Raw genomic sequence first — 111,559 nt, 5'->3', positions numbered from 1 at the left:
CATGGTGGCGGCCCGCCGGTCGTGGTCGGGGCGCAGGCACAGCAGGCCCAGGTGCGAGGGCCGTACCGGATGGTGGACGTTCTCGGTGTGGAAGTCGAAGAGCGTGGAGCCGGAGTTCAGGGGCTTCGCCGCGTCGGTGGGGACCGGGTACACGTCGTGCACGAGGGCCCCGGACTTCTCGTCCTCGTAGCCGATGAGCCCGCCCAGCGGGTGGGCCACCAGGGCGACCAGCAGGCTGGAGGGGTGCGTCTCACCGAGGACGTTGGAGCCGTACGCCGACGGCGTCGTCGGGATGTCGCCGACGGGCAGTCCGCGCACCACGAGCAGGCCGTGGTCCGGCGGTGTGTCCCGGAAGGACTCGATGCCCTCGCGCAGCCGGGCCGGCAGCCGCTGGGCGAGCGCGGCGAACGCCTCGGTCTGCAGGCTCTCTTCCAAGGGCCCCGTCAGCCGTGCCGCGACCTGGACCAGCCCTTCCAGTCGCTTGGTGTCGGCCGGTTCGAGGGTGAGCGCGGCGAGGTCCGCACGGGGTTCCGCAGTAGTGGTCATGCCGAAGATCATTCGGCTCCAACAGGGGCTGCGACCAGGGGAGTTGACCGTCCGGAAACGTCCATGACCCGCACCGGTCACGCCTGGTACCTGTCCGGTAGGGGACGCGGCCTGATGCGGACGCGCCCCGGCGTCCCGTCGTGTGCGTGCGGTGCGGCAGCATGTGGGGTGGCGCGGCAACGTCTTCGGGGGAGGTGTCCGCCATGTCTGAAGTTTCCTTTTTCTCCTTCATATGGGGATGATCGGTGCGATCGATGCGGTCCGTGTCCTTGTCCGCGGTCAACGCCGGCGTGGTGGCGATGGCGGTCTCCTACGCGGGACCGCTCGCCCTCGTCCTGGCCGCGGCCGACGCGGCCGGTCTGAGCCCGGCGCAGAGTTCGTCGTGGGTGTGGGCGATATCCATCGGCGCGGGCCTGACCTGTGTGGGGCTCAGCTGGTGGAGTCGCACCCCGGTGATCACGGCGTTCTCGACGCCGGGGGCGGCCATCCTGGTCACGGCCCTCGCCCAGCACGACTACGCCGAGGCCGTCGGCGCCTTCCTCGTCGCGGGTGTCGCGGCCACGGTGCTGACCGCCACGGGGGTGTTCGCCCGGGTCCTCGCCCGGATCCCGGACGGAATCGTCTCGGCGATGCTCGCCGGGATCCTCTTCTCGTTCGGCACGGCGATCTTCACCTCGCTGCGCTCCGCCCCGCTGCTCGCGGGCGCGATGGTGATCGGCTACCTGCTCGCCAAGCGACTGTGGCCGACCTACGCCGTGATGTGCGCGCTGGCCGTGGGGCTCGCCGTCGCCGCGGCCGACGGCGGTCTCGGCCTGGACATCGAGGGCCCCGGCCTGGCCGTGCCGCACCTGACGGCACCGCACTTCTCGGTGGGGGCGCTCATCGGCATCGGCGTACCGCTGCTGGTCGCCACGCTCGCCGGGCAGTACGCGCCGGGGATGGCGGTGCTGCGCGCGGACGGCTACCGGCCCGACGAGCGCGTGATCTGCGGTACCACCGGTGTGGTGTCGACGCTGCTCGCACCCTTCGGCTCGCACGCGATCAACCCGGCGGCCATCACCGCCGCGATCTGCACCGGCCCCGAGGCGCACCGCGACCCGGCCAGGCGGTGGATCGCCGGTGTGAGCTGCGGCGTCGGCTATCTGGTCGTGGGCTGCTTCGGCTCCACCCTCGTCGCCCTGTTCACCGGACTGCCCCACGCGCTCGTGGCGACCCTGGCCGGAGTGGCGCTGCTCGGCGCGCTCTCCGGCAGCCTGGCCCGCACGGTCGCCGACGAACGCCACCGCGAGGCCTCCGTCATCACCTTCCTCGCGACCGCCTCCGGAGTGACGGTCGCCGGCATCGGCTCACCCTTCTGGGGACTGCTCGCCGGGGTCCTCGCGCACGTCCTGCTCAAGATCGGCGGACGCCAGCCAGCCGGCCCGCTCGGCGAGGACGGCGACCTGGAACCGGCTGGTGGCGCCGAGCACGGAGGTCAGGTCGTTGACCAGCCGGCGGACGGTGCGGTCGGAGACACCGAGGCGCCGCGCGACCGCCTCGTCGGTCAGACCCTCCGCAAGTAGCCGCAGGACCGCCCGCTGCCGCCGGTCGGGCCGGCCCTCCGGGGCCTCCTGCCCGGCGGTGCGCGCCCCGGTGTCGAAGGCGGCGGCGTGCGCCCACACATGCTCGAACTGGCTGCGGAACACCTCGACCAGCGAGGGGTCGTAGACGACGACGGCCGCCTGCTGCCCGTCCGTGCCGGTGGCGGGCACGATCGCCAGATGCCGGTCGACGACGATGAGCCGGTGCGGCAGCGTCACGGCGGTACGCACCTGCCCGCCCGCCTTGCGCAACTCCCGGAGATACGCCGCCATATGGGGCAGCGCGGCCGTCGAGGCGAGATGCACGGTACGCATCACGACACCGCGCCGCAGCGCCCGCCGGTCGCGCGCCAGCCCCTCCTCCACCATGTACTCGGGCACCCCGCGGCCCGGGTGCAGCGAGATCACCTCGTCGTGGGCCTGCTGGGCGGCGTCCTCCAGGGCGGCCGCGATGTTGGTCGTGCCCTCCACGAGCTGGGCCTGGGTGCCGGACAGACGCATGGCGTGGATGGGGTGGAAGTCGGTGAGCATCCGCACCATCGCCTCGCGGGTGCGGGCGGTCTGCTCGACGAGCTCGGCGACGCGGCGGGCGTCGGCGGCGAGGAGGTGGTCGAGCGCGGACTCGGACGACACACAGGCCCACCCGCTGGGCGTGGCGGTGGTCCGCACCAGCAGGCCGAGCCCGGACAGGACCTGGATGGCCACCGCGTACTCGTCGCTGCTCCAGCCGAGCCGCCGGCACACGGCCGCCGGTGTCCACCCGGCGTCCTGGACGGCGATCGCATAGAGACTCTGCCCGAGCTTGTGCTCCAGCACGGCGCTCCCGGTCACTGCTTCCCCCTCGTCGACGCTGCCCCCGGACGCGAGGAAAGGCCGCCCCTCCCGCCCGGGGACGTGACGGCCTCGTCACACAGCCGATCACCCTACGCCGAACGCAGCAGGCGGCACCGGCCCGAAGAGGGCAGACTCTTCTGACGTGACGACCGAGTCTGACGTGATGACCGAGATCATCGGTACGGATGCGGGGGACGCCCGCATCACCTGGCACCGGGCGCCAGAGCCCCGGCTGGTCCTGGCGGTGAGCCATGGCGCCGGCGGCGGCATCGGCGCGCGGGACCTCGTGGCGCTCGCGGAAGCCCTCCCGGCCCAGGGAGTGACCGTCGCACTCGTCGAGCAGCCCTGGCGGGTGGCCGGCAAGAAGGTGGCGCCCGCGCCCAAGACGCTGGACGTCGGCTGGCGGGGCCTGTGGCCCGCGCTCGCCGCACACGGGCTGCCCGTGATCTCCGGCGGGCGCAGCGCCGGAGCCCGCGTCGCCTGCCGTACGGCCGTCGAGCTGGGCGCCCGTGCCGTGCTCGCCCTCAGCTTCCCCCTGCACCCGCCCGGCAAGCCCGAGAAGTCCCGCGCCGACGAGCTGCTCGGGGCCGGGGTGCCCACCCTCGTCGTCCAGGGCGGGAACGATCCGTTCGGGAAGCCCGAGGAGTTTCCCGAGGGAGATCACGAGCTGGTCGAGGTGCCGTACGGCGATCATGGTTTGGCCGTGCCCAAGCGGGCGCCCCTCGACCAGGACGAGGCCGTGGCGATCGTCACGGACGCGGTGGTCAAGTGGGTCGAGTCACTCGGGTAAAGGTTCGGGAATGTCGGAGGCCCGGCCTTGGTTGTGGCGGACAGCGGTGCTGAACCACCAGCGCCGACGTCGTAGGAGAGGAAGTCCGCCGCATGGGTTCGACCTTCTGCCCGGCCCGTAGCAACCGTTCTGACCTGGAGTGGACGGTGCTGCACGCGGCCAGGACCGCTCCTATTCGAGGGGCGGCCGGTACGGCAGGTCGTCTATCCTCCGATTCAGGCGGGACCGGATTCGGCCCTGCCCGCAATCTTGAGGAGGTGGGTCCGGTTCCCGGTACCGACGCAGGGACCGACAACGGCCAGGCGGAGCAGCCCGAGGGCCTGGGCACGAGCGTGGACGCGTCCACGGAGTCGACCTCGGAGCGCAGCGCGCGCTTCGAGCGGGACGCGCTCGAATTCCTCGACCAGATGTACTCGGCCGCGCTGCGCATGACGCGCAACCCGGCCGACGCCGAGGACCTGGTGCAGGAGACCTACGCCAAGGCGTACGCGTCCTTCCACCAGTTCCGCGAAGGCACCAACCTGAAGGCGTGGCTGTACCGGATCCTCACCAACACCTTCATCAACTCCTACCGCAAGAAGCAGCGTGAGCCGCAGCGTTCGGCGGCGGAGGAGATCGAGGACTGGCAGCTCGCGCGTGCCGAGTCGCACATGTCGACCGGTCTGCGCTCCGCCGAGTCGCAGGCGCTCGACCACCTGCCCGACTCGGACGTGAAGGAAGCGCTCCAGGCGATCCCCGAGGAGTTCCGCATCGCCGTCTACCTCGCCGACGTAGAGGGCTTTGCGTACAAGGAGATCGCGGACATCATGGGGACACCCATCGGTACGGTGATGTCCCGGCTGCACCGGGGACGCCGTCAACTGCGCGGCATGCTTGAGGACTACGCCCGTGAGCGCGGCATGGTCCCGGCCGGTGCCGGAGAGTCGAACGAAGCGAAAGGCTCGGGCTCATGAGCTGCGGAGAGCCGCACGAGACGGATTGCAGTGAGGTACTCGATCATCTCTACGAGTTCCTCGACCGTGAGATGCCCGACGCCGACTGCACCAAGTTCGAGCAGCACTTCGAGGAGTGCTCGCCGTGCCTGGAGAAGTACGGGCTTGAGCAGGCCGTGAAGAAGCTGGTCAAGCGGTGCTGCGGACATGACGACGTGCCGACCGACCTGCGCGCCAAGGTGCTGGGGCGGCTCGACCTGATCCGTTCCGGCCAGGCCGTGCCCGAGCACGACGTGACCGTGACGCCGCAGGAATCCTGAACGAACAGTCGTCACTCGAACGTGCTAATCCCCCGGTCATAAGACCGCGGACCTCCCCCCGGCCGCTCTAGGCTTCCGTGCTTGAAGCGCGTGGCCGGGAGGGGCGTATGGAGGCGACACCCGCACCGGCACATGTCTACGTCGGCTGTGTCGTGCTCGCTGCCCTGTACTGCCTGCACACGATGGCGTCGACTCCCGTCGCCTGGTGGGCGGTCGCGCTGCTCGCCGCGCTGTACGCCGGGGGTGAGCGGATCGCCGCCCGGGGCAGGCTCTCGGGCACCTTCTATCCCGTGCTCCTCGCCGGGGCCTTCCTGCTGCCGCCGGCCGCCGCCGCGCTGGTCGCGGTGCCGGGGGCGCTGATCGCCCCGGTCGGCGGACGGCCGCGCCTGCTGCGGCGGGTGTGGCGGGCGGCCCAGCTCGCGGTCGCCGTGTGGATGGCGGCCCGGGTGCACTGGACGCTCGGCGAGCACGACGCCGTGGACGCCTCCGACTTCCCGTACGAACTCGCGCCCGCCGCAGCCGCGGTGCTCGCGTTCTGCCTGGTCCTCACCGTGCTGGACGGCGGCATCCTGGCGCTCGCCGAGCGGGTGCCCGGACGGCGCGCCTGGCGGGGGCTGTTCCTGCGCTCCCTCGCCCCCATCGCCGTACACGGACTGGCCGGACTGATGATGGCCGTGCTGTGGCGCAGCCCGTACGGCCCGGTCGCCGCGCTGCTCGTGCTGCTGCCGATGTATGTGTCGTGGTGGGTGTTCGCCCAGTACCACCGGGAACGCGCGGCGCACCAGGCGACCATCCGGGCGCTCGTCCAGGCCGTCGACATCAAGGACGGCTACACCCGCGGCCACAGCGAGCGGGTCGGACAGGCCTCGATGATGATCGCGCGTGAGCTGGGCATGGCCGACGAGCGCGTCGAGGTGGTGCGGTTCGCCGGGATCCTGCACGACGTGGGGAAACTGGGCGTGCCCACCCGGCTGCTGCGCAAGGACGGGCCGCTCACCCCCGAGGAGCGCCGGGTGATCGAGCTGCATCCCGAGTACGGCCATGAGATGGTCCGCGGGATCTCCTTCCTCGGCGAGGCCCGGGCGGCCGTACTCCACCACCATGAGCGGCTGGACGGGAGCGGCTACCCCTACGGGCTGAGGGGGAACCAGATCCCGGAGCCGGCCCGGGTGGTGGCGGTCGCGGACGCGTTCGACGCGATGACGTCGACCCGGTCCTACTCACGGGCCCGGCCCGTGTCCGTGGCCCTGCGCGAGCTGGAGCGATGCGCGGGCGCGCAGTTCGACCCGCGGATGGTCAAGGCCCTCGCCCGAGCCGTGGGCCGGCACGGATGGCGTCCCGCGGTGACCGCCGACGAGACCTGTACGCCGCTTCCCCGCCCGCCGGTCGCCGGGGTCACCGGGGGAGCGCACCGTTGAACGCCCCCTGCGCCCCCGGAGCGACGGGGGGACCGCCCCGCCTCCTCGCCCTCGTGCACACCGCCGCCGCCCTGCTGGCCGCCGTCTCTCTCCTCGGCACCCTGCGGCACGGCCTCGACGAACGCGGTACGGCCCTCGCCTTCGGCGTCCTGGTCGTCGTCGGCGAGCTCACCCGGTGGACCGGCACGGAGGGCAGGGAGGCCGCCCCGCTCGGCGCCGCCGCGGCACTGTCGTACGCCCTGCTCGGGGAGGACGGCGGGCACCCCACGCACCACGGCGTCCAGCAGGTCGTCGCCGTCGTCCTCGCCGCCTCGCTCCTCGGCAGCGTGCCGCACATCGCACGCGGGCGCCCCGTGCTCGACCATGTCGCCCGGCGGGTGCTCACCGTCGGGTTCGCCGCCGTCTGCTTCCAACCCCTGTACAACCAGGGCACGTTCCACGGCTGGGGCACCGCCTACGCCCTCCTCCTGCTCGCGATCCTCACCCTGACCGCCCTGTGCGACGCCCTGCTCGCCGCCGCGCTGGCGCACTCGCGCACCCGGTGGCCGTTCGGGCCGCTGCTGCGGGACGAGCTGCGGGCGACCCTCGGCATCGGGTCGGCGGTCTGCGCGACGGGCGCGGTGATGGCGCTGGCGGTCGCCGTGGTCGGGCTGTGGGCGCTGCCCGTCTTCTCGCTCCCGCTGCTGCTCACCCAGATGTCCTTCCGCCGGTACGCCGGGGTACGGGCCACCTACCGGCAGACCATCGCCTCCCTGGCCCGGGCCACCGAGATCGCCGGGTACACGCCGGCCGGACACGCCCGGCGGGTGGCCGCGCTCAGCCGGGAGGTCGGGCGGGACCTGGGCCTGTCCGAGGCCGAGCTCACCGTGCTGGAGTACGCGGCCCTCATGCACGACATCGGGCAGCTCAGCCTGGTCGACCCGGTGCCGGCCGGGGCCACCGCCGTGCTGCCCGTCGAGGAGCAGCGGCGGATCGCGCTGCTCGGCGGGGCCGTCGTACGGCAGACCGGGGTGAATCCGCAGGTGGCGACGGTCGTCGAGCGGCTGGCCGACCCGTGCCCGGAGCAGCCGGTCGCCGCGCGGATCGTGCGGGCCGTGAACGCCTACGAGGAGAAGGCGCGCGACGCCGGTCCCGGAGGGCCGCTGAGAGCGCTGGAGGAGCTGCGGCTGGGTACCGCCGGGGAGTATGCGCCGGAGGTGGTGGGCTCACTTGCGCGCGTGCTGGCCAGAGACAGTCTGGGTATGCCTATGGGTGGGTAACCCATGGGTAATGAGCGCCCTTCCAGCCGTACGTGGTTGGATGCGAATGAGAGTGTGTCCGGGGGCGAGCACTAGCCAGCCCACTCCACGGAACTGGCAGGCGGGAATCGTGAGGATCTTCGGCAAGGGACGGCACCGGCCCTCCGCCTCCTGGCGGCAGGCCACCGACCGGGCGTTCACGCTCATCGGCGACGGCCGGTACGAGGACGCGGGCGCGCTGCTTACACGTGCCGCCGATCTGGAGCCCTGGCTGTCGGAGTCCTGGTTCAACCTCGCGCTGCTGCACAAGTTCCGGCACGACTGGGAGCAGGCCCGGGCGGCCGGACTGCGTGCCGTGGCGCTGCTGGACCGCGAGACCGGGGCGCCCGACTGGTGGAACGTCGGCATCGCGGCCACCGCCCTGCAGGACTGGCCGCTGGCCCGGCGGGCCTGGCAGGCGTACGGACTGCGGGTGCCTGGCGGGGCGGCCGCGTCCGGTGAACCGGTCGGGATGGACCTGGGCAGCGCGGCCGTACGGCTGTCCCCCGAGGGGGAGGCCGAGGTGGTGTGGGGGCGGCGGCTGGACCCCGCCCGGATCGAGGTGCTGTCCATTCCGCTGCCGTCCTCGGGGCGGCGCTGGGGCGAGGTCGTACTGCACGACGGGGTGCCGCACGGGGAGCGGACCACGTCCGCCGGGCATGCCTACCCCGTCTTCGACGAGATCGAGCTGTGGGCGCCGTCGCCGGTGCCGACCTGGGTGGTGCTGCTGGAGGCCGCCACCGAGGCCGACCGGGACGCGCTGGAGCAGCTCGCCGCCGACGCCGGGTTCGCGGCAGAGGACTGGTCGTCGTCCGTGCGGCTGCTGTGCCGGATGTGTTCCGAGTCACGGATGCCGTCGGATGAGGGCGACGGGGAGCATCTGGATCCGCACGACCACAGTGAGCCGGGGCATCCTGGGCCGCTGGGGCATCGCACGGATGGGCAGTTGTGGGTGCCTGAGCGGGAGTGCGGGGTGGCTGCGCCGGCTGCGCTGGTGCGGGGGTTGCTGGACGGGTGGGTCGCGGACAGTCCGGATTCTCGGGATTGGCGGGACTTGGAAGAGGTCTGCTAGTCGCCGTAGGGATCAGGCGGTTCGCAGGCTGCGGGCCGTGTGTGGTTGATCGCGCAGTTCCCCGCGCCCCTTCAGGGGCGCTCCCCGTACCCTGTATCAGCATCACACCCCCTTTTCTTGTGCAGGAAGGCATACGTCGGTCATGGCCCAGCAGGACACCGAGCAGCAGCACGCGGGCGTGCTCCCCGTGGACGACGAGGGGTTCGTCGTCGACACCGAGGACACGGAGGAGCGCGAGAACGCCTGGCATGAGCGCGGCACCTCGCGGCCGATCACCGTCGTGGGGAACCCGGTGCTCCACAAGGAGTGCAAGGACGTCACCGAGTTCGGCGCCGAGCTGGACCAGCTGGTGGCGGACATGTTCGCCTCGCAGCGCACCGCCGAGGGCGTGGGCCTGGCCGCCAACCAGATCGGCGTCGACCTGAAGGTCTTCGTCTACGACTGCCAGGACGACCAGGGCGCACGGCACGTCGGTGTCGTCTGCAACCCCAAGCTCGTCGAGCTGCCCGCCGACCAGCGCCGCCTGGACGACAGCAACGAGGGCTGCCTGTCCGTGCCCACCGCGTACGCGCCGCTCGCCCGGCCCGACTACGCCGAGGTGACCGGGCAGGACGAGAAGGGCAACCCGATCAAGGTGCGCGGCACCGGGTACTTCGCTCGGTGTTTGCAGCACGAGACGGACCACCTCTACGGCTACCTCTACATCGACCGGCTCTCGAAGCGGGAGCGCAAGGACGCGCTTCGGCAGATGGCCGAGAACGAGCCCCGCTACCCGGTGGTCGCGAACGACTGAGGACCGTCGGCAGGTCCCACGAGTCCCTTGCGCACGGCGTCTGTTCAGGATCCTCGTCCTGGCCGGGCGCCGTTCGCATGTCTGTCGCACGTTCGATCCCATACATGCAGATAGTGATCCAGAATCAGTCACATAGGGGGAGATTCTCGGCACAGTGGGGTAGTGAACGAAGCAAATCCGTTCCCAGAACGGTCAGTTATGGTGCTGAATGGAAGCGCGGGGATACGCGACGGCGCACAACTGGCGGCTGAGAGGGGTTTGTTCGTGCATGCTTTCTCACACAGCACCACATCGACACCGACGGCGGTCCCGGTCCCACCATCGCTCTCTCTCCCGGTGATCGAAACAGCGTTTCCCAGGCAACTGCATCCGTATTGGCCCCGGCTCCAGGACAAGACTCGCACGTGGCTCCTGGAAAAGCGGCTGATGCCGGCCGACAAGGTCGAAGAATATGCCGACGGACTTTGCTACACCGACCTCATGGCGGGGTACTACATTGGCGCCCCCGAGGAGGTGCTCCAGGCGATTGCGGACTTCAGCGCGTGGTTCTTCGTCTGGGACGACCGGCACGACCGCGACATCGTCCACTACCGCCCCGCCGCCTGGCGGCGACTGAGGTTCCGCCTGCACGCCGCCCTCGACTCCCCCAGGGAGCATCTGCACCACGGGGACCCGCTGGTCGCGGGGTTCGCGGACGGTCTGGTGCGGCTGTACTCGTTCCTTCCCCGCACCTGGAACGCCCGGTTCGCCCGCCACTTCCACACGGTGATCGAGGCGTACGACCGGGAATTCCGCAACCGTACCGAGGGAATCATCCCCTCCGTCGAGGAATACCTCGCACTGCGCCGGCTCACCTTCGCGCACTGGATATGGACCGATCTGCTGGAGCCGAGCGCGGGGCTGGAGCTGCCGGACCGTGTGAGAAAACATCCGGTGTATCGGCGGGCGGCGTTGCTCAGTCAGGAATTCGCCGCCTGGTACAACGATCTGTGCTCATTCCCGAAGGAAATTGCGGGTGATGACGTCCACAATCTCGGGATCAGTCTCATCACCCACAAAGGGATGTCCCTGGAAGAAGCGGTGACGGAAGTACGGCAGCGGGTCGAGGGCTGCATATCCGATTTCCTGCTGGCCGAGCGGGAGGCCCTGGAATTCGCCGACTCCCTGTCCGACGGCACGCTGTGGGGAAAGGAACTCAGCGCTGCCGTCCGGTCCTGCGTCACCAATATGCGCAACTGGTTCAGCTCGGTCTACTGGTTCCACCACGAGTCCGGCCGCTACCGGGTCGACAGCTGGGAGGACCGGTCGACGCCCCCGTACGTCGACAACGAAGCGGCAGGTGAGAAATGAGCGTCGAGTCCGTAACGCCGCAGGACCGGCCCCGTACGGCCGTGGAACTGCGTGAGCCGCCCCTCGCGGGCGGAGCGGTTCCGCTTCTCGGTCATGGCTGGAAGATGGTCCGTGATCCGCTGGCCTTCATGGCCGCGCTGCGCGAGCACGGCGACGTCGTACGGCTCAGGCTCGGGCCGAAGACGGTGTACGCCGTCACCACGCCGGACCTCACCGGCGCGCTGGCGCTGAGTACCGACTTCGAGATCGCCGGGCCGCTGTGGGAGTCCCTGGAAAGCCTGCTCGGCAAAGAGGGCGTGGCCACGGCGAACGGCCCACGGCACCGCCGTCAGCGACGCACCATCCAGCCCGCCTTCCGGCTCGACGCCATACCCGGGTACGGGCCGATCATGGAGGAGGAGGCGCATGCGCTCGCCGAGCGCTGGCAGCCCGGCGAGACCATCGACTGCACCGCCGAGTCCTTCCGGATCGCGGTGCGGATCGTCGCCCGCTGTCTGCTGCGCGGCGCGTACATGGACGAGCGGGCCGACCGGCTGTGCGCGGCGCTGGACACCCTGTTCCGCGGCATGTACCGGCGGATGGTGATCCCGCTCGGGCCGCTTTACAACCTGCCGCTCCCGGCCAACCGCGCATTCAACGGCGCTCTGGCCGATTTTCATCTCCTGGTCGACGAGGTCGTCGCCGAACGCCGCGCATCCGGTCAAAGGCCGGACGATTTGCTGACGGCATTGCTGGAGGCGAAGGACGAGAATGGCGACCCCATCGGGGAGCAGGAGATCCACGATCAGGTCGTCGCGATATTCACCGCCGGCACCGAAACCGTGGCCTCCACGATCTTGTGGCTGCTCCATGTGCTCGCGGAACACCCGGAACACGCCGACAAGGTACGCACGGAGGTCGAATCAGTCACCGGTGGGCGACCCGTGGCATTCGAGGACGTCCGTGGGCTCCGGCACACCAACAATGTCGTCGTGGAGGCGATCCGTTTGCGCCCCGCGATCTGGATTCTGACCCGACGGGCGGTGACCGATACGTCACTCGGTGGCTATCGCATTCCGGCCGGGTCCGACATCGTCTACAGCCCCTACGCCATCCAGCGCGACCCGAAGTCGTATGCACGCAACCTTGACTTCGACCCCGACCGCTGGCTTCCGGAACGCGTCAAGGACGTGCCGAAATACGCCATGAGCCCGTTCGGCGTCGGCAACCGCAAGTGTCCGAGCGACCACTTCTCCATGGCGATGCTGACGCTGATCACGGCGGCCCTGTCCGCCAGGTACCGCTTCGAGCAGGCGCCCGCCTCGAACGACACCACCCGGGTGGGTATCACCCTGCACCCGCACACACTGCTGCTGCGGCCGGTGGCGAGGGACTAGAGGGCGAGGGCCTGGCCGGCGGCGACGGGCTACGCGGCGGTCGGGCCCTGGAAAGTGCGGCGGTAGGTGTTCGGGGTCGTGCCCAGGGCGCGGACGAACTGGTGGCGCAGTGCGGCCGCCGTGCCGAACCCTGTTCGACCGGCGATCGTGTCCACCGTCTCGTCCGTCGCCTCCAGCAACTCCTGGGCCAGCAGCACCCGTTGGCGCAGGATCCAGCGGTAGGGGGTGGTGCCGGTCTCCTGCTGGAAGCGGCGGGCGAAGGTGCGCGGGGACATGTGCGCGCGCTCGGCGAGCTGCTCGACGGTGACCTCCTCGTCGAGGTGCCGCTCCATCCACGCCAGCACCTCGCCGACCGTGTCGCACTGGGAGCGGGGCAGCGGGCGCTCGATGTACTGCGCCTGTCCGCCGTCCCGGTGCGGCGGCACCACCATGCGCCGGGCGATCTTGTTGGCCACCTCGGGCCCCTGCTCCTGCCGCACGATGTGCAGGCAGGCGTCGATGCCCGCGGCGGTGCCGGCGCTGGTGATCACCGGCCCCTCGTCGACGTAGAGCACATCGGGTTCGACGATCGCCTTCGGGTGCCGTCGGGACAGCTCCCCGGCGTGCCGCCAGTGCACACTGCACCGCCGCCCGTCGAGCAGTCCGGCCGCGCCCAGCACAAAGACGCCGGAGCAGACGCTGAGCACCCGCGCACCCCGGTCCACGGCCCTGACCAGGGCGTCAAGGAGCTCGGGCGGATAGGTGCGGGTGAGGTAGTCGTCCCCGGCGGGCACGGCGACCAGGTCGGCCTCCTCCAGCCGCTCCAGGCCGTGCGGCGTCGAGACGGTGAGTCCGCCGACATGGGTGCCGAGTGCCGGTCCCTCGGCCGAGGCGACGGCGAAGTCGTAGGTGGGCAGCCCCTCGTCACTGCGGTCGAGCCCGAAGACCTCGCAGACGACGCCCAGTTCAAAGGGGTGCACACCGTCCAGGAGCACGGCGGCCACGTTTCTCAGCATGCTGCCAGTGTGCCTCGCGGCTGGCAGTAAATCGAGGGTGTGCGGCAGTCCTGCCACTGTTCGTAAGGAGTGTCCGGCGCGACAGTGGTGTCATGACTACAGAACAGACCCAGACACTGCTCGCCATGGTCGCCGTGCTCGGCATGTTCGTCCTCCTGGTCCTCCCGTCAGTGATCGGGATCGTGCACGACCGGCGCATCGACCGTCAGATCAGGGAGGCCCAGGAACGCGACAGGAGCGAGGCTCAGAAGTCCTCGTCCAGGTCGACGGTGCCCTCCACCGCCACCTGGTACGCCGACGGACGCCGCTCGAAGAAGTTGGTGAGCTCCTGAACACCCTGCAGCTCCATGAAGGAGAAGGGGTTCTCGGAGCCGTACACCGGAGCGAAGCCGAGGCGCGTGAGGCGCTGATCGGCGACACACTCCAGGTACTGCCGCATCGAGTCGGTGTTCATGCCCGGGAGGCCGTCACCGCACAGGTCGCGCGCGAACTGCAGCTCGGCCTCGACGGCCTCCCTCAGCATGTCGGTGACCTGCTCCTGGAGCTGGTCGTCGAAGAGCTCGGGCTCCTCCTTGCGGACGGTGTCGACCACGTCGAACGCGAAGGACATGTGCATCGTCTCGTCGCGGAACACCCAGTTGGTGCCGGTGGCCAGACCGTGCAGCAGGCCCCGGCTGCGGAACCAGTAGACGTAGGCGAAGGCGCCGTAGAAGAACAGGCCCTCGATGCACGCGGCGAAGCAGATCAGGTTGAGCAGGAAGCGACGCCGGTCGGCCTTGGTCTGCAGGCTCTCCAGCTTCTCGACCTCGTTGATCCACCTGAAGCAGAACTCGGCCTTCTCCCGGATCGAGGGGATGTTCTCGACGGCGTCGAAGGCCGCCGCCCGGTCCTCCGGGTCGGGGAGATAGGTGTCCAGCAGCGTCAGATAGAACTGGACGTGCACGGCCTCCTCGAAGAGCTGGCGCGACAGGTACAGGCGCGCCTCCGGGGAGTTGATGTGCTTGTACAGCGTCAGCACCAGGTTGTTCGCCACGATCGAGTCGCCCGTCGCGAAGAACGCGACCAGCCGGCCGATCATGTGCTGCTCGCCCTCGGACAGCTTCGCGAGATCGGCGACGTCCGAGTGGAGGTCGACCTCCTCCACGGTCCAGGTGTTCTTGATGGCGTCCCGGTAGCGCTCGTAGAAGTCCGGGTAGCGCATCGGGCGCAGGGTCAGCTCGAAGCCCGGGTCGAGAAGGTTGGCGTTACGGGTACTCATTACTGGCAGGCCTCGCAGGACTCGGGGTTTTCCAGGGAGCAGGCGACGGCGTCGGGCTCGGCGACCTGCTGGACGGGGATGGTCTTCTCGGGCTGGGCGCTCCGGCCCTGCGCGGCGCGGGCGATGCGGGTCGCCGGGCGTGAGCGCAGGTAGTACGTCGTCTTCAGGCCCGATTTCCAGGCGTACGCGTACATCGAGGAGAGCTTGCCGATGGTCGGCGTCTCCAGGAAGAGGTTCAGGGACTGGGCCTGGTCGATGAACGGGGTGCGGGCTGCCGCCATGTCGATGAGCCCGCGCTGCGGGATCTCCCACGCCGTGCGGTACAGGGCCCGTACGTCCGCCGGGATCCAGGCGAAGTCCTGCACCGAGCCGTTGGCCTCGCGCAGCGCCTCACGGGTGCGCGCGTCCCAGACGCCGAGCGCCTTCAGCTCGTCGACCAGGTAGGAGTTGACCTGGAGGAACTCGCCGGACAGTGTCTCGCGCTTGAACAGGTTGGAGACCTGCGGCTCGATGCACTCGTAGACACCGGCGATGGACGCGATGGTGGCGGTCGGCGCGATGGCGAGCAGCAGGGAGTTGCGCAGACCGGTCGTGGCGATACGGCCGCGCAGTGCGGCCCAGCGCTCCGGCCAGGTCGGCTCGACGCCGTAGTGGTCGGGGTGCAGCACGCCCCGGGCGGTGCGGGTCTTCTCCCAGGCCGGCAGCGGGCCGGACCGCTCGGCGAGGTCGGCGGACGCCTCGTACGCGGCGAGCATGATGCGCTCGGCGATACGCGTGGAGAGCGCCTTGGCCTCGGCCGAGTCGAACGGCAGCCGCAGCTTGAAGAAGACGTCCTGCAGGCCCATCGCGCCCAGGCCCACCGGCCGCCACTTGGCGTTGGACCGGCCCGCCTGCTCGGTCGGGTAGAAGTTGATGTCGACGACACGGTCCAGGAAGGTGACGGCCGTGCGGACGGTGGCGTCCAGCCGCTCCCAGTCGATGTCACCCGTCGACAGGTCGACAAAGGCGCCCAGGTTGACCGAGCCCAGGTTGCAGACCGCCGTCTCGCCGTCGTCGGTGACCTCCAGGATCTCCGTGCAGAGGTTGGAGGAGTGGACGACATGGCCCGGCAGGGCCGTCTGGTTGGCGGTGCGGTTGGCGGCGTCCTTGAAGGTCATCCAGCCGTTGCCGGTCTGCGCGAGCGTGCGCATCATGCGGCCGTACAGGTCACGGGCCGGGATGGTCTTCTTCGCGAGCCCGGCGGCCTCGGCCTTCCGGTACGCCGCGTCGAACTCCTCGCCCCACAGGTCGACCAGCTCGGGCACGTCCGACGGGGAGAACAGGCTCCACAGCTCGTCGGCGTTGACCCGGCGCATGAACTCGTCCGGGATCCAGTGCGCGAGGTTCAGGTTGTGCGTACGCCGGGCGTCCTCGCCGGTGTTGTCCCGCAGCTCCAGGAACTCCTCGATGTCGGAGTGCCAGGTCTCCAGGTAGACCGCGGCGGCCCCCTTGCGCCGGCCGCCCTGGTTCACCGCGGCCACGGAGGCGTCGAGGGTCTTCAGGAACGGGACGATGCCGTTGGAGTGCCCGTTGGTGCCCCGGATCAGCGAACCCCGGGAGCGGATACGGGAGTACGACAGCCCGATGCCGCCGGCGTGCTTGGAGAGGCGGGCGACCTGGTGGTAGCGGTCGTAGATGGAGTCCAGCTCGTCCAGGGGGGAGTCCAGGAGGTAGCAGGATGACATCTGGGGGTGCCGGGTGCCGGAGTTGAAGAGGGTGGGGGAGGAGGGGAGGTAGTCGAGGCGGCTCATGAGCCCGTAGAGCGCGGCGACTTCGTCCACCGACCGGGTCGTGTCGTCCTCGGCGAGGCCCGCGGCGACGCGCAGCATGAAGTGCTGGGGCGTCTCGATCACCTTGCGGGTGAGGGGGTGCCGCAGAAGGTACCGGCTGTGCAGGGTGCGCAGGCCGAAGTAGCCGAAGCGGTCGTCGGCGGCCGTGTCCACCAGGGTGTCCAGACGGGCCGCGTGCAGACGCGCGAACTCGGCGGTGCGGTCGGCGATGAGACCCTCGCGGTGGCCGACCGCGACCGACTCGGTGAAGGACGTCACACCCTGCGAGGCGGCCTCGGCGGCGATGGAGATGGTCAGCAGCCTGGCCGCCAGCCTGCTGTAGGCGGGGTCCTCGGAGATGAGACCGGCGGCCGCCTCGGTGGCCAGCTCGCGCAGCTCCGCCTCGTCCGCGCGGGCGGACCGGCCGCGCAGCGCGGCGGCGGCGACCCGGCCGGCGTCGGCGTCGGGGAGGTCGGCGGTCAGCTCGGTGAGGATCCGCAGCAGCGCGGTTCCCGGGGCGTCCTCGTCGGGGGCGACGGCAGGGACGGTCGGGGCGGCTGAGGCCGGGTCTGCTGGCGCGATGGTCACGTGGGGGCTCTCCCTCGCTCGGCACGGGGGCCTTGCGGAGGGCAGGCGGCAGCACACGAGCGCACGGGGCGTCGCGTCCACCGGCCCATTCCACGAGGCCCGGACGTCAGGGCGCACCGGCCGGGTGGCCGGGCGCGCTGTCGGCAGGTCCTCGGACTGACTCCTGTGCAGGGCGTTGCTGAGAACAGACATGCACAAGTACACCGTTGCGGGACAGTTCCGGATTCGCACCGGATTCCCCTGCGACGACAGCGAGGACGAGCATACATCTTGTGCTCACCCGCCACGCCACCCCCAGATGTTGTGTCGCGCTGGTTTCAGAGCGTCAACTCATAGGTGAGGAGAGTGATGTCGTCCAGCTGCGGGACGGGGTTCCAGTCGCGGCCGGGTGTGCGAACGAAGCCCAGACGTTCGTAGATGCGGTGCGCGCCGTGCATGGTGCGCTGGGTCGACAGGACGATACGTACACAGCCCTCCGTGGCCCTCGCCCGGTCGACGCAGGCGCGCACCAGGGCCTCTCCGGCGCCGCGCCCGCGAGCCGTGTGGTCGACGGCGAGCATCCGGATCTCGGCCTCGCCGGGGCCGGCTATGTCGGCCATGGGCCCACCGCTCGGCACGAAGGTCACGCCGCCCAGCAGCCGGCCGTTCTCGACGGCCACCAGCACCTCGGCGGCGGCCGCGCGCCTCGCCACGTCCTTCAGCTCGCCGAGGTACTCGTCGCTCTCGCCGAAGTCGAGGAGACCGTCCTGGAGATAGGCCCGGGCGGTGATGTCGCCGAGGGCGTCGTACTCGCCGGGTTCCGCCTGCCGGATCACGAGGTCCATGGCCCCGAGTCTGCCGGACGGGCAGTACCGCGGGCCTGGGGTTTTCGCCGGGGCCGCCGGGTTGCGGGGCGCCTCGGGAGTGCTTCCATGGAGGTAGGTGCCGACGCCCGTGGTCCCTCCGTTTCGAGAGCCCCTCTCGGAAGGAGACGCACGATGACGATCCATCGGGAGGCCCGACGCGGCACCACCCGCCCCAGGAAATGGCGCCGTTGGATCTCCTACACCAACGTCACCCGGGTCGTCTGGATCGTGGCCGCCCTCGCGCTGGTGGCCTGGGTCGCGGAGGGCGTGTACATCCTGATCACACAGGACACGACCGGCTTCGAACAGTGGCGGAGGAGGAACGCGGGCTTCGAGACCGTCATGCGCTTCGTCGGCCCGGTGCTCACCGCGTCGATCGCCGCCACCCTGTTTCTGTTCTGGTGGTACCGCTGGACCAAGCGGCGCTACCTCGCGAAGGCCCGCGACGACCCGCGCGGGCTGGTGCTCACCGCCGGGTCGGACACCGCCGAGATCGTGGGCCGGGAGGAGATCGCCCAGGTCATCGCCGAGCGGCTGCGGGAGCGCGACACCCGCCGGCCCTATCTGCTGGTCGGCGGGGTCGGCGTGGGCAAGACCGCCGTACTGGTACGGCTCACCGAACTGCTGGCCGAGCAGAACGCCGTGCCCGTGCCGATCCGGCTGCGGGACGCGACCGACGGAAGCGACCTGAACTTCGAACGCATGGCGAGGGAGCGGTTCGCCGAGGAGGCGCCCCGGGGCATCCTCGCCCGCGGCAAGACCGAGCGGGTCTGGCAGCAACTGCTCGCCGACGACAAGCCGGTCGTCATCGCCGACGGACTGGAGGAGGCCCTGCTCGGCGACGGCCTCCAGCAGAACCGGGACAACATCATCCGGCGGGCCATCGAGCGCGCCCACGAGGAGAAGCTGCCCCTCGTCATCGCCTCCCGGCCGCACAGCCCGCTGGAGAGCACCTCCGCCGCGATCGTGGAGCTGGAGCCGCTCGGCGAGGAGGAGGCCCTGCGCTTCGTCCAGGCACGCGTCCCGGAGACGGACGAGCGCCGGGTGGACTGGATCGTGGAGACGGCCGAGGTCACCGAGTCGCCCGTCTACCTCCAGATCGCCCGTGAACTGCACCGCCACGGAGCCCTGGAGCACGACCGGCCGGACAACGATCCGCAGCACATGAACACCCGCAGCAGGGACCGCGGCACGCTGCGGCTGTGGCTGCTGGAGACCTGGGACGAGGCGCTGTGCGAGGGGCGGCTGCGCGAGGGCGTCGCGCTGTCCCCGCAGGCACGCCGCGACACCCTCGAAGTGGTCTCCGCCCTGGCCTGCGTCGGACTGCTCCAGGACAACCTGGAGGTCGGCTTCGGGGAACTGCTCGACACCGACGTCCACCCGGGCCCGGCCCGGCGCGCACAGGCCCGGGCCGAGCACCTGTGGGCCGGCCGGCGGGGCTTCGACCGGTACGGCAGACGCGGGAACGACTTCTCCGAGTGGCACCGCCAGCAGATCTGGGACGTGCTCCGCGAACGGCTCGGCGACGAGGAGCGCAAGCGGCTGCACGGGGGCAACATGGACCAGTGCCGCGCCGCCCTCGCCCGCTTCGCCAGCAACGCGGACAAGCTGGGACTGGTGGAGGGCTTCGAGCGGCGGGTCCGCTTCCCGCACAGCATCATCCAGGCCTACTTCGGCTACCGCGTCCTGAACCACCTCGGCGAGCGGGGTGCCGGAGAGCTCGTCGAGCACTCGCTGCAGCCGCCCGGACCCAGCCGTGAACTGCTGATCGCGCTGGTGCTGTTGTCCCGTCGCAAGGCGTCGGAGCGCAGGACTCCCGGGGGCGGGGTCCGGGCCGAGGCGAAGAAGGAGATCGAGGAGCTGGTCCGCCGGTCACCCGTGCGGGGCCACACCCTGGCCCACCGGCTCTGCCGGGCCGCGAACCGACGTACCGACGACCCGAAGGCCCTCGATCTGTACTCGGCCGCCGTGGAGATCGAGAGCGCGGAGGAGGAGCCGAGGCTGCTCGGCGCCATCGTCGGCCGGGTGCGTACGAGCTGGGCCGGTTTCCGGGGCGACCGGCGCACCCTTGAGGACGCGAAACTGAGGCTGCTCAAGCAACTCGGCGCCGCGCTGCGGAGGGTCTCGCACCGGATCGACTCCACCCCGCTTTACGACCAGCTCTTCGAGATCGGCATCCAGGACCCCTCCTACTCCATCCGGCTCGCCGCCGCCCAGGAGTTCGGCACCGGCGGCAACGCGGCGTTCGCCGTGATCCGCGGGCGGGTCGGACTGAACACCGATCCCGTGCGGGAGTACGACGACCGGCTCGGCGAGCTGAAGGCCTGGAAGCAGAAGGAGTACGCGAAGTGGGCCGAGCGCATGGGCCGGGCGAGGGTCACCGGCGCGCCGTCACGGGCCACCGCCGACCGGATCGACCGGCTCCAGCAGGACCGGCGCGAGGTCAACCAGGAGTACCGGAGGAAACGGGTCGCTCTGTCCCGGGAGTTCGTGATGCGGGCCTGGATGATCCCCATGCTGCTGGGCTCCGTCGACGACGCCCACCGTGACGAGGCCCGCGAACGCCTCACCCTGTGGCTGCAGCACCTCGACCCGAAGGCCACCGGCGGCGTCCCCGACCTGCCGCTCGCCCTGGAGGCCGCACTGGCCCAGGGCTTCAAGTACGCGGCCAACCGGCGCAAACGGCATCCGCAGGTCTACCCGGGCGGTCGCGCCGATCTGATCCGGCAGGCCGAGACCGTGCTCCAGCAGTCCCGCTGCTGGTACTCGCAGCTCGTCCTGTTGCAGGCCCTGTGCCTGTGGGAGCTCCCGGACAGCGTGGGTGTCCACGAGCGGGACCCGCACGAGGTGGCGGGCCGGGACGGCCGCGACGGCGCGCACGAGCGGTCCCGGAAGCTGGGCGGGACGACCGCCGTACAGACCGTGGAGCGCTGGCTGTCGATGGCCGGCACCGTCAACAGGGCGCCCGGCTCTCCCGGCGCCGACGGCGACTCGCGCCGGCCGGCCCTGCACCCCTTCGTCGCCGCGGCGGGCGACCTGGTGACCCTCGCGCTGGAGACCGGGCAGCCCGAACGCTTCCTGTGGATCGACGAGAAGGGCGTCGCCGACAACATCGGTGCACGCACCGGCAACCCCGAGGGATACCGCAAGCACAGCCTGTGGATCCCGCCCTCGGTCGGCTGGAGCACCCTCGACGCACGCGCCCAACGCCTGGTCGCCGATGTGCTGGTGATGCTGAACCTCATCGAACGGGACGGGCACCCGGACGAGGTCGAGGAACGGATGGCCCGCGCCGAGTGGCCCGGGATGCCGCTCCCGCCGTGCATCCGCAGCGACCGCGGCCCGCTCCGCCCCGACCTGCGGGCCGGCGTCTCGGACCCGCCCACACCGGGCGCCACCTGCCTGCCCGACTGCAAGTTCCAGCTCTGCCCGTATCCGCCCCGGGGCTGCGTACCGCGCGGGGAGATCCGCGAGCCGTTCTGCCGCCAGCAACAGGCCCTGCTGCCCGGCCGCGTACGCCGCCACCTGCCCGCGATGCTGCGCGGCGGGACCGCGCGCTGGGTCAGCATGCGCGCCCGGGAACTCGACGACTTCTGGCACGAGATGGCCGGACGCACACGCAACTAGTGCGGTACGCCCGGCCGGTGAGCGGGTGGATCGGCTCGACGCGATGAAACAGATGAACCAGTGCGGTGAACTAGTGGGCGGCCACCGGAAGTTCCGTCTTCACTCCCGGGTCGCCCGCGTCCGCCGTGTAGTCCTCGGGCTTCGTCTCGTCGACGCCCTCGGGAGCCTTCAGCGCCTTGAGGACGAAGGTCAGGACCACGGTGACCACCACGTTGAGCACGAACGCCGTGAGGCCGATGTAGCCGATCTCCCCGATGCCCGGGATCTCCTTCGCCGAGCCGCCGAAGTGCTTCTGCGTCGGGGAGGCGACGCCGTACGCGGCGACCGTGCCGTAGACCATGCCGACGGCCCAGCCGGCCAGCAGTGCCCAGCGGTGGAACCAGCGGGTGAACAGGCCGCCGACCAGCGCCGGGAAGGTCTGCAGGATCCAGATGCCGCCCAGCAGCTGGAAGTTGATGGCGACCGTCTTGTCCATGGTGAGGACGAAGACCAGGGCGCCCACCTTCACCAGCAGCGAGACCAGCTTGGAGATCTTGGTCTCCTGCTCGGGTGTCGCGTCGGGCTTGATGAAGTCCTTGTAGATGTTGCGGGTGAAGAGGTTCGCCGCCGCGATGGACATGATGGCCGCCGGGACGAGCGCGCCGATGCCGATCGCCGCGAAGGCGACGCCGGCGAACCAGGCCGGGAACATGTCCTCGAAGAGCTGCGGGATCGCCAGCTGGGGGTTGGTGGCCTCGACTCCGGCCGCGATCGCCATGAAGCCCAGCAGGGCCAACAGGCCCAGCATCAGGGAGTACAACGGCAGGATCGTGGTGTTGCGGCGGATCACCTCACGGCTGCGCGAGGACAGCGTCGCCGTGATCGAGTGCGGGTACATGAAGAGCGCGAGCGCGGAGCCCAACGCCAGCGTGGCGTACGTCCACTGGCCCGCCTCCGGCGGGACCAGACCGCCCGCGCCGGCCTTCGTGTACTTCTCGCTCGCCGCGGTGAAGATCTCGTCGAACCCGCCCAGCTTGATCGGGATGTAGATGATCGCCACCGCGATGACGACGTAGATCAGCGTGTCCTTGACGAACGCGATCAGCGCGGGGGCGCGCAGACCCGAGGAGTAGGTGTACGCCGCGAGCACGCCGAAGGCGATGAGGAGGGGGAGGTCCTTGACGAACCAGTTGGTGTTCTCGCCGCCGCCCACACCCATCACGTCCAGCACCGCCTGGATGCCGACGAGCTGGAGCGCGATGTACGGCATGGTCGCCAGCAGGCCGGTGACGGCCACGGCCAGCGACAGCCCCTTCGAGCCGAACCGCCCCCGCACGAAGTCCGAGGTCGTCACATAGCCGTGCTTGTGGGACACCGACCACAGCCGGGGCAGGAAGGTGAAGATCAGCGGGTAGACGAGGATCGTGTACGGCACCGCGAAGAAGCCCGCCGCGCCGGCCGCGTAGATCGCCGCCGGGACCGCCACGAAGGTGTACGCCGTGTACAGGTCGCCGCCGAGCAGGAACCAGGTGACCCAGGTGCCGAACGACCGGCCGCCCAGGCCCCATTCGTCGAGGCTGTGCTCGTTCTCGGCCTTGCGCCAGCGCGCGGCCAGGAAGCCCATGGCCGTGACGGCCAGGAAGAAGAAGATGAAGATGCCGAGTGCTACGCCGTTCACGCCGTCGTTCATTCCGCCGCACCGCCCTTCTGTGCGGCGCGGGCGCGCTGGTCACGCTGCCACAGCTTGTACGCGACCATCGTCAGCAGCGTGGAGATGAGGACCCACAGCATCTGGTACCAGTAGAAGAACGGGATGCCGCCGAGCGCCGGATCGGTCTTGGCGTACGAACCGACCCACAGCATCGCCACGAAGGGCGCCACCAGACAGAGCGCGATGACGACTCGCACGGGTGTCACCACCGGCCCTCTGTTCACTTCCGAGGCATCTGACATCTGACGACTCCGTCCCCTCACTGATCACCTGAAACGCGCAGGCAATGTAGGTGACGGTGCAGCGAATGCGGAAGCCCTTGTCCGCATATCGGATGTGGAGGATTGGTGTGTACGGCAGCCGCGTGGCAGCCGTATGGCGGCCGTGCCTTCAGCAGCAGCGGAACCCCTGCCGTGGATCGGCTTCCTGACGGTCCGTCCGCATCCGTTCGAAGTCGCGCCGGGAGGGCACGTTCGCGTCCGGGTGGTCACGGCGCACATGCGCGACATAACGGTCGTACGCCGACTCGTCGGTCAGCTCGCGCACATACCAGCGCACGCTACCGAGGACCCGTCGAAGACCGAGTACCGGCCGAAACGACCGCACGGTGTTCCTCCTCCTTCTCCGCCTTCGTCGGGAACAGCCCGGCCGGGGCGGTGATCCTCGACTCGACGTACGGCGCCTCGCTGAGCGTGGACAGGGCCGGGCGGCGGATGTGCCGGACGCAGACGCGGGCCGCGTCGGCGATCACGACGACGATCAGGAGCGCGAGAACCGCCGTGAGGACGCCGTCCACCGTGGAGTTGGTGACCACGGTGTGCATGTCGTCCATGTTCTTGGCGGGCGGCAGGACTTCGCCGCGGTCGATGGCGTCCTGGAAGACCTGGCGCTGCTTGAGGAAGCCGACCTTCGGGTCACTGGAGAACACCTTCTGCCAGCTCGCGGTGAGCGTCACGACGGCGTCCCAGGCGAGCGGAATCCCGGTGATCCAGGCCCACTTGAGGCGGCCCGACTTCACCAGCAGGGTCGTGCAGACGGCCAGGGCGACCGCCGCGAGCAGCTGGTTCGAGATGCCGAAGATCGGGAACAGCTGGTTGATGCCGCCGAGGGGCTCGTGGACGCCCACCCACAGGAAGTACCCCCACAGGCCGCACACCACCGCGCTGGTGATGACCAGGCCGGGCTTCCAGCTGACGTTCCTGAACGGCCGGTAGAGGTTGCCGAGCGTGTCCTGGAGCATGAACCGGCCCACGCGGGTGCCGGCGTCCAGCGCGGTCAGGATGAACAGCGCCTCGAACATGATCGCGAAGTGGTACCAGAAGGCACGCAGACCGCCGCCGGTGACCTGCGAGAAGATCTCCGAGACGCCGATCGCGAGGGTGGGGGCGCCGCCCGTCCGGGAGAGCAGGGACGCCTCCTCGACGTTCTCCGCCGCCCGCGCCAGCGCCTCGGGGGAGATCTGGTAGCCCCAACTCCCGACCACCTGCGAGGCGTTCTGCACGGTGTCCCCGATGACCCCGGCGGGCGCGTTCATCGCGAAGTACAGGCCAGGGTCGATGATGCTCGCCGCCACCAGTGCCATCACGGCGACCGACGACTCCATCAGCATGGAGCCGTAGCCGATCATCCGGACCTGCGTCTCCTTCTGGATCATCTTCGGCGTCGTACCCGACGAGATGAGCGAGTGGAAGCCGGACAGGGCGCCGCAGGCGATGGTGATGAAGACGAAGGGGAACAGGGAGCCCGCGAAGACCGGTCCGTCGCCGCGCGAGGCGAAGTCCGTCACCGGGTCCATCTTCAGCGTCGGCAGCGCGATGACCACACCGAGGGCGAGCAGCGCGATCGTGCCGATCTTCATGAACGTCGACAGGTAGTCGCGCGGCGCCAGCAGCATCCACACCGGCAGGATCGAGGCGATGAAGCCGTACGCCACCAGCCAGACGACCAGCGTCGAGGGCTCCAGGGTGAAGGTGTCGGCCCAGGACGACTCGGCGACCCAGCGGCCCGCGACCAGGGCGAGCAGCAGCAGCGCCACACCGATCAGCGACACCTCGCTGACCCGGCCGGGGCGCAGCACCCGCAGATAGAAGCCCATCAGCAGGGCGATCGGGATCGTCATCGCGATGGAGAAGGTGCCCCACGGGGACTGCGCGAGGGCGTTGACGATCACCAGCGCCAGCACCCCGAGCAGGATGATCATGATGGCGAAGGCGGCGATCAGTGCCGCGGCGCCGCCGAACGGCCCGATCTCCTCGCGCGCCATCTGGCCGAGGGAGCGTCCGTCGCGGCGGGTGGAGAAGAACAGCACCACCATGTCCTGGACCGCGCCCGCGAAGATGACCCCCACGATGATCCAGATGGTGCCCGGCAGATAGCCCATCTGCGCCGCCAGCACCGGCCCGACGAGCGGTCCGGCACCCGCGATGGCCGCGAAGTGGTGGCCGAGGAGGACGCGGCGGTCGGTGGGGTGGAAGTCGATGCCGTTGTTGAGGCGTTCGGCGGGGGTGGCCCGGGTCTTGTCGACCTTGAGCACCTTGTACGCGATGAACTTGGCGTAAAAGCGATAGGCGATGGCGTACGAACCCAAGGCGGCCGCGACCATCCACGCGGCGGAGACCTCCTCTCCGCGGGACAGCGCGAGTACGGTCCACCCGGCCGCACCGACGAGCGCAACCAGGGTCCAGATGGCGATGGTTCGGGGATTCGCGGTACGCACCGGGGAGTCCTCCCGTCCATGCGGCGACGGGAGGAACCTAGAGCAGGAGCGGGAGTTGCGCTACACCGCCTGCAGGAGCAATCCCGCTCCCCATTGGTCTGGACTAATGTGGCGTGGGCGCGTCAAACCGACGCGTTCGCGGTGGCCGGCGTGCCACCGTCACATCACCAGGACACGGGGTTTCTTCATGACCAGAAGAAGTGCTCTCGCGGCTGTGGGCATCAGTGCCGCCCTGCTGCTCGGCGGCGTCGTCGCCGCCGAGCCCGCGCACGCGGAGAATATGCCGCTCATCGCGTGCCGGACATGGAAGTCCAACAGCGGCAAGGACGCCAACAGTGTGTGCCGGGGGACGGGGGACAACTACACGTACCGGTCCTTGGCGACCTGTCTGCGGGGCAACGGCACCGGCACGTTCACCAAGCGGGGCAAGTGGGAGCAGGTGGGTTTCCCCGCCTACTCCACCGCCAAGTGCGGGGCGAAGGTGGTAGCTCTGCGTGTGGAGTTCCAGCAGCCCCACCCGCCGCTGCCGGACTGCTCCATCACCAGGACTTCCGGCAAGGCCATCTCCGCCAACTGTTTCGACATCCAGGACCGCCGGGTGCGCTCGCGGGGGACATGCAAGAGCGGCAGTCATAAGTGGGCCCTGCGGGGGCAGTGGAAGAAGACCGGAAACTCGACGGCGACCTGTTCCGGCAGCGGCAAGCTCACCGGCAATGTCGAGTTCGAGATCAGCCCGCGCAGCACCTGATACGCACCATGCCGTGTCTGTCGCGGCGAGCCTGTGAAGCGCCGTGTGCCTGTGACGGGCACACGGCGCTTCACGCGCCGTGTGCCCGCTCGCCTCAGTTCGCGGGGCGCTGGAGCCGGGCGACGAACTTGTAGCGGTCGCCCCGGTAGACGGAGCGCACCCACTCCACGGGATTGCCGTCCTTGTCCAGTGAGTGCCGGGACAGCATCAGCATCGGCAGGCCCACGTCCGTGCCGAGCAGGCCGGCCTCGCGCGGGGTGGCCAGGGAGGTCTCGATGGTCTCCTCGGCTTCGGCGAGGTGAACGTCGTAGACCTCGGCGAGGGCGGTGTAGAGGGAGGTGTACTTCGCGAGGCTGCGCCGCAGGGCAGGGAAGCGCTTGGCGGACAGGTGGGTGGTCTCGATGGCCATGGGCTCGCCGTTGGCCATGCGCAGCCGCTCGATGCGCAGCACCCGGCCGCCGGCCGTGATGTCGAGCAGCTCGGCGAGGCGGTCGTCGGCGGTGATGTAGCCGATGTCGAGGAGCTGCGAGGTGGGTTCGAGGCCCTGGGCGCGCATGTCCTCCGTGTACGAGGTGAGCTGGAGTGCCTGCGACACCTTCGGCTTGGCCACGAAGGTGCCCTTGCCCTGGATGCGCTCCAGGCGCCCCTCGACGACCAGTTCCTGAAGGGCCTGGCGCACGGTCGTGCGTGAGGTGTCGAACTCGGCGGCCAGGGTGCGCTCGGGTGGTACGGGGGTGCCCGGCGCCTGGGTCTCCGTCATGTCGAGGAGGTGCTTCTTCAGGCGGTAGTACTTGGGCACGCGGGCGGTACGGACAGTGGCGCCGTTCTCGTTCTCCGCACTGCTGACGTCGGTGCTCATGCTCCGCCTTCCCGGCTTCGTCCGCCCACACGACCGACATCCCTCGGTCACGGCTCACATCGTGGCACGGCTGGTGCGCGGAGGTTTCCCGCACGCTCCGTGATCCCCTCTGTATACCCTCGGCGACTCTCCTGGTCTAGTCCACCGCAATGAAGTGGTCTACCTGAAGTGTGCCGTGCGCCGGCATCTTTTCGACGGGTTCTTACTTAAAGGTTCCTGCATATGTAGGTCACATAACGGCTGGTAGGAGCCCATTCGCACACCCTTGACACGCCTCTTGGTCTGGTCCAAGCTCCCGGTACTGGTCTACACCATTGGTCCAGTCCCGGCCCCACGGGCGGTACTTGTACGCAGGCGACGGTCACCGCGGGGAGCAGGGGGTTTGTGGCATCCCTGAGGAGGGTGGCGTGAAGCGCAAGCTGGCAGCCGCGATCGGTATCGCGGGCATGATGGTCTCCATCGCGGCGTGCGGGGGAGAGGGCGACAGCGGGGGCTCGGACAAGGGCGGCGCGGACGCCAAGGAACTGACGGTCTGGCTCACCGTCGACGCGCAGAACAACTGGCCGGAGCTGGTGAAGGCCGCCGACACGGCCTTCCAGAAGAAGCACCCCGGCGTCAAGATCAACCACGAGTACTACGGCTGGCCGGACAAGAACGCCAAGCTCGACGCCGTCCTCGCCACCGACAAGGCCCCCGACGTGGTCGAGATGGGCAACACCGAGATGCTCGGCTACATGGTCAAGGGCGCCTTCGCTCCCGTCGACCCGGCCGCGTTCGACAACTCCTCCGCCTGGCTGGACGGCCTCAAGGCCTCGGTGACGTACGACGGCAAGACCTACGGCGTCCCCTACTACGCCGGCGGCCGCGTCGCCAACTGGCGCAAGGACGTGGCGGCGTCGGTCGGCGTGAAGACGCCCCCGAAGTCGTACGCCGAGCTGACCGCCACCCTGGACAAGATCCAGAAGAAGCAGGGCGACAAGTTCAATGCCTGGTACCAGCCGACCCGCGACTGGTACGCGGCCATGTCCTACGTCTACGACGCGGGCGGCGCCATCGCCAAGGAGGAGGGCGGCCAGTGGAAGGCCACGCTCTCCTCGCCCGAGTCCCTGAAGGGGCTTGAGGAGTTCAAGAACGTCGTCGACACCTACATGCACGGCGACAAGACCAAGGACGAGTCCGACCGCTACATCGTCTACGGGCAGGGCAAGTCCGCCATGATCTTCGCCGCCGCCTGGGAGGGCGCGACCGCGGAGGACCCCAAGAACGACAAGACCGGCAAGCTCAAGGGCAAGCTGGAGAACTTCGTGATGCCCGGCCCGTCCGGCAAGAACATGCCCGTCTTCCTGGGCGGCTCCGACCTCGCCGTCCCGGTGAAGTCCGACGCACAGGCCCTCGCCGCCGAGTGGATCAACGCGTTCGCCGGCTCCTCCGGGCAGAAGGGCCTGATGGCCAAGGGAAACCTGCCCAACAACAAGACCGACCTCGCGACGTTGAAGAAGGACCCCGCGACGGCGGTCCCGGCCACCGCGGCCGAGTCCAACTGGTTCGTCCCGATGGCGCCGGGCTGGGGCCAGATCGAGAAGGCCCAGGTCCTGCAGACCATGCTGCAGAGCATCGGCACCGGCAAGAAGTCGGTCGAGGCGGCGGCCAAGGAGGCGGACGCCGCAATCGACAAGGTCATCAACACCAAGTGACCTTCGGGCGGGGCTCCCACGCGGTGGAGCCCCGCCGCCCGTTCGACCTGAGGGACCTCTGAGGAGCGCGCGATGAGTGCCGCAGACACCACCACCCCTGCCAAGGTGCCGCCGCCGCGGCAGGCACCGCCGCCCCCGGGCGCCGCGGCCAGGCCCCGCGGGCGGCGCACATCGGGCCCGGCCGCCGTCCCCTGGCTGCTGCTCGCGCCCTGCCTGCTGATCCTCGCGCTGGTGATGGGCTATCCGCTGGCCCGGCTGGTCACCTTGTCCTTTCAGAAGTTCGGGCAGTCCCAGCTGTGGGGCTTCCAGGCGGCCGAGTCGGTCGGCTTCGACAACTTCGCCAAGGTGCTGGGCGACGGCGACTTCTGGGCCGTGGTGCTGCGCACGATCGTCTTCGCGGGCGGGGCCGTCGTCTTCACGATGGTCGTCGGCATGGCGACAGCGCTGCTGCTGCAGCGGGTCTCCAGCTGGCTGAAGGTGCTCATCACCATCGTGCTGGTGGCCAGCTGGGGCATGCCGGTGATCGTGGCGACCACCGTCTTCAAGTGGCTCTTCGACTCGGACTACGGCGTCTTCAACGCGCTGCTCAGCAAGCTGCCCGGGGTCGAGATGATCGGCCACAACTGGTTCGCGAGCGGCCCGCAGGGCCTGGCCGTGATCATGCTGCTGGTGGTGTGGGGGGCGGTGCCCTTCGTCGTCATCACCTTGAGCGCCGGTCTCACCCAGGTCCCCGCGGAACTGGAAGAGGCGGCCCGTCTCGACGGCGCCGGCGCCTGGGGCGTGTTCCGCTACGTCACCCTGCCCATCCTCAAGCCCATCATCGTGATGCTCACGACCCTGTCGGTGATCTGGGACATGGGCGTCTTCCCGCAGGTCTTCGTCATGCGCAACGGCCATCCGGAGGCGGAGTTCCAGGTCCTCAACACCTACTCCTACGACCGGGCGTTCGTCGTCAACGACTACGCCCAGGGCTCGGCGATCGCGCTGCTCACCGTCCTGCTGCTGCTCGGCGTGGTCGCCGTCTACATGCGTCAGATGCTCAAGATCGGAGAGGTCGAATGACCAGCATGAGCACGCTCGCGACCGTGCGGCGCCGGAGGTCGCGGCTCGGCTGGAACCTTCTCGGCCTCTTGGTCTTCGTCACCGCCGGCTTCCCGCTCTACTGGATGCTCAACACGGCGTTCAAGCCCGCGAAGGACGCCATCGACCCGGACCCGAGCCTGCTGCCGACCTCCATCACCTTCGCCAACTTCTCGCGGGCGCTGGACATCGCGGACTTCTGGGGTCCGGTGGGCCGCAGCCTCGTCGTGTCGCTGGCGGTGGTCGTCATCGGCATGGTCGTCGGCCTGCTGGCCGCGCTCGCCATCTCCCGGTTCGCCTTCCGCGGCCGGAAGATCGTGATCGTGGGCATCCTGGCGGTGCAGATGGTGCCACTGGTCGCCATGATCATACCGGTGTTCCTGCTGCTCAACGACCTGGGCCAGTACGACAGGCTCACCGGCCTGATCATCACGTACCTGACCTTCGTCCTGCCGTTCACGGTGTGGACGCTGCGCGGCTTCATCGTCAACATCCCGAAGGAGCTGGAGGAGGCGGCGATGGTCGACGGCTGCTCCCGCACCAGCGCCTTCATCCGCGTGGTGTTCCCGCTCCTCGCCCCCGGCATGGTCGCCACCTCGGTCTACGGCTTCATCCAGGCCTGGAACGAGTATCTGTACGCCCTCATGCTGCTCAGCCAGAAGAACCAGACGGCGACCGTCTGGCTCGGCAACTTCACCACGAAACACGGCACGGAGTACGCCCCGATGATGGCCGGCGCCACGATGATGGCCGTGCCCATCGTGGTCCTCTTCCTGCTTGTCCAGCGCAAGATGGCCGCGGGTCTGACCGCCGGCGCCGTGAAGGGATAACGCCACCCGATGACGACATTCGCCAGCGGAACAGACACCCTCACGCGCGACGCGCTGACGGTCCTCCAGCCCGGCTTCACCGGCACCACCGCCCCCGACTGGCTGCTGCGCCGGCTCGGCGAGGGCCTCGCCTCCGTCGGCCTGTTCGGCCGCAACATCGCCTCGCCCGAGCAACTGGCCGCGCTGACGGCCCAGTTGCGCGCCGAGCGCGACGACGTGCTGGTCGCGATCGACGAGGAAGGGGGTGATGTGACGCGGCTGGAGGTGCGGACCGGCTCCAGCTTCCCCGGCAACCACGCGCTCGGCGCGGTGGACGACGTGGAGCTGACGAGGCAGGTGGCCTCGGAGATGGGCCGCCGCCTCGCCGCCTGCGGGGTGAACCTCAACTGGGCCCCGTCGGCGGACGTGAACTCCAACCCCGCGAACCCCGTGATCGGCGTACGCTCCTTCGGCGCCGACACTGACCTGGTGGCCCGTCACACGGCCGCCTACGTCACCGGCCTGCAGTCGGCAGGCGTCGCGGCCTGCACGAAGCACTTCCCGGGCCACGGCGACACGGCGGTCGACTCCCACCACGCCATGCCCCGCATCGACGCGAACGCGTCGACCCTGGCCGACCGCGAACTCGCCCCGTTCCGCGCGGCGATCGCCGCCGGTACGCGAGCCGTGATGAGCGCGCACATCCTCGTCCCCATCCTCGACCCCGACCACCCGGCAACCCTCTCCCGCCCCGTCCTGTCCGACCTCCTGCGCGGCGAACTCGGCTACACCGGCCTGATCGTCACCGACGGTATGGAGATGCAGGCCATCGCCGCCACCTACGGCATCGAACGCGGCAGCGTCCTCGCCATCGCGGCCGGCGCCGACGCGATCTGCGTGGGCGGCGGTCTCGCGGACGACGAGACGGTACGGCGGCTGCGGGACGCGCTGGTGGGTGCGGTCCGCGCCGGGGAGCTGGCCGAGTCCCGCTTGGCGGAGGCGGCGGAACGGGTGCGGGAGCTGGCGCGCTGGACGGCGACGACCGCGGCGACTGCGACGGCTGCGACTTCGGCGGTCGAGAGCGAGGGCCGGACGGACATCGGCCTCGTCGCCGCCCGCCGTGCCCTGAACCTGACCGCCGCGTCGCCCTTCACCCCGCTCACCGAAGCCCCGTTCGTCGCGGCCTTCACCCCGGTCGCGAACATCGCGGTGGGCGACGAGACGCCGTGGGGCGTGGCGGCGGAACTGGCCCGACTGCTCCCCGGTACGGAGACGGGCAGTTACACGGGCGAGGACGCGGGCCGAGCGGCCCTCGAAGCGGCCGGCAACCGCCGGGTCGTGGCCGTGGTCCGCGACGAACACCGCCACCCCTGGATGGCCGCCGCCCTGGACACCCTCCTGACCTCCCGCCCCGACACGATCATCGTCGAGATGGGCGTCCCCCGGGCGGCCCCCCGAGGCGCCCTGCACATCGCCACCTACGGCGCGGCCCGGGTATGCGGGCGTGCGGCGGCGGAGGTCATCGCGGGGGAGTGAGGACCCCGACGGCCGGTTGCACCCCTGCTCTCGAATGTAGTACTTCTTATACATGAGCGAGCAGGTGCACAACAGGTTGGCGATGGTGCGTGCCGAACGCAAGGTGTCGCGCCAGAGCCTGGCCGAGGCAGTGGGAGCCCACTACCAGACCATCGGCTATATCGAGCGGGGGCAGTACAACCCGAGCCTCGACCTGGCGTTGAAGATCGCGAAGTTCTTCGATCTGCCGGTCGAGGCCCTCTTCTCCCTCGAACCGTTCCGCCCGCTCACCGATGAGGTCTACGGGAGGAAACAGCCATGACGACGACGCGACTGACGCGCTACGACCGGAGCATGCTGCGGTTGATGAACGACCGCGACCCCCACCGGGAGGCACTGCACGCCACGGCCGGACGACGCCGGCTGGCCGTCGCCGCGCATGCCGCGCTCACCCTGGCCATCGTGGCGCTGTTCGCGCACTTCTTCCTCTCGCGGGCGGAGGCGGTGTGGGCGGCCGTCGTCGCGGCGGCGCTGACGCTGCCCTGGATGATGGCGCAAGGGATGATCAACAGGGCGACCCGGGGTCTGCTCGAACTGCGCGAACGCGCCTTGGACGAGCGACAGTTGGCCGAGCGCAACCGGGTGCTCGCCCGCGCCCACCGCATCACGACCGGTCTGCTGGCCGTGGCGGCGATCGGCCTGCTGGTGACGGCCGGCGCCGACGGTGACGTCCTGCGCAACTACGCGGTCTCCGCCCTCGCCACCGTCCTGGTGGCCCACTTCGTGATGCCGTCCTGGCTGGCCGGCCTGACCGCACAGGACGAGCCGACCGAGGAAGAGGCGCCCGCTCTCTAGAACGGGCCCGACTCCACTGCTGCGTTGCCCGCCACGGCGACGCAGCAGTCTTCCGTCAGGAGCGCCGCCGCCCCACCAGGGCAATGGCCGTCCCGACACCCGTGATCACGAGCCCGATCCCACCGAAGATCAGCGGCAGCAGCCACAGCGAGGCGAACCCGTTGATCCGCGCGTCCTCGGGGGAGTCGGCGCGGTAGAGCACCTCGACCCGCTCGCCCTCCTCGTACGACGGCGGATTGGAACCCGTCGAGCTCCGGAACGTCCTCTTCGTGCCGTCCGCCGACGCGAACTCGACCACCGGGTACGCCACGGGCTCGTCGTTGCCCCTTCCCTTGCGGGAGGTGCCGCTGTCGTCCTTCTGCCACTCCAGCTCCACCACCGTGCCCGGGGCGCGCTTCGCATCCGTCAGGAACGAGACCGACAGGCCGGCCAGGACCAGCCCGATGACCAGGAACACCGACCCGAACGCGATCAGCCCGAACGCGACCCACCGCCGGGCACCCCGCCCACGCACCTGAACCTCAACCCGCACGCCGTCCCCCTCACTCGACCAAAGCGAGAGGGACGCTATCCCAGCCACCCGATCGCCGTGCCCCCGCCCCAGGACGTGGCGGTCCTTCGACCACCGGCGCGCAAGGGTGCCGCCCCCTAAATCCCCTGCCACTCCGGCTTGTTGTCATAGGTGTGCCGGAAGTAGTCGGCCAGCTTCAGCTTCGACGCGGCGGCCTCGTCGACCACGACCGTGGCGTGCGGGTGCAGTTGGAGCGCCGAGGCCGGGCAGACAGCCGCGACCGGCCCCTCCACGGTCGCCGCCACCGCATCCGCCTTGCCCTCACCGGTGGCCAGCAGCACCAGGTGCCGCGCCTCCAGAATCGTGCCGATCCCCTGCGTGATCACGTGATGCGGCACCTGCTCGATGTCCCCGTCGAAGAACCGCGCGTTGTCGACCCGCGTCTGCTCGGTGAGCGTCTTGATCCGCGTCCGCGAGGCCAGCGACGAGCAGGGCTCGTTGAACCCGATGTGCCCGTCGGTCCCGATCCCGAGCAACTGCAGATCAACGCCCCCGGCACCGGCCAGCGCCGCGTCATACGCCTCGCACGCCCCCTGCACGTCCTCGGCCGTGCCGTCGGGCCCCATGAACGCGTCCATCCCGATCCCGAGCGGCTCCAGCACCTCCCGCCGCAGCACCGACCGGTACGACTCCGGGTGCTCGGCGGGCAGCCCCACATACTCGTCGAGCTGCGCGATCCGCGCCCGCGAGGTGTCCACGGCACCGGAACGCACCTTGGCCGCCAGCGCCGCGTAGATGGGCAGCGGCGTCGACCCGGTGGCCACGCCGAGCACGGCGTCGGGCTTGCGCCCGAGCAACTGGACCATGGCCTCGGCTATCAGCTCGCCGCCCGCCTTGGCGTCCGGAACGATGACAACTTCCACGCTGGGCCTGCCGATCTGAAGAGGGACTCGAAAGACACCCTGAGGGGCATGTGGTTTAGACCAATCTAACAGAGCACCCCTTCCCAGCCCAGGTGAACGCAAGCCCCCCGGACATTTCGGGAACCCGTCGGGAAGGCGTCATTCCCCGTGGGGGAGTGGAATGGAAACTGTCCACCCAAGCCGCCCTACCGAGGGCGTCCAGCCGAAGGCCTTCGTCCGAGCGCCCGCCCGAACCGGGCCGCCGGAACCGGGCCGCCCGAGCAGCCGCCGACGGTGCCCGCCCGACGGTGCCCGCCCGACGGTGCCCGCCCGAACCGACAGCCGCCCCACCGATCACGATGAGCGCGAGAGCAGGAACAGGAAGGGGCCCCATGGCCGCCGCGACCCCGTACCCTCCCGACCCCCACGCCCCGCACAACGACCGCCCCGGCCGCATCATGGCGCGCGAGGTGGCCGAACAGCCCGCCGTGCTGCGCCGGATCCTGTCCGAGGGCGCCCCCGCCATCCGCGCGGTCGCCCAGCAGATCGTCGCCCGCTCACCCCGCTTCGTCCTGCTCACCGCCCGCGGCACGTCCGACAACGCCGCGCTCTACGCCAAGTACCTCCTGGAGATCCGCCTCGGCCTGCCCTGCGGTCTGACCTCGATGTCGACCATCACGGCCTACGGTGCCCGCCCAGACCTCACCGACGTCCTCGTCATCACCGTCAGCCAGTCCGGCGGCTCCCCCGACCTGGTCGCCTCCACCCGGGCCGCGCGTCAGGCCGGCGCGATCACGCTCGCCGTGACCAACAACCCCGACTCCCCGCTGGCCGGCGTCTCCGAGTACCACCTCGACATCATGGCCGGACCCGAGCGGGCCCTCCCCGCCACCAAGACCTATACGGCCTCCCTTCTCGCCCTGTACCTCTTCGTCGAAGGTCTGCGCGGCGGCGACGGCGCCCCCGCCCAGGTGCTCCCGGACCTCGCCGCGAAGCTGCTCGCCCGGCAGGACGAGGTCCGCACCCTCGCCGCCCGCTACCGCTTCGCCGAGCGCATGGTCATCACCTCCCGCGGCTACGGCTACCCCACGGCCAAGGAAGCCGCCCTGAAGCTGATGGAGACCAGCTACATCCCGGCGCTCGCCTACTCCGGCGCCGACCTCCTGCACGGCCCGCTCGCCATGGTCGACAACGTCTCCCCGGTCATCGCGGTCGTCACCGACGGCAAGGGCGGCGAGGCCCTCCAGCCGGTCCTCGACCGGCTCCGCGGCCGCGGAGCCGACCTGGTCGTCATCGGCCCCCGGCACCAGGTCGAACAGGCCTCGGCCGGCTTCGTCCTGCCCACCGAGGGCGTCGCCGAAGAGGTCCAGCCGATCCTGGAGATCCTCCCGCTCCAACTCCTGGCCTACGAGGTCACCATCGCCCGGGGCCAGGATCCGGACGCGCCCAGGGCACTGGCGAAAGTGACGGAGACGCGCTGAACCAAGACCGAACCCAGACCGCGATCCCGGGCGAGGGCGCTACGTCAGCGAGCCCCCCGTCGCGTCGACCCAACTCCCCGTCACCCAGCGCCCCGCGTCCGACGCCAGAAACGCCACCACATCAGCCACATCGGCCGGTGTCCCCACCCTGCCCAGGGCCGATATCGCCTCGGCCTGAGCCCATCCGTCCTCGGTGCCGTGCAGAAAGCCGGCCGTGTTGTCCGTGTCGATGATCCCCGGCGCCACCGAGTTCACCGTGATTCCGCGCGGGCCCAGCACCTTGGACAGATCACGCGTGAAGACGTCGAGCGCCCCCTTGGTCATGGCGTACGTCATCTTGTCCGGCATCGCCGCGGTCCGCGCCAGCCCCGAGGAGATGTTGACGACCCGCCCGCCGTCGCGCAGCCTGCCGAGGCCGTGCTTGACGATGAAGTGGGGTGCCTTCACGTTCACCGCGAAGACCCTGTCGTACTCCTTCTCGTCGATCTGCCCGAGGGGCGACGACGTGCCGATACCCGCGTTGTTGACCAGGACGTCCACGCCGTCCGCGTGCCGGTCGAACTCCTCCCACAGCGCCTCCGCGTCGCCCGGCAGCCCCAGCTCGACGCCGATCGCGAACGCCGAGCCGCCCGCCGCCTCGATCGCGGTGACCGTCTCCTTCGCCGCCGCCTCGTTCCTGCCGTAGTGCACACCGACCCGCGCTCCGTCGCGCCCCAGCCGCTCGGCGATCCCTCGCCCGATCCCCCTGCTCGCCCCCGTGACCAGAGCCGTCCTGCCCGCAAGCGCACCCATGCCGGCGCCCCCTCGTATTTACCTAGCGGTCGCTACAAAAATGACCGTAGGTCAGGCCGCAGACGTTTGTCTAGTGCTCGCTATAAAATGCGCTCCATGGTGAGCAGCAAGGAGAGTGAGCAGACCGGGGCCAAGGCCCGTCCGGCGACCAAGCCCCGCGGCCGCCCCCGCTCCTTCGACCGCGAGACCGCCTTGGAGAAGGCGATCCTCGCCTTCTGGGAACACGGCTACGAGGCGACCTCCGTCTCCGACCTCACACGCGTCATGGACATCGGCGCCCCGAGCCTGTACGCCGCCTTCGGTGACAAGCGGTCGCTCTTCGAGGAGGTCGTCCGCGAGTACGGCGTGCGGTACGGCTCCTTCAGTGATCGCGCCCTGGCCGAGGAGCCGACCGCCCGCGCCGCCGTGGCGCGGATACTGCGCGAGGCCGCCGTGGAGTACACCGACCCCGCCCATCCGTACGGCTGTCTCGTCGTCCACGCGGCGACCAACTGCTCGACGCCCGAGGTCGAGGAGGCGCTGAAGGGGCGGCGCAACGCCAACATCGCCGCCGTCCGAAGCCGTATCGAAGCGGACGTCGCCACCGGCGCCCTCCCGCCCCACACCGACGCCCCCGCCCTCGCCCGGCACGCCGGCGCGATCGTCCAGGGCATGTCACAACAGGCGCGCGACGGGGCGAGCCGGGAGGAACTGGAGGCACTCGCGGAAATTGCCATGGCTATCTGGCCCCGCACATGAACCCACACGGGTTAGGCTGCGTGGTGTATGCCAGGGCGTCCTACTAGTTCTCCGAGCGGTCGGAGCCGGTGTGGAAACGCCAACAGCAAACAGGCTCCAACGCATGGACACAGCAGAGTGGTCTAGTCCACAATGGTAAGACTGCGTAGGAGTGCGCAGAACAAGAACGCACCGACTTCCGCCTTCCCCGCACAGGAAGGCGGACCGAGGAACCGGAGCTCTCTGCCCTGACTGCCCCGGCTCCTCAACCTTCGGCCGACCGGGACCGCACACCCCACGGCCGATATTGCTCCGGGCTGCGGTGCCGGGAGGGTTGAGGGTCCCTCTCAGGCGCCGCGGCCCGCGGGTGTTTCCACGGCCGGATCGCCTCCCCAGTGGCTGGTTTCGAGTCATGTCCGTACCGCCAGGTACGCTCGGCCACGTGCCCTCCATGAACGAACTCGTACGCCAGCACACGGCCCTCGACGACTCCGACCTTGAGTGGCTCCACCTGCTGGTCTCGGAGTGGCAGCTGCTCTCCGACCTCTCCTTCGCCGACCTCGTCCTGTGGGTCCCCACGAGCGACGGCACCCGCTATGTCTCCGTGGCGCAGATGCGGCCCAACACCGGCCCGACCTCGTACCAGGACGACATGGTCGGCCACCTCGTCCCACGCGGCCGCCGCCCGATGCTGGACGCCGCGCTGGACGAGGGCCGCATCGTCCGGGAGGGCGACCCCGAGTGGCGCGAGGAGGTGCCGGTCCGCGTCGAGTCGATTCCGGTACGACGGGACGGGCGCGTCCTGGGAGTCATCGCGCGCAACACCAACCTGCTGACCGTCCGCACCCCGAGCCGCCTGGAGTTGACGTACCTCCAGAGCGCCTCGGACCTTGCGCAGATGATCGCGGCCGGCTCGTTCCCGTTCGCCAATCAGCAGGTCGACATGGACGCCTCGCCCCGCGTCGGCGACGGCCTGATCCGCGTGGACGCCGACGGCACCGTCCAGTACGCCTCCCCGAACGCACTGTCCGCCTACCACCGCCTCGGCCTCGCCTCCGACCTCGTCGGCCAGCACCTGGGCATGACCACCGCCGAACTCGCCCCGACCCACGGGCCGGTGGACGAGGCGCTCGCCAAGGTCGCGAGCGGCTGGGCGCCCCGCAACTTCGAGATCGAGTCGGGCGACGGGGTCATCCAGTTCCGGGCGATCCCGCTCAAGCCCAAGGGCACCCGCATCGGTTCGCTGGTCCTGCTCCGGGACGTCACCGAACTGCGCCGCCGCGAACGCGAGTTGATCACCAAGGACGCGACCATCCGGGAGATCCACCACCGGGTGAAGAACAACCTCCAGACGGTGGCCGCCCTGCTTCGCCTCCAGGCCCGGCGCATCGAGTCCGAGCGGGGCCGCGAAGCCCTCGAAGAAGCGGTGCGGCGCGTCGGCTCGATCGCGATCGTGCACGAGACGCTCTCCCAGAATCTGGACGAGCGCGTGGAGTTCGACGAGATCGCCGACCGGGTGCTGGCGATGGTCGCCGAGATCTCACCCGGCAAGGTCAACGGCCGGCGCACCGGCCGCTTCGGCATCCTGGACGCCGAGGTCGCCACCCCGCTGTCGATGGTCCTGACCGAGATCCTCCAGAACGCCTTGGAGCACGGCTTCCGCGAGGGCGACACCGGCACCGTCGAGGTCTCGGCGGTCCGTGGCGGTACGACGAAGCAGGCCCGACTCCTGGTCACCGTCCAGGACGACGGCGTGGGCCTGCCCGAGGGATTCGACCCGCACACCGCGGGCAACCTCGGCCTGCAGATCGTACGGACCCTGGTGGAAGGCGAGTTGGGCGGCACGTTCGACATGGTCCCGGCACCGGAGCGGGGGACCCAGGTGATCCTCGACATCCCGGTGCGGGCGCACAAGTAGGCCTGGGCCTGGGGTGTGGGGACAGCAAAGAGCCCCAGCCCGTTCAGGGGGCTGGGGCTCAACATGCTCGTTGCCAGCATTTGCTGCGCATCGGGGGTACTGCGCGCTGCGGCTCGGGGGCGGGAGATGCGTACTCGCTGTACGCGCCGCCAAGCTCAGGCTTGCGGGGCGGGTGTTGTCAGGCGGAGGCCTGACGGGCCCGGTTGCGGGCGGCGCGGCGCTTCATGGCGCGGCGCTCGTCCTCGCTGAGACCACCCCAGACGCCGGAGTCCTGGCCGGACTCAAGCGCCCACTGCAGACACTGATCCATAACGGGGCAGCGACGGCAGACGGCCTTGGCTTCCTCGATCTGCAGCAGCGCAGGACCGGTGTTGCCGATGGGGAAGAAGAGCTCGGGGTCTTCCTCGCGGCAAACGGCGTTGTGACGCCAGTCCATGGCTGCTACCTCTCCTTGGTATTACGTGCTGATTGCTTGTGAATGTGAACGCTTTCACGAATCCCTCAACAAGTGAAGGGCCTACCGCCAGTTCCCTGGCGTGGGTCCTGTGATTTGAAGGGGGATTCCGGTGATCAGTGGAGGCCGGTGTTGCGGGCCGTCCCGATCGCCACGTAGAGACTCGCAAACCTCAGCGACGGATACAACCCCTTCCGGAAAGTTTTTTTTGATTCCTCGGTGTCGACTAGGTCACAGCCGTACTTCCATGGGGTGGATCCTGGCCTAAACGTTCGAGTGAAAGGACTTTAGCCCGTTCCGCTCACACAATCACACGCAGTGCACGGCGTACGCCTGTGAACGTCACGCTCGTACGCAGCCCTAGGTGGTCGCCGTCCATCTGGAGGGGCAATGGCACCTTCGAATGCAAGGTGAACTGGTCCAGGTCGTGCAGTGTGACCGCGTGCTTACCATGGGCCCCGCGCTCGGGGGACGAAGTGAGCAACTGGGTCGCATACCGGGCAACCGAGACCGTGGACATACGGCTGAGACCGAGTACGTCGAGCCCGGTATCGAACGAAGCCTTAGGCGCCGCGTACACCGGACGATTGCCCAGATACGTCCATGGGGCGGTGTTGCAGACTATGGACAGCACCAGATCGGTCACCGGGTCGTCGCCCGGCCGCTCCAGGGTGATCGTGCCGTGCCGGCGGTTGGGCTCGCCCAGGAACTGGCGTGCGGCCTGGCGGAGGTAGAGGGCGTGTGTGGATTTCCGGCCGCGTTCGCGCTGCTGCTCCACACGGCCCACCACACCCGCGTCGAATCCGAGCCCCGCGTTGAAGAGGAACCAGCGGGGCGGGACCGCCTCGTCGTCCGTGCCCGGGGTGCCGGAGGTCAGGCCGAGCCCGACCGTACGTTCGCTGCGGTCGCGCAGGGCGTCCAGAAGAGCGCCGGTCGCCTCCACTGGGTCGTTCGGCAGGCCCAGCGCGCGGGCGAAGACATTGGTGGAGCCGCCGGGAACCACGGCCAGTCCGGGCAGGTGCTCCGGGTCGGGGCCCGCGTGCAGCAGGCCGTTGACGACCTCGTTGACGGTGCCGTCGCCGCCGAGGGCCACGACCAGGTCGATGTCGTCGCTCTCCGCCGCCTGCCGGCCGAGGTCGCGCGCGTGGCCGCGGTACTCGGTGGTGACGGCCTCCAGCTTCATCTCGCTGGCGAGCGCGTGAATCAGGACATCGCGCGTACGTGCGCTTGTGGTGGTTGCTGCCGGATTGACCACGAGAAGTGCACGCATGAGTTGCAGCGTACCTACTGGGGGGTACCGGGCACAGGCCGAGGTAGGGATCGAGTAAGAGATGAGGCGTGAGTCTCGACACGGGTTACCGCGTCGGCGTGGCCGGGGGACGCCGCCCCCGGACCCCGCCACGGCCGACGAGGGCGACAACCCGGAGGGCTACCCTTCAGGGGTGACCAAGGAGCAGAGCCCCACCACCCCGGAAACCGCCGGTCCGCGTCCGCGGCGGCTGACGTATGCGGCCGTGCTGACCGCGCTGGAAGGGGTGGGGCTCGCCGTCGGGGGGCTCTGGGTGCTGGTAATGGGGCTGGCCGGCGACCCGGACGACCGGCAGCAGGCCGTCACCCTCGGCGTGACGCTGGTCGCCCTCGCCCTGCTGCCCCTGCTTGCCGCGCGCGGGCTGTTCGCTCAGCGCAGCTGGAGCCGGGGGCCGTCCGTCATCACACAGATCCTGGCGCTGCCGGTGGCCTACAGCCTGTTGCAGGCGGACAGCATCGCGATTCCCGCGGGGATCGCGATCGCCGCGGCCGCGATCGCCACCCTCGTGTTCCTGGTCAACTCGGAGACGACGCAGGCCCTCGGGATCCGGGGGCCCGGCAGCGCGCCCGATCAGAAGTAGTCGGCGGCACCGAAGCGGCCGCTACTCCTCCACCAGCAGCTTCTCCCGCAGCTGAGCCAGTGTGCGGGCCAGCAGCCGGGAGACGTGCATCTGGGAGATGCCGACCTCCTGCGCGATCTGCGACTGGGTCATGTTGCCGAAGAAGCGCAGCAGCAGGATTCGCTTCTCGCGCGGCGGGAGGTCCTCCAGTAGCGGCTTGAGCGACTCGCGGTACTCGACGCCCTCCAGCGCCTCGTCCTCCGCGCCGAGGGTGTCGGCGACCGCGGGGGACTCGTCGTCCGTGTCGGGGACGTCCAGGGACAGCGTGGAGTACGCGTTGGCGGACTCCAGGCCCTCCAGGACCTCCTCCTCCGAGATCGCCAGCTTCTCGGCGAGCTCATGGACGGTGGGGGAGCGGCCGTGCTGCTGGGACAGCTCGGCGGTGGCCGTCGTCAGAGCGAGCCGCAGTTCCTGCAGGCGCCGCGGCACCCGCACAGCCCAGCCCTTGTCGCGGAAATGCCGCTTGATCTCGCCGACGACCGTCGGGGTCGCGTACGTCGAGAACTCGACGCCGCGCTCCGGGTCGAACCGGTCGACGGACTTGATCAGGCCGATGGTGGCGACCTGGGTGAGGTCGTCGAGCGGCTCGCCGCGGTTGCGGAAGCGGCGTGCGAGGTGTTCGACGAGCGGCAGGTGCATCCGGACCAGCCGATTGCGCAGCTCCGCGTACTCCGCGCTGCCGTCCTTCAGCGTGCGCAGCTCGACGAACATGGCGCGCGCCCCGCTGCGGTCCTGAGGGGCGTGCTGCGTGGCCTGCGCGCTGTGCGCGCCCGTCGCCTCGTCCTCTGCGTTTCGCTCGTGCTCGCTCATCGTCCTGCCCGTCGCCCTCTCCCGAGCCCTCGCCCCCACTCGGACTGGGGAAACCCCGATCCGCCCGCCCAGAGGCGCGCCCTGCACGGCACCTTCGTCATCCCGTCCGTCGGCCAGGAAGCCCTCCACGGAGTCGTCCTCCGGGTGCGGCCGGGCCTGCTCGGGGATGCCGTCGATGCCGTCGACCATGCGTCGGGAACCGCTCGGGCCGCTCGGGCCCGCCCCCAGGCTCTCGGCTCCGTCCGAGCAGGGGGGAGTGCTCTCCGGCAGCTCCCGTGTGCCGCGCTCTTCGTCCCGCACCGGCCCGTCCCCGTTCCTCACGCCGGCCCGGGTCCCGCGCCGCGCTGTTTGTAGAGGCTGATCGAAACGGTTTTGTCCTCGTCCACGGCGGAGGAGACCTTGCCCGCGAGGGCGGACAGGACGGTCCAGGCGAAGGTGTCCCTGGAGGGGGCGTGGCCGTCCGTGGTCGGGGCCGAGACGGTGACCTCTAGCGAGTCGTCGACGAGTCGGAAGACGCAGCTGAGCACCGAGCCGGGCACGGCCTGCTGGAGCAGGATCGCGCAGGCCTCGTCGACCGCGATGCGCAGGTCCTCGATCTCGTCGAGGGTGAAGTCCAAACGGGCCGCGAGGCCGGCAGTCGCCGTACGCAGCACCGACAGGTAGGCACCCGCAGCCGGCAGCCGGACTTCCACGAAGTCCTGGGTCGCGGGCTCGCCTGCGATCTGGGACACCCTCACCTCCATGGTGGTACAAGCTTCTCGGGGCCGAGGGTTGCCCCCCGGGGTAACGCGATGGATGGTTCAGCGGTGACGCTATCGCGCTCTGAACTTTCCTGTCCCCAGGACCCCAACCCCTTGCCGTCACTCACAGTAAACCTGTGGATACGCTCCGTGTCTAGGGGTCTGCGGCTCCAATTGGGAAGAGCGCGCGCCGGGTTGACGTACCCAGACGTCAGACGGTCGAACCGTCCTGATCCTCGGTCGTCCAGCGTACGTCCCCGTCACACCAGTACGTGGTCGACGAAGCACCACCGCCAGCGCTCGCCGGGCTCGAACGTCCGCATGACCGGGTGCCCGGACTGCTTGTGGTGCTCGGTGGCGTGCCGCCCCGGCGAGGAGTCGCAGCAGCCGACGTGACCGCAGGTGAGGCACAGCCGCAGCTGCACCGGGTGCCAGCCCTCCGCCAGACACTCGGGACACGTCTCGCTCAGCGGGCCGGGTTCCGGGTGCGGCAGCGCGTCGGCGTGCGTGCACTGTTTCATGATTGCCAGGTTACGACGGCCACGCGCGCGACCGCGCGGAAAATCGAGGGCGGGCACCGGCGACCATGAACGACGGCGGGCGCAGACCATGAACGGGTCGCCGGTGGGGCGGCGCAGGGCGGGGCGAGCGGTGAGGGGTGGGCGAGGCGTATGGAAGTGATGCCGCTGCTGTTGCTGGTGGCGGGGAGCGCCGTCGTGGCCGCGGCCGCGCGTCGCACGCCCGTGCCGGCGCCGCTGCTGCTCGTCGCGGCCGGGCTCGTGGTCTCGTACGTGCCGGGAGTGCCCGACTACACCCTCGACCCGCACATCGTCCTGCCGCTGGTGCTGCCGCCGCTGCTGCACACTGCGGCGACGGACAGCTCGTATCTCGATCTGCGGGCTCAGATGCGTCCGGTGATGCTGCTGTCGGTCGGCTACGTCCTCTTCGCGACCTTCGCCGTCGGCTGGATCGCGTATCTCGTCGTGCCGGGGCTGCCGCTGACCGCGGCGCTGGTGCTGGGCGCGGTGGTGGCGCCGCCGGACGCGGTCGCGGCGACGGCGGTGGCGCGCCGGGTGGGGCTGCCGTCCCGGGTCACCACCATCCTCCAGGGCGAGTCCCTGGTGAACGACGCCACCGCGATCACCGCCTACCGCGTGGCGCTCGCCGCGGCCGTCGGCGAGGGCGCCACCTGGGCCGGGGGCATCGGCGAGTTCCTGCTCGCCGCGGTCGGCGGCATCGGCGTGGGACTGGTGCTGATGGTGCCGATCCACTGGCTGCGCACGCATCTCAAGGAGGCGCTGCTGCAGAACACCCTCTCCCTGCTGATCCCGTTCGTCGCGTACGCCGCCGCCGAGCAGGTCCATGCCTCCGGAGTGCTGGCGGTCGTGGTCGTCGCGCTCTACCTGGGACATCGCGCGTGGGAGGTCGACTTCGCGACCCGCCTGCAGGAGGAGGCGGTGTGGCGGATGGTCGCGTTCGTCCTTGAGTCGGCGGTGTTCGCGCTGATCGGACTGCAGCTGCCCGTCGTCCTCAAGGGCCTGGGCGAGTACGAGGGCGGCCGCGCCGCCTGGTACGCGATCGCGGTCTTCGCGGTGGTCGTCGTCTCGCGCTTCGTATGGGTCTATCCGGCGACGTTCCTTCCGCGCATGATGTCCGAGCGGATCCGCGAACGCGAGGGGGACCTGGACTGGAAGGGCCCCTTCATCATCTCCTGGGCCGGTATGCGGGGCGTGGTGTCGCTCGCCATCGCCTTCTCGATCCCGCTGACCGTCAACGGCGGCGAGCCGTTCCCCGAGCGCAACCTCATCCTCTTCCTGACCTTCACGACGGTCATCGGCACCCTGGTCGTCCAGGGCGTGACACTGCCACCGCTGATCCGCGCGCTGAGACTTCCCGGCCGCGACCCGCAAGCGGAGACCCTCGCCGAGGCGAACGCCCAGGCCCAGGCCTCCCGCGCTGCCGAACGACGCCTCGACGAACTCCTCGCCGACGACCGCAACACCCTCCCCGACCCCCTGGCCGACCGCCTGCGAGCGGTCCTGGAACGCCGCCGCAACTCCGTCTGGGAACGCCTCGGCCAGGCCAACCCCATCACCGGCGAATCCGTCGACGACACCTACCGCCGGCTGTCCCGCGAGGTGATCGGCGCCGAACGGGCGGTGTTCGTCAAGCTCCGCGACGGTCGCTATATCGACGACGAGATGCTGCGAACGCTGCTGCGCAGGCTGGACCTGGAGGAGGCGGCGGCCTACCGGGAGGCGGGGTGAGGAGCGGTCACCCGGCGAACGGGGCCCCGGTGACCACGGCGGCGACCGTGGTCCCGCGGGGAAAGGCGCCTTCCTCGGCGAGGCGGACAACTCCATACAGCAATTTGGCGACATAGAGACGCTCTACGGTCACCCCGTGCCGCTCCTCGAAGTCCTCGGCAAAGGCGTCGAGCTCAGGAGTGGTGCGGGCGTACCCCCCGAAGTGGAACCGCTCGTCGAGCCACCACTCACCCCTCGGCCCGCCGAACGCCTCGCCCTGCAGCGCCCGTACGTCACCACCGAGGAACCCGCCCCTGAGCACCGGCACACCCAGCGCCCGCTGCCCAGAACCGAGCCCGGCAGCGAGCCCCGCCAGCGTCCCGCCCGTCCCACAGGCGACCGCGACCACCTCGGCCCGCCCCCGCAGCTCCTCCCCGAGCGCCCGGCACCCCCGTACCGCAAGGGCATTGCTGCCGCCCTCCGGTACGACGTACGCCTCCTCCGCGCCCACCGCGCGCAGTACGGCGGCCAGCGATTCCGGCTCGGTCTTGCGGCGGTACGTCGATCTGTCGACGAAGTGCAGCCGCATACCGTCGGCCACACACCGGGCCAGCGACGGATTGAGCGCCCGGTCGGCGAGCTCCTGCCCCCGCACCACCCCCACCGTGGACAGCCCGAGCAGCCGTCCCGCCGCCGCGGTGGCCCGCAGATGGTTGGAGTAGGCGCCGCCGAAGGTGACGACCGTACGGCCGGCGGCGGCGACCAGATTCGGCGCGAGCTTGCGCCACTTGTTGCCGATCAGCTCCGGGTGGATCAGATCGTCCCGCTTCAGCAGCAGCCGAACACCACGCCGGGAGAACCGCTCGTCCACGACCTCCGCCAACGGCGAGGGAAGCCGGGGACGCAACTCGGCGAGATCGGGTACGGCATCAGGGCTGGTCACCCTGCCATTGTCGCCCGGCGTGGGGGCCGACGGGCCTCCCCGTCTCCTCGCCCTACCCCAACCGGTCCCCGATCCGCCCCCGCATCCACGCCATGGTGAACCCCCGAGGATCCACCTTCCCCGGCTGCCACTCCAGATGCCCGATCACCGACCGTTCCGTCCACCCGTGATAGCGGCAGACGGCGGCCGAGACCCGTTCGATCGCCTCCAGCTGGACCTCCGGCCAAGGGTCCTCTCCGTCGCCCAGGTTCTCGCACTCGAAGCCGTAGAAGTGCCGGTTGCCGTCGGTGTTCGCCTCGTTGTCGGGCGGCAGCGCCGTCTCCGCGATGACCGCGCGCAGGACGTCGTCGTCGCCGAGACCGGCGTGGTTGGCGCGGCCGTAGCCGACCAGGTGGACCCTGCCGTCCTTGGTGATGACGCCGTGGCACAGCGGACCCGGCAGCCCGGCGTAGCCGTCACGGCAGAGTTGCACCGTGTGCTCGCTCCCCTTGGTCACCGTGTGGTGGATCATCACGCCGTGCACGGGACCCCAGGGCCCCACGTGATTGCGGTTGTGGTGCTCCCAGTCGCCGACCTCGACGACCGTGACGCCCTCCGCCTTGAGTCTCTCCAGGAACTTGCTCGCGGACATGGGTGAGGCCATGACCGCCTCCTTCACACCTGCGTCGGCCGCCGAGCGCAGCCGCCCCGTACAGGTGCTTTACCGAGAACGGGCGGACGGGACTCCTCAAGCGGTACAGCGTGCGACCTGTTTCGGCCAGGGCGCGTGAGGGCGGCGGACGCATGGACAAGTGGCCCCCATCTGCCCACCCGCCGGTGATCCATTCCCGCTCTTTCGGGTAATAGCACAGACACACCCCGTGATGGAAGGCTCGGTCGTGCAGAGCGCGATGCGCGGTGCCAGATAGGCGCCGGGGCATGACGGGAGGGCAATTCCTTATGTCGGTAGGCGAAGAGGTCCGCACGGAGCAGGGCACGCCGCAGCAGAGTCTCGGCACTGCGGCTGCGCGGAACCTGGCCACCACGACCAAGTCCGCACCCCAGATGCAGGAGATCAGCTCCCGCTGGCTGCTGCGCACGCTGCCATGGGTGAACGTCCAGGGCGGCACGTACCGCGTCAACCGGCGTCTGACCTACGCCGTGGGGGACGGACGCATCACGTTCGTGAAGACCGGCGACCGTGTCGAGGTGATCCCCGCCGAACTGCGCGAACTGCCGGCCCTGCGGTCGTACGAGGACGAGGACGTGCTGGCGGAGCTGGCCCAGCGCTGCCAGCAGCGGGAGTTCGCGGCGGGGAACCTGATCACCTCGTTCGGCAGCCGGACCGACGAGGTGTATCTGCTGGCGCACGGCAGGGTGGAGAAGCTCGGCAGCGGGCCGTACGGGGAGGACGAGTCCCTGGGCGTCCTCGCCGACGGGGCCTACCTCGGCGAGCAGGCGCTGCTCGACCCCGACACGATCTGGGAGTACACGGTCCGCGCGGCCACCGCGTGCACGGTGCTCGTCCTGCGCCGCCAGGACTTCGAGCAGGTCGCGGAGCGCGCCGACTCCCTGCGCGGGCACATCGATCAGCTGCGGTCGATCCCGGACCAGCGCACCAACAAGTACGGCGAGAAGGAGATCGACCTCGCCGCCGGCCACAGCGGCGAGCCCGACATCCCGCACACCTTCGTCGACTACGAGGCCAGGCCCCGCGAGTACGAACTGAGCGTCGCCCAGACCGTGCTGCGCATCCACACGCGCGTGGCCGACCTCTACAACCAGCCGATGAACCAGACCGAGCAGCAGCTCCGGCTGACCGTGGAGGCGCTGAAGGAGCGCCAGGAGCACGAGCTCATCAACAACCGCGAGTTCGGGCTGCTCAACAACTGCGAGTACGACCAGCGGCTCCAGCCGCACGACGGCGTGCCCAGCCCCGACGACATGGACGAGCTGCTCTGCCGGCGCCGCGGCACCAAGCTGTTCCTCGCGCACCCGCGCGCGATCTCCGCGTTCGGGCGTGAGCTCAACAAGCGCGGACTCGTGCCCGAGACGATCGAGATCGCCGGCAACCGCATCCCCACCTGGCGCGGCGTCCCGATCTACCCGTGCAACAAGATCCCGGTCACCGAGGCCCGTACGACCTCGATCATCGCCATGCGTACCGGCGAGACCGAGCAGGGCGTCATCGGTCTGCAGCAGGCGGGCATCCCGGACGAGATCGAGCCGAGCCTGTCCTGCCGGTTCATGGGCATCAATGAACAGGCCATCATCAAGTACCTCGTGACGGCCTACTACTCGGCAGCGGTTCTGGTACCGGACGCCCTCGGTGTGCTGGAGAACGTCGAGATCGGGCGCTGGAGGTGACGTTTCCGCACCTGGGGGCCGTGTCCGCGCGGGGCAGGGCGGGTACATCCTCGTCGTACGCGCCCAGCCGCAGCGGGAACGCCATCGCCCGCGGACTCTCCGAGAGGGAACCCATGGCCGAGTCGACGACGCGAACGACGCGGCGTTCCACCACGACCGGCCCGCTCGACGGTCCCGAGGCAGCGGTCATCCTGGAGCGCGCCCGGGCCCTGGCCGACCCCGAACTGCGCGCCGCCGTCGAGTCGTTGCCGGACTCCATGCGCCGGGTCGCGCGCTATCACTTCGGCTGGGAGCATGCGGACGGCACCCCGGCGGCGGGCGGCGCGGGCAAGGCGATCCGTCCCGCCCTCGTCCTCACGGCGGCCGCCGCACTCGGCGGACCGGGGGCGCGGGCGGCTGCCGTACCGGCGGCCGTGGCGGTGGAACTGGTGCACAACTTCACGCTGTTGCACGACGACGTGATGGACCGGGACACCACCCGTCGGCACCGGCCCACCGCATGGACCGTGTTCGGTGACGCCGCCGCCATCCTCGCCGGGGACGCCCTCCAGGCGCTGGCACTGCGGCTGCTCGCCGAGGACCCGCACCCGGCGTCCACCGCGGCCGCCGTGCGGATCGCGGACTGCGTCGTGGAACTGTGCGCCGGCCAGCACGCGGACACGTCGATGGAGAAGCGGGGCCCCACCGAGGTCGGCCTCGACGAGGTGCTCGCCATGGCCGAGGCCAAGACGGGCGCGCTGCTGGGGTGCGCCTGCGCGCTCGGCGCGCTGTACGCGGGAGCGGCCGAGGAGGACGTGACGGCGCTGGACGCGTTCGGCCGTGAGGCGGGGCTCGCCTTCCAGCTCATCGACGACGTGATCGGCATATGGGGCGACCCGAGCCACACCGGCAAGCCGGCCGGCGCGGATCTCGCCGCCCGCAAGAAGTCCCTCCCGGTCGTCGCGGCGCTGACCTCCGGCGGTCCGGCGGCGGCGGAACTGGCCGCGCTGTACGAACTGACCTGCGACAAGGAGGACGAGGAGAGCATCGCCCGGATCGCGCTCGCCGTCGAGCGAGCGGGGGGACGCGACTGGGCGCAGGCCCAGGCCGCCGACCGGATGGCCCGCGCCATGCAGGAACTGGCCCGCGCGGTCCCCGACCCGGAGGAGGCGGGCGGACTCCTGGCCCTCGCCGAGTTCGTGACGCGACGCAGCAACTGAAGGCCTGGCCATGGCGGAAGCCGACGGCACTGCTCAGGACCCCGGAGCCAGGGGGCCGTACGGTTCCTGACCCCGTACGGCAGTCGAAGGCTCCGGAATGGCGGGTCCCGCACATCCCCACGGTGTGCGGGGCCCGTCCCTGTGCGCCGGTCAGATCTCGACAAACTCCTTCCGTGGACGGCACGCACGCCCCAACCCCCCTACGATCAAGGGCGGTTGACGTGAAGGGGTGGGTACACATGGGCGTGGCGATCCGGACGGCGGGGGAAGCGGACCGGGAGCTGGTGGTCGGGCTGCTGGACGCGGCCTTCCAGGACGATCCGGTGAGCGGCTGGGTGTTTCCGGGTGAGGAGCACCGCCGTACCCGGCACCCCGCGCTGATGGCCGCCTTCACCGACATCGTGCTGGCCGACGGCCGTATCGACCTCACCGAGGGCGGCACGGCCTGCGCGCTGTGGCTGTCCGTACCCGCGCAGGAGCACGGACCCGATCCCGAGCACGCCGACGACGAGGACGCGGCACGGCTGCGTGCCGCGGTCGACCCGGACAACGAGCGGGTGGAGCAGATCGCCCGGCTGACCGCAGGTGTCCACCCCTCCGGCCGTGCGCATGAATACCTGTGGATGATCGCCGTCGATCCCCGGCACCAGGGGCAGGGCCTCGGCACCGCGCTCATCGCCTCGGTCCTCGACCGCTGCGACCGGGACGGCCTGCCCGCCTATCTGGAGGCGAGCAACGCCCGCAGCCGGAGGCTGTACGAACGCCTCGGCTTCGAGCTCAAGGACCGCCCCCTCGACCTCCCCGACGGCCCCCGGATGTGGCCGATGTGGCGCGAGCCGCGCGGCTGATCCCCACCCGGCGCCCTGCCTCTCCGGACCCGACATCCGGAAGCCCTTCTCTCACTTTCGCCCGGTACCGGAAACGCGCTTGCAACCACTACAAGCGAAGTAGTACAACTGAAGCACTACAACCGGAGTGGTTGAGTGGCCTACGAAAAGAGACCGGCTTGCGAAAGCTCACGTACTTCATCGCCTGCTCGATCGACGGGTTCATCGGGGACCCGAGCGGAGACGGGTCGGCGATGACGGCCTTCGTCGACGAGGAATACCTCGCCTTCCTCCAGGGCGAATACCCGGAGACGCTGCCGACCCACGGCCGCCGGGCGCTCGGCCTCGAAGGTCTGGAGAACAAAAGGTTCGACACGATCATCCAGGGCCGGGGCAGCTACGACCTGGCCCTGAAGGAGGGCATCACCAGCCCCTACGCCCATCTGCGCGAGTACGTCGCCTCGCGCACCCTGACCGAGTCGCCCGACCCCAAGGTCGAGATCATCGGCGACGGCCTGGTCGCCAAGGTGCGCGAACTCAAGGCCGAGGACGGCGCCTTGGGCATCTACCTGTGCGGCGGCTCGCAGATCGCGGGTGAACTGCTCGACGAGATCGACGAGCTCGTCATCAAGACCTACCCCATCGTGTACGGCACGGGCATGCCGATGTTCGGCTCGGGCCTCGCCATCACGGAGTTCACCTTCGACGGGGTGCGGACGCTCGGCAACGGCGTCGTGGTTCGTACGTACAGCAGGAAGCGCTGAGCGGTCTCCCGCCCTACTCTGAGGGCATGGGCAGCCAAGAGCACGTCTGTCCCTTCTGCGGACAGCCCGTCGACACCGTCGTCAAGCGCCACAAGACGCTGGGCGCCTGGGTCCCCACCTGGGTGGGCGGCCCGTGCCGGAACCCCGACTGCGAGGCGTATGTCGAGGAAGGCGCCGAGCACGACGAGAAGCACGGGCGGCCGGAGCGGCCCGAACAGCCCGAGACACCAGCCGCGAAAAAATCCTGAACCCCGTGTCGAGAAACCCGGTCCGGCTCCGACGTCCCCTGTGAGAGCCGCCCGCCACGGGCGGCCCGAGCCGACGGAAACCGAAGGAGCGGACTGATGAAGTACCTGGTCATGGTGCAGGGCACGCAGGCGGACTACGAGGCGATGAAGGGCCGGGGTTCCGAGCACTCCGTGGCCTGGAGCCAGCAGGACGTCCAGGCGATGTACGCCTTCATGCAGGCCCTCAACGACGACCTCGCCGAGACCGGCGAGATGATCGACGGACAGGGGCTGACCGAGCCCGCGAAGACCCGGCACGTCGCCCTGGGCGACGACGGCAAGGCGGTGATCACCGACGGGCCGTACAGCGAGACCAAGGAACTGCTGGCCGGCTACTGGGTCCTGGACTGCGCGAGCCTGGAGCGGGTCACGGAGATCGCCGAACGCGTCCTCCAGTGCCCCCAGCCCGCCGGGGCCCCCGCGTACCCGGTCGTGATCCGGCCCATCGACGACGGCTCCGGGGACGTCTGAGCCGTACGGAACGACGGGACATGCGCACCACACCCGAGACCGAGGACCTGCTGCGCCGCCACGCGCCGCAGGTCCTCGGCGCGCTGGTGCGGCGGTACGGCCACTTCGACAGCGCCGAGGAGGCCGTACAGGAGGCGCTGCTCGCGGCGGCCGGGCAGTGGCCGCGGACCGGGGTCCCGGACAACCCGCGCGGCTGGCTGATCAAGGTGGGGGCACGTCGGCTGACCGACGCGCTGCGGGCGGAGGAGGCACGCCGGGCCCGGGAGGAGAAGGCCGTGGCGCTGGCACCGCGATGGGGGCACCTCCCAGGCCCTTCGGGCACTGGGGGAGCCTTCACGGCCCCGCCGCCCGGCGCGGACCGCGCTCCCCGTGAGGACGACACCCTCACCCTGCTCTTCCTCTGCTGCCACCCCGACCTGACCCCGCCCGCCCAGATCGCCCTCACCCTGCGCGCCGTCGGCGGTCTGACCACGGCGGAGATCGCCCGTGCGTATCTCGTGCCCGAGGCGACGATGGCCCAGCGCATCAGCCGGGCCAAACAGAAGGTCCGCGGGGTGCGCTTCGGGCGGCCCGACAACTGGGAGGACCGGCTGCCGGCGGTCCTGCAGACCCTGTACCTGATCTTCAACGAGGGCTACACGGCCACCTCGGGCGCGAGCCTGACGCGGCGGGACCTCGCCGGTGAGGCGATCCGGCTGACCCGCACGGTCCACCGGCTCCTCCCCGACCACGGCGAGGTGGCCGGCCTGCTCGCCCTGATGCTGCTCACCGACGCCCGCCGCGACGCCCGCACCGGCCCGCACGGAGAGCTCGTCCCGCTCGACGAGCAGGACCGCGACCGCTGGGACAAGGCCGCGATCGACGAGGGCGTCGCCCTGGTCACCCGTGCCCTCTCCCGGGGCCGCGCGGGCCCGTACCAACTGCGCGCCGCCATCGCCGCCGTCCACGACGAGGCGCCGTCCGCGCAGGAGACCGACTGGCAGGAGATCCTCGGCCTCTACGACGTCCTGACGCGCCTCGTCCCCGGCCCCGTCGAGCGCCTCAACCGCGCGGTCGCCGTCGCCATGGTCCGGGGACCGCGGGCCGCACTGGCCGAACTGGGCGAACTGGAGGACGAGCTGGGTGCCGGGCACCGGCTGGACGCGGTCCGCGGTCATCTGCTGGAGCGGGTGGGAGCGTACGACGAGGCGCGCGCCGCCTACGAGGCCGCGGCCGGCAAGACCCTGAGCCTGCCGGAGCAGCGCTATTTGCACGCGCGGGCGGCCCGGCTGAGGCCGTAACCTCACCCCATGCCCGAACACACGTACATCCTGCACATCACCGAACGCTCCCTGTGGGACGCCGCCCGTGAGCGCGGCACGTACGAGATGTCGACGCGCGGCCGCACCCTCCAGGAGGAGGGCTTCATCCACTGCTCGACCCGCGCCCAGCTCCCGGCCGTGGCCGCCTTCCTGTACGGCTCCTACGACGGCCCCGACGAACTGGTGGTGCTGGTCGTGGACCCGGCACGACTCGACGTGCCGCTGAAGTACGAGGAACCGAAGCCCGGGAGCGAGGAGTTCCCCCATGTGTACGGGCCGATCCCGGTGGACGCGGTGGTGGCCGTGGAGCCGTGGACGTGACGGGACGGCGCCGCTTATGGCGGTGGGTCGTGGTGGCGTGGGTGATCCTCGTGGCCGTCGCGGGCGCCGCGACACTCTGGCTCCAGGACTCGGCCGAACCGCCGGGACCGTACAGCTGGCAGGAGGCCAGTCCGTCGCACACGCCGCCGGAGGGGTGGGAGTCGGCGTGTGCGGGCGCCACGCCCGACGAGGACGGCCGGGCGCTCTGCGTCGTCCTCACGGGCCCGGACTCAGGGCCGCGGTAGCCCGCCGGTCTCCGGATCCCGTCCCGTCAGGCAGTACACGCCGCCCGCCGGATCGCGCATCACCGTCCAGTGGGCGCCCCGGGCGACGAAGGACGCGCCCAGCTCCTCGTGCCTGGCACGGGTCGCCGCGATGTCCGCGCAGGCCAGGTCCAGGTGGGCGGAGCCGCGCCGCTCCTCGCCGAGCCGCTGGAGCAGGATGCGGACCGGCAGCCCGGGCGGCGGCTTGAGCACATGGAACTCGGGGAGGGAGCCCGGCACCGACTCCCAGCCGTCCAACAGGGCGCTCCAGAAGGCGACTTCGGCGTCGTAGAGCGATGGCGGTACGTCGACGCAGACCTGGTCGAGCCGGCTGCCGCGCACCACGGGCGGGCGCACCGACTCCCCGTGCCAGGGCACGGCGCAGAACAACTGCCCGGCGGGCGACCGCAGCACGGCCCACCCCTCGTGCCCGGCGGCGACACCCGCGCCCAGCTTGAGCGCCGACTCCACGAGTTCCGGTACGTCGTCCGTGACGAGGTCGAGATGCGCGCCACCGGCGCCCGAGTCGACGCCCTGCACCTTGACGCAGGCGTCGGCCCCGCCGCCGGGCAGCAGGGTCACGAACTCGTCCCGCGCGCCGCGGAACGCGGACGGCCGGGTGTCCGTCACCGCGGTCCAGAAGGCGTGGGCCCGGCCGAAGGACGCTGCGGGGCGGTCGACGAAGGCGTACGTCCAGCGGATGCTCATGGGGCGATCGTAGATCCGTTCACCACCCCGCTTTCGCAATAGTCTTACGATTCACGCCCCTGCTCCTGGGACATGCTTTGCCGTCAGTTCCCCGTTTATTGGCCGACGCTTGTTTGCATTGGGGAATGGACCACATCACGTTCTTGGTGGCGGTCGTCATTGTGACGGCCCTTGCCTTCGACTTCACCAATGGATTCCACGACACGGCGAACGCGATGGCCACGTCCATCGCCACGGGGGCGCTCAAACCGAAAACGGCCGTGCTCATCAGCGGTGTCCTGAACGTCGTCGGCGCCTTTCTGTCCACCGAGGTCGCCAAGACGATCTCCGGCGGCATCGTGGACGACACACTCGTCACACCGGGCATGATCTTCGCCGGCCTCGTCGGGGCCATTCTGTGGAATCTGCTCACCTGGCTGGTCGGGCTGCCGTCCAGTTCGTCGCACGCGCTGTTCGGCGGGCTGATCGGGGCCGTCTGGGTCGGTGCGGGGGCCCATGGCGTGCACTTTGACAAGGTTGTCGAGAAGGTGCTGATCCCGGCGGTGGCCTCGCCCCTCGTGGCGGGGATCGCGGCACTGCTGGCCACCTACCTGGCGTACAAGGTCACCGCTCGTGCCCGCAAGGAGTCCGTCACCAAGGGCTTCCGCGTCGGTCAGATCGCCTCGGCCTCGCTCGTCTCGCTGGCCCACGGCACGAACGACGCGCAGAAGACGATGGGCGTCATCACGCTGACCCTGATCTCGGCGGGCGCGCTCGGCCATGACGCGGGCCCGCCCCTGTGGGTCATCGCCTCGGCCGGTCTGGCCATCGGTCTCGGCACCTACCTCGGCGGCTGGCGGATCATCCGCACGATGGGCAAGGGCCTGACGGAGATCCAGTCCCCGCAGGGCTTCGCGGCCGAGACGGCGTCCACGACGGTCATCCTCACCTCGGCCCACCTGGGCTTCGCCCTGTCGACCACGCAGGTCGCCTCCGGCAGCATCCTCGGCGCGGGGCTCGGCCGCCGGCTGGCGGAGGTCCGCTGGGGCGTCGCCGGCCGCATGGTCGTGGCCTGGCTGGTCACCCTGCCGGCCGCCGCGCTGGTCGGCGGTGTCTCGGCGAGCGTGGTCACCCACGGCGGCAACATCGGTACGGCCGTGGTCGCCCTGGTCGGGGCCGCCGTCGCCGCCGGCATCGTGTTCGCCTCGCGCCGCAACCCGGTGTCCGCGCACAACGTCAACGACGACCACGAGGTCACGATCCGCAGCACCGAGCCGGCCAAGGTCGGCACGGCCGCCTGAGACACAGCCGCCTGAGACAAGGGGAGTTCACATCATGAGCCTCGACTGGACCGCACTCGGCCAGGTCGCCGCGGTGAGCCTGGCCGTCACGGTGGCCGTGGTCGCCGTCTTCGCCCTCGGCGTGCTGGGCCTGGCCCGCCACGAAGGGGCGCGCGCGGAGGGCGACGGCACGTCCGCCTTCGGCTTCGCCCAGGCCGGGCTGTGTTTCCTGGCCTGCGCGGCGGTGGTGGTGTACGGGATCTGTCTGATCGTGCCGCAGTTCCACTGACCGGCTGAACCGACGGGCCGGCGAAGGCGCCTTGCATCGGGCATCAGGCGTCCTTCGCCGGCTCCAGCCGTTCGTACACCGTCACCCGCCGCCCGCGGACCTGTTCGTCCGCCACCACCGTGAAGTGCTCCTTCAGTACGGCGGCCTTCGCCTTGTCCCGCTCGTTCGACACCGGCCGGGCCACGTCGGAGGCGTCGGTGACCAGCAGTATCCGGTGCTGTGCCAGCATCGCGGACCGTATCCGGGCCGGATCCGCCTCCTCGCCCTTCAACGTCCCCGACGCCACGGGGCTCTCCGCCAGCGCTATGTCCCGCAGGCCGGTGAAGTGGCCGGGGGAGACGAGCGCGGTGTCGCGCCGGGCCGCGGGCAGGAACACCACCGCGTCCCCGCCCTCCTTGAGCCGCCGTACGTCCTCCGCTATCGCCAGGACGTCGTCCACCCGGCTGGCCGGGGACCGCTTGGCCAGCGACTGCGGGAGCAGCGCCGCCACCGCCACGGCGACCACCGCAGGGACGAGCCACAGCGACGTCCTGGGGAACCGGGGCCTGGTCGCCCGTACGGCGGTCCCCAGCGCCGTGCCGATCAGCAGGGCCAGACCGAGCATGCTGAACAGGACGTAGCGGTCCAGGAAGAGCGGCCGGACCAGGGAGAGGCCGAGGAGGCAGAGCTGCGGCACCGCCAGCAGCGGCAGCGCCACGGCCGCCACCGACAGCCGCTTCTCGCGCGGCCGGTCCAGCAGGGCCCCGAGGCCGCCGAGGGCCAGCAGGATCGCCGGGCCGATGAGCATGTGCCAGGTCAGCGGAGGGATCCAGGAGACCTGGTCGGACTGGCGGCGGCTGAACAGGATCAACGGCGCCACGGCCGTCACCGCGAGCGTCGCGGCCACGGCCCAGCGCACCCGGGTTCCGCGCCGGGCCCGCGTCCACAGCAGGGTCGCCAGGTGCGCGGGCAGGATCAGCAGCGACAGCCAGTTGAGCAGCCCGCACACCGCGACCGTGCCCGCGTAGCCGGCCCAGTGCCGCGTACGGCCACGTCCCTGGAGCACGGTCACCAGGAGCAGCGTCGAGATGCCGGCGCCGGCCGCGACGAGCGCGTACGGGCGGCCCTCCTGCAGATAGAACTGCACGGCCGGAAGCAGACCGAACGCCAGCCCTCCCGCCAGGCCCGCCCAACCTCCGGCCAGCCGCCCGCCGATGACCGTGACGCAGGCGGCCGCCACCGCCGTGGCCAGCACGGAGGGCAGTCGAAGGGTGGTGGTACCGGCCCCGAAGCACTCGAAGAGCCCGTGCATCAGCAGGTAATAGAGCCCGTGTACGGCGTCGACCTGACCCAGCATGTGCCAGATGTCGGCGACCGGCCGACCGGCCACCTGCCAGGTCGCGGCCTCGTCCCGCCACACGCTGTCCTGCCGGGAGAGCCCCCACAGGCCGAGGGCGAGGGTCCAGAGCACGGGGATCGGCCAGAGGGGCGGGCGGTGCCTCAAGCGAGCGTTCTCCAAGAGATCGGCATTCGGTCCGACGGGGGCCAGGCCGCCGGTGATGTGATCTCACTCGCCCGCTGTCACAGGGCACACCGAAAACCGCCCCGACCGCACAGGTCGAGGCGGGATCTGAGTACCGCTCAGCTTCCCCCGGGAGCCCACCGGTCCTGGGAGTGCACATGACCAGGTGGACACGCCAGAACCTACGTGACCTGAACAACCCGCGGCCACCGAGGACCGCGTGAACACAATCACCGCGAACCGAGGGAACCTCACGCCCGCGAAACCGTCCGGGTACGCCGAACGGGCCCGACCGGGGACTGCGCGAAGCTGCCCGGAATCCCATGGACACGGCTCGCCGGGGTGACCCATGATCGCTTGCATGATTCGGGCCGCCACTGTGAAGGACGTCGCTGAGATCCGCGCGATGATCCGCGAACTCGCCGAGTACGAAAGGGCTGTTGAGCAGGCTCTGGCCACCGAGGAGCAACTCCGCGAGGCGCTGTTCGGCGAGCATCCCGCCGCCTTCGCCCTGATCGCCGAGGACGACGACTCGGGCGACGTCGTGGGCTATGCCTTGTGGTTCCCGCGCTTCTCGACCTGGACCGGGGCCCGTGGCATGCACCTGGAGGACCTCTACGTACGGCCGGACGCCCGGGGAGGGGGACACGGCAAGGCCCTGCTCGCCTCCCTCGCCGCGGTCTGCCTGCGGAACGGCTACGAGCGCTTCGAGTGGTGGGTCCTGGCCTGGAACGAGCCGACGATCGACTTCTACAAGTCGCTCGGGGTCGAGCTTCTGGACGAGTGGACGGTATGCCGGCTGAGCGGTGAGCCCCTCAGCGACCTCGCCGCGCGGGCCCCGGGAGCCGACAGCCCGAGCCTTGCCCCCTAGGAGGGCGGCGTATGAAACCTCCCGTGGCAGCGGTGGTCGAAGCCCACAGCGCGCTCGAAAGGCTCGTCGCCGGACTGGACGACCAGCAGGTCGCCGAGGCGTCCACCCTGCCGGGCTGGTCGCGTGGCCATGTACTCGCGCATCTCACCGACAACGCGAGAATGTTCACCCGCCTCGCCGAACACGCCCTGCGCGCAGAGCTCGTACCGGGCTACGACGGTGGCGTGGACGAGCGCGACGCGATCATCGAGGCCACGGCCGGCCGTGGTGCCGCCGAGCACCGCGCCGAACTCGCCGGACACATGGCCCGGCTGGAGGCGGTGTGGGCACGCGCGGGCGCATCGGACTGGGGCCGTCCGGTCACCTTCCGCGACGCGGACCTCGCCGCGACGGTGTGGGCGCGCTGGCGCGAGGCCTGGATCCACATGGTCGACCTGAACCTCGGTGTACGGCCGGACGACTGGCCCGGGGAACTGGCCGCGCACGCCGTCGACTTCCTCCTCTGCCGCCTTCCGGCAGGCACACGGGTCCGCGCCGAGGACGTGCCCCGGCAGTGGTCCGTCGGTGACGGGCCGGACACGGTGGTGGTCACCGGACGTCTGCGCGACCTGGCGGCCTGGCTGTCCGGCCGCACACCCACAGCCGCACCGGTGGCGGCGCAGGGACTGCCCGCCCTCGGACCCTGGCCGCCCCATCCGCCCCATCCGCCGCAGCGGCCGAACCGTGCGTGACGATGCCTTGGAAAACACCGCACCCGGACCGCCACGGACGCCATGCTCGGCGCCCTGCGGACCGGGTGCGGACAGGAGGACCGGATGATCGAAGAGATCGCCGGTCGAGCGGTCTGACCGGAGGTCAGGCCTTCTTGGTCTCCCAGAAGATCTTGTCGATCTGGGCGATGTAGTCCAGAGCCTTCTGGCCGGTGGCCGGGTCGGTCGAGCCCTTGGCGGCCGAGAGGGCCTTGAGGGCGTCGTTGACCAGCTGGTGCAGCTCCGGGTACTTCTCGAAGTGCGGGGGCTTGAAGTAGTCGCTCCAGAGCACCGAGACGTGGTGCTTCGCGAGCTCGGCGCGCTGCTCCTTGATGACGGTGGCGCGCGCCTGGAAGTGCGGGTCGTCGTTGGCGGCCATCTTTTCCTGCACGGCCTTCACCGACTCCGCCTCGATGCGGGCCTGGGCCGGGTCGTACACACCGCAGGGCAGGTCGCAGTGCGCGCTGACCTTGACCTTGGGGGCAAACAGGCGGGAAAGCATGGAGCATTCCTTCCTCGTGATCGTCTTCTCAGGTGGGACATTACTCCCTGCAAGACGGGTTTTCGCGAGTGCCCCCATGGGCTTAGGACAAAAGTCCAGGGTCAGACTGAGACTGGTGGAGGACCGTACCGGGGAGGTGCCGGGGATGCCGGAGTTGTCGCAGGAGACCGAGCGTGGGCGGGCGGGCCGGCCCTTCGGGTGGGCCGAGGTGACCGGGCCGTCGATGGTGCCCACGCTCTACCACGGCGATCTGCTCGTGGTGGTGCACCGGGGCCGGATCAGGGCCGGCGACGTCGTCATCCTGCGCCATCCCTTCCAGCAGGACCTGCTCGTCGTCAAGCGCGCCGCGGAGCGGCGTGAGAGCGGGTGGTGGGTGCTCGGGGACAACGCCTACGCCGGGGGCGACAGCACCGACTACGGCGTGGTGCCGGACGAGCTGATCCTGGGCAAGGTCCGGTTCCGGTACCGGCCGCGCAAGCCGGATCAGCGCTCGCCGTTCGCGCTGGCCCGCTGGGTGCTGTCGGCCGTGCGGCCGGTGTTCGCCGACCGGTCGGCCGCGAGGCGTTTGCGGGCCCGGTAGGCGGCCACGTTGGCGCGGGTCGCGCAGCGGTCCGAGCAGTAGCGCCGGGAGCGGTTGGTGGAGGTGTCCAGGTAGGCGTTGCGACACGGGGCCGCCTCGCACAGGCCCAGGCGGTCCACGCCGTACTCGGTGAGGTGGAAGGCCAGGCCCATCGCCGCGATCGCCGCGTAGCCCGCGGTCGCGTTCGACGGGTGGTCCGCCAGGTGCATGTGCCACAGGGGGCGGCCGTCGTCGTCCCGGAAGTCGTGGCCGGAGATCTGCGGGCTCACCGGGAACTCCAGCAGGAGTGAGTTCAGCAGGTTCACGGCCAGTGCCTCGTCGCTCTGGTCCGCCGCCTCGAAGACCGCCCGCAGCCGGGCGCGGACCGAGCGGAAGCGGGTGACGTCGGCGTCGGTGGCACGACGGCCCGCCTCCTGGCTGACGCCGAACAGATCGCGGACGGCCTCGACCGAGGTCAGCGAGTCCTTGCCCCGGGCCGGGTCCTCGCTGTTGACGAGTCGTACGGCGTAATCCGAGTAATAGGCCAGTTCCACTTGTAGTCCTTACGGAGGCGTTCTATGGTCGTGGTGCGGTCGGGTAACAGCTGATCGTGCTTCCAGGGTATTACGTGACGTGCGCTATGGAGGGGTTCGATGACGGACACGGACATCACCACCACGACCGGAGCCGACTGGGCTGCCTGGCAGCAGAGCTGGGACCGGCAGCAGGAGTGGTACATGCCCGACCGCGAGGAACGCTTCCGGATCATGCTCGACATGGTCGAGGCCCTCGTCGGGCCCGCCCCGCGCGTGCTCGATCTCGCGTGCGGCACGGGAACCATCACGGCCCGGCTGCTCGACCGGTTCCCCGAGGCCACCAGCACCGGCGTCGACCTCGACCCGGCGCTCCTCGCCATCGCCGAGGGCTCCTTCGCGGGCGACGAGCGGGTCTCCTTCGTCACGGCCGACCTCAAGGACCCCGACTGGCCGGCGAAGCTGCCGTACGACTCGTTCGACGCCGTACTGACCGCCACGGCCCTGCACTGGCTGCACCGTGAACCCCTCGCGGCCCTCTACGGTCAGGTCGCGGAACTCGTCCGCGACGGCGGTGTCTTCCTGAACGCGGACCACATGATCGACGAGTCGACGCCCCGGATCAACGCGGCCGAGCGCGTCCAGCGCCACGCCCGTATGGATCAGGCCAAGGCGGAGGGCGCCCTCGACTGGTCCGAGTGGTGGCAGCTGGCCGCCAAGGACCCGGTCCTCGCCGGGCCGACGGCCCGCCGCTTCGAGATCTACGGCGAGCACGCCGACGGCGACATGCCGTCCGCCCAGTGGCACGCGCGCGTGCTGCGCGAGAAGGGCTTCGGCGAGGCCCGCCCGGTGTGGTGCTCGCCGTCGGACACGCTGTTGCTCGCGCTGAAGTAGGACGCCGGGGGCCACGTCCTCGTGGCCGTACGGCGAGATGGAGGCGGTACGAGAAATTCGTACCGCCTCCACTGCGTCCGCTGCGGCTGTTCACGCAGGGGTACCTGGTCATGATCAAGGCCGGCAGCGGTTTCGACGACAGGTCGGCGCCGGGACCAGGACGGGACGCCCCGCCGCTGACCGCGGACCAGCTGCGGGAAGTGGTGACGGCGCCACAGCTGTTGCCGTAGGCCGGGCACATGGTGAAGGGGGGGGGCGGGGGTCTACGGGCGCCCCCACCACCGCCGTCCGGCCGAGGACCATGGTTCAGGTAACCGGCGGACCGCCGGGGGTGGGGGTGGGGAGGGACACCCCGGGGGGGGCGGGCACGACCACCCCCCGCGGGGGCGGGGGGCCGGGGGGGGGTGTGGTGGCCCCCACCATGTGTGTGCGGGGGGGGGCGGACTGTGGGTGGGGGGGCTATCCTTCTACCCCCCCCCCCCCCTTCACCGTCGTACCGTCAGAGCACCTTGGACAGGAACGCCTGCGTCCGCTCGTGCTGCGGGTTGGTCAGGACCTCGCGGGGGTCGCCGGACTCGACGACCACGCCGCCGTCCATGAAGACCAGGCTGTCGCCGACCTCGCGGGCGAAGCCCATCTCGTGGGTGACGACGACCATCGTCATACCGGACTCGGCGAGGTCGCGCATGACGTCGAGGACGTCACCGACCAGCTCCGGGTCGAGGGCCGAGGTCGGCTCGTCGAAGAGCATCAGCTTCGGGTCCATCGCCAGCGCACGGGCGATCGCCACGCGCTGCTGCTGGCCGCCGGAGAGCTGGGAGGGGTAGCTCCCGGCCTTGTCGGCGAGGCCGACGCGGTCGAGAAGCTCCCTCGCGCGCTCCCTGGCCTGGGCCTTGCTCACGCCCTTGACCTGGATCGGCGCCTCGATGACGTTCTCCAGCGCCGTCATGTGCGGGAACAGGTTGAACCGCTGGAACACCATGCCGATGTCCCGGCGCTTCAGCGCGACCTCGCCGTCCTTGAGCTCGTACAGCTTGTCGCCCTTCTGGCGGTAGCCGACCAGCTCGCCGTCGACGTACAGCCGACCGGCGTTGATCTTCTCCAGGTGGTTGATGCACCTGAGGAAGGTGGACTTGCCGGAGCCGGAGGGGCCGATGAGGCAGAAGACCTCGCCCTGCTTGACTTCCAGGTCGATGCCCTTGAGGACCTCGACGAGCCCGAAGGACTTGTGGACGCCTTCGGCCTTCACCATGGCGGTCATGCGGTACCTCCCGCCGACGGACGGTTCGACAGGGACAGCAGGTTCGCCCTGATCTTCTGGAGCGGGGTCGCCGGCAGGCTGCGGCTGGAGCCCCGGGCGTAGTACCGCTCAAGGTAGTACTGGCCGACGCTGAAGATCGACGTCAGCAGCAGGTACCAGGCCGCGGCCAGGAACAGCATCTCGGCGGGGGCGCCGGAGGTCTGGCCGATGTCCTGGGCGACGCGCAACAGCTCGGAGTACTGGACGACCGACACCAGCGAGGTCGTCTTCAGCATGTTGATGACCTCGTTGCCCGTCGGCGGCACGATCACGCGCATCGCCTGCGGGATGACGATCCGGCGCAGCGTCTTGCTGTGGCTCATGCCCAGCGCGTGCGACGCCTCGGTCTGGCCCTCGTCGACCGCGAGCAGACCGGCGCGGCAGATCTCCGCCATGTACGCGGCCTCGTTGAGCCCCAGGCCGAGCAACGCCGTCAGGAACGGGGTCATGAAGTCCGACCACTCGTCCTTGTAGAACGGGCCGAGGTTGATGTACTCGAAGACCAGGCCCAGGTTGAACCAGACGATCAGCTGGACCAGGACCGGCGTGCCGCGGAAGAACCAGATGTAGAACCACGCGATGGACGAGGTCACCGGGTTCCGCGACAGCCGCATCACCGCGAGCATGATGCCGCCGACGATGCCGATCGCCATCGACAGGACGGTCAGCAGGAGTGTCCTGCCCACACCCTTGAGGACGCGGTCGTTGAAGAAGTAGTCCGGGATCGCACCCCAGTTGATCTTGCCCTGGGAGAACGCGTAGACGACGGCGCCCAGCACGGCGAGCGCGACGACGGCGGTGACGTACCGCCCGTAGTGACGGACCGGGATGGCCTTGATGGCCTCCGGGCCGGCCGGCGGGGTGTCCGCCGGGCCGTCCGTCTTGTTCATATCAGTCACGGGTATTGCCTTTCAGTGCCCGCTGCGCGCGGTCACTTGCCTCCGTTGATGGTGGCCTCGGTCACGGAGCCGTCCTCGACGCCCCACTTCTTGATGACCTTCTCGTACTCGCCGTTCTTGATGATGGCGTCCAGCGCGGCCTTCAGCGCGTCGCGCAGCTGGGTGTTGTTCTTGGCCACCGCGATGCCGTACGGCGCGGCCTCGACCTGCTCGCCGACCAGCTGGAAGTCGTTGCCACCGCCGGAGGTCTTCACGGCGTACGCGGCCACGGGGAAGTCGGAGGAACCGGCGGCGGCACCGCCCGCGCGCAGGCGGGTCTGGGCCTGCTGGTCGTTGTCGAAGGCCTCGATGGTGATCGTCTTGCCACCGGTGCACTTCTTGGCCTCGGACTTGGCCAGGTCCTCGGAGACCGTGCCGCGCTGTACGACGATCTTCTTGCCGCACAGGTCCGACCAGGTCTTGATGTCGGTGTTCTTGCCCTTCTGGGTGTAGATCGAGACACCGGCCGTGAAGTAGTCGACGAAGTCGACGCCCTCACCGACCTTCTTGCCCGTCTCGGAGTCGATGCCCTCCTGACGGTCCTTGGTGTCGGTCATCGCGGACATCGCGATGTCGTAGCGCTTGGAACGCAGACCGGTGATCAGGCTGTCGAAGGTGCCGTTCTCGAACTCGAACGTCACGCCGAGCTGCTTGCCCATGGCGTCCGCGAGGTCGGGGTCGATGCCGACCGTCTTGCCGGAGCTGTCCTTGAACTCGACCGGCGCGTACGCGATGTCCGAGCCGACCTTGATGACTCCCTTGTCGCGGATCGCCTGGGGCAGCTTGTCGGCGAGCGGGGCGCCGGCCGTGGCGGTGTCGGTGCTGTCCGAGCCGCCGCCCTTGGTCTGGTCACCGCAACCGGTGAGCAGCAGAGCGCCTGCGACCGCGATCGCACCTACCGCGGCTGCCCTGGAGCGCGCGGCGGACGTACGGCGGGTGGAGCGTGCGGTCATGGTGGGTTCCTCCGGCGGATGGGTGGAGTTGCCGATGGGGCCGGCACCTGCCGATGGCCGACAGGAGCCTTGGTTTCGTAGGTCGACGGGAACACACGCCTTCGAGTGTCGCGACCCCGTGTGATTACGGCATCTTGCCATTCGGACTGAGCCATTCAGGGCGCCCGCCATGTCAAAATCGGATAACGGGTTACCCCCGAAACCGCATCAGGCCGGTACATCACGACCGGACCTTCTACGGGAATCTTTGCTTCCGGCCGAAGGATCTTCGGCGCCGCTCAGGTTGCGGACCGGGCACGTGCCGGGTTTGCGGTCTTCGGTTGTCTTTTGCGGCTTGTGATGTTGATTGTCCACTTATTCGGCCATGAATCACAGCGGTTTCGCCGTCGGGTCGTGTCCGATTCGTGTCATCGCGGCCGGGCGTTTCCCTTGCCGTCGTGTGATCTTGCAGATATTGGACTCGTCGTCGGTACCGTCCGTCCGGTAAGAAGGTTCTTTACACCCCTCATCCGGGGCTCAGGGCGCGTGTGCGGCGCGCCGTCGCGTATGACCCGTACGTATCAACAGATCGGGCATGCGCGGTCCCGCCCACCCCTCACCAGGAGTGGTCACCCTCAACCAATGAAGATTTAAGGGGTAAAACAAAGTGGCAGCGGAGATCGTCAATCCTCGCAGCGACAGCAATACGGATCAGGACGGCGAGGCCGAGCCCGTCGAATCCTTCGATCCTGCGTTCGCGCTGCACCGCGGCGGCAAGATGGCCGTGCAGGCCACCGTGCCGGTGCGCGACAAGGACGACCTGTCCCTCGCATACACGCCCGGCGTTGCGCGGGTGTGCACCGCGATCGCCGAGCAGCCGGAGCTCGTCCACGATTACACGTGGAAGTCGTCCGTGGTGGCCGTCGTCACCGACGGCACGGCGGTGCTCGGGCTCGGGGACATTGGTCCGGAAGCCTCCCTCCCCGTGATGGAGGGCAAGGCGATTCTGTTCAAGCAGTTCGGCGGCGTGGACGCGGTCCCGATCGCGCTCGACTGCACGGACGTCGACGAGATCGTCGAGACGGTGGTGCGACTCGCCCCGTCCTTCGGTGGCGTCAACCTGGAGGACATCTCGGCGCCGCGGTGCTTCGAGATCGAGCGCAAGCTCCAGGAGCGGGTCGACATCCCGGTCTTCCATGACGACCAGCACGGTACGGCGGTCGTGACGCTCGCCGCCCTGCGGAACGCGGCGCGGCTGAGCGGGCGGGCCATCGGTGACCTGCGCGCCGTCATCTCAGGCGCGGGCGCGGCCGGTGTCGCCATCGCGAAGATGCTGGTCGAGGCCGGTATCGGTGACGTGGCCGTCGCAGACCGCAAGGGCGTCGTCTCGGCCGACCGGGACGACCTGACGTCGGTCAAGCGCGAGCTCGCCGGGTTCACCAACAAGGCCGGCATCACCGGGTCGCTGGAGGCGGCTCTGGAGGGTGCGGACGTCTTCATCGGCGTTTCCGGCGGTACGGTCGCGGAGGCGGCGGTGGCTTCGATGGCGCAGGGCGCGTTCGTCTTCGCCATGGCCAACCCGAATCCCGAGGTGCACCCCGAGGTCGCGCACAAGTACGCGGCGGTCGTGGCCACCGGTCGGTCGGACTTCCCGAACCAGATCAACAACGTGCTGGCGTTCCCGGGGATCTTCGCCGGGGCGCTGCAGGTGCGGGCCTCCCGGATCACCGAGGGGATGAAGATCGCGGCCGCTGAGGCGCTGGCGGGTGTGGTGGGGGACGACCTCGCCGCGGACTACGTCATCCCGTCGCCCTTCGACGAGCGGGTCGCTCCGGCGGTCACCGCGGCGGTCGCGGCTGCGGCTCGGGCGGAGGGCGTCGCTCGGCGCTGACGCGTGGAGCAGGCCTGCTGAACGGCCCCGCCCGGGTGGGCGGGGCCGTTTCTTTGCCTTGGGGCGGGGCCGTCCGGGTGGTTCCGGATGCGTCCCCTCAGGTGCCCGGTCCCACGCCGGTCCCTTTGACAAGAGGGCGTGTCTCACAGGGCTCTGTGGTTCCGTCGGGCGGTGGGGGAGCCTATCGTCAAGGTCATGTTCGCCGTCTATGCCGCCCGAATCGACCGCGACCAGCCGCTTTCCGGACTGGAGTTGGGGGAGCGGCCGGCCCCCGAGGTCCGTCCCGGCTGGAGTGCCGTCAACGTCAAGGCCGCCTCCCTCAACCATCACGACCTGTGGTCGCTGCGGGGCGTGGGCCTTGCGGAGGACAAGTTGCCGATGATCCTCGGATGTGACGCCGCCGGCGTCGACGAGGACGGCAACGAGGTCGTCCTGCATTCCGTGATCGGACAGAGCGGGCACGGGGTGGGGCCCAAGGAGCCCCGGTCCATTCTGACCGAGCGGTATCAGGGCACGTTCGCCGAGCAGGTCGCCGTACCGACGTGGAACATCCTGCCCAAGCCCAAGGAGCTCTCCTTCGAGGAGGCCGCCTGTCTGCCCACCGCATGGCTGACGGCCTATCGGATGCTGTTCACCAATGCCGGGGTACGGCCCGGTGACTCCGTGCTCGTGCAGGGGGCCGGCGGCGGGGTCGCCACGGCGGCCATCGTGCTGGGCAAGGCCGCCGGACTGCGTGTCTTCGCGACCAGCAGGGACGAGGCCAAGCGCAAGCGTGCCCTGGAGTTGGGGGCCGTGGAGGCGGTGGAGTCGGGGGCTCGGCTGCCGCAGCGGGTCGACGCCGTGATCGAGACCGTGGGTGCCGCCACCTGGTCGCACTCCGTGAAGTCGCTCAAGCCGGGCGGCACGCTGGTCATTTCCGGTGCCACCAGCGGTGACCGGCCCTCGCATGCCGAGCTCACCCGGATCTTCTTCCTGGAGCTGAAGATCGTGGGGTCGACGATGGGGACCAAGGACGAGCTGGAGGATCTGCTCTCCTTCTGCGCCGCCACCGGTGTGCGGCCCGTCATCGACGAGGTGCTTCCCATGGACCGGGCCCGGGAGGGCTTCGAGCGCATGCAGTCCGGGGAGCAGTTCGGGAAGATCGTGCTCACCAACTGACGGTCCCTCCGGGCGTCGGTACTCTCCGTAGCTCTCCGTACCTGTGGCGGGTTCGAGGTTTCGATACCTCGGGCCCGCCCTTCTGTTTGTCAATCAGGGTTGACGGCTGCCCGTGTGTCAACTTACGTTGACATCATGACCGAAGCAACAGACCTTGCCGAGCGGGCCGGTGATCGCGATCCGCGGATCGGGTTGCGGGCCGTCGCCGCGTTGCGCCGGCTGCTGGAGCAGTTGGAGGCGGTGCAGGTGCGCAGTGCGCGCAATCAGGGGTGGTCCTGGCAGGAGATCGCCGCGGAACTAGGGGTCAGCAGGCAGGCCGTGCACAAGAAGTACGGGAGGCGTTGATGTTCGAGCGGTTCACGAAGGATGCCCGTGCGGTGGTGACGGGTGCGGTGGAGCAGGCCGGGAGAGGTGGGGCGCGGACCGTCGACGCCGAGCACATGCTGCTCGCCCTGCTCGACAAGGAGGGAGGCCGCGCCTCGTTCGCGCTCGCGGCGCTCGGGGGCAGTCGGTGGCTGGAATCCGTACGGGACGCACTGGGCGAGGCCCGGCGGCGGGGCGGGCTGTCGCAGGCCGAGGCCGACGCGCTCGCCGGGCTGGGGATCGATGTCGGGGAGATCGTCGCCCGGGTGGAGGAAGTGCACGGGGTGGGTGCGATGTCCGGGGACCGGGCGGGTGCGGGCAAGGGGGCCGGGTCGAGACATCGGCCGTTCGGCCGCGACGCCAAGGACGTCCTGGTACGGGCATTGAGGGTGGCCACGTCCCGCCGCGACCGGCACATCGGTGACGAGCACATCCTCCTGGCACTCACCGTCCGCCCCGGTGTGCCGGCCGAGGTGCTCGCCGATCACGGGGTGACGTACGAGACGGTCACGCGGGTGCTCTATGGCGGGGGAGAGGCCAAGGCCGGGTGAGGAGCGGGCGACGGCTGCCTTGGGGGCCGCGGGCTGAGGGCGGTGCGGACTCCGGGCGGCTGCGGGGTGTTCGTGGTTGCTCGCGCAGTTCCCCGCGCCCCTTGAGGGCGCGTGCAGCTCAAGCTCCTTGAAGGGCGCGGGGAACTGCGCGAGCAGCCCCCACGCACCCGCAGTCGCGATCCGGTCGTGCCGCCCGGGTCACGGCTTGGGCGTGCGCAGCAGCGCTCCGATGTGTGCCGCCGCGCTCGACAAGTGGCGGCGGGCGTCCCGGAGCTGGTCCGCTGTCACGCCGTGGTCCCTTGCCGCGTCGCGGATGTCGTCGCGGAAGCGGTCCAGCAGGCGGTCCAGGTCACGGGTCGGGTCGCCGCTGGGGGGCTCATGGGCCCAGGTGGGTTCGTAGTCGGCGGGGAAGTCCTCGGGGGTGTCCGAGTAGTCGGGGTCGTGCTGGGGCGACTTGGGCGGGGTGCCCTGGCGGCCGAAGCCGAAGTCCCTGCCAAGCCCCTTCCCGTAGTCCTTGCCGAAGTCGCCGAACTCCTTGGCCAGTTCCGTCAGGCCCTCCCGGACCCCCGTCGGCCAGTCGCCGCGGGCGAAGTGGTCCTGGACATGGTCCTGGACCCGGCGGGCGATGCGCTGGACCTCCTCCTGGGCCTGGGCCCGGGCGCGGTCCTGGGCCTCCTTGGCCTGGCGGCGGGCGCGCTGGGCCTCCTCGCGGGCGCGGCGGCTCTCGTCCTTGGCGCGCCGGGCCTGCTCCTTCCACTCCTGCTTGGCACGGCGCATCTCCTCCTTGGCGGCGCGCCACGCCTCCTTGTCGGTGTACTCCGAGAAGTCACCGAAGGGTGTGTCCGCCTTGGCCCCGGTGCCCTTGCGGGCCTCGGACGCCGCCGCGCGCATCTCGCGCCGCAGATCGCCCGCCGCGCCGCGGACATCGGCCTGGATCTCGGCGGCGAGTTCGGCGACCGACTCCATGATCTCCAGCTCAAGATCGGCCAACTCGCCGCTGCGGTCGGCCAGTTCGGCACGGCCCGCGTCCGTGATGGCGTACACCTTGCGGCCGCCCTCGGTGGTGTGGGTGACCAGGCCCTCCGCCTCCAGCTTGGCCAGGCGGGGGTAGACGGTGCCGGCCGACGGTGCGTACAGCCCCTGGAAGCGCTCTTCGAGGAGGCGGATCACCTCGTAGCCGTGGCGCGGGGCCTCGTCCAGCAGCTTCAGCAGATACAGACGGAGGCGGCCATGGGCGAAGACGGGGGGCATGTCAGAGCACCTTCTTGTCGGTCGTGCCGTCGGCCGGGGTGGCGGTGGAGGCGTCGGTGGCGGCTTCGGCGGAGCCGTTGCCGTGGTCCTCGCTCGCGGTGTCGCCCTGGCCGGAGACGGAATTGTCCCCCGAGGTGTGGTGCGTGCCGCTCACCGGGGTGGCCGGTGAGTCTGTCGCCGAGGTGCCGGGTGTTTCGCCCGGTGCGCCCTGGTCCTTGGCCGGCTCGGGCTCCTCCCAGGCCTCCGCCTCCCACGGCTCCTCCTCCTTCGGTGGGCGGCGCAGCAGGGCTATCGAGCCGGAGACCGTCGTCGCCCGGAGCTTGCCGGTGCCGGCGCCCAGGCGGCCGGTGATCTTGTGGGCGCCCCACTGGCCGTGGACCCGGAGGCCCTCGAAGGCGTTGGAGATCGTGCCGCTCGCGGTGTTCGCCTCGACGTCGGCGTCCGCCGGGGCCGGCAGACGGATGGCGATCTCGCCGGAGACGCTGGTCAGCCGGATGTCGGTCGGGCCGTCCGGGTCGAGGTCGACGATCATGGAGCCGCTCACGGAGTCGGCCTTCACGGAGGGGCCGGAGCCGTCGACGACCGTCAGATCGCCGGAGACCGAGTTGAAGCGGAGGTCGCCGGTGACGGACTGCGCCTCCAGATTCCCCGAGACGGTGTCGGCGCGCACCGGGCCGGACAGGCCGACCAGGGTCGTGTCGCCGGTGACGCCCTTGACGACCGACGGGCCCTGGATCCCGGAGACCACCGCCCCGGCGCCGACCACACCCACCTCGACGCGCGTGTCGGCCGGCACCGCCAGGGAGACCACCGCGCTGCGCCGCCAGCCCTTGCGGTCGAGCCACTTGAGGAAGCCCTTCCAGGGCAGGTCGTCGTACGCCACCGTCAGGGTGCCGCCCTGCTGGGCCACCACCAGGGGTGGGCCCTCGATCTCGGAGACCTCCAGACGGGCGGAACCTTCTTCCGTCCCCACGACGTTCACAGTGCCGTTGACGATGCGGACCCGGAGCTCGCTCACCGGCTCGTCGAAGGTGAGCTTCCTGGGCTCTGCTACGGACCACTCGGACATGGTGCGGACCTCCTGGGCGACCGGACACGGCCGCACGGGCCGGACCTGAACACGACACGCCATATCGCGTCTTCCGTAAAACACGATATATCGCGGACACGGAAAGTCAAGCACTCGTTCTGGTGATCACAAATCACCTGAGGTGGACAAAACGGCCTAGCGTGTTGGCATGCCGACGGAAGAGTCCAGGACCGCCCGCCGGGCCCACCCCGCCCCGGGCGCCCTGCTTCTCTGCCGGGCCGAGCCCGAGTCCGTCGCCGCTGCGGCCCAGCTGCTGCGCGAGCACATGCTGCTGGTGCCGGCCGGCCGGGAGTGGAGCGTGCTCGTGCCCGAGGGGCGGCCCTGGCAGGAGGGCGGCGAACCGGTCGACCGCGTCCTCACGGGCTGGGCCACCGCCCTCGCCGTCGGGGGCTCCTGGCCCGTGCTCGCCCTGTGGTGGGACGCCGACCGGGCCGGATTCACCCTCGCCTCCGGCTTCCGCCGCCCGGTCGGCTACATCTGGCTCACCAACGGCACCCCGGCCGGCGAGGACGAGGCGATGCACACCTTCGCCGGCCGGCTCGGCCTCGACCCCGTCCTGGACATGCAGTCCCTGGACGCGCTGACCCGCCCCGACGGCGCGGCCGACGCGCGGGCACGCATGCGTGGCCTCCTCGCCGTCCTCACGCGCGCGGGCGTCTCCCTGCCGTCCGGCCTCACCCCCGGCGAGAGCGCCGACCGCCTCCACGAGGCCGCCCGGCTCCAGCCGCACGTCAGGATCGAGTGGCCGGGCTGGCGCGAGGCCTTCCTCGCGGAACTCGACGCCGTCGAGGGCGGCCGCCTGGTCCCCTGGCTCCCCTGGGCGGGCGGCCCCAGGGCCAACGCCGTCGCCCTCGCCCAGGTGGCGGTCGGGCTGCCGCTCGCGGTGTGGGGGCTGCGGCGGCGGAGCGGTGGCTGGACCGCCGCGGGCGCGGTGCTGCTGGCGAACGGCGCACTGGGGCTGGCGTACGGCCTCACGCACGTACCCGACTGACGGCCGGGGCCTGCCTACGGCTTCACACCCGTACCCGACCGACGACCTGGGAAGCGCCGGCCCGGTGCGGCATACCCTGGGAGGGAGTAGGTCCCGAGGGCTTGTCCCGTCAGTCTCAGGAGCAAGAGTTGTACTTCACCGACCGTGGCATCGAGGAACTGGAGAAGCGGCGCGGCGAGGAGGAGGTCACTTTCGAGTGGCTCGCCGAGCAGCTGCGCACGTTCGTCGACCTCAACCCGGACTTCGAGGTACCGGTGGAGCGGCTGGCGACATGGCTGGCCCGCCTTGACGACGAGGACGAGGACTAGGACGAGGACCAGCCACCCGCGGCCCTCCCCGCATACTCCTGCAACCAACCTGGGTATTAGCCTCGTCGCTGTTCAAGTGGGCGCCGTCCGAGGTCGGTTGGCCGGGCGGCTCGGGCTCTGCGGGGGGAGCGGGATGAGTCACATCCAGGACATCGAGCTGCCGGACGGCACGGTGGTCACCGCACGGATCGGTGCTGCCGACGCCTACGACGACCAGGAGGACGTCGGCTTCACCGAGGCCGCGACGGCGAAGGTCGAGCAGCTCCAGGAGCTGATCAAGGCCGTCGGCGGCAGTGTGCTCGACGCGGCCCGGGAGGCCAGGCCGGACGAGGCGTCCATCACGTTCGGCGTGGAGCTGACCGCCAAGGAGGGCCTGGCGGTCGCCGTGCTCGCGCGCGGGGAGGCCAAGGCGTCCCTGGAGGTCACCCTCACCTGGCAGTTCGATCGCGGGCGCGCGGGGGAGGGCGACCGGAGAGCGGTCGGCGCATGAGCGAGCGCGACGACCGTCTCTTCGAGCTGGTCCGGGCCGCCACCGTCCATCTGCTCCCCGCCGACGGCAAGGACAGCCCCTTGTGGGGCAGCGGCTTCTTCGTCGCGCCCGGCTGGGTGCTGACCGCCGCTCATGTGCTCCGCCCGCACCTCGCGGCGGACCGTACGACCGTGTTCCGGGTGCGCGGCGAGGGCATCGACGCCGAGGCCCGCCTCGCCGAGTGGCTGATCACCGACCCGCGCAGCCCCAAGGTCCCGCTGGCCGAGGACCTGGCCCTGGTCCGGCTGACCGGCGAGCACCTCCACGAGTGCGTATGGCTCACCGACCGCGCCGCCCGCCACACCGGCGCGCTGAAGGCCTGCGGCTACTACCCCGGCCCGCCCGAGGCCCACTTCCGCATCGTGGACGCCTGGATCAACGGCCACGAGGACACCTACGGCCTGATCATCAAGTCCGACATCGACATCCCGAGCGGGATGTCGGGCGGCCCGCTGCTCGACCCGGAGACGGGCGCCGTCGTAGGACTGATCAAGTCGCGGCGCAAGGACAAGGACGGCGGCAAGGCGGTGGCCGTCGCCGCGCTGCGCCGGTTCGGCGAGACCTACCGCACGGTGATGGCCGACCACGACCGCTGGCACGGCGAGGAGCCGATGTCGCAGAGCGGGGACAACTGGGTCGAGCTCCAGCACGGGCCGGCCGACGGCCAGGGCGCCGTCTGGACGCCCCGTGACCGCCGCGAGGCACTCGCCCTGCTCGCCGCGCTGCCGCCCCCGCCCGACGAGCCCACCGTCAAGGTCATCGCCAAGATGGCGCGCAGCGGCAACCAGTGGCCCGGCGCCACACCGGAGCTGCGGACCTGGCGCGACGGCCACGGCCTGCTCTACGAGGGCACCGCACCGCTCGACCCGCTCACCTTCCTGCGCTACCTCAGGCTCGTCGAGGCCCACGCGTGCGCCCGCGACGCCGGCAGCCCGCTCCTCGCCCGCTGGATCGAGCGCCGGCTGCGCCGCGACACCCGCCGCTACATGCACGCCTACGCCCGCGACGTCAGCCTCCCCGGCGAACTCCGGCCGCCCCCCGAGGCCGACGGCCCGGAGCGTGTGGTGATCTCCTACCCCGGCCCCGGTGAGGGCCCCGTCGTGGCCCTGCTCCTGGACCCGGTGATCGGTGCGCAGCCCGTCCGGTTCTTCTGGCAGATCTGGTACGACGACGGCGACGGGCTGCCCGAGGTCCACGAGACGGACGCCTCGGTGCGCGGATACCGGCCGGACGAACTCGTGCAGGCGCTGCGCGTCCCGCTGGGCGGACTGCTGGAGTCCAAGGACCGGGAGGGGCACCCCGTACCGCTCGAAGTCGCGCTGCCCGCCGAGTACTTCGACACCGCCGTGCACCGCTGGCGGTTCGCGGACATCGCCGCACTGAACGACCCCGGGCACCTGGGCGCACGCCGCCGCCTCGTGCTGCGCGCCCTTGAGCGCCGGGGAGAACCGGACAACCTCTGGATCGACCGCTGGCGGAGCATGACGGCCGGGCGGCGCTTCCAGGGCTGGCGCATCCCCCCGCCGGGCGTCGTGGACGCCACCGGCTACCGCACCGCCGAACTCGACCGCATCCCCGTGATGTGCCGCCCCGCCGGACAGGGCACCGGGCGCGTCGCCATGAAGCACGCGCTGAGCGGCGGCCACTCCGTCGCCCTCTGGCACATCGGCCCGCACCCGGAGCGCGGCGCCTGCCTGCCCGAGTGCGACACCCTGCACGCGCGCGTGGAGAAGTTCCTCGAAACGCTCGGCTCGCTGGCCGAACTCCCCGACCGGCTGCGGCACGTACGGCAGGACATCAGCGAACAGCGTCCCGACAGCACCTGGGCCGAACCGCTCGCCCTGCTCTACGACGACCCGCGCCGGCCCCTGCCCGGAGAGGAGATCGAAACGGTGGACGCGCCGCTGTGAACAACATCGACAACTGGCCGAAATCGCCGGTGTACCAAGGCAGTTCCGGGTATGTTTCCAGGGGCCCGCTGCGGGCGCACGACGCTCCCGTCGGCCAGGACGTGGACTCCCACCGACCGTCGACGAGGAGCGCGCCATGAGCGAGTGGTTCATCTACCGGGGCATCGGAGAACCGGATCCGGCCAGGATCGCCGAGCTGCCGGAGCCACCGCCCTGGCGCCGGTTCGACGCCCCGCCCGTCGACTACGAGGTCCCGGAGCTCGACTCCGTCACCCACCGCAGGCTCGGCGAGCGCACCGTCCCGCTGCCCGTCCAGGACCCCGACGCCCTCGAACTCGTCAACGCCGCGCTGTATCTGCGCCGCCCGCTGCTGGTCACCGGCGAACCCGGCGTCGGCAAGTCCACGCTCGCCCACTCCGTCGCCTACGAACTCGACCTCGGCCGGGTCCTGGAGTGGCCCATCGTCAGCCGCAGCGAACTGCGCGACGGCCTCTACACCTACGACGCCATCGGCCGCCTCCAGGACGCCCAGCTGCCCGGCGAGGAAGGCGCCCAGGACATCGGCCGGTACATCAAACTGGGCCCGCTCGGCACCGCCCTGCTCGCCGCCGGCAAGCCCCGGGTGCTGCTCATCGACGAGCTGGACAAGAGCGACATCGACCTGCCGAACGACCTGCTCAACGTCCTGGAGGAAGGCCGCTTCGCCATCCCCGAGCTGGAGCGCATCGCCGACCGCACCCCCGAGGTGCGGGTCCTCACCGACGACGGGCGCCGGGTGACGGTGACGGGTGGTCAGGTACGCTGCCGGGCCTTCCCGTTCGTCATCATGACCAGCAACCGCGAGCGCGAGTTCCCGGCCGCCCTGCTGCGCCGCTGCATCCCGCTCGACCTGAAGGCCCCGCGCGACGAACGCCTCGCCGCCCTCGTCCAGGCCCACTTCGGACAGGGTGCCTACGACGCCAACCGCGACCTCGTCGACCAGTTCACCCGGTCCGAGGCGGACGGCGCGCTGCGCCCCACCGACCAGCTGCTGAACGCCATCTTCCTCGCCCAGCACGCCGCCCGGGACGCGGGCCGGCGCCGCGAGGAGATCTCGGAACTGCTGATGCAGCCCCTCGACCACGGGCCCCGGTAGCCGATGACACCCCGCGTCCCCGGCACCCCGCCCAGCGGCGTGAGCCCCGTGCTCACGGCGCTGGTCGCGCGGCTGCGGGACGCGGGCATCACACCCGGCGTCGAGGAACTGGCCGATGCCCTGTGGCTGGCCCGCTGGCTGCCGCCCTCCGCGACCGGGCCGGACCGGACCGGAACGGCCCCCCTCGTCGACCCGGAACCACCCGTCGGCCCCGACCCCCTCCCGCACCCGCTGGACACCGTGGGCACGAACACCGAGGACGCCGAGCCCCGGCAACCCGACAGCGCCCGCCTGTTCGCACCCGGCCCGGGCGGCGGAGGCACCGACACCCGGATGACCCCGGTCCGCGTCCCGGCCGCCCCGGCCCTGCCCGAACCCCTCGCCCTGCAACGAGGGTTACGGCCCCTCCAGCGCTACCGCGCCCCCGTACGCCCCGTTCCACGCACCCTCGACGAGCGCGCCACCGCCGAACGCGCCGCCGAATCCGGGCTCGTCCTGCCCGTCCTGCGCACCGACCGGCGCCGCGAGGCCCGGCTGCTGCTCCTGATGGACGTCTCCACCTCCACCGTCGTATGGCAGCAGGCCCTCGACGAACTGCGGCAGGTCTGCGCCCGCGCCGGCGCCTTCCGCGAGGTGCAGGTGCGCTACCTCCACGAGACGCCCGGCGGCCGGCCCGGCTGCGCGGCCACCTCGGAGCCGGGTGCCGCCCTGCACGCCCCGGAGCAGCTCAGCGATCCGACCGGGCGGCGCGTCACCCTGGTCCTCAGCGACTGCGCCGGGCCCATGTGGCGCAGCGGACAGGTGCAGCGGCTGCTGCACCGCTGGGCCGCGACGGCGCCCGTGGCCGTCGTACAGCCACTGCCGCAGCGGATGTGGCTGCGCACCCATCTGCCCGCCCGGCGGGGCCTGTTGCACCGGCGTGAGGGGCCCGCCGGGTCGCTGGTGTTCCGGTCCGACAAGGGGCCGGTGTACGCCGGGGCGCTGCCCGTCCCCGTGCTCGCGCTGCGCCGGGAGTCGGTGGAGGGCTGGGCGCGGCTGGTGTCCGGGGCCACGGGACAGTCGCTGTCCGCCGCGGCAGGCTGGGTGCGGGCCGACCATCCCGCGTCGGCGGCGCCGGTGCGGGCCGCGCAGGAGCGCAGCGGAGCCGATCGCGTCCGCACGTTCTGGCGCCCGGCGTCGTCCGAGGCACGGCGGCTGGCGGTGTATCTGTCCGCGGTGCCGCTGTATCTGCCGGTGATGCAGCTCGTCCAGCACGCCATGCTGGCCGGGAGCGGGCCGGACGTGCTCTCCGAGGTGCTGCTGAGCGGGCTGTTACGGCGGCGGGAGGATGCCGACGATCCGCGGGCCGTCCAGTACGAGTTCCTGCCGGGGGTGGCCACCGAGCTGCGGTCACGTCTGTCGGTCGACGAGGTGGAGCTGCTGCTCAAGCACTGCTCCGAGTACGTGGAGCGGAAGTTCGGGCGCAGCGCGCGCAACTTCCCCGCGCTGGCCGGGGCGTTCCTGCGGGGCGCCGTACCGCCGGACCCGGAACCGCTGACCGGTTCGGCGGAGCGGGAGCCGGCCGGGCTGCGGGCGTTCGCCGAGGTGTCGGCGGAGGTGCTGCGCGATCTCGGGGCGCGGCTGCCGGCGGTGCCGGTGGCGCCGGGGCAGGGCGTGGAGGAACTGCTGGCGCAGGGGCGGCAGGCGCTCGCGCGGTTCGACGGGGAGGGGCTCACCCGGGAACTCGATTCCGCGGTGGAGTGTCTGCGGCAGTCGGTCGCGGTGGCGCGGTCGGAGAGCGAACGGGCCGCGGCGGGGGAGGAGCTGGCCCGCGCACTCCTTGCCAGGTGGCGGGTGCGGCGGGTGCGGGAGGACCTGCGGGAGGCCTGGGAGGCGGTCGCCGGGCAGCCCCTCGGCGCGCACGGGCGGCTCGTCCTCGGGCTGGTGTACTGGGCGCAGGCGCAGGAGGTGCGCACCAGCGGGGCCGGCTTCGACGGCATTCCGGAGAGCCTGCGGGAATGGGCTCCGAGTCAGCCGGGACGGGCGCAGGAGCATGCGCTGGCCGTGCTGCTGTATCTGGCCGACGACAACCTCGGCGCGGTCCTGGCCGACGAGGACACGGGGCCGGCGGTACCGGAGCGCCGCAGGGCGGCCGCGGAGGCGCTGACAGGTGTGCGACGTGCCGTTGCCGAGCTGGGACCGGGAGTCTGGGGGGACGGCGAGCCCGTCGTCACCGCCGAGGACTGGCATGTGCTGCATCTGCACCGGGCCGTCGACGCGGCCGGTGTGTGGTCCGAGCTGTCCGGCTCGGCGCTCGCCCTGGTCGCCCGGGGACGGCTGTGGCTCGATCTGGCCCGGCAGCACGAGCGGCATGCGGAGGTCGCCGCCGACGCGGCCGCCAGTGCCGCCGAGGATCTGATGGAGGCGGTCCGGGACGAGACCGCCCTGTCGGCCGCCGAGCGCGCCAGGGTCTGGCTGGATGTGGCGGCCGCCGTCGAGATCCCGCAGCCCGAGCGCGAGGAGAGCCTGCTGCTGTACGCGGTGGAGCAGGCCCACCAGGCCGCGGGCGACGACGTGGAGCTCAGGTTCGAGTGCCTGGTACGGACCGGGCGGATCCACCACGGCCGCCACGAGCAGTCCGGATCGCCGGCCCCGCTGAACCGGGCCGTCGAGGCATGGGAACAGGCGCTGCAACTCCTCGGTGAGGACGACTCCCGACGGCTCGGGGTGCTGACCGATCTCGGCCTGGCACTGCAGACCCGGTTCGGCCTGCGGGGAGAGGGCGAGGACATCGCCAGGAGCGTCGATCACCTGCGTCAGGCGGTCGACGAGTGCATGCCGGACGAACCCCGTCTCCCCTGGCTGCGCCTGTACCTGGGGCGCGCCTACTACCGGCGCTATCTGCTCACCAGCGTGCTGACCGATCTGTACGAGGCCGACTGGCTGTTCGCGGAGGCCGCACGCGGTGCCGAGGACCCGTGGTTCCTCACGGAGTGCCACAGCAACCGCGGGAGGGTGGCCCGCCAGCTGTACGAGCGCACCGAAACGGTCGCGCATCTGCACAAGGCGATCGAATTCTTCAATCAGGCAGTCGAGTACGCGGAGGAGGCCGACGACGACGAGTTGGTGGCCGAAGCCCTCAGAAGGCGCGGCCAGGCGCGGGAGTCGCAGGGCAGGCCCAGGACCGCCCTGGCCGACTACGACCGTGCCCTGCGCCTGACGAACGACCGCGAGCGCGCCCTCTTCCTCCGTCTGCGCGTCTCCCGCCTGTCCCCCGAAACGGCCGCCGAGTGACCCTCCCCGCCGACGACACCCACATACCCCTCCCGGAGCTCGCACCACCCGGCCAGACCGACCACCCGGTACTGGCCGCGATACTCGCCGAGCTCCGCACCCGAGAGGGGGAGCCCCTCGTCGTCGCCCACTACGAAGACGCGCCATGACGACCCGCCCCCACCCGCCCTGGCCGTACGCCCTTCTCGACATCACGGCCCACCGGCCCGTCCCGTTCCGGCAGTTCGTGCTCAAGGTGCACGGCCGGTGCAACCTCGACTGCACCTACTGCTACCTCTATCAGGGCCCCGACCACGGCTGGCGCGACCGTCCGGCGAGCACCTCCGCCCGTACCGTGCGCCGCACGGCGGCCCGTATCGCCGAGCATGTGCGCACCCACCGCCTCGACGTCATCCGCATCGAACTGCACGGCGGCGAGCCCCTCCTCACCGGCCCAGACCCGGTCCTGGCCTACGTCGACGCGGTGCGCGCGGCCGTCGACTGCCGGGTGACGGCCACCGTCCAGACCAACGGCACCCGTCTGACGGACCGGTCCCTCGACCGCCTCGCCGGCGCCGGAGTCCGGGTCGGCCTCAGCCTCGACGGCGGCCGGGCCGCGCACAACGCCCGCCGGGTCGACCACGCCGGGCGCCCCGCCTGGCCCGCCGCCCGCGCCGCGGCACACCGGCTCGCGGCACGACCGGAGTCGTACGCCGGAATCCTCTGCACCATCGACCTGGCCGCCGATCCGCTGGACGTCTACCGCTCGCTCCTCGAACTGCGCCCGCCCGGCGTCGACTTCCTGCTCCCGCACGCCAACTGGGACCGGCCGCCGCCGGGTCTGCCCACCCGGCCACCGGGCAGGCACCGACCCCACCCCACCCCCTACGGCGACTGGCTCGCCACCCTCTTCGACGCCTGGTGGGACGAGGGGCGGCTCACCACCCGCATACGGTTGTTCCAGGAGATCGCCGGGCTGCTCCTCGGCGCGCCCAGCAGGGCCGAGGCCGTGGGACTGTCGCCGATGGCCGCCGTCGTGGTGGAGACGGACGGCGCCATCGAGCAGGTCGACTCGCTCAGGTCGGCGTACGAGGGTGCCTCGGAGACCGGGCTCGACGTGTTCGGGCACTCCTTCGACGACGCCCTGCGCCATCCCGGCCTCGCCGCACGGCAACTGGGGGAGCGGGCCCTGGCCGAGGAGTGCCTGGGGTGTCCCGTGGGAAAGGTGTGCGGGGGCGGGAACTATGTGCACCGGTACGCTCCCGGGACCGGGTTCCGGCACCCCAGTGTCTACTGCGCCGACCTGGAGCGGCTCGTCCGGCACATCGCGCACCGGCTGCAGCGGACGTCCGGAACGGCCCGGTGACCGCAGGCGATGCGCCACTCGGTGCAACTCGGCACCTCTGGAACCGATTTGACGCACAATTGAATAACCTGTGCACACTCGTGACCAGGTTCAGTCGAGGGGAAACGGCGAGATGGCGGCAGAACTCGGACATGTCACGGTCGTCTTCGCCGGACAGAGCGAGTCCTGGGCCAAGTGGATCGACCACCAGATCCGGGCCGCGGGCCGCGGCACCACGCTGATCAGGTGGAACCCGCTGCGCCGCCCCCCGACCGCCGAGGCGTTCACCGACCTGCTGAGCGCGCCGGGACGCGTCCTGCTGGTGATAGACGACTGGCACGAGCGGCTGGGCAACGAACGGTTCGAGGCCTGGGCCGAGGCCCTGCGGCAGGTGCTGCCGGCCTACCAGGACCGCATGGCCGCGGTGAGCATCACCGCCCGGCCGATGCCCGAGGCCGTCATCGCCCTGGCCCCCGTCGAACTGCGCGGTCTGCGCCCCGAGGTCGCGCGCAGCCGGGTCCTGGAGTGCGCGGGCATCGCCGCCCCGGGCACCCTGATCGACCTGCGCCGCGGCCCCCGCTTCCCCGACGATCCGCCGGACGTCTGGCAGGTCCCGCGCCGCAACCGCCGCTTCGTCGGCCGCACCGAACTGCTGGAGAAGGTCTACGGCGCCTTCTCCGCCGCCGGTGCCGACGGCGCCGCCGTGGCGCTGCTCGGCCCGGGCGGCTTCGGCAAGACCCAGCTGGCCCTGGAGTACGTCCACCGGTTCGCCGGCGAGTACGACATCGTCTGGTGGGTCAACGCCGCCCAACGCGTCACCGCCCGCCAGCAGTTCGCCGACCTCGGGTCCGCCCTCGACCGGCAGGACTCCGGCGACCTCGCGACCACCATCACGGCCGTCCGCCGAGAACTCGACCGCACCGCCCGGCCCTGGCTGCTCGTCCTGGACGGCGCCGGCGACCCGGAGCGGCTGACCGACCTGGTGCCCGAAGGACACGGCCACATCCTCGTCACCACGCACCGCAGCGAGTGGGGCGCCCACGCCGAGACCATCGCCGTACCGGTCTTCGAGCGCCGGGAGAGCGTCGCCTTCGCCGAGCGCCGCACGGAACGCCTCAGCGACGCCCAGGCCGCGCGGCTCGCCGAGGCCGTCGAGGACATGCCCCTGCTGCTCGACCAGACGGCCGCCTGGCTGGACATCAACCCGACGGTGCCGGTCGACGACTACATCCGGGACATCCGCGACGGCCGCCCGGACCGCTTCGGCGTCATGGCCTCCGGCCAGTACCCGGAGAGCTTCGAGGTCGCCTGGGCCAAGCTCGTCAACACCCTGCGCGAGGGCTCGGAGTCCGCCTGGCAGCTGCTCAACCTGCTCGTCTGCTTCTCGCACGACGTGGTGCCGGTACGGCTGCTGCAGACCGCCCGGCACAGCGACCTGCCCGCCGAACTGGCCGAGCTGATCGCCGAGCCCAGCAGCTGGAACACCGCGCTGCGCCGGCTGTCCGAGATCACCTCGATGCGGATCGAGTACGAAGCCGGGCGGCTGGACACCCAGACCGTCGGCACCCTGCGCATGCACCGGCTCTTCCACCGCTTCGTACGGTCCATCCAGTCGCCCGCGGACGCCGACCGCTACTCGGCAGCCGCCCGCAAGGTCCTCGTCTCCGCCGACCCGCGCGACTCCTCCTCGGCGGCCAACTGGGCCCGCTACGCCGCCCTCATCCCGCACCTGGAACCCTCACGGGCCCTGGAATCGGACGACGACGACGCCCGCGAACTCGTCCTCAACTGCATCGAGTACCTGCGGATGCGGGGCGAGTACCACGACGGCTGGCTGCTCAGCCGCAAGGCCGTCGAGCACTGGCGGGCCAGCTCCGGAGCCACCGACCGCTCGGTGCTCGTCGCCGTCCACCAGCACGCCAACATGCTGCGCCGGCTCGGCAAGTACGAGGACGCCGAGACCGTCGGCCGGGAGGTCCTCGCACGGCTCGAACGCGCCGAGGACGTACGGCCGATCGAGGTGATCCGCGCCAAGGACGGCCTCGGCGGCACCCTCATGGCACTCGGCCGCTACCCGGACGCCCGCCGCCTGTTCGAGGAGGCCGCGTCGGGCGCCGCCGCGGAACTCGGCGGCGAGCAGGTGCCCCGCACCCTCGCCATCCGCAGCAACCTCGCCGTCGCCATCGGCCTGCAGGGCCACTACACCGAGTCGCTCGCCCTGCACCGCAAGATCTACGACGCCCGCCTGGAGCTCCTCGGCGAACGCGACGCCCTCACCCTCAACTCCGAGCTGCGCATGGCCTGGATGCTGCGCCTGCTCGGCCGGTACCGCGAGGCGCTGACCATCCAGGGCTACAACTCCCGTGTGCACAGCCAGATCCTGGACCGCGCCCACGGCCAGACCCTGCTCGCCGAGCACAACCTCGCGCTGTGCGCCCGCCGGGTCGGAGATCTGCAGTTCGCGCACGCCATGCTGCGCGGGGTCCGCAGGAAGATGATGAGCCGCCGCGGCCCGCTGCACCCGGAGACGCTGATGGTGTCCTGCGACTACGCCATGCTGCTGCGCGACCTGGAGCGCACCGAGGAGGCCAGGGACCTGGCCGACGCCACCGCCACCCACTACGCCGCCCAGCTGGGCGAGCGCCACCCGTACGCGATCGGCGCCCGGGACAACGTCGCCACCGTCATGCGGGACATGGGCGAGAACCAGGCCGCGCTGAACCTGTCCCGGCGGACCGCGCGTCAGATGCGGCGGGCGGTCGGCCGGGACCACCCGTGGACCATCGGCTGCGCCAAGAACGAGGTCGCCGCGCTGGCCGCCGTAGGAGACATAGCGGCGGCGGCGACGCTGGGGCGGGAGACGGCCGAGCGTTCCGTGCGCGTCCTGGGTGACGCGCACATGCTCACCATCAGCCTGCGGACCGGGCTCGCGCTCGACCTGGCCGAGCTGGGCGAGCGGGAGGAGTCCGAGGCACTGCACCGCGACGCGGTGGCCCGCCTCACCTCACTCCTCGGCGCCGACCACCCACACACCCGCAACATCCTCGAACGCCACCGCCCGTACTGGGACTTCGAACCCCAGCCCATCTAGGCCAAAGGGCCCGGTGCCGAGCAAGAACTCGGTACCGGGCCCTGGGCTTCGGCTGAACCGCCGGAGGCTTACGCGTCGAAGACCTCACGCACCAGCTGCTCCTGCTCGGCCTGGTGCCGCTTCGCGGAACCGACGGCCGGGGACGAGCCGTGCGGGCGGGAGATGCGGCGCAGGCGCTCGCCGTGCGGGACGTCGGCGCCGACCGCCAGGTCCAGGTGGTCGATCAGGTTGAGCGCGATGAACGGCCACGCTCCCTGGTTCGCCGGCTCCTCCTGGGCCCACAGGTACTTCTCGGCGTTCGGGTACTTGGCGATCTCGGCCTGGAGCTCGGCACCCGGCAGCGGGTACAGGCGCTCGATGCGGATGATCGCCGTGTCCGTGACGCCGCGCTTCTGCCGTTCGGCCTCAAGGTCGTAGTACAGCTTGCCGGCGACGAAGACGACCTTGCGGACCGCGGCCGGGTCGACCGTGGAGTCGCCGATGACGGGGCGGAACTGACCCGACGTGAACTCCTCCGTCTTCGACGCGGCGGCCTTGAGGCGCAGCATCGACTTCGGGGTGAAGACCACCAGCGGCTTGTGGTGCGGGTTGTGCACCTGCCACCGCAGGAGGTGGAAGTAGTTCGACGGCAGGGTCGGCATCGCGACCGTCATGTTGTTCTGCGCGCACAGCTGGAGGAAGCGCTCGACGCGGGCCGAGGAGTGGTCCGGGCCCTGGCCCTCGTAGCCGTGGGGGAGCAGGAGCGTGACGCCGCTCGTCTGGCCCCACTTCTGCTCGGACGCCGAGATGTACTCGTCGACCACCGTCTGCGCGCCGTTGACGAAGTCGCCGAACTGCGCCTCCCACATCACGAGCGCGTCGGGACGGGCCAGCGAGTAGCCGTACTCGAAGCCCATGACCGCGTACTCGGACAGCAGCGAGTTGTAGACGTTGTAGCGGGCCTGGTCCTCGGCGAGGTACTGGAGCGGGGTGTACTCCTCGCCCGTCTCGCGGTTGATGAGGACCGCGTGGCGCTGACCGAAGGTGCCGCGCTGGGAGTCCTGGCCGGACAGCCGGACCGGGGTGCCCTCCAGCAGGAGGGAGCCGACCGCGAGGGTCTCGCCCATACCCCAGTCGATGGTGCCGTCCTCGACCATCGCCGCCCGGCGCTGCAGCTGGGGCAGCAGCCGCGGGTGCACATGGAACGTGTCGGGGATGTTGACCTGGGACTCGGCGATCCGCTTCACGACCTCCGCGGAGATCGCGGTGTTCACGGCGACCGGGAACTCCGCCTGCGGGTCCGACACCGGCTCGGCACTCGGCTGGGAGACGGCCTCGCGGACCTCCGTGAAGACCTTCTCCAGCTGGCCCTGGTAGTCCTGGAGCGCCTGCTCGGCCTCTTCCAGGGTGATGTCGCCGCGACCGATGAGGGACTCGGTGTAGAGCTTGCGCACCGAGCGCTTCTTGTCGATCAGGTCGTACATCAGCGGCTGGGTGAAGGCCGGGTTGTCCGACTCGTTGTGACCGCGGCGGCGGTAGCAGATGAGGTCGATCACCACGTCCTTGTTGAACGCCTGGCGGAACTCGAAGGCCAGACGGGCGACGCGGACGACGGCCTCGGGGTCGTCGCCGTTCACGTGGAAGATCGGGGCCTCGATCATCCTCGCCACGTCCGTCGCGTACATCGACGAGCGGGACGACTCCGGGGCGGCGGTGAAGCCGACCTGGTTGTTGATGACGATGTGGACCGTGCCGCCGGTGCGGTAGCCGCGCAGCTGCGACATGTTCAGGGTCTCGGCCACCACGCCCTGGCCCGCGAAGGCCGCGTCGCCGTGGAGGGCCACCGGCAGGACGGTGAAGTCCGTGCCGCCCTTGTTGATGATGTCCTGCTTGGCGCGGGCGATGCCCTCGATGACCGGGTCGACCGTCTCCAGGTGGGACGGGTTCGCGGCCAGCGAGACCTTGATCTGCTCGCCGTCGAGGCCGGTGAAGGTGCCCTCGGCGCCCAGGTGGTACTTCACGTCGCCGGAGCCGTGCATCGACTTCGGGTCGAGGTTGCCCTCGAACTCGCGGAAGATCTGGGCGTACGACTTGCCGACGATGTTGGCGAGGACGTTCAGGCGGCCGCGGTGGGCCATGCCGATGACGACCTCGTCCAGGCGGGACTCGGCGGCCGAGTCCAGGACCGCGTCGAGCAGCGGGATGACGGACTCGCCGCCCTCCAGGCTGAAGCGCTTCTGGCCGACGTACTTCGTCTGCAGGAAGGTCTCGAAGGCCTCCGCCGCGTTCAGGCGGCGCAGGATGCGCAGCTGCTCCTCGCGCTCCGGCTTGGTGTGCGGGCGCTCGATGCGGTCCTGGATCCACTTGCGCTGCTTGGGGTCCTGGATGTGCATGAACTCGATGCCGGTGGTGCGGCAGTACGAGTCGCGCAGCACGCCGAGGATGTCGCGCAGCTTCATCAGGGACTTGCCGGAGAAGCCGCCGACGGCGAACTCGCGCTCCAGGTCCCACAGGGTGAGGCCGTGCTCGGTGATGTCCAGGTCGGGGTGCTTGCGCTGGCGGTACTCCAGCGGGTCGGTGTCGGCCATGACGTGGCCGCGGACCCGGTAGGAGTGGATCAGCTCGAAGACGCGGGCGGCCTTCGTGACGTCGTCGTCGTGCGAGGCGTCGATGTCCTTGAGCCAGCGGACCGGCTCGTAGGGGATGCGCAGCGCCTCGAAGATCTCGTCGTAGAAGTTGCTCTCGCCGAGCAGGAGGTTCGCGACGATCCGCAGGAACTCGCCGGAGGCGGCGCCCTGGATGACCCGGTGGTCGTAGGTCGACGTGAGCGTCATGACCTTCGAGATGCCGAGCTTGTTCAGGGTGTCCTGGCTGGTGCCCTGGAACTCCGCCGGGTAGTCCATGGAGCCGACGCCCATGATCACCGACTGGCCGGGCATCAGACGCGGCACGGAGTGGACGGTGCCGAGGCCGCCGGGGTTGGTCAGGGAGACCGTCACACCGGTGAAGTCGTCCATGCCCAGCTTGCCGTCGCGGGCGCGGCGGACGATGTCCTCGTAGGCCTGCCAGAACTCGAAGAAGTTCAGGGTCTCGGCCTTCTTGATGCCCGCGACCACGAGCTGGCGGTCGCCGTTGGGCTTGACCAGGTCGATGGCGAGGCCGAAGTTGATGTGCTCCGGCTTGACCAGGGTCGGCTTGCCGTCCTTCTCCGCGAAGGAGTAGTTCATCGACGGCATGGCCTTGATGGCCTGCACCATCGCGTAGCCGATCAGGTGCGTGAAGGAGATCTTCCCGCCCCGGGCGCGCTTCAGGTGGTTGTTGATGACGATGCGGTTGTCGAACAGCAGCTTCACCGGGACCGCGCGGACCGAGGTGGCCGTCGGCACCTCCAGCGAGGCGTTCATGTTCTTCGCGACCGCGGCGGCCGGGCCGCGCAGCGTCACCAGCTCGGGGCCGTCGGCCGACGTGGCGGCGGGCTCGGCCTTCTTCGGCTGGGCGGGCTTCGCGGCAGCGGCGGGCTTCGCCGGGGCGGGAGCCGGAGCGGCGGGCGCGGCGGCGGCGGGCTTCGGGGCCGCGGGGGCCGGCGCCGGGACCGACGGGGCGGCCGGAGCAGCCGCTGCGGGCTTGGCGGCGGTGGTGGTCTGTGCGGCCCCCGCGGCCGCAGTACCCGCCGGAGCCGAGGCGGGAGCGCCCGGCTTGTAGTCGGCGAAGAAGTCCCACCAGGCGCGGTCTACCGAATTCGGGTCCTGGAGGTACTGCTGATAGATCTCGTCGACGAGCCACTCGTTCGGTCCGAACGCGGCTGCGGGATTCTTGCCCGCTTGGTCTGCGTCGGTCGAGATGCTCGATGCGTTACTGGGGGACTGTGGCGACACGGCGGCAACCGCCCTCTTCCGCTTCACAAGGTGATGGACAGCGGGAATAAAGGCTACGCCTCCATGGCCGGGAAGGTGAGGCTGGGCAAGGTCATCGTCGTGTAAGTCACATCGGAAAGCGTGTTTCGTGCCTGGAAATGGCGGGAAACAAGCGTGGTTCCGCTTCAGCGGACGTCAGAGGGGATACGTCGACCGGAGCCCTGCACACCGAACGTGCGGGCCTCTCGCTGATCACACGTGTCCGTCAGCCAGGACGCACGTGGATCTTGTCGCTCCGCTTCGCACCTTACGTCAACTTGGTAGGGATGACTGCCCCGGAAGCGTGACAAGAATCCGGCAACCCCGCTCCGATTCGGCCACGCCGATCCGGCCGCCGTGCAGATCCACGGCCCAGCGCGCGATCGCCAGCCCCAGCCCCGTACCGCCGTCACTGCCCGGCCCGTGCGGCCGGATCACGGCCCCCCGGTTGAAGCGCTCGAAGACCCGGTGCCAGTCCGACCTCGGGATGCCCGGCCCCTCGTCCAGGACCTCCAGCTCCAGTGACTCCGCGTAGGGCCCGCGCCGCGCCTTGACCGTCACGCGGCCGTGCGGCGGGCTGTGCTTGATCGCGTTGTCGATGAGGTTGGCGACGACCTGGTGGATGCGCTCGGGGTCGGCGTGCGCGGTCAGCTCCGGCGGGGACACGTCGAGGTGCAGATGGACGTCCGTACGGGTGTGGCTGCCCGAGCCCGACGCCATGCCCCCGCGGGCCGAGGCGACCATGTTGGCCTCCTTCAGCACCCCGGACAGATACGGCCAGACCTCGAAGCGCCGCATGCGCAGCGGTACGACGCCGTTGTCCAGGCGGGACAGGTCCAGCAGGGTCTCCACCAGCCGGCCCAGCCGCTCGGTCTGCTTCAGGGCCGTGCGCATCGTCTCGGGGTCGGCCTCGGCGATGCCGTCGACCACGTTCTCCAGGACGGCCCGCAGACCGGCGATCGGGGTGCGCAGCTCGTGCGAGACGTTCGCCACCAGCTCCTTGCGCTGCTGGTCCTGGGCCTCCAGCTCGTCGGCCATCAGATTGATGGTCTCGGCCAGGTCGCCCAGCTCGTCCCGGCGGTTCTCCCGCACCCGGCGGGTGTAGTCGCCCTGTGAGATGGACCGGGCCACCGTGTTCATCTCGTCCAGCGGAGCGGTGAGCGAATGGGCCACGAACTGCGTAATGAGCAGTGTGGCGATCATCGAGAAGACCGTGATGAAGCGCAGCTCCGTCTGGGTGCGCACGGCGATCACCGACAGCCCGGTGGTGATCAGCACCGCGATGACGACCAGTGCGCCCAGCTTGGTCTTGATCGAGAACGGACGTACGCCGCCCCAGGGCTCCCCGGGGCCTCTCCGCGCGGCCGGCCCGTCGCTCATGGCGTCGGTGTCTCCAGGGCGTAGCCCACGCCGTGCACGGTACGGATCCGCTCGGCACCGATCTTCCGGCGCAGGGCCTTGATGTGGCTGTCGACCGTCCGGGTGCCGGAGGCGTCCGCCCAGTCCCACACCTCGGCGAGCAGCTGCTCGCGCGAGAGGACGGCGCGCGGGGTGTTCGCCAGGCACACCAGGAGGTCGAACTCGGTCGGAGTGAGGTGAACATCCTCACTCCGGACCCGTACGCGCCGCTGTGCGTGGTCGATCTCCAGCTCGCCGAGCCGCAGGATGCCCGACCGCGGGGTCGTGGCGGCCAGCGCGGCCCGCTCCACGCGGCGCAGCAGCACATGCACGCGTGCCGCCAGCTCCCGCATGGAGAACGGCTTGGTCATGTAGTCGTCGGCGCCCACGCCGAGCCCGACCAGCATGTCGGTCTCGTCGTCGCGCGCGGTCAGCATCAGCACCGGCACCGGACGCTGGGCCTGCACCCGACGGCAGACCTCCAGGCCGTCGAAGCCCGGCAGCATGATGTCGAGGATCAGCAGGTCGGGCTGCCAGGCCTCCGCCGTGTCGACGGCCGCCGGGCCGTCACCCGCGGTCTGCACGAGGAATCCCTCGGCGCGCAGACGGGCCGCGATGGCGTCCACGATGGTCGGATCGTCCTCGACCACGAGGACCCGGCGCTGCGCGCCCGGGGTCGCCGCCGTGCCGTTGTGGGAGGTGTGTGTCTGCTCCATCGCCCGCCCCAAAGTTGCTTTCCGGAATCCGTGGGGTGATCCCGCTATCTGGCTATGCATGCGCATGCTTGCGATTGACGCTTGAATGATCCGCGTCAGAGAAGCAGAGTACGGGGAGTCACCGTGCCACGGCTATCCAGGTCGGACGCCGAGGTGCACGACGTCCGGAACGCCCCGGGCAACGGGGATCTCTTCGGTACGCACCTGTTGGAATCCGGCATTACGCAAGGTTTCTTCGAATTCCGGAGAGGGGCGGGCGGACCATACGGCGAGTACCCCGCCGGGCCTCAACGCCCCTGTACAGCCTGCGAGTCCATGGGGTGAGTAGAGGCTGTCGTTGTCCTGGGTGACGGTCCAGTCGGGGCCGTTGTCGATGTCGAGACACAGTGCGTCATACGTGTCGGAAGTCTCATGTACGTACGCCACGAGATCCGTTTCCAGAATCTCGGTGCGCGGGTCGGCGAGGGCGCGGGCGGAGAAGTCGGACAACGGCCCGTCCAGATGCCAGCCGATAATCGCGCTCTCGCGCTCCACGACGGTGATCCTTCCCGGGCGCGGATCGGCCGCGGCATGTGCGAGCGAGAACCCCACTCCGAGCCCGCCGATCAGCACTTCCGGCTCCGGCCGGCCGTCCAGCGCGCCGAGTGCCGCGTCGATCAGCAGCCGCTCCGAACGGCCGTCCGAGGTGTCCATCAGAAAGCAGCCGTTCGCGATGATCTGGAGCAGCTCACCGTGGCGCCGCAGCACGACCTCGCCGTGGGGGCCGACGCGCCGGTCCAGGACTTCGGGGATGTCGTACGAAGTGGGCATCCGGTCATCCTGACAGCCGAGCCCCGGGCTGCCGAAGGAATTATCTCGGCCCGCCGTCGCCCGTAAGGGTGAAGAGAGCGGGACGCGTGAGGTTCTTGAGAGGTTGCTGAGAATCGGCTCACGCGTGGCGTCGGTCACAGACATGTGGGGGAAGTGGACCAAGGGTGGGGGAAACGGAAGGAGCGCCTCACCATGGAACACACGGTGGCCGAGGGCGTGCCGGGCTCGCACGACGTGGCCGAGCTGCTGGACGCGATGCCGCGGCAGCGCGGGCCGGTGGGAGCCGCCGCGCCGCGCCCGGCGCCGGTCATCGGTGACGCCCCTGCGGCTCCGTCCATCACGGCTGAGGCAATCGCGGCCACTGGGGCCGTCGCGTCCGTCGAGGCCGTCGCGCACCCCCGCCCCCGAGTCCGCCTCCGCCCCTGGCATCTCCTCCCCACTCCCACCGGCACCCCGTTCACCTGCGCCTACGCCGCCGTACTGGTCGTCACGTCCCTGGTCGTCACCTACGCCGACCCCGACCTCGTCCACGCCCTGCTCAGGGGCTCCAGCACCGATGTGGTGCACCTCGTGCAGACGCCCATGCTGGTGCTGGTCGCCAGTGGGCTGTGGGTCGCGGGCGGGCTCCTGGCGCCGTACTCGGTCTGCTTCCTGCTCGTGCTCACCGCGCTGGAGCGGCGGATCGGCAGCGCCCGCACGGCCGTCGTCTTCCTGCTCGGCCACATCCTGGCCACCCTCGCGACCGAGGTCCCCGTGGGGCTCGCGGTACTGACCGGCCACCTGCCCGCCAGTTCGTTGCACCGCTTCGACTACGGCATAAGTTTCGGCGTCGCGACGAGCATCGGGGCACTGGCGGGGCTGCTGCGGCCGTGGCTGGGGCTGCCTGTGCTGGCCCTGTTCGGCGAGATGCTGATCCAGGACCTGCTCGACCTCACGGACCCGCTGACCAATTGGGGGCATCTGATCGCCCTGCTCATCGGGGTCGCGATGTGGCCGCTGGTACGGCGGTGGCGTGCCTCGGGGTCAGCCGCCCTCGGGTGACCAGATGTACGGGGTGGTGGTCGTCACCGCCTCGAAGCCCAGCCGCCGCAGGATGGGCAAGCTGTCGTCGGACGCGTCCACGTGCAGGTAGGTGACGCCGCGGGCGACGGCGAGTGCGGCCCGGGTCGCGACGAGCGCGCGGTAGATGCCGCGGCCCCGCCACTCGGCCAGCGTCGACCCGCCCCACAGACTCGCGAACTCGGTGCCCGCGCGGAACACCAGCCAGGCCGCGGAGACGACCTCGCCGTCCGCCTCGGCGACATGGACGGAGATCTCGTCGGGAGCGGCGTCGACGCGTCCGATCAGGTCGTCGGCGAGAAAGCCCATGTCGAAGCCCCAGACGACCGACTCCAGGGCGGCGATCCGGCGCATGTCGGCGTCCGCGGTGACCTGGCGCAGTGTCACGCCGTCCGGCAGGGCGGGCTCTCGTACGGCGAGGTCGGCGACGCGGCCGACGAGCACCGTCTCCCGGGGCTCGGGTACGAAGCCCGCCGTGCTCAGCCGGTCGGCGAGGTCGGCCGGTTCGTCGTGACCCCGGATCTTCCACTCCACCGCCTCACCTCGCGCCGCGAAGAAGTCGCGCTGCCGGGCGATCAGCCGGTCGAGCTCGGCGTCGTGCACGCCGAGAGAGCGCGGGCCGCTGACGAGACCCCGGAAGCCGCCCACTGTCCGCAGCAGCGGGCCGTCCTGTTCGTACGTCACTCCGGTGGGCGGGGTCGGGGGTGCGCCGCGCATCTGGTCGTCGTAGGCCGCGAGAAGGATCTCTGTGTCTGTCACGGGACGACGGTCGCGGGAAGGGGCGGAACCCGGCAAGCGTTTATTGGTGAAAGCCGAGGTCACGGGCTGTGGGGTAAGTGATCGCTCACAGCGAACGGAGGGTGGGGAACATTCGGGGACCCCCAAGCATTGAGTCGGCATAGCTCAACTTGACTGCCGAAGGGGAGATCATGGCTTCGACGTCCACACCGCTCACCCTGCCTGTGCTGCCGCTCGACGACGAGGTCGTGCTGCCCGGAATGGTGGTCCCGCTGGACTTGAACGACGCCGATGTGCGCGCCGCCGTGGAGGCCGCGGAGGCCGCCGCCCGGTCCCAGCCGGGAAAGCCACGGGTGCTGCTGGTGCCACGCATCGACGGGACGTACGCGAGCACCGGTGTGCTCGGCACCGTCGAGCAGGTCGGCCGGCTGGCCGACGGCGACCCGGGCGCCCTGATCCGCGGCCGGGGCCGGGTGCGGATCGGCGCCGGGACGACCGGGCCGGGTGCGGCGCTGTGGGTCGAGGGGACCCGTGTCGACCAGAGCGTGCCCGAGCCGCTGCCCGGCCAGGTCGGCGAGCTCGTGAAGGAGTACAAGGCGCTCGCCACCGCCTGGCTGCGCAAGCGCGGCGCCTGGCAGGTCGTGGACCGTGTCCAGGCCATCGACGACGTCTCCGCCCTCGCCGACAACTCCGGGTACTCGCCCTTCCTCACCACCGAGCAGAAGGTCGAGCTCCTGGAGACCGCCGACCCGGTGGCCCGCCTCAAGCTCGCCACCCAGCAACTGCGCGACCACCTCGCCGAGCAGGACGTCGCCGAGACCATCGCCAAGGACGTCCAGGAGGGCGTCGACAAGCAGCAGCGCGAGTTCCTGCTGCGCCGTCAGCTCGAAGCCGTACGCAAGGAACTGCGCGAGCTGAACGGCGAGCAGGACGGCGAGGAGTCCGACGACTACCGCGCCCGCGTCGAGGCCGCCGACCTGCCGGAGAAGGTCCGCGAGGCGGCCCTGAAGGAGGTCGACAAGCTGGAGCGGTCCAGCGACCAGTCGCCCGAGGGTTCATGGATCCGCACCTGGCTGGACACCGTCCTGGAACTGCCGTGGAACGAACGCACCGAGGACGCGTACGACATCCAGGGCGCCCAGGGCGTGCTGGACGCCGAGCACGCCGGCCTTGAGGACGTGAAGGAGCGGATCACCGAGTACCTGGCGGTGCGCAAGCGCCGCAGCGACCGGGGTCTGGGTGTCGTCGGCGGGCGACGCGGCGGTGCCGTGCTCGCGCTGGTCGGCCCGCCCGGCGTCGGCAAGACCTCGCTCGGCGAGTCCGTCGCGCATGCCATGGGGCGCAAGTTCGTGCGGGTCGCCCTCGGCGGCGTCCGCGACGAGGCCGAGATCCGCGGCCACCGCCGTACCTACGTCGGCGCGCTGCCCGGCCGGATCGTGCGTGCCATCAAGGAGGCCGGGTCGATGAACCCGGTGGTCCTCCTCGACGAGATCGACAAGGTGGGCTCCGACTTCCGGGGCGACCCGGCGGCCGCCCTGCTGGAGGTGCTCGACCCGGCCCAGAACCACACCTTCCGGGACCACTACCTGGAGGTGGAGCTGGACCTGTCGGACGTGGTCTTCCTGGCCACCGCCAACGTCCTGGAGGCCATCCCGGAGGCCCTGCTCGACCGTATGGAGCTGGTCCGCCTCGACGGCTACACCGAGGACGAGAAGGTCGTCATCGCCCGTGACCACCTGCTCCCGCGCCAGCTGGAGCGGGCGGGCCTGGCGAAGGACGAGGTCGCCCTCGACGAGGGGGCCCTGCGCAGGCTCGCCGGTGAGTACACGCGCGAGGCGGGCGTCCGCAATCTGGAGCGGTCCATCGCGCGGCTGCTCCGCAAGGTCGCGGCGCAGCACGAACTGGGCGAGCGGAAGCTGCCGTTCACCGTCACGGACGGCGATCTGCGCGGCCTGATCGGCCGGCCGCACCATGTGCCCGAGTCCGCCCAGGACCCGGCGGAGCGCCGTACGGCGGTGCCCGGCGTGGCGACGGGCCTCGCGGTGACGGGCGCGGGCGGTGACGTCCTCTTCGTGGAGGCTTCGCTCGCCGACCCGGAGACGGGCGCGGCGGGTCTGACCCTGACCGGCCAGCTGGGTGACGTGATGAAGGAGAGCGCACAGATCGCCCTGTCCTTCCTCCGCTCGCACGGCGCGGAACTGGAGCTGCCGGTCGCCGACCTGAAGGACCGGGGCGTGCACATCCACTTCCCGGCGGGCGCGGTGCCGAAGGACGGCCCGAGCGCCGGCATCACCATGACGACGGCGCTGGCCTCGCTCCTGTCGGGCCGTCTGGTCCGTACGGACGTGGCGATGACCGGCGAGGTCTCGCTGACCGGTCGGGTGCTCCCGATCGGCGGCGTCAAGCAGAAGCTGCTGGCGGCCCATCGGGCGGGCGTCACGACCGTCGTCATCCCCAAGCGCAACGAGCCCGACCTGGACGACGTCCCGGCCGAGGTGCTGGACAAGCTCGACGTCCACGCCGTCACCGACGTCCGCCAGGTCCTGGAACTGGCCCTGTCGCCGGCCACCAACGGCGCGGCGCCGGAGGTTCCGGTCGCGGCGTGACGGACGCGACCGGAGGAAAAGGCCCGGGTCCTCGTGAGAGGCCCGGGCCTTCGCCACACGGCGCCGGGTCAGCCGTTGGCGTGCCGGCGTTGTACTAGCCGTTGGCCAGGGCCGTGATGCGATCCACCGGCCCGTTGAACTTGTTGTGGTCACCGACCGTCGGTCCGGAGGACGTGTACTGCCACATCGTCTGGTACGACCAGCCCGCCGGCAGTTCGCCCACCGTCGACGCGTACCGGGCGATCCACAGCGGGTTGGCGGAGGCGAAGCCGCTGTAATTGCCGGTGCACTCCTTCCACCAGCTGGTGGCCGTGTAGATGACGGCGTCGCGGCCGGTGCGGGACTTGTACTGGTTCAGGAAATCGCGGATCCAGGCGACCATCGCGCTCGGGGTCTTGCCGTAGCACGTGGCGCCGTACGGGTTCCACTCGATGTCGAGGGCGCCGGGCAGGGTCTTGCCGTCGCGGGACCAGCCGCCGCCGTTGTTGACGAAAAAGTTGGCCTGCGTTGCTCCACTGGTGGTGTCCGGGGTGGCGAAGTGGTAGGCGGCGCGGACCATTCCGGCGTCGTAGGAGCCGTTGTACTGCTGGGTGAAGGACGGGTTCGTGTAGTACGTCCCCTCGGAGGCCTTCGTGTAGGCCCACTTCACCCCGTTCTTCCACAGGGTCGCCCAGTCGACGTTGCCCTGATAGCTGGAGACGTCCACCCCCTCCGTCTGGTCGACGGCGATGGGGTCCAGGGGCAGGCCGTCCGCCCCGTCGTGGGCCACGACGCCCATCCCCATGTAGGCGGAGCCGCGGGGCGGGAAGTCGTCGTCGGCGGATGCGGGAGAGGTCTGGACGGCGAGGGTGAGGGAGCAGGTGAGAGAGAGGACGGCGGCGAGCAGGAGCCCGGCGCGGTGCGGGCGCTGAGGGCGGAGCAGTTCGGATCTGTGCACGGGCATAAGCGTGCCTCCGAAGGCTCGGTGGTGCTCGGTGGGGAAACGCGGTGGCTATGGCGAATACATGCCAAGTCCGACGTTCCGGTAGAGAAGTTAGACGCGCAGAAGCGCAGGTGGAAGGGGGTCCGGAGGCTGCCTTTGGTCTGAGCCTGCGAAATACTGGCGGAGCTGCGGTGATTACGGCGGTCGGCGGAAACTTTCAGGACCGGGAAACACGAGGCAGGGGCTGACGTGCACGAAGACGGGAACGGCGACGGACGGCGAATCGACTCCGGAGCGTCCGGTGGTGGTATGGGTCAGCCCGAATTCCTCGATCTGGAACGCGAGTTGACGGTCCTGTTCCGGCGCGCCCGGGCCAAGCAGGGCGAGATGGCCCGCGAGGTCCATCCGGACCTGGAGTCGGCTGCGTACGGCCTGTTGGTACGCCTGGGTGAGTGCGGGCGTCAGCGGGCCACGGAACTCGCCGCCTACATCGGCGTCGGGAAGGCCACGATGTCGCGCCAGCTGCGCGCCCTGGAGGACCTCGGGCTCGTCGCCAGGGAACCGGACCCCGCGGACGGGCGGGCCTGGCTGGTGCACCTCACGGAGGAGGGGCGCGGCCGGGTCGCGAAGGTGCGGGAGGCCCGGCGGGCCCGGTATGTCGAGCAGCTCTCCCACTGGGACCGGGAAGAGGTCGCCGAGCTGGCGCGGTTGCTGAACCAGCTGAACCGGGGGATGGAGAAGTAGGGCCGCGGGGCACCGTTCACAAGTTCACATCTCCGCGTACACAACCGTCGCGTCGTCATGCGTCTTGCTCCGCCCCAGATACGTCCGCTCCTGCGCATCGGCCGTCTCCAGCGCCCGCACCCGCTCCACCAGCGCCCGAGCCCCCTCCTTCCGTACCAGGGCGAAGCAGTCCCCCCAGCTGCCCTCCCGGAACTTCTCCACCCACCGGGCCGCCCCGTCCGTCAGGGCGGCCAGCGCCCGCACCTCGGCTCGCGGCAGCACGCCCGTCACCGCCCGCTGCGCCACCGACGGATCCGCGGCGGCCGTGAAGAAGCCGCCCTCCTTGTTGCGGATGTGAGCGTCGATCAGCGCGTCCGTGGCCAGGGAGGCCCGGGGGAGGTTCGACAGACGGTCGTCGAGGCAGGGCGTGATCGTGCCGTCCGTCGACTCCACCAGGAGTGCGGAGTCCGACAGGACCAGGTACTCCACCGCCGCCGCCGACCACCGCGCCATGACCACGGTTGCCTGTGGGGTGCGCGGGTGAGAAAGGTCACAGGTTTCCCGATGTGTGTCAGCGGTACGCGTGATGGCACGGGCCAGCGCGTCGGTGAGGGGAACATCCGGGAGTGAAACGGTCAGTTCGGTCAGGGCTCCGCCGAGCCGTGCGGTGAACCAGGGGACGGAATGCAGACACCCCGTCCCGCTCCTCGGTGGCGTCACTCCGTCCAGGACCACCAGCGCGCCACCCTGTCCCGAGGCGGGAAGTCCGACACTCGCGAAGTCCTCGTTGGGGCGGGCGGGATCGCCGGGCTCGGAAGCAAGCTCTGTTCGCATTCGGCCAGTCTGCACGAGGCCTTCACAAGGTTCGCGAAGAGGTCGCATTGGTTCCCGAAAGGGTGCAGTCGCGCAGGTCAGGCGTCTGATTTAGGCTGGAATGGTTCGCTCCGAGGGGGCGTGGCGGCGAATCCTGCCATCGCCCGCCGCAGACGTCCAACCGGCCCGCCGCGCAAGGCATGTGTGCGCGCCAGAGGAACTTGCCCGCCAACTCTCCTCCGGGGTTCACTCCTTCGGGTGGCGGGTCAGGTGATGCGCGGCCGTTGCCCACCGGCACTGGGAGGGTCGGGGACCGGTGAGAACACCCCCTGCTCGGGCCAGGACACGAGCTTGGGGGAGGGGTGTGCGTACGGTCGGCGGCAGTTGACGAAGCGTCATCCGGACCCATGGGTATCACGAGTCAGGAATGCGAGCACCGGTGCAGAAGATGCGGCCTCGTCGCTCAGGCAAGCAGACAAACTCCGCAGGGGGCACGCAACCCACACCCGACAGCACCAGCGACGGCACACCCGCCGGCAAGGGCCGCCCCACACATGTGCGGAACCGGCTGATCGTCGCCGTGGCCGTGGTGGCCGCCGCCATCGCCGGAGCCGGCGTCCCCTCGATCGTTGCCGCCTCCGGGCAACTGCACGACTCCCAGGAACTGGTGACGCTCACCGAGCAGACCGAGGACGCGCTCACCCTCGCCCACTCCCTGGCCGACGAGCGCGACGAGGTCACCTCGTACATCGCCGCCGGACGGCCCAAGTCCAAGGCGCCCAGCGAGCAGCGCAGCGTCCGGGTCGACCGGCAGGTCGAGGAACTGCGCGCCGACCCCGACGCCCCCGCCTCGCTGGCGGACGACCTGGACGGCATCGCGGCCGTGCGCCGGGCCGCGCTCACCGGCAAGAGCACCGCGCTTGAGGCCCACGCGGCCTACTCGGTCGCCATCACCGAACTCCACCGGCTCGCCGAGCGGCTGGCCGGACAGATGCCGCCCCGCGCGGGTGCCGGCGCCTACGCACTCGCCGAGCTGGACTCCGCCGTACAGCAGGCCGCCGCCGCCCGCGGGCTGCTGCTCGCCGCGCTCAGCGTGCCGACCACCACCGAGACCGTCGTCGACCCGATCACCGGCCTCGCGAGCACGCAGAAGACCTCCTCGGACGCGGACGCCAAGCAGCGCGCCGCGCTCAGCGCCGCCGCCCAGCAGGCCCGGCTGCGCTCCGACGCCGCCGTCGCCGACTTCCGCGACACGGCCCCCAAGAGCGCGCGCACCTCGTACGACTCCACGGTCACCGGCCCCGAGGTCAACACCGCCGAGCGGTACCTGGCCGCCCTCACCGACCAGGCCGCGCTCTCCGACCGCGACCTCGACACCGACCTCAAGCGGGCCGACGCCATGCTCTCCGCGCGCGTCGACCTGATGCGGGGCGTCGAGTCCGCCCTCTACGACCGCCGCAGCAAGGACCTCGCGCAGCTCCGCGACGACGATGTCACCGCGCTGGAGATCCGTATCGCGATCCTCGGCGCCCTGATGCTGCTCGCGGTCGGCGTCGCCACCGGCATGGCCCGCAGCCTCACCCGGCCCCTCGCCGTCCTGCGGCTCGGCTCCGCCCGGCTCGCACAGGCCGAGGACCCGGCCGCCGAGGAACCCGTCAAGTTCACCGGCCGCAAGGACGAGTTCGCCCAGGTCGTCAACTCCGTCAACGCCCTGCACACGCACGCCGTCGCCCTGCACGAGCGCGTCACCACCCTGGAGTCCGACCGCAAGCACCTGGTCGGCCAGCGCCAGAAGATGGCCGACGCCCGCGAGGAACTGCGTGCCGAACTCGCCGACTCCGCCGCCCAGCTGGAGCGGCTGCGGGACACCATCGGCGCCACCTTCGTGAACCTCGCCCTGCGCACCCTCGGCCTGGTCGAGCGTCAGCTCGGCGTCATCGAGGGCCTGGAGGAGCGCGAGCAGGACCCCGAGCGCCTCGCCACCCTCTTCAAGCTCGACCACTTCGCCACGGTCATGCGCCGCCACAGCGAGAACCTCCTCGTGCTGGCCGGCACCGAGCATGTCCAGCAGCACGCGGGACCGGTCCCGCTCGTCGACGTCGTGCGCGCCGCGGTCAGCGAGATCGAGCGGTACGAGCGGGTCCGTATCGCGGCCCTCCCGCCGCACGCGCATGTGGCGGGCTTCGCCGCCGACGACCTCTCCCACCTGCTGGCCGAGCTGATGGAGAACGCGACGTCGTTCTCCCCGCCCGACGTGCCCGTGGAGATCTCCGGCTGGCTGCTGGAGAACGGCGAGGTCATGCTCTCCGTCCAGGACGAGGGCATCGGCATGACCGACGAGCGCATGGCCCGCCTCAACGCCCGCCTCGCCGACTTCGACCCCGAGGCGTCCTACGACCAGGAGGGCGACGACGGCCTGGGCCTCGGCCTGTACGTCGTCGCCCGCCTCGCCCACCGCCTCGGCGTCCGCGTCCAGCTCCGCGAGCAGAAGCACGGCGGCATCGCGGCGGTCGCGGTCCTGTCCAAGGGACTCTTCGCACCGGCCCCCGCGGCCGCGGTCCCCGCCGACTCCGCCCACCACACCGGCAGCCACACCTTCTCGCTGCCGGGCGCGGACGCGGAGGCCAACTCCAACGTCCTGCGCGGCCGCGCCAAGAACGGCGACCCGCTGGTGGCCCTGGCGGAGAAGGCCGTACGGGAGACGGGGGGCGCCGACGAGGCCGTACCGGAGCCGGCGGTGGAGCCGGAAACGGAGCCGGTGGCGAGGACGGAGCCGGAGACGCCGGCCGAGAGCACGATGGAACTCCTGCTCCCGGAGGCTGCCGCCGAACCCGCCGAACCCGCCGAACCCGCCGAACCCGCCGAACCCGCCGAACCCGCCGAACCCGCCGAACCCGCCGAACCCGCCGAACCCGCCGAACCCGCTGAGCTCGCCGAGCCCGCCGTGGAGACGGAGCCCCCGGCCACCGACCCGTACGCCATCGGCCCCGACACGCATGAGCGGGCCCGGGACGAACGGGACCAGGACGACGAAGCCGATGGGGGTGATGGGGCGGCCGAGGGGGAGGAGATCGTCACCGACAAGGGCCTCCCCAAGCGCACCCCGAAGATCACCGCACCGGTGCAGGCCCCGCGCCAGCGGACCGGCTCCGTCGACGCGGACGCCCTCCGCCGCAGGCTCGGCGGCTTCCGCAGGGGAGCGGAGGCGGGCTACCGCGACGTGGAGGCCGAGATCGCCGAGCGGACCGGCCAGAACCAGGTACCGACCGAAGATGTCACGGGGGGCACAGTCGAGGAGGCAAGCAGTTGACCGCGCCCAGTACCTTCGGACTGAGCAGTGAGGCCCGCAACCTGCATTGGTTGCTGACGAATCTGGTCGAGGAGGTGCCGGGCATCCAGTCGGTAGCGGTGGTCTCCTCCGACGGCCTGCTCCTGCTCTCCTCCGACCCGAGCCGAAACGCCGAGGCCCAGGCCCAGGCACAGCGGCCGCCAACCGGCCCTCGTGGTTCCTCCGCGGACCTCGCCACCATCGTCTCCGGCATCGGCAGCCTCACCATCGGCGCCGCCAAGCTGATGGAGTTCGGCGGGGTGAAGCACACGATGATCGCGATGGACGAGGGCAGTCTGTTCGTCATGTCCATCAGCGACGGCTCGCTGCTCGGCGTGCACGGCTCCGCCGACTGCGACATGAGCGTGGTGGCCTACCACATGGCGCTCTTCGTCGGCCGCGCCGGCCACGTCCTCACCCCCGAACTCCGCAGCGAACTCCGGAAATCACTGGAGGCCGCGTCGGCAGGGAGTACCCGATGAGCAACGCCCCGAAGAACAAGCCCCAGCTCCCCGTCCGCAGCGGCGACCGCAAGGCCGCCCGCGTGCGCCCCTACTCGCTCACCGGCGGCCGTACCCGCTTCGGCCATGTCCTGCTCGTCGAGACGTTCGTCAGCAGCACCGCCGCGCTGGAGGCCGCCGAGGAGCGCAAGGAACTGACGAATGGTTCCCTCAACACCCGGGTGATGCCGGAGATGCGGGCCATCGTCGAACTGTGCCGCCGTATGCGCACGGTGGCCGAGATCGCCGCGCTGCTGAAGATGCCGCTCGGTGTGGTCCGCGTCCTGATCAGCGACCTCGCGGACCAGGGCAAGATCCGTGTGTACGGCACCGGAACCGGTCATGGCACGGGCCGGCCGGAACGCGCACTGCTCGAAAGGGTGCTGAGTGGACTCCGTCGTCTTTGAGGACACCGACGAGAACCTGAGGTCCTGGGAGACGGACCGTACCCGCGCCCCCATCGCCACGAAGATAGTCGTGGCGGGCGGCTTCGGCGTCGGCAAGACCACGCTGGTCACCGCCGTCTCGGAGATCACGCCCCTGCAGACCGAGGCGCTGATGACCGAGGCGAGCGAGGAGACCGACGACCTCACCTCGACGCCCGGCAAGCTGAGCACCACCGTGGCCATGGACTTCGGCCGCATCACGCTCGACGACGACCTGGTGCTCTATCTGTTCGGCACGCCGGGCCAGCAGCGGTTCTGGTTCATGTGGGACGACCTGGTGCGCGGCGCGATCGGCGCGGTCGTCCTCGCGGACACCAGGCGGCTGAAGGACTGCTTCCCCGCACTGGACTACTTCGAGAGCTGCGGGTTGCCGTACGTGGTGGCGGTCAACCACTTCGACGGCAGTGAGCGCTTCGCACCGGAGGACGTGCGTGAGGCGCTGACGATCCCCCCGCACATACCTGTCATGATCATGGACGCTCGGCGTCGGATCTCGGCCATCGAGACCCTGCTGTCCCTCGTCGGCCACGCACTGGACGTCACCCCCGAGTAGTCCCCGTAGTCCCCGATCCCCGTAGGAGACATCACCCGCATGCGGAAGATTCTCGTCGTCGGAGCCGGCCAGTCCGGACTCCAGCTCGCCCTCGGACTCCAGTCGCACGGGTACGAGGTCACCCTGATGTCCAACCGGACGGCGGACGAGATCCGCTCCGGCCGGGTCATGTCCACGCAGTGCATGTTCCACACGGCGCTGCAGCACGAGCGCGACCTCCAGCTGAACTTCTGGGAGTCCCAGGCTCCGAAGATCGAAGGAGTCGGCGTCTCGGTGGCGGCCCCCGGCTCGTGGGCCGAGGGTCCCGCGGCCCGCGCGATCGACTGGCTCGGGCGGCTCGACGGGTACGCGCAGTCGGTCGACCAGCGGGTGAAGATGGCCGGCTGGATGGAGACGTTCGCGCAGCGCGGCGGACAGCTGGTCATCCACGGCGCGGCCGTCGGCGACCTCGACTACTTCTCCCGCACGTACGACCTGGTGCTGCTCTCGGCGGGCAAGGGCGAGCTCGTCCAGATGTTCGAGCGGGACCCGGAGCGGTCCCCGTACAGCCGGCCGCAGCGGGCGCTCGCCGTGTCGTACGTCCACGGGCTGGGCCCGCGTGCGGAGCACCCGGACACGGAGGCCGTGCGCTGCAACCTCGTCCCCGGGGTCGGCGAGCTGTTCATCATGCCCACGCTGACGACCTCCGGACGCGCCGACATCCTGTTCTGGGAGGGCATCCCCGGCGGGCCGCTCGATGTCTTCGACGGGGTCAAGGACCCGGCGGAGCACCTCTCCCTGACCCTGGCGCTCATGGAGAAGTACACGCCGTGGGAGCACGCGCGGGCCACCGGGGTCGAGCTCACGGACGCGGGCGGGGTGCTGAGCGGGCGGTACCCGCCGACCGTGCGCAACCCCGTCGGCCGGCTCCCCGGCGGCGGGCTGGTGCTCGGTGTGGCGGACGTCGTCGTGGCGAACGACCCGATCACCGGGCAGGGCTCCAACTCCGCGTCCAAGTGCGCGGCCGCCTATCTCGCCTCGATCCTCGAACGCGGGGAGAAGGAGTTCGACGAGGAGTGGATGCGCGGCACGTTCGACCGGTACTGGGACACCGCGCAGCACGTCACCAAGTGGACGAACGCCATGCTGGCCCCGCCGCCGGAGCACATCCTGGGCCTCATCGGGGCGGCGGGGCAGCTGCCGCCGGTGGCCGACCGGTTCGTCAACGGGTTCAATGATCCGGCCGATTTCGAGAACTACTTCTACGATCCGGAGAAGACCGCGGCTTATCTCGGTGAGGTTTCCGGGGCCTGAACTCCGGACGTACGGCGCCCAGCACCGGGTTCGACGCGATCGGGGAGATCTTGACCTTCTCGCCGGTGCGGGGCGCCTGGATCACCTTGCCCTTGCCGAGGTACATGGCCACGTGGGTGGCGTCCGGGAAGTAGACGACCAGGTCACCGGGGCGCAGTTCGGTCAGCGGGACGTGGTCGAGCCGCGCCCACTGCTCCTGGCTGGTGCGCGGAATCCGGGTCCCCGCGTGCGCCCAGGCCTTGGACGTCAGCCCTGAGCAGTCGTACGTCCTGGGGCCCTCGGCACCCCACTGGTACGGCTTTCCCAGCTGCCGTCTGGCGAAGCGCATGGCCCGCTTGGCGACGCGGGACGGCTTGTGGTCATCCTTGGCGAGGGCACCGGAGGCGATGAACGCCCGCTGGGCCTTCGCGGTGTCCTGCTTCTCGAACTCGGCCAGGGACGTGAGCTGTTCGGCGGTGAGGGAGGCGAGGAGTCCTTCCACCTTCCGCAGCCGTCTCTCCACGGTGTCCCGGTCCTTCTTCTGCCGTTCGGCGAGGGCGAGTTGCTCATCCAGGGCCGCGCGGGCCTTGTGGGCCAGCTCGTCGGCCTTGCGCTCGGTGCCGGTCAGCCGGCCCACCGACTCGGCGCGCTCGCGTGCCAGGCGGTCGATGACATGGCCCTGGTCCAGGGCGTGCTGGGGATCACGGGCCAGGAGCAGGCGTACGTACGGGGAGATGCCGGTGGTGTTCTGGTACTGCTGCCGGGCCAGCCGGCCGGCCCGGCCCCGGCTGGCGTGCAGGGAGAGACGGGCGAGGGCCAGGGCGGTGTCCAGCCGGGTCACCTCGGTGCGCTGCTTCTCCAGCTTCTCCTCGGTGGCGTTGTAGGCCTCCGTGGCCTGCTCGGTCTCGCGGTACAGACGCTGAAGGTCTGTCAGAAGCGCGGCCGTGGACCGCTCCTGGGGCTCGGGAGCCTCGGGTGCCGCCAGGGCGGGAGTGGTCGGGGCGAGGATGGCGGCCGACACCGTCGCCGTACACGCCAGACGCAGAATCCTTCCTGACACGTCATCACCTCCGGTGCGGAGAGGCTCTCTGCTCCGCATCAGAGCTTTAGACGTGGCCGCCGGGTTCACCGGCCGGTTGTAGGCGGTCCGGCGTAACTTCGTCACCCGTCCGAGTCATCCGGCTTGCCTCGCGGCGCGGCGTCCGGCTTGGACCACGGCCACTTCGGCCGCCGGCTCTGCCCGCCCGACCCCTGCTCGCCCTCGGGGGAGTACTCGTACTTCCAGCGCCGGCTGAGGCCCGTGCGGCTGCCCGGTGTGCGGGGCACGCGGAGGTAGACCAGGACCGTGGGCGGACCGCCCTGCGGGTCGGGCACGGGGATGCGGTACGTCTTGGGCGGGTGGCCGGTGATGCCCAGCAGCACGGGCAGGACCCGGCCGTCCATCGGGCCGCCCTCGAAGGGGGTGTCTTCGCTCTTCACGGCACCAGTGTCAGCCATCCGCCGAGAGCTTCTCGGCCAGCGCGGCGGTCTGGGGGTCCCGGGCCGCGGTGACCGAGAGGACGGCGATGAACTGCTCGACCAGCCAGTCCCGCAGTTCCTCGACCGGTGGCTGCTTGTCCTCGTCGAGCCAGATGAGGGAGGCCGCCTCGACCGCGGTGATCCACATCCGCACGGTCATGCGCAGCCGCAGGCCGGGTTCGGTGATCCCCAGATGGCTGAGGATGTGCTCGGCGGCGGCGCGGCGTACGCCGTCGACGATGGCGGTCGTGCGGGAGGTCTCCACGACGCTGCCGCCCTGGAGCAGGGCGCTGAAACCGGCGTCGTGCTGGTCGACGAAGGTGAGGTAGCGGTCGAGGGCGCGGGAGAGGCGGGGGAGGAGGGGGCCCTCGCGGGGCTCGTCGAAGCAGTGCTGGAGTTCCTCGGCGGCCGAGCGCAGGGCGGCCTCGTACAGCTGCTGCTTGCCGCCCGGGAAGTACCGGTACACCAGCGGGCGTGACACTCCGGCCGCTTCTGCCACATCGTCCAGGGAGATGTCCTCGGGGGCGCGGTGGGCGAAGAGGGTGAGGGCGGCTTCGAGGAGCTGACTGCGGCGTTCCTCGACGCTCAGGCGGCGATAGGCGGGGGCGGCGGGCATGAGATGAAGCCTAGTCGCCGTGGGGGTGCCGGGATCTGGTGGCTGCGGGCTCGTTGTGGCTGATCGCGCCCCCGCGGCGGAGCCGCAGATCGATTCGGCTCCGCGCCCCTTTCAGGCCGGCTTCCCGCCCCTTACGCCAAGAGGCCGGACGACCTCCACAGGCGTCGGCCCACGCCTCGCAGCACCCCGATGTCGTCCAGGAAGTCGGTGAGCCGCTTCGCCCCCGTCTGCATGACCTCCCGACGATGCCCGCTCGCCTTCACCTGGGCCATGGCCTCCCGTTTGTCCAGTCCCACGTTCGTGTAGACCTCGGGGTTCACGAACGCCACCGAGAACACCCGGGCGAACTCACCGGAGGTGACCCGCGTGAACTCCTGCGACCACCTCGGCGCCGTCACCATCTGGCGGCGCAGCTCCTCACGGGCGTAGCGGACGTGGCGGGCCTCCTCCACGACGTGGATGCGTGTGACGCCCCGGACCAGGGGCTGGACGCGCTCGTCCGGGAATGTCAGGCGCTGCATCCAGTCGAGGACCTCCTCGCCGAGGAGGGTGGCCGTGAAGGAGCCGGGGGTGGTCGAGATCGTCTTGAAAAGGCGCCCCAGGTTCTGATGGACCCTGGCCACCGGATACCAGGGCGTCCCGCCGTGCGATATCAGCCGGGCGAACATCTTGGAGTGCCGGCACTCGTCCTCGATCTCGGTCAGCGCGTACCGCACATGCGCACTCGTCGCCGCCTTGTCGTAGATGTGGCGGACCAGCAGCTGCATGAGGATGATCTCGAACCAGATGCCGAGGGAGGCGAGGGCGGCGGACTCGTGCTGGGAGAGCAGGATGCGCTGTTCCTCGCTCATCCGCTTCCACAGGGGCGTGTCGTAGAGCGAGACCAGCTCCGGGGGCCAGAACCACTTGCCCTCCTCGAAGGGCGCCTCCCAGTCCAGCTCCTTGTCGGGGTCGAAGGAGTGCTTGGCGGAGGAGGCGAGGAGGCGTTCGGCCACTTGCTCCCGGTCCTTGAGCAGGCCGAGTGCGTCGCGCAGTCCGTCGAGCGCGTCGGCTTCCGTCAGGGTCGTCATCGGTCCCTCACCTCGTTACCGCGGGTACGTCGTCCGCATCTTATGAGACTGCCTGTCAGCAAGCTCGTCAATCCCTTGCGCAGGACTTGTTGACCCCGCGTCTACTACGTGTGAGCCTGCCGGACATGCCGACAAACGACCTGTACGCCATGGATCAGGGTGACCCTCTCTGGCAGGTGCCGGCGACCGGCGCGGCACGTTTCAGCTGGGAGTACGACGACGGCCGCGACCGGCTTCTGGCCCTGTACCAGAAGGGCAAGGACAAGCAGTGGGACGGGCAGAAGCGCATCGACTGGGAGCTGGAGGTCGATCCGAGCGACCCCCTCGGCACCCCTGACGAATCCATTTCCCTCTACGGCACCAAGTACTGGGCCAAGCTCACCGACAACGACAAGGGCGAGCTGCGCAAGCACTACGCCTCCTGGCAGTTCAGCCAGTTCCTGCACGGTGAGCAGGGCGCGATGGTGTGTGCCGCGCGGATCGTCGAGTCCGTGCCCGACCTGGACGCGAAGTTCTACTCGGCGACCCAGGTGATGGACGAGGCCCGGCACGCGGAGATCTACGGCCGCTTCCTGCACGAGAAGGTCGGGATGCTGTACCCGATCAACGACAACCTCCAGGCCCTGCTGGGCGACACCCTGCGGGACAGCCGCTGGGACATGCCGTACCTCGGTATGCAGGTGCTGATCGAGGGGCTGGCGCTGGCCGCCTTCGGCATGATCAGGGACACCACCGACAAGCCGCTGCCCCAGCAGATCCTGGCGTACATCATGCAGGACGAGGCCCGGCACGTGGCCTTCGGGCGGATGGCGCTGCGGGACTACTACCGGCAGCTCAGCGATGCCGAGCTCCGGGAGCGCGAGGAGTTCGTCATCGAGGGCTGCTATCTGATGCGCGACCGGCTGCGGGGCGTGGAGGTGCTGGAGAACTTCGGCATCCCGACCGCCGAGGCCGAGGAGTTCAGCGAGCAGTCCGAGTTCCTCGCCCTGTTCCGCCGACTGCTTTTCTCCCGCATAGTCCCCTGCGTCAAGGACATCGGGCTGTGGGGGAAGCGCCTACAGCAGGCCTATGTCGACATGGGCGTGTTCGAGATGGGCGACTCCAATCTGGACCTGCTGATGGCACAGGACGAGGAGATCGCGGAGCGGCTCGACGCCGAGCGGTTCGCGGTCGAGGAGCGGCAGCGGGTGGCGGAGGTGGGGGACGCGATCGAGGCGGGGGCCGAGGGCTGACCCCCGGCCCCCTGAGCCGCCTGGCCGCTCCTAGACCGAGCAGCCCAGCCCCTCCGGCACGTCCACCGGCACCGGCTCCGCGCCCTGGGGCGGGAACGAAGTGCGCAGGGTGAAGGCGTACGGCGTCGGGCCGTTCGTGCGCAGGTGGAGAAGGCGGGACTCCGCTTCGGCGACCGTCGGGCGGTGGCCCGCCGGAACCCACCACAGGGCCGTCATCGCCTCCTGCACCTTCTCGAACCACTCCCGGCGGCGGGCCAGCATCTCGCGGTGACGGCCCTGGTACATGTACGCGGTCAGGGCGTTCGCGTCGCGCCACATCGTCAGGTTGATGATGAGCCAGGAGTCGCCGAAGACCGGTACGTCCGTCGCGTCGCCGGAGTCGTCCTGCAACCGCCAGACGAAGCCGTCGGCGGCCTCGGCGTCGGCGTTCACGGGGTCGAGACTGTCGACGAAGTCCTTCAACTGCGGGGAGTCCAGCGGGGCCTTGAGGCGGGCGATGTTGACCTGGGCGAGTTCGTAGGAGGCTTCCGGGGCGGTTGATGGCGTCATGGAACCGAACGATAGGTCGGGCGGGGTCGCGGGCCCAGGGGGTATCTCAGTACGTGGGCACATGTCCCCCTTTCACAGCCGGGGCGCCGGGTGCGTGAGTACCTGTGCACCGCGGTCTTACGGGCGGGAAACCGTGCCCTGACCGGCCCGCCCGTAGCCTCACGGGGCATGACGGGGAATGTACTGACCACCCTCCGCCCGACCTTCCGCCGACCCGGCGCGCTGCCCGGCTGGAGCTCCATCCGTGGCCGTATGGCCATCGTGCTGGCCGTTCCGACGTGTCTGCTGCTGGCCCTCATCGGGCTCGGCGTCGCCGACCGGGCCGCCGACTGGTCCGCCGCCAGGGAGACCGAGGCGCATGTCGGGGTGCTGCTGCGCGCACAGGAACTCGTCCGGGAGGTGCAGCGGGAACGCGGGCTGACCAACGGGCTGCTGGGGGGTGCCAAGGGGTACCGGGACGACGTGGTCGCACAGCGTGGCCGTACCGACGAGGCGCGGGACGCGCTGGGTGCCGCGCTGGACGAGGAGGGCGGGGCGCTGCCCGGTGCCGCTCTCTCCGCCCTGCGGGCCGCCGAGGTCCCCCTCGCCGCCCTCGGCACGACACGCGAGGACGTCGACGCCGGCACCGCCGACCGTGCCGCCACCCTGCGGACCTACACCAAGGCCGTGACCGCCCTCATCGACGCCGAGTCGGCCGGTGCCCCGGACGGCGACCGCCGTATCGCGCAGGGCGTGCAGGCGCTCCAGGCCCTCGCCCGGGGCACGGAGGCAGTCGCGCTCGAACGCGGCTCCCTCAACGGGGTGTTCGCGGCCGGGCGGTTCCGCTCCGGGGAGTACCTCGACTTCACGGAGGTCCGGGCCACCCGGGTGGCCGCCCTGGCACAGTTCAGGCAACTCGCCGGTGCGGAGCAGGAGTCCGCGCTCGACGACGCCTTCGCCACGGCCGCCGCGCGCCGGGTCGCCGGATACGAGACGCGGGCCGAGCGCGGCGCCGACGGGTCCGCTCTCACCGTGGCCCCGGCCCGCTGGTGGGCCGACATGACCACCCTCGTCGACGATCTGCACGCCGTGCAGCGGACCGTCGGGGACGATGTCCGTGCGCGCGCCGACGAGGCCGGTTCCGCCGCCACCCGCCAGCTCGGCGGCTATCTCGCCCTCGGGGTGCTGATCCTCGGCGTGGCCGTCGCGCTCGCCCTCTTCTCGGCCCGTTCCATCACCCGGCCGCTCGGCGCCCTCGCCGACGAGGCGGACGCCGTCGCGGGGACGCGGCTGCCCGAGGCCGTCCGGCGGATCCAGGACGCCGACCCCGACGGCCCGCCCGCCGAGGAGGCCGGACGGAGCGAACTCCCCGGTGGCGCACGGGAGATCAGCCGCCTCGCCGCCGCCCTGCGCAACGTCGAGGACACCGCCGTCGGACTCGCCGCCCAGCAGACCGTCCTGCGTCGCACGAGCACCGAGTCCCTGGCCAGCCTCGGCCGCCGCAACCAGAGCCTGCTCAACCGGCAGCTCGGTCTGATCACCACGCTGGAGAGCCAGGAGCTCGACCCGGACGCCCTCGCCGAGCTGTTCGAACTCGACCACCTGGCCACCCGGATGCGCCGCAACGCCGAGTCGCTTCTCGTGCTCGCCGGTGAGGAGTCGCCCGGCCGGTCCTGGAAGGGCACGGTCGCCGTCACGGACGTGGTGCGGTCGGCGGTGGCGGAGGTCGAGCAGTACCAGAGGGTGACCGCCGTCGACGTCCAGCAGTGCGGCGTCCGCGGTCACTGCGTCGCGGAACTGTCCCATCTGCTCGCCGAGCTGGTGGAGAACGCGCTGATGTTCAGCCCGCCCCAGCAGCCCGTGGAGGTCTACGGCTGGCGGGACGGCACCGAGTACTGCCTGGCCGTGGTGGACCGGGGGATCGGGATGACCCCGGAGCGCATGGGCGAGTCCAACGCGGTGCTGGCCGGCCGGGGCGAGTCCCTGCACACCGCCCCGACCAGGTTCCTCGGGCACCATGTCGTCGGCGCCCTCGCCGCCCGCCTCGGCGCCCATGTCGAGCTCCGCCCCACCCAGGGCGCGGGCGTCACGGCGTATGTCGCCCTGCCGGCCGCCCTGATCCAGGAACCGACGTCAACGGCCGCCGTCCGAGGGTGACTTCTTCAGCACCGCCTCCATCACCGCCCGCGCGATCGGCGCCGCGTCCCCGCCGCCGCTGATCTCGCCCCGGTCCGCGTCCGCGTCCTCCACCACCACCGCGACCGCGACCATTGGGTGCAGGGGCCCGGGCCCCGGGGCGCACGGGTCCGACCACGCCGAAGGCGTGCCGGGGTTTGCGATGCC

103 protein-coding genes, 2 pseudogenes and 1 riboswitch (1 of these 106 running past the window's edge) are annotated in these 111,559 nt (G+C 70.6%); of the genes and pseudogenes, 62 read left to right on the top strand and 43 right to left on the bottom strand.

What is annotated here, in order from left to right; all coding sequences use genetic code 11:
- A protein-coding gene (locus ACFWYS_RS12995) for a TauD/TfdA family dioxygenase (RefSeq protein WP_384766624.1) crosses the window boundary here: on the bottom strand, window positions 1-546 show its 5' portion. It extends 477 nt beyond the left edge of the window; 546 of the gene's 1,023 nt are visible here — the first part of the coding sequence; its start codon is at window positions 544-546; the stop codon falls past the left edge of the window.
- Between the two features lie 263 nt (window positions 547-809).
- On the opposite strand from ACFWYS_RS12995, the gene ACFWYS_RS12990 reads away from it, so the two are divergent.
- Entirely contained in the window at window positions 810-2,108 is a 1,299-nt protein-coding gene (locus ACFWYS_RS12990; protein ID WP_384766621.1) for a benzoate/H(+) symporter BenE family transporter, read from the top strand.
- Here the strand turns inward: ACFWYS_RS12990 and ACFWYS_RS12985 are convergent.
- Window positions 2,034-2,399 (bottom strand): annotated as a pseudogene (locus ACFWYS_RS12985) (helix-turn-helix domain-containing protein); the annotation flags it as partial. The gene ACFWYS_RS12990 and the pseudogene ACFWYS_RS12985 sit on opposite strands and share 75 nt — an antisense overlap.
- Before the next feature lie 724 nt (window positions 2,400-3,123).
- Between ACFWYS_RS12985 and ACFWYS_RS12980 the strand changes: the two are divergent.
- The 9 genes from ACFWYS_RS12980 to ACFWYS_RS12940 all read left to right on the top strand — a co-directional run bounded on the left by ACFWYS_RS12980 (window position 3,124) and on the right by ACFWYS_RS12940 (window position 12,288).
- Window positions 3,124-3,750 (top strand): alpha/beta family hydrolase, encoded by a 627-nt coding sequence (locus ACFWYS_RS12980; RefSeq protein ID WP_384766835.1) that lies wholly within the window; start codon window positions 3,124-3,126, stop codon window positions 3,748-3,750.
- A 257-nt stretch (window positions 3,751-4,007) separates the two neighbouring features.
- A complete protein-coding gene (locus tag ACFWYS_RS12975) occupies window positions 4,008-4,703 on the top strand; it encodes a sigma-70 family RNA polymerase sigma factor (protein ID WP_384766618.1) in 696 nt (231 codons plus the stop codon).
- Window positions 4,700-5,002 (top strand): mycothiol system anti-sigma-R factor, encoded by a 303-nt coding sequence (gene rsrA / locus ACFWYS_RS12970; RefSeq protein ID WP_384766616.1) that lies wholly within the window; start codon window positions 4,700-4,702, stop codon window positions 5,000-5,002. The genes ACFWYS_RS12975 and rsrA overlap by 4 nt, the downstream gene beginning before the upstream one ends.
- 107 nt (window positions 5,003-5,109) lie before the next feature.
- Entirely contained in the window at window positions 5,110-6,420 is a 1,311-nt protein-coding gene (locus ACFWYS_RS12965; protein WP_384766613.1) for an HD-GYP domain-containing protein, read from the top strand.
- A complete protein-coding gene (locus ACFWYS_RS12960) occupies window positions 6,333-7,679 on the top strand; it encodes an HD-GYP domain-containing protein (RefSeq protein WP_384766610.1) in 1,347 nt (448 codons plus the stop codon). Before ACFWYS_RS12965 ends, ACFWYS_RS12960 begins: the two co-directional genes overlap by 88 nt.
- Window positions 7,680-7,788: 109 nt before the next feature.
- A complete protein-coding gene (locus ACFWYS_RS12955; protein WP_272115070.1) occupies window positions 7,789-8,769 on the top strand; it encodes a hypothetical protein in 981 nt (326 codons plus the stop codon).
- Between the two features lie 142 nt (window positions 8,770-8,911).
- A complete protein-coding gene (def, locus tag ACFWYS_RS12950) occupies window positions 8,912-9,562 on the top strand; it encodes a peptide deformylase (RefSeq protein WP_272115071.1) in 651 nt (216 codons plus the stop codon).
- A gap of 264 nt (window positions 9,563-9,826) precedes the next feature.
- Window positions 9,827-10,912 (top strand): epi-isozizaene synthase, encoded by a 1,086-nt coding sequence (cyc1, locus tag ACFWYS_RS12945; RefSeq protein ID WP_384766833.1) that lies wholly within the window; start codon window positions 9,827-9,829, stop codon window positions 10,910-10,912.
- Window positions 10,909-12,288 (top strand): cytochrome P450, encoded by a 1,380-nt coding sequence (locus ACFWYS_RS12940; protein ID WP_384766605.1) that lies wholly within the window; start codon window positions 10,909-10,911, stop codon window positions 12,286-12,288. Before cyc1 ends, ACFWYS_RS12940 begins: the two co-directional genes overlap by 4 nt.
- A gap of 29 nt (window positions 12,289-12,317) precedes the next feature.
- Here ACFWYS_RS12940 and ACFWYS_RS12935 read toward each other — a convergent pair whose 3' ends face one another.
- On the bottom strand, window positions 12,318-13,283 hold the full coding sequence (locus ACFWYS_RS12935; RefSeq protein WP_384766602.1) for a GlxA family transcriptional regulator: 966 nt from the start codon (window positions 13,281-13,283) through the stop codon (window positions 12,318-12,320).
- 92 nt (window positions 13,284-13,375) lie between these two features.
- On the opposite strand from ACFWYS_RS12935, the gene ACFWYS_RS12930 reads away from it, so the two are divergent.
- Complete coding sequence (locus ACFWYS_RS12930) at window positions 13,376-13,615, top strand: hypothetical protein (RefSeq protein WP_384766600.1); 240 nt, start codon at window positions 13,376-13,378, stop codon at window positions 13,613-13,615.
- On the opposite strand, the gene ACFWYS_RS12925 is transcribed toward ACFWYS_RS12930, so the two are convergent.
- The 3 genes from ACFWYS_RS12925 to ACFWYS_RS12915 form a co-directional block, all read right to left on the bottom strand.
- Window positions 13,528-14,541 (bottom strand): ribonucleotide-diphosphate reductase subunit beta, encoded by a 1,014-nt coding sequence (locus ACFWYS_RS12925; protein ID WP_384766597.1) that lies wholly within the window; start codon window positions 14,539-14,541, stop codon window positions 13,528-13,530. The two genes, ACFWYS_RS12930 and ACFWYS_RS12925, sit on opposite strands and share 88 nt — an antisense overlap.
- Window positions 14,541-16,937 (bottom strand): ribonucleoside-diphosphate reductase subunit alpha, encoded by a 2,397-nt coding sequence (locus tag ACFWYS_RS12920; RefSeq protein WP_384766594.1) that lies wholly within the window; start codon window positions 16,935-16,937, stop codon window positions 14,541-14,543. Before ACFWYS_RS12920 ends, ACFWYS_RS12925 begins: the two co-directional genes overlap by 1 nt.
- Before the next feature lie 124 nt (window positions 16,938-17,061).
- A riboswitch (cobalamin riboswitch) is annotated at window positions 17,062-17,219 on the bottom strand.
- Between the two features lie 35 nt (window positions 17,220-17,254).
- The gene (locus tag ACFWYS_RS12915; protein WP_384766592.1) at window positions 17,255-17,761 is read right to left on the bottom strand and encodes a GNAT family N-acetyltransferase; all 507 of its coding nucleotides are present in this window, start codon (window positions 17,759-17,761) and stop codon (window positions 17,255-17,257) included.
- A 153-nt stretch (window positions 17,762-17,914) separates the two neighbouring features.
- Between ACFWYS_RS12915 and ACFWYS_RS12910 the strand changes: the two genes are divergently transcribed.
- On the top strand, window positions 17,915-21,409 hold the full coding sequence (locus ACFWYS_RS12910; RefSeq protein ID WP_384766589.1) for an ATP-binding protein: 3,495 nt from the start codon (window positions 17,915-17,917) through the stop codon (window positions 21,407-21,409).
- Window positions 21,410-21,479: 70 nt separating this feature from the next.
- Here the strand turns inward: ACFWYS_RS12910 and mctP are convergent, their stop codons facing one another.
- From mctP to ACFWYS_RS12890, 4 genes are all read right to left on the bottom strand, one after another.
- A complete protein-coding gene (gene mctP / locus ACFWYS_RS12905; protein ID WP_384766587.1) occupies window positions 21,480-23,078 on the bottom strand; it encodes a monocarboxylate uptake permease MctP in 1,599 nt (532 codons plus the stop codon).
- On the bottom strand, window positions 23,075-23,341 hold the full coding sequence (locus tag ACFWYS_RS12900; protein ID WP_384766584.1) for a DUF3311 domain-containing protein: 267 nt from the start codon (window positions 23,339-23,341) through the stop codon (window positions 23,075-23,077). The genes mctP and ACFWYS_RS12900 overlap by 4 nt, the downstream gene beginning before the upstream one ends.
- Window positions 23,342-23,489: 148 nt before the next feature.
- The gene (locus ACFWYS_RS12895) at window positions 23,490-23,705 is read right to left on the bottom strand and encodes a YbdD/YjiX family protein (RefSeq protein ID WP_384766582.1); all 216 of its coding nucleotides are present in this window, start codon (window positions 23,703-23,705) and stop codon (window positions 23,490-23,492) included.
- Entirely contained in the window at window positions 23,659-25,815 is a 2,157-nt protein-coding gene (locus ACFWYS_RS12890) for a carbon starvation CstA family protein (protein WP_384766579.1), read from the bottom strand. The genes ACFWYS_RS12895 and ACFWYS_RS12890 overlap by 47 nt, the downstream gene beginning before the upstream one ends.
- A 187-nt stretch (window positions 25,816-26,002) precedes the next feature.
- On the opposite strand from ACFWYS_RS12890, the gene ACFWYS_RS12885 reads away from it, so the two are divergent.
- On the top strand, window positions 26,003-26,563 hold the full coding sequence (locus tag ACFWYS_RS12885) for a hypothetical protein (protein ID WP_384766577.1): 561 nt from the start codon (window positions 26,003-26,005) through the stop codon (window positions 26,561-26,563).
- 94 nt (window positions 26,564-26,657) lie between these two features.
- Here the strand turns inward: ACFWYS_RS12885 and ACFWYS_RS12880 are convergent, their stop codons facing one another.
- Window positions 26,658-27,422, bottom strand: coding sequence for a GntR family transcriptional regulator (locus ACFWYS_RS12880; RefSeq protein ID WP_384766574.1), 765 nt, complete (start codon window positions 27,420-27,422; stop codon window positions 26,658-26,660).
- Window positions 27,423-27,829: 407 nt separating this feature from the next.
- On the opposite strand from ACFWYS_RS12880, the gene ACFWYS_RS12875 reads away from it, so the two are divergent.
- From ACFWYS_RS12875 to ACFWYS_RS12850, 6 genes are all read left to right on the top strand, one after another.
- The gene (locus tag ACFWYS_RS12875) at window positions 27,830-29,116 is read left to right on the top strand and encodes an extracellular solute-binding protein (protein WP_384766572.1); all 1,287 of its coding nucleotides are present in this window, start codon (window positions 27,830-27,832) and stop codon (window positions 29,114-29,116) included.
- A 72-nt stretch (window positions 29,117-29,188) separates the two neighbouring features.
- A complete protein-coding gene (locus ACFWYS_RS12870; protein ID WP_384766569.1) occupies window positions 29,189-30,178 on the top strand; it encodes a carbohydrate ABC transporter permease in 990 nt (329 codons plus the stop codon).
- 5 nt (window positions 30,179-30,183) lie between these two features.
- A complete protein-coding gene (locus tag ACFWYS_RS12865) occupies window positions 30,184-31,026 on the top strand; it encodes a carbohydrate ABC transporter permease (RefSeq protein WP_384766567.1) in 843 nt (280 codons plus the stop codon).
- A gap of 9 nt (window positions 31,027-31,035) precedes the next feature.
- Window positions 31,036-32,541: a glycoside hydrolase family 3 protein gene (locus ACFWYS_RS12860; protein ID WP_384766565.1), complete on the top strand. Its 1,506-nt coding sequence runs from the start codon at window positions 31,036-31,038 to the stop codon at window positions 32,539-32,541.
- Between the two features lie 52 nt (window positions 32,542-32,593).
- Window positions 32,594-32,842 (top strand): helix-turn-helix transcriptional regulator, encoded by a 249-nt coding sequence (locus ACFWYS_RS12855; protein ID WP_030949243.1) that lies wholly within the window; start codon window positions 32,594-32,596, stop codon window positions 32,840-32,842.
- On the top strand, window positions 32,839-33,375 hold the full coding sequence (locus tag ACFWYS_RS12850) for a hypothetical protein (RefSeq protein ID WP_384766563.1): 537 nt from the start codon (window positions 32,839-32,841) through the stop codon (window positions 33,373-33,375). The genes ACFWYS_RS12855 and ACFWYS_RS12850 overlap by 4 nt, the downstream gene beginning before the upstream one ends.
- Before the next feature lie 55 nt (window positions 33,376-33,430).
- Here the strand turns inward: ACFWYS_RS12850 and ACFWYS_RS12845 are convergent, their stop codons facing one another.
- Both ACFWYS_RS12845 and nagB read right to left on the bottom strand, forming a co-directional pair.
- Complete coding sequence (locus ACFWYS_RS12845) at window positions 33,431-33,907, bottom strand: DUF3592 domain-containing protein (protein WP_384766560.1); 477 nt, start codon at window positions 33,905-33,907, stop codon at window positions 33,431-33,433.
- A gap of 116 nt (window positions 33,908-34,023) precedes the next feature.
- A complete protein-coding gene (nagB, locus tag ACFWYS_RS12840) occupies window positions 34,024-34,809 on the bottom strand; it encodes a glucosamine-6-phosphate deaminase (protein ID WP_384766557.1) in 786 nt (261 codons plus the stop codon).
- A gap of 371 nt (window positions 34,810-35,180) precedes the next feature.
- Between nagB and ACFWYS_RS12835 the strand changes: the two genes are divergently transcribed.
- A complete protein-coding gene (locus ACFWYS_RS12835) occupies window positions 35,181-36,269 on the top strand; it encodes an SIS domain-containing protein (protein WP_384766554.1) in 1,089 nt (362 codons plus the stop codon).
- 39 nt (window positions 36,270-36,308) lie between these two features.
- On the opposite strand, the gene ACFWYS_RS12830 is transcribed toward ACFWYS_RS12835, so the two are convergent.
- A complete protein-coding gene (locus ACFWYS_RS12830) occupies window positions 36,309-37,061 on the bottom strand; it encodes an SDR family oxidoreductase (RefSeq protein ID WP_384766552.1) in 753 nt (250 codons plus the stop codon).
- A gap of 96 nt (window positions 37,062-37,157) precedes the next feature.
- Here ACFWYS_RS12830 and ACFWYS_RS12825 point away from each other — a divergent pair, with 96 nt between their 5' ends.
- Both ACFWYS_RS12825 and ACFWYS_RS12820 read left to right on the top strand, forming a co-directional pair.
- Window positions 37,158-37,799, top strand: coding sequence for a TetR/AcrR family transcriptional regulator (locus ACFWYS_RS12825; RefSeq protein ID WP_384766549.1), 642 nt, complete (start codon window positions 37,158-37,160; stop codon window positions 37,797-37,799).
- A 430-nt stretch (window positions 37,800-38,229) separates the two neighbouring features.
- Window positions 38,230-39,696 carry a sensor histidine kinase gene (locus tag ACFWYS_RS12820; RefSeq protein ID WP_384766831.1) on the top strand — a complete coding sequence of 489 codons (1,467 nt, stop codon included), beginning with the start codon at window positions 38,230-38,232 and terminating at the stop codon, window positions 39,694-39,696.
- Between the two features lie 178 nt (window positions 39,697-39,874).
- On the opposite strand, the gene ACFWYS_RS12815 is transcribed toward ACFWYS_RS12820, so the two are convergent.
- Window positions 39,875-40,132: a WhiB family transcriptional regulator gene (locus ACFWYS_RS12815; RefSeq protein WP_006142322.1), complete on the bottom strand. Its 258-nt coding sequence runs from the start codon at window positions 40,130-40,132 to the stop codon at window positions 39,875-39,877.
- 319 nt (window positions 40,133-40,451) lie between these two features.
- Complete coding sequence (locus tag ACFWYS_RS12810; RefSeq protein ID WP_384766546.1) at window positions 40,452-41,420, bottom strand: diacylglycerol/lipid kinase family protein; 969 nt, start codon at window positions 41,418-41,420, stop codon at window positions 40,452-40,454.
- A 172-nt stretch (window positions 41,421-41,592) separates the two neighbouring features.
- Here ACFWYS_RS12810 and ACFWYS_RS12805 point away from each other — a divergent pair, with 172 nt between their 5' ends.
- A complete protein-coding gene (locus ACFWYS_RS12805) occupies window positions 41,593-42,039 on the top strand; it encodes a hypothetical protein (RefSeq protein ID WP_384766544.1) in 447 nt (148 codons plus the stop codon).
- Between the two features lie 21 nt (window positions 42,040-42,060).
- On the opposite strand, the gene ACFWYS_RS12800 is transcribed toward ACFWYS_RS12805, so the two are convergent.
- The 3 genes from ACFWYS_RS12800 to ACFWYS_RS12790 form a co-directional block, all read right to left on the bottom strand.
- Window positions 42,061-43,188 (bottom strand): RNA polymerase sigma factor SigF, encoded by a 1,128-nt coding sequence (locus tag ACFWYS_RS12800; protein WP_384766541.1) that lies wholly within the window; start codon window positions 43,186-43,188, stop codon window positions 42,061-42,063.
- A 17-nt stretch (window positions 43,189-43,205) separates the two neighbouring features.
- Entirely contained in the window at window positions 43,206-43,619 is a 414-nt protein-coding gene (locus tag ACFWYS_RS12795) for an anti-sigma regulatory factor (protein ID WP_004925829.1), read from the bottom strand.
- Between the two features lie 269 nt (window positions 43,620-43,888).
- Complete coding sequence (locus tag ACFWYS_RS12790; RefSeq protein WP_384766538.1) at window positions 43,889-44,149, bottom strand: UBP-type zinc finger domain-containing protein; 261 nt, start codon at window positions 44,147-44,149, stop codon at window positions 43,889-43,891.
- Window positions 44,150-44,299: 150 nt separating this feature from the next.
- Between ACFWYS_RS12790 and ACFWYS_RS12785 the strand changes: the two genes are divergently transcribed.
- Complete coding sequence (locus ACFWYS_RS12785; protein WP_384766535.1) at window positions 44,300-45,895, top strand: Na+/H+ antiporter; 1,596 nt, start codon at window positions 44,300-44,302, stop codon at window positions 45,893-45,895.
- Window positions 45,896-45,902: 7 nt separating this feature from the next.
- Here ACFWYS_RS12785 and ACFWYS_RS12780 read toward each other — a convergent pair whose 3' ends face one another.
- Entirely contained in the window at window positions 45,903-46,817 is a 915-nt protein-coding gene (locus ACFWYS_RS12780) for a 1-aminocyclopropane-1-carboxylate deaminase/D-cysteine desulfhydrase (protein ID WP_384766532.1), read from the bottom strand.
- 52 nt (window positions 46,818-46,869) lie between these two features.
- Window positions 46,870-47,460: an N-acetylmuramoyl-L-alanine amidase gene (locus tag ACFWYS_RS12775; protein ID WP_384766530.1), complete on the bottom strand. Its 591-nt coding sequence runs from the start codon at window positions 47,458-47,460 to the stop codon at window positions 46,870-46,872.
- A 296-nt stretch (window positions 47,461-47,756) separates the two neighbouring features.
- Between ACFWYS_RS12775 and ACFWYS_RS12770 the strand changes: the two genes are divergently transcribed.
- The 9 genes from ACFWYS_RS12770 to ACFWYS_RS12730 all read left to right on the top strand — a co-directional run bounded on the left by ACFWYS_RS12770 (window position 47,757) and on the right by ACFWYS_RS12730 (window position 54,578).
- Complete coding sequence (locus ACFWYS_RS12770) at window positions 47,757-49,163, top strand: family 2B encapsulin nanocompartment shell protein (protein ID WP_384766527.1); 1,407 nt, start codon at window positions 47,757-47,759, stop codon at window positions 49,161-49,163.
- Between the two features lie 113 nt (window positions 49,164-49,276).
- Window positions 49,277-50,362, top strand: a complete 1,086-nt coding sequence (locus ACFWYS_RS12765; protein ID WP_384766525.1) for a family 2 encapsulin nanocompartment cargo protein polyprenyl transferase — start codon at window positions 49,277-49,279, stop codon at window positions 50,360-50,362.
- Window positions 50,363-50,601: 239 nt separating this feature from the next.
- On the top strand, window positions 50,602-51,210 hold the full coding sequence (locus tag ACFWYS_RS12760) for a GNAT family N-acetyltransferase (RefSeq protein ID WP_384766522.1): 609 nt from the start codon (window positions 50,602-50,604) through the stop codon (window positions 51,208-51,210).
- A gap of 158 nt (window positions 51,211-51,368) precedes the next feature.
- Window positions 51,369-51,953 (top strand): dihydrofolate reductase family protein, encoded by a 585-nt coding sequence (locus ACFWYS_RS12755; protein ID WP_384766519.1) that lies wholly within the window; start codon window positions 51,369-51,371, stop codon window positions 51,951-51,953.
- A 26-nt stretch (window positions 51,954-51,979) separates the two neighbouring features.
- Entirely contained in the window at window positions 51,980-52,201 is a 222-nt protein-coding gene (locus tag ACFWYS_RS12750; protein WP_384766517.1) for a hypothetical protein, read from the top strand.
- A gap of 96 nt (window positions 52,202-52,297) precedes the next feature.
- On the top strand, window positions 52,298-52,711 hold the full coding sequence (locus tag ACFWYS_RS12745) for a YciI family protein (protein WP_384766514.1): 414 nt from the start codon (window positions 52,298-52,300) through the stop codon (window positions 52,709-52,711).
- Window positions 52,712-52,731: 20 nt separating this feature from the next.
- Window positions 52,732-53,991: an RNA polymerase sigma factor gene (locus tag ACFWYS_RS12740; RefSeq protein WP_384766511.1), complete on the top strand. Its 1,260-nt coding sequence runs from the start codon at window positions 52,732-52,734 to the stop codon at window positions 53,989-53,991.
- A gap of 9 nt (window positions 53,992-54,000) precedes the next feature.
- Window positions 54,001-54,333: a DUF952 domain-containing protein gene (locus ACFWYS_RS12735; protein ID WP_384766509.1), complete on the top strand. Its 333-nt coding sequence runs from the start codon at window positions 54,001-54,003 to the stop codon at window positions 54,331-54,333.
- Complete coding sequence (locus ACFWYS_RS12730) at window positions 54,330-54,578, top strand: hypothetical protein (RefSeq protein ID WP_384766506.1); 249 nt, start codon at window positions 54,330-54,332, stop codon at window positions 54,576-54,578. Before ACFWYS_RS12735 ends, ACFWYS_RS12730 begins: the two co-directional genes overlap by 4 nt.
- Here ACFWYS_RS12730 and ACFWYS_RS12725 read toward each other — a convergent pair.
- A complete protein-coding gene (locus ACFWYS_RS12725) occupies window positions 54,564-55,304 on the bottom strand; it encodes a VOC family protein (protein WP_384766503.1) in 741 nt (246 codons plus the stop codon). The genes ACFWYS_RS12730 and ACFWYS_RS12725 overlap by 15 nt on opposite strands.
- Before the next feature lie 125 nt (window positions 55,305-55,429).
- On the opposite strand from ACFWYS_RS12725, the gene ACFWYS_RS12720 reads away from it, so the two are divergent.
- Window positions 55,430-56,584 carry an anion permease gene (locus ACFWYS_RS12720; RefSeq protein WP_384766501.1) on the top strand — a complete coding sequence of 385 codons (1,155 nt, stop codon included), beginning with the start codon at window positions 55,430-55,432 and terminating at the stop codon, window positions 56,582-56,584.
- Window positions 56,585-56,618: 34 nt separating this feature from the next.
- Entirely contained in the window at window positions 56,619-56,852 is a 234-nt protein-coding gene (locus tag ACFWYS_RS12715) for a hypothetical protein (protein WP_384766498.1), read from the top strand.
- A 43-nt stretch (window positions 56,853-56,895) separates the two neighbouring features.
- On the opposite strand, the gene ACFWYS_RS12710 is transcribed toward ACFWYS_RS12715, so the two are convergent.
- Window positions 56,896-58,335, bottom strand: a complete 1,440-nt coding sequence (locus ACFWYS_RS12710; protein WP_384766496.1) for a glycosyltransferase family 39 protein — start codon at window positions 58,333-58,335, stop codon at window positions 56,896-56,898.
- A 379-nt stretch (window positions 58,336-58,714) separates the two neighbouring features.
- Between ACFWYS_RS12710 and ACFWYS_RS12705 the strand changes: the two genes are divergently transcribed.
- Complete coding sequence (locus ACFWYS_RS12705) at window positions 58,715-59,224, top strand: GNAT family N-acetyltransferase (protein ID WP_384766494.1); 510 nt, start codon at window positions 58,715-58,717, stop codon at window positions 59,222-59,224.
- A gap of 11 nt (window positions 59,225-59,235) precedes the next feature.
- Window positions 59,236-59,955 (top strand): maleylpyruvate isomerase family mycothiol-dependent enzyme, encoded by a 720-nt coding sequence (locus ACFWYS_RS12700; protein ID WP_384766491.1) that lies wholly within the window; start codon window positions 59,236-59,238, stop codon window positions 59,953-59,955.
- Between the two features lie 124 nt (window positions 59,956-60,079).
- Here ACFWYS_RS12700 and sodN read toward each other — a convergent pair whose 3' ends face one another.
- Window positions 60,080-60,475: a superoxide dismutase, Ni gene (gene sodN / locus ACFWYS_RS12695; protein ID WP_007491258.1), complete on the bottom strand. Its 396-nt coding sequence runs from the start codon at window positions 60,473-60,475 to the stop codon at window positions 60,080-60,082.
- A gap of 145 nt (window positions 60,476-60,620) precedes the next feature.
- Between sodN and sodX the strand changes: the two genes are divergently transcribed.
- Window positions 60,621-61,055, top strand: coding sequence for a nickel-type superoxide dismutase maturation protease (sodX, locus tag ACFWYS_RS12690; RefSeq protein WP_384766828.1), 435 nt, complete (start codon window positions 60,621-60,623; stop codon window positions 61,053-61,055).
- Here sodX and ACFWYS_RS12685 read toward each other — a convergent pair.
- A complete protein-coding gene (locus ACFWYS_RS12685; RefSeq protein ID WP_384766488.1) occupies window positions 60,959-61,588 on the bottom strand; it encodes a CGNR zinc finger domain-containing protein in 630 nt (209 codons plus the stop codon). The genes sodX and ACFWYS_RS12685 overlap by 97 nt on opposite strands.
- A 99-nt stretch (window positions 61,589-61,687) precedes the next feature.
- On the opposite strand from ACFWYS_RS12685, the gene ACFWYS_RS12680 reads away from it, so the two are divergent.
- Entirely contained in the window at window positions 61,688-62,461 is a 774-nt protein-coding gene (locus ACFWYS_RS12680; RefSeq protein ID WP_384766485.1) for a class I SAM-dependent methyltransferase, read from the top strand.
- A gap of 499 nt (window positions 62,462-62,960) precedes the next feature.
- Here the strand turns inward: ACFWYS_RS12680 and ACFWYS_RS12675 are convergent, their stop codons facing one another.
- Genes ACFWYS_RS12675 through ACFWYS_RS12665 form a run of 3 tightly spaced genes read right to left on the bottom strand, consistent with a single transcriptional unit; the run spans window position 62,961 to window position 65,652 of the window.
- Complete coding sequence (locus ACFWYS_RS12675) at window positions 62,961-63,722, bottom strand: amino acid ABC transporter ATP-binding protein (protein ID WP_384766482.1); 762 nt, start codon at window positions 63,720-63,722, stop codon at window positions 62,961-62,963.
- Window positions 63,719-64,651, bottom strand: coding sequence for an amino acid ABC transporter permease (locus tag ACFWYS_RS12670; RefSeq protein WP_384766826.1), 933 nt, complete (start codon window positions 64,649-64,651; stop codon window positions 63,719-63,721). Before ACFWYS_RS12670 ends, ACFWYS_RS12675 begins: the two co-directional genes overlap by 4 nt.
- Window positions 64,652-64,692: 41 nt before the next feature.
- Complete coding sequence (locus ACFWYS_RS12665; RefSeq protein WP_384766479.1) at window positions 64,693-65,652, bottom strand: ABC transporter substrate-binding protein; 960 nt, start codon at window positions 65,650-65,652, stop codon at window positions 64,693-64,695.
- A gap of 646 nt (window positions 65,653-66,298) precedes the next feature.
- On the opposite strand from ACFWYS_RS12665, the gene ACFWYS_RS12660 reads away from it, so the two are divergent.
- The 4 genes from ACFWYS_RS12660 to ACFWYS_RS12645 all read left to right on the top strand — a co-directional run bounded on the left by ACFWYS_RS12660 (window position 66,299) and on the right by ACFWYS_RS12645 (window position 69,594).
- Window positions 66,299-67,522, top strand: coding sequence for an NADP-dependent malic enzyme (locus ACFWYS_RS12660; protein WP_384766477.1), 1,224 nt, complete (start codon window positions 66,299-66,301; stop codon window positions 67,520-67,522).
- Window positions 67,523-67,717: 195 nt separating this feature from the next.
- Window positions 67,718-68,680 (top strand): zinc-binding dehydrogenase, encoded by a 963-nt coding sequence (locus ACFWYS_RS12655; RefSeq protein WP_384766475.1) that lies wholly within the window; start codon window positions 67,718-67,720, stop codon window positions 68,678-68,680.
- Between the two features lie 135 nt (window positions 68,681-68,815).
- Window positions 68,816-69,025, top strand: a complete 210-nt coding sequence (locus ACFWYS_RS12650; RefSeq protein ID WP_030952466.1) for a helix-turn-helix domain-containing protein — start codon at window positions 68,816-68,818, stop codon at window positions 69,023-69,025.
- Entirely contained in the window at window positions 69,025-69,594 is a 570-nt protein-coding gene (locus ACFWYS_RS12645; protein ID WP_384766472.1) for a Clp protease N-terminal domain-containing protein, read from the top strand. Before ACFWYS_RS12650 ends, ACFWYS_RS12645 begins: the two co-directional genes overlap by 1 nt.
- A gap of 198 nt (window positions 69,595-69,792) precedes the next feature.
- Here ACFWYS_RS12645 and ACFWYS_RS12640 read toward each other — a convergent pair whose 3' ends face one another.
- Together ACFWYS_RS12640 and ACFWYS_RS12635 are read right to left on the bottom strand one after the other, a co-directional pair.
- A complete protein-coding gene (locus tag ACFWYS_RS12640; RefSeq protein WP_384766469.1) occupies window positions 69,793-70,845 on the bottom strand; it encodes a helix-turn-helix transcriptional regulator in 1,053 nt (350 codons plus the stop codon).
- Window position 70,846: 1 nt separating this feature from the next.
- Window positions 70,847-71,914, bottom strand: coding sequence for a DUF4097 domain-containing protein (locus ACFWYS_RS12635; protein WP_384766466.1), 1,068 nt, complete (start codon window positions 71,912-71,914; stop codon window positions 70,847-70,849).
- A gap of 169 nt (window positions 71,915-72,083) precedes the next feature.
- Here ACFWYS_RS12635 and ACFWYS_RS12630 point away from each other — a divergent pair, with 169 nt between their 5' ends.
- The 9 genes from ACFWYS_RS12630 to fxsT all read left to right on the top strand — a co-directional run bounded on the left by ACFWYS_RS12630 (window position 72,084) and on the right by fxsT (window position 84,496).
- On the top strand, window positions 72,084-72,926 hold the full coding sequence (locus tag ACFWYS_RS12630; RefSeq protein ID WP_384766463.1) for a hypothetical protein: 843 nt from the start codon (window positions 72,084-72,086) through the stop codon (window positions 72,924-72,926).
- Window positions 72,927-73,054: 128 nt separating this feature from the next.
- The gene (locus ACFWYS_RS12625; protein WP_128557595.1) at window positions 73,055-73,234 is read left to right on the top strand and encodes a DUF6104 family protein; all 180 of its coding nucleotides are present in this window, start codon (window positions 73,055-73,057) and stop codon (window positions 73,232-73,234) included.
- Between the two features lie 133 nt (window positions 73,235-73,367).
- Window positions 73,368-73,724, top strand: coding sequence for a CU044_2847 family protein (locus ACFWYS_RS12620; RefSeq protein ID WP_384766460.1), 357 nt, complete (start codon window positions 73,368-73,370; stop codon window positions 73,722-73,724).
- On the top strand, window positions 73,721-75,673 hold the full coding sequence (locus tag ACFWYS_RS12615) for a trypsin-like peptidase domain-containing protein (protein WP_384766457.1): 1,953 nt from the start codon (window positions 73,721-73,723) through the stop codon (window positions 75,671-75,673). Before ACFWYS_RS12620 ends, ACFWYS_RS12615 begins: the two co-directional genes overlap by 4 nt.
- 136 nt (window positions 75,674-75,809) lie before the next feature.
- Window positions 75,810-76,808 carry an AAA family ATPase gene (locus ACFWYS_RS12610; RefSeq protein ID WP_384766455.1) on the top strand — a complete coding sequence of 333 codons (999 nt, stop codon included), beginning with the start codon at window positions 75,810-75,812 and terminating at the stop codon, window positions 76,806-76,808.
- 3 nt (window positions 76,809-76,811) lie between these two features.
- Complete coding sequence (locus ACFWYS_RS12605; protein WP_384766453.1) at window positions 76,812-80,081, top strand: SAV_2336 N-terminal domain-related protein; 3,270 nt, start codon at window positions 76,812-76,814, stop codon at window positions 80,079-80,081.
- Entirely contained in the window at window positions 80,078-80,230 is a 153-nt protein-coding gene (locus ACFWYS_RS12600; RefSeq protein ID WP_384766450.1) for a hypothetical protein, read from the top strand. Before ACFWYS_RS12605 ends, ACFWYS_RS12600 begins: the two co-directional genes overlap by 4 nt.
- On the top strand, window positions 80,227-81,426 hold the full coding sequence (locus tag ACFWYS_RS12595; protein WP_384766446.1) for an FxsB family cyclophane-forming radical SAM/SPASM peptide maturase: 1,200 nt from the start codon (window positions 80,227-80,229) through the stop codon (window positions 81,424-81,426). The genes ACFWYS_RS12600 and ACFWYS_RS12595 overlap by 4 nt, the downstream gene beginning before the upstream one ends.
- Before the next feature lie 112 nt (window positions 81,427-81,538).
- Window positions 81,539-84,496, top strand: coding sequence for an FxSxx-COOH system tetratricopeptide repeat protein (fxsT, locus tag ACFWYS_RS12590; RefSeq protein ID WP_384766443.1), 2,958 nt, complete (start codon window positions 81,539-81,541; stop codon window positions 84,494-84,496).
- A 68-nt stretch (window positions 84,497-84,564) separates the two neighbouring features.
- On the opposite strand, the gene ACFWYS_RS12585 is transcribed toward fxsT, so the two are convergent.
- From ACFWYS_RS12585 to ACFWYS_RS12570, 4 genes are all read right to left on the bottom strand, one after another.
- A complete protein-coding gene (locus tag ACFWYS_RS12585) occupies window positions 84,565-88,350 on the bottom strand; it encodes a multifunctional oxoglutarate decarboxylase/oxoglutarate dehydrogenase thiamine pyrophosphate-binding subunit/dihydrolipoyllysine-residue succinyltransferase subunit (protein WP_384766441.1) in 3,786 nt (1,261 codons plus the stop codon).
- A gap of 291 nt (window positions 88,351-88,641) precedes the next feature.
- Window positions 88,642-89,748, bottom strand: coding sequence for a sensor histidine kinase (locus ACFWYS_RS12580; protein WP_384766438.1), 1,107 nt, complete (start codon window positions 89,746-89,748; stop codon window positions 88,642-88,644).
- Entirely contained in the window at window positions 89,745-90,482 is a 738-nt protein-coding gene (locus ACFWYS_RS12575) for a response regulator transcription factor (RefSeq protein ID WP_003997964.1), read from the bottom strand. The genes ACFWYS_RS12580 and ACFWYS_RS12575 overlap by 4 nt, the downstream gene beginning before the upstream one ends.
- Window positions 90,483-90,614: 132 nt before the next feature.
- The gene (locus ACFWYS_RS12570; protein WP_384766823.1) at window positions 90,615-91,292 is read right to left on the bottom strand and encodes a spermidine synthase; all 678 of its coding nucleotides are present in this window, start codon (window positions 91,290-91,292) and stop codon (window positions 90,615-90,617) included.
- A gap of 192 nt (window positions 91,293-91,484) precedes the next feature.
- Here ACFWYS_RS12570 and ACFWYS_RS12565 point away from each other — a divergent pair, with 192 nt between their 5' ends.
- Window positions 91,485-92,333 (top strand): rhomboid-like protein, encoded by an 849-nt coding sequence (locus ACFWYS_RS12565; RefSeq protein WP_384766435.1) that lies wholly within the window; start codon window positions 91,485-91,487, stop codon window positions 92,331-92,333.
- On the opposite strand, the gene ACFWYS_RS12560 is transcribed toward ACFWYS_RS12565, so the two are convergent.
- The gene (locus tag ACFWYS_RS12560) at window positions 92,316-93,110 is read right to left on the bottom strand and encodes a GNAT family N-acetyltransferase (protein WP_384766432.1); all 795 of its coding nucleotides are present in this window, start codon (window positions 93,108-93,110) and stop codon (window positions 92,316-92,318) included. The two genes, ACFWYS_RS12565 and ACFWYS_RS12560, sit on opposite strands and share 18 nt — an antisense overlap.
- A 170-nt stretch (window positions 93,111-93,280) precedes the next feature.
- On the opposite strand from ACFWYS_RS12560, the gene lon reads away from it, so the two are divergent.
- Window positions 93,281-95,695: an endopeptidase La gene (lon, locus tag ACFWYS_RS12555; RefSeq protein WP_384766429.1), complete on the top strand. Its 2,415-nt coding sequence runs from the start codon at window positions 93,281-93,283 to the stop codon at window positions 95,693-95,695.
- Window positions 95,696-95,789: 94 nt separating this feature from the next.
- Here the strand turns inward: lon and ACFWYS_RS12550 are convergent, their stop codons facing one another.
- Window positions 95,790-96,638: a lysozyme gene (locus ACFWYS_RS12550; RefSeq protein WP_384766426.1), complete on the bottom strand. Its 849-nt coding sequence runs from the start codon at window positions 96,636-96,638 to the stop codon at window positions 95,790-95,792.
- A 228-nt stretch (window positions 96,639-96,866) separates the two neighbouring features.
- Between ACFWYS_RS12550 and ACFWYS_RS12545 the strand changes: the two genes are divergently transcribed.
- Window positions 96,867-97,361, top strand: coding sequence for a MarR family winged helix-turn-helix transcriptional regulator (locus ACFWYS_RS12545; RefSeq protein ID WP_384766424.1), 495 nt, complete (start codon window positions 96,867-96,869; stop codon window positions 97,359-97,361).
- 24 nt (window positions 97,362-97,385) lie between these two features.
- Here ACFWYS_RS12545 and ACFWYS_RS12540 read toward each other — a convergent pair whose 3' ends face one another.
- A complete protein-coding gene (locus tag ACFWYS_RS12540) occupies window positions 97,386-98,174 on the bottom strand; it encodes a protein phosphatase 2C domain-containing protein (protein ID WP_384766421.1) in 789 nt (262 codons plus the stop codon).
- Between the two features lie 406 nt (window positions 98,175-98,580).
- On the opposite strand from ACFWYS_RS12540, the gene ACFWYS_RS12535 reads away from it, so the two are divergent.
- From ACFWYS_RS12535 to ACFWYS_RS12515, 5 genes are read left to right on the top strand one after another with little or no spacing between them, the layout of a single operon-like run.
- Complete coding sequence (locus tag ACFWYS_RS12535; protein WP_384766418.1) at window positions 98,581-101,463, top strand: nitrate- and nitrite sensing domain-containing protein; 2,883 nt, start codon at window positions 98,581-98,583, stop codon at window positions 101,461-101,463.
- Window positions 101,460-101,963, top strand: a complete 504-nt coding sequence (locus ACFWYS_RS12530) for a roadblock/LC7 domain-containing protein (RefSeq protein WP_384766416.1) — start codon at window positions 101,460-101,462, stop codon at window positions 101,961-101,963. Before ACFWYS_RS12535 ends, ACFWYS_RS12530 begins: the two co-directional genes overlap by 4 nt.
- Window positions 101,960-102,388, top strand: coding sequence for a DUF742 domain-containing protein (locus ACFWYS_RS12525; protein ID WP_384766413.1), 429 nt, complete (start codon window positions 101,960-101,962; stop codon window positions 102,386-102,388). The genes ACFWYS_RS12530 and ACFWYS_RS12525 overlap by 4 nt, the downstream gene beginning before the upstream one ends.
- The gene (locus ACFWYS_RS12520) at window positions 102,369-102,980 is read left to right on the top strand and encodes an ATP/GTP-binding protein (protein ID WP_384766410.1); all 612 of its coding nucleotides are present in this window, start codon (window positions 102,369-102,371) and stop codon (window positions 102,978-102,980) included. Before ACFWYS_RS12525 ends, ACFWYS_RS12520 begins: the two co-directional genes overlap by 20 nt.
- Window positions 102,981-103,019: 39 nt before the next feature.
- Window positions 103,020-104,273 carry a styrene monooxygenase/indole monooxygenase family protein gene (locus ACFWYS_RS12515; protein WP_384766408.1) on the top strand — a complete coding sequence of 418 codons (1,254 nt, stop codon included), beginning with the start codon at window positions 103,020-103,022 and terminating at the stop codon, window positions 104,271-104,273.
- Here ACFWYS_RS12515 and ACFWYS_RS12510 read toward each other — a convergent pair.
- The 4 genes from ACFWYS_RS12510 to ACFWYS_RS12495 all read right to left on the bottom strand — a co-directional run bounded on the left by ACFWYS_RS12510 (window position 104,191) and on the right by ACFWYS_RS12495 (window position 107,456).
- On the bottom strand, window positions 104,191-105,312 hold the full coding sequence (locus tag ACFWYS_RS12510; RefSeq protein WP_384766405.1) for an NlpC/P60 family protein: 1,122 nt from the start codon (window positions 105,310-105,312) through the stop codon (window positions 104,191-104,193). The genes ACFWYS_RS12515 and ACFWYS_RS12510 overlap by 83 nt on opposite strands.
- Window positions 105,313-105,413: 101 nt before the next feature.
- A complete protein-coding gene (locus ACFWYS_RS12505; protein ID WP_384766403.1) occupies window positions 105,414-105,749 on the bottom strand; it encodes a hypothetical protein in 336 nt (111 codons plus the stop codon).
- A complete protein-coding gene (locus ACFWYS_RS12500) occupies window positions 105,742-106,386 on the bottom strand; it encodes a TetR/AcrR family transcriptional regulator (RefSeq protein ID WP_384766400.1) in 645 nt (214 codons plus the stop codon). Before ACFWYS_RS12500 ends, ACFWYS_RS12505 begins: the two co-directional genes overlap by 8 nt.
- Window positions 106,387-106,517: 131 nt before the next feature.
- On the bottom strand, window positions 106,518-107,456 hold the full coding sequence (locus tag ACFWYS_RS12495; RefSeq protein WP_384766398.1) for a diiron oxygenase: 939 nt from the start codon (window positions 107,454-107,456) through the stop codon (window positions 106,518-106,520).
- A gap of 125 nt (window positions 107,457-107,581) precedes the next feature.
- Here ACFWYS_RS12495 and ACFWYS_RS12490 point away from each other — a divergent pair, with 125 nt between their 5' ends.
- Window positions 107,582-108,688 (top strand): ferritin-like domain-containing protein, encoded by a 1,107-nt coding sequence (locus ACFWYS_RS12490; RefSeq protein WP_384766396.1) that lies wholly within the window; start codon window positions 107,582-107,584, stop codon window positions 108,686-108,688.
- Window positions 108,689-108,718: 30 nt separating this feature from the next.
- On the opposite strand, the gene ACFWYS_RS12485 is transcribed toward ACFWYS_RS12490, so the two are convergent.
- Window positions 108,719-109,237, bottom strand: a complete 519-nt coding sequence (locus tag ACFWYS_RS12485; RefSeq protein ID WP_384766393.1) for a DUF3291 domain-containing protein — start codon at window positions 109,235-109,237, stop codon at window positions 108,719-108,721.
- Window positions 109,238-109,405: 168 nt separating this feature from the next.
- On the opposite strand from ACFWYS_RS12485, the gene ACFWYS_RS12480 reads away from it, so the two are divergent.
- Window positions 109,406-111,373, top strand: a complete 1,968-nt coding sequence (locus ACFWYS_RS12480; RefSeq protein WP_384766390.1) for a nitrate- and nitrite sensing domain-containing protein — start codon at window positions 109,406-109,408, stop codon at window positions 111,371-111,373.
- Here ACFWYS_RS12480 and ACFWYS_RS12475 read toward each other — a convergent pair.
- Window positions 111,350-111,559: pseudogene (locus tag ACFWYS_RS12475) on the bottom strand (penicillin-binding protein 2); the annotation flags it as partial. The gene ACFWYS_RS12480 and the pseudogene ACFWYS_RS12475 overlap by 24 nt on opposite strands.

Source organism: Streptomyces sp. NPDC059010, assembly GCF_042740355.1.
GTDB lineage: Bacteria > Actinomycetota > Actinomycetes > Streptomycetales > Streptomycetaceae > Streptomyces.
This window is presented reverse-complemented; position numbering and strand designations above follow the sequence as displayed.

Bases quoted from the DNA above. Each gene is read 5' to 3' on its own strand.
- ACFWYS_RS12740 (WP_384766511.1), top strand. From the start codon at position 52,732: ATGCGCACCACACCCGAGACCGAGGACCTGCTGCGCCGCCACGCGCCG.
- ACFWYS_RS12850 (WP_384766563.1), top strand. From the start codon at position 32,839: ATGACGACGACGCGACTGACGCGCTACGACCGGAGCATGCTGCGGTTG.
- ACFWYS_RS12765 (WP_384766525.1), top strand. From the start codon at position 49,277: ATGGCCGAGTCGACGACGCGAACGACGCGGCGTTCCACCACGACCGGC.
- rsrA (WP_384766616.1), top strand. From the start codon at position 4,700: ATGAGCTGCGGAGAGCCGCACGAGACGGATTGCAGTGAGGTACTCGAT.
- ACFWYS_RS12490 (WP_384766396.1), top strand. From the start codon at position 107,582: ATGCCGACAAACGACCTGTACGCCATGGATCAGGGTGACCCTCTCTGG.
- ACFWYS_RS12620 (WP_384766460.1), top strand. From the start codon at position 73,368: ATGAGTCACATCCAGGACATCGAGCTGCCGGACGGCACGGTGGTCACC.
- ACFWYS_RS12815 (WP_006142322.1), bottom strand. From the start codon at position 40,132: ATGGACTGGCGTCACAACGCCGTTTGCCGCGAGGAAGACCCCGAGCTC.
- ACFWYS_RS12565 (WP_384766435.1), top strand. From the start codon at position 91,485: ATGGAACACACGGTGGCCGAGGGCGTGCCGGGCTCGCACGACGTGGCC.
- ACFWYS_RS12525 (WP_384766413.1), top strand. From the start codon at position 101,960: ATGAGCAACGCCCCGAAGAACAAGCCCCAGCTCCCCGTCCGCAGCGGC.
- ACFWYS_RS12915 (WP_384766592.1), bottom strand. From the start codon at position 17,761: ATGGACCTCGTGATCCGGCAGGCGGAACCCGGCGAGTACGACGCCCTC.
- ACFWYS_RS12725 (WP_384766503.1), bottom strand. From the start codon at position 55,304: ATGAGCATCCGCTGGACGTACGCCTTCGTCGACCGCCCCGCAGCGTCC.
- ACFWYS_RS12745 (WP_384766514.1), top strand. From the start codon at position 52,298: ATGAAGTACCTGGTCATGGTGCAGGGCACGCAGGCGGACTACGAGGCG.
- ACFWYS_RS12515 (WP_384766408.1), top strand. From the start codon at position 103,020: ATGCGGAAGATTCTCGTCGTCGGAGCCGGCCAGTCCGGACTCCAGCTC.
- ACFWYS_RS12595 (WP_384766446.1), top strand. From the start codon at position 80,227: ATGACGACCCGCCCCCACCCGCCCTGGCCGTACGCCCTTCTCGACATC.
- ACFWYS_RS12940 (WP_384766605.1), top strand. From the start codon at position 10,909: ATGAGCGTCGAGTCCGTAACGCCGCAGGACCGGCCCCGTACGGCCGTG.
- lon (WP_384766429.1), top strand. From the start codon at position 93,281: ATGGCTTCGACGTCCACACCGCTCACCCTGCCTGTGCTGCCGCTCGAC.
- ACFWYS_RS12930 (WP_384766600.1), top strand. From the start codon at position 13,376: ATGACTACAGAACAGACCCAGACACTGCTCGCCATGGTCGCCGTGCTC.
- ACFWYS_RS12630 (WP_384766463.1), top strand. From the start codon at position 72,084: ATGCCGACGGAAGAGTCCAGGACCGCCCGCCGGGCCCACCCCGCCCCG.
- ACFWYS_RS12720 (WP_384766501.1), top strand. From the start codon at position 55,430: ATGGACCACATCACGTTCTTGGTGGCGGTCGTCATTGTGACGGCCCTT.
- ACFWYS_RS12820 (WP_384766831.1), top strand. From the start codon at position 38,230: ATGAACGAACTCGTACGCCAGCACACGGCCCTCGACGACTCCGACCTT.
- mctP (WP_384766587.1), bottom strand. From the start codon at position 23,078: ATGAACGACGGCGTGAACGGCGTAGCACTCGGCATCTTCATCTTCTTC.
- ACFWYS_RS12965 (WP_384766613.1), top strand. From the start codon at position 5,110: ATGGAGGCGACACCCGCACCGGCACATGTCTACGTCGGCTGTGTCGTG.
- ACFWYS_RS12500 (WP_384766400.1), bottom strand. From the start codon at position 106,386: ATGCCCGCCGCCCCCGCCTATCGCCGCCTGAGCGTCGAGGAACGCCGC.
- ACFWYS_RS12960 (WP_384766610.1), top strand. From the start codon at position 6,333: ATGGCGTCCCGCGGTGACCGCCGACGAGACCTGTACGCCGCTTCCCCG.
- ACFWYS_RS12910 (WP_384766589.1), top strand. From the start codon at position 17,915: ATGACGATCCATCGGGAGGCCCGACGCGGCACCACCCGCCCCAGGAAA.
- ACFWYS_RS12775 (WP_384766530.1), bottom strand. From the start codon at position 47,460: ATGGCCTCACCCATGTCCGCGAGCAAGTTCCTGGAGAGACTCAAGGCG.
- ACFWYS_RS12675 (WP_384766482.1), bottom strand. From the start codon at position 63,722: ATGACCGCCATGGTGAAGGCCGAAGGCGTCCACAAGTCCTTCGGGCTC.
- ACFWYS_RS12925 (WP_384766597.1), bottom strand. From the start codon at position 14,541: ATGAGTACCCGTAACGCCAACCTTCTCGACCCGGGCTTCGAGCTGACC.
- ACFWYS_RS12575 (WP_003997964.1), bottom strand. From the start codon at position 90,482: ATGGAGCAGACACACACCTCCCACAACGGCACGGCGGCGACCCCGGGC.
- ACFWYS_RS12735 (WP_384766509.1), top strand. From the start codon at position 54,001: ATGCCCGAACACACGTACATCCTGCACATCACCGAACGCTCCCTGTGG.
- ACFWYS_RS12655 (WP_384766475.1), top strand. From the start codon at position 67,718: ATGTTCGCCGTCTATGCCGCCCGAATCGACCGCGACCAGCCGCTTTCC.
- ACFWYS_RS12810 (WP_384766546.1), bottom strand. From the start codon at position 41,420: ATGCGTGCACTTCTCGTGGTCAATCCGGCAGCAACCACCACAAGCGCA.
- def (WP_272115071.1), top strand. From the start codon at position 8,912: ATGGCCCAGCAGGACACCGAGCAGCAGCACGCGGGCGTGCTCCCCGTG.
- ACFWYS_RS12635 (WP_384766466.1), bottom strand. From the start codon at position 71,914: ATGTCCGAGTGGTCCGTAGCAGAGCCCAGGAAGCTCACCTTCGACGAG.
- ACFWYS_RS12700 (WP_384766491.1), top strand. From the start codon at position 59,236: ATGAAACCTCCCGTGGCAGCGGTGGTCGAAGCCCACAGCGCGCTCGAA.
- ACFWYS_RS12865 (WP_384766567.1), top strand. From the start codon at position 30,184: ATGAGCACGCTCGCGACCGTGCGGCGCCGGAGGTCGCGGCTCGGCTGG.
- ACFWYS_RS12680 (WP_384766485.1), top strand. From the start codon at position 61,688: ATGACGGACACGGACATCACCACCACGACCGGAGCCGACTGGGCTGCC.
- ACFWYS_RS12770 (WP_384766527.1), top strand. From the start codon at position 47,757: ATGTCGGTAGGCGAAGAGGTCCGCACGGAGCAGGGCACGCCGCAGCAG.
- fxsT (WP_384766443.1), top strand. From the start codon at position 81,539: ATGGCGGCAGAACTCGGACATGTCACGGTCGTCTTCGCCGGACAGAGC.
- ACFWYS_RS12605 (WP_384766453.1), top strand. From the start codon at position 76,812: ATGACACCCCGCGTCCCCGGCACCCCGCCCAGCGGCGTGAGCCCCGTG.
- ACFWYS_RS12645 (WP_384766472.1), top strand. From the start codon at position 69,025: ATGTTCGAGCGGTTCACGAAGGATGCCCGTGCGGTGGTGACGGGTGCG.
- ACFWYS_RS12980 (WP_384766835.1), top strand. From the start codon at position 3,124: ATGACCGAGATCATCGGTACGGATGCGGGGGACGCCCGCATCACCTGG.
- ACFWYS_RS12880 (WP_384766574.1), bottom strand. From the start codon at position 27,422: ATGAGCACCGACGTCAGCAGTGCGGAGAACGAGAACGGCGCCACTGTC.
- ACFWYS_RS12665 (WP_384766479.1), bottom strand. From the start codon at position 65,652: ATGACCGCACGCTCCACCCGCCGTACGTCCGCCGCGCGCTCCAGGGCA.
- ACFWYS_RS12750 (WP_384766517.1), top strand. From the start codon at position 51,980: ATGGGCAGCCAAGAGCACGTCTGTCCCTTCTGCGGACAGCCCGTCGAC.
- ACFWYS_RS12835 (WP_384766554.1), top strand. From the start codon at position 35,181: ATGGCCGCCGCGACCCCGTACCCTCCCGACCCCCACGCCCCGCACAAC.
- sodX (WP_384766828.1), top strand. From the start codon at position 60,621: ATGCCGGAGTTGTCGCAGGAGACCGAGCGTGGGCGGGCGGGCCGGCCC.
- ACFWYS_RS12505 (WP_384766403.1), bottom strand. From the start codon at position 105,749: ATGGCTGACACTGGTGCCGTGAAGAGCGAAGACACCCCCTTCGAGGGC.
- sodN (WP_007491258.1), bottom strand. From the start codon at position 60,475: ATGCTTTCCCGCCTGTTTGCCCCCAAGGTCAAGGTCAGCGCGCACTGC.
- ACFWYS_RS12825 (WP_384766549.1), top strand. From the start codon at position 37,158: ATGGTGAGCAGCAAGGAGAGTGAGCAGACCGGGGCCAAGGCCCGTCCG.
- ACFWYS_RS12760 (WP_384766522.1), top strand. From the start codon at position 50,602: ATGGGCGTGGCGATCCGGACGGCGGGGGAAGCGGACCGGGAGCTGGTG.
- ACFWYS_RS12485 (WP_384766393.1), bottom strand. From the start codon at position 109,237: ATGACGCCATCAACCGCCCCGGAAGCCTCCTACGAACTCGCCCAGGTC.
- ACFWYS_RS12535 (WP_384766418.1), top strand. From the start codon at position 98,581: ATGCGAGCACCGGTGCAGAAGATGCGGCCTCGTCGCTCAGGCAAGCAG.
- ACFWYS_RS12615 (WP_384766457.1), top strand. From the start codon at position 73,721: ATGAGCGAGCGCGACGACCGTCTCTTCGAGCTGGTCCGGGCCGCCACC.
- ACFWYS_RS12550 (WP_384766426.1), bottom strand. From the start codon at position 96,638: ATGCCCGTGCACAGATCCGAACTGCTCCGCCCTCAGCGCCCGCACCGC.
- ACFWYS_RS12480 (WP_384766390.1), top strand. From the start codon at position 109,406: ATGACGGGGAATGTACTGACCACCCTCCGCCCGACCTTCCGCCGACCC.
- ACFWYS_RS12715 (WP_384766498.1), top strand. From the start codon at position 56,619: ATGAGCCTCGACTGGACCGCACTCGGCCAGGTCGCCGCGGTGAGCCTG.
- ACFWYS_RS12855 (WP_030949243.1), top strand. From the start codon at position 32,594: ATGAGCGAGCAGGTGCACAACAGGTTGGCGATGGTGCGTGCCGAACGC.
- ACFWYS_RS12785 (WP_384766535.1), top strand. From the start codon at position 44,300: ATGGAAGTGATGCCGCTGCTGTTGCTGGTGGCGGGGAGCGCCGTCGTG.
- ACFWYS_RS12790 (WP_384766538.1), bottom strand. From the start codon at position 44,149: ATGAAACAGTGCACGCACGCCGACGCGCTGCCGCACCCGGAACCCGGC.
- ACFWYS_RS12640 (WP_384766469.1), bottom strand. From the start codon at position 70,845: ATGCCCCCCGTCTTCGCCCATGGCCGCCTCCGTCTGTATCTGCTGAAG.
- ACFWYS_RS12935 (WP_384766602.1), bottom strand. From the start codon at position 13,283: ATGCTGAGAAACGTGGCCGCCGTGCTCCTGGACGGTGTGCACCCCTTT.
- ACFWYS_RS12870 (WP_384766569.1), top strand. From the start codon at position 29,189: ATGAGTGCCGCAGACACCACCACCCCTGCCAAGGTGCCGCCGCCGCGG.
- ACFWYS_RS12705 (WP_384766494.1), top strand. From the start codon at position 58,715: ATGATTCGGGCCGCCACTGTGAAGGACGTCGCTGAGATCCGCGCGATG.
- ACFWYS_RS12650 (WP_030952466.1), top strand. From the start codon at position 68,816: ATGACCGAAGCAACAGACCTTGCCGAGCGGGCCGGTGATCGCGATCCG.
- ACFWYS_RS12860 (WP_384766565.1), top strand. From the start codon at position 31,036: ATGACGACATTCGCCAGCGGAACAGACACCCTCACGCGCGACGCGCTG.
- ACFWYS_RS12900 (WP_384766584.1), bottom strand. From the start codon at position 23,341: ATGTCAGATGCCTCGGAAGTGAACAGAGGGCCGGTGGTGACACCCGTG.
- ACFWYS_RS12885 (WP_384766577.1), top strand. From the start codon at position 26,003: ATGACCAGAAGAAGTGCTCTCGCGGCTGTGGGCATCAGTGCCGCCCTG.
- ACFWYS_RS12495 (WP_384766398.1), bottom strand. From the start codon at position 107,456: ATGACGACCCTGACGGAAGCCGACGCGCTCGACGGACTGCGCGACGCA.
- ACFWYS_RS12610 (WP_384766455.1), top strand. From the start codon at position 75,810: ATGAGCGAGTGGTTCATCTACCGGGGCATCGGAGAACCGGATCCGGCC.
- ACFWYS_RS12670 (WP_384766826.1), bottom strand. From the start codon at position 64,651: ATGAACAAGACGGACGGCCCGGCGGACACCCCGCCGGCCGGCCCGGAG.
- ACFWYS_RS12830 (WP_384766552.1), bottom strand. From the start codon at position 37,061: ATGGGTGCGCTTGCGGGCAGGACGGCTCTGGTCACGGGGGCGAGCAGG.
- ACFWYS_RS12570 (WP_384766823.1), bottom strand. From the start codon at position 91,292: ATGCCCACTTCGTACGACATCCCCGAAGTCCTGGACCGGCGCGTCGGC.
- ACFWYS_RS12580 (WP_384766438.1), bottom strand. From the start codon at position 89,748: ATGAGCGACGGGCCGGCCGCGCGGAGAGGCCCCGGGGAGCCCTGGGGC.
- ACFWYS_RS12540 (WP_384766421.1), bottom strand. From the start codon at position 98,174: ATGCGAACAGAGCTTGCTTCCGAGCCCGGCGATCCCGCCCGCCCCAAC.